General features: G+C 62.3%; 96 protein-coding genes and 2 pseudogenes (1 of these 98 only partly in view). 63 read left to right on the top strand and 35 right to left on the bottom strand.

Features of this window, described 5'->3' with window-relative positions:
• A protein-coding gene (gene kduD / locus ASD01_RS06395) for a 2-dehydro-3-deoxy-D-gluconate 5-dehydrogenase KduD (protein ID WP_034794766.1) crosses the window boundary here: on the top strand, positions 1-379 show its end. Its footprint begins 386 nt before the window's first position; the window shows 379 of its 765 coding nt (coding positions 387-765); its start codon lies beyond the left edge, outside the window; it ends in the stop codon at positions 377-379.
• Positions 380-406: 27 nt separating this feature from the next.
• Here kduD and ASD01_RS06390 read toward each other — a convergent pair whose 3' ends face one another.
• Positions 407-1282: a LysR substrate-binding domain-containing protein gene (locus tag ASD01_RS06390; RefSeq protein ID WP_034794762.1), complete on the bottom strand. Its 876-nt coding sequence runs from the start codon at positions 1280-1282 to the stop codon at positions 407-409.
• Between the two features lie 117 nt (positions 1283-1399).
• On the opposite strand from ASD01_RS06390, the gene ASD01_RS06385 reads away from it, so the two are divergent.
• The 4 genes from ASD01_RS06385 to phnY all read left to right on the top strand — a co-directional run bounded on the left by ASD01_RS06385 (position 1400) and on the right by phnY (position 7100).
• Positions 1400-3052, top strand: coding sequence for a Na/Pi cotransporter family protein (locus ASD01_RS06385; protein WP_034794759.1), 1653 nt, complete (start codon positions 1400-1402; stop codon positions 3050-3052).
• 102 nt (positions 3053-3154) lie between these two features.
• Entirely contained in the window at positions 3155-4357 is a 1203-nt protein-coding gene (locus ASD01_RS06380; protein WP_060516642.1) for a 2-aminoethylphosphonate--pyruvate transaminase, read from the top strand.
• A gap of 15 nt (positions 4358-4372) precedes the next feature.
• Entirely contained in the window at positions 4373-5635 is a 1263-nt protein-coding gene (phnA, locus tag ASD01_RS06375; protein WP_034794753.1) for a phosphonoacetate hydrolase, read from the top strand.
• A 10-nt stretch (positions 5636-5645) separates the two neighbouring features.
• Positions 5646-7100, top strand: coding sequence for a phosphonoacetaldehyde dehydrogenase (phnY, locus tag ASD01_RS06370; RefSeq protein WP_034794751.1), 1455 nt, complete (start codon positions 5646-5648; stop codon positions 7098-7100).
• A 23-nt stretch (positions 7101-7123) separates the two neighbouring features.
• Here the strand turns inward: phnY and ASD01_RS35385 are convergent, their stop codons facing one another.
• Positions 7124-7309 carry a hypothetical protein gene (locus ASD01_RS35385; protein WP_060516634.1) on the bottom strand — a complete coding sequence of 62 codons (186 nt, stop codon included), beginning with the start codon at positions 7307-7309 and terminating at the stop codon, positions 7124-7126.
• 153 nt (positions 7310-7462) lie between these two features.
• On the opposite strand from ASD01_RS35385, the gene ASD01_RS06365 reads away from it, so the two are divergent.
• The 3 genes from ASD01_RS06365 to ASD01_RS06355 all read left to right on the top strand — a co-directional run bounded on the left by ASD01_RS06365 (position 7463) and on the right by ASD01_RS06355 (position 11765).
• Positions 7463-8485: a putative 2-aminoethylphosphonate ABC transporter substrate-binding protein gene (locus ASD01_RS06365; RefSeq protein ID WP_060643677.1), complete on the top strand. Its 1023-nt coding sequence runs from the start codon at positions 7463-7465 to the stop codon at positions 8483-8485.
• Positions 8486-8571: 86 nt separating this feature from the next.
• Positions 8572-9753, top strand: a complete 1182-nt coding sequence (locus ASD01_RS06360) for a putative 2-aminoethylphosphonate ABC transporter ATP-binding protein (RefSeq protein ID WP_060643691.1) — start codon at positions 8572-8574, stop codon at positions 9751-9753.
• Between the two features lie 2 nt (positions 9754-9755).
• Positions 9756-11765 (top strand): putative 2-aminoethylphosphonate ABC transporter permease subunit, encoded by a 2010-nt coding sequence (locus tag ASD01_RS06355; protein ID WP_060643690.1) that lies wholly within the window; start codon positions 9756-9758, stop codon positions 11763-11765.
• Between the two features lie 73 nt (positions 11766-11838).
• Here ASD01_RS06355 and ASD01_RS06350 read toward each other — a convergent pair whose 3' ends face one another.
• A complete protein-coding gene (locus ASD01_RS06350) occupies positions 11839-12876 on the bottom strand; it encodes a GlxA family transcriptional regulator (RefSeq protein ID WP_060643676.1) in 1038 nt (345 codons plus the stop codon).
• Positions 12877-13080: 204 nt separating this feature from the next.
• On the opposite strand from ASD01_RS06350, the gene ASD01_RS06345 reads away from it, so the two are divergent.
• Both ASD01_RS06345 and ASD01_RS06340 read left to right on the top strand, forming a co-directional pair.
• A complete protein-coding gene (locus ASD01_RS06345; protein ID WP_060643675.1) occupies positions 13081-13872 on the top strand; it encodes a DeoR/GlpR family DNA-binding transcription regulator in 792 nt (263 codons plus the stop codon).
• Between the two features lie 78 nt (positions 13873-13950).
• Positions 13951-16401, top strand: a complete 2451-nt coding sequence (locus tag ASD01_RS06340; RefSeq protein WP_034794731.1) for a GcvT family protein — start codon at positions 13951-13953, stop codon at positions 16399-16401.
• Positions 16402-16455: 54 nt separating this feature from the next.
• Here ASD01_RS06340 and ASD01_RS06335 read toward each other — a convergent pair whose 3' ends face one another.
• A complete protein-coding gene (locus ASD01_RS06335) occupies positions 16456-17397 on the bottom strand; it encodes a LysR family transcriptional regulator (protein WP_034794728.1) in 942 nt (313 codons plus the stop codon).
• A 204-nt stretch (positions 17398-17601) separates the two neighbouring features.
• Between ASD01_RS06335 and ASD01_RS06330 the strand changes: the two genes are divergently transcribed.
• The 8 genes from ASD01_RS06330 to ASD01_RS06295 all read left to right on the top strand — a co-directional run bounded on the left by ASD01_RS06330 (position 17602) and on the right by ASD01_RS06295 (position 25758).
• Positions 17602-19227: an amidohydrolase gene (locus ASD01_RS06330; RefSeq protein WP_034794726.1), complete on the top strand. Its 1626-nt coding sequence runs from the start codon at positions 17602-17604 to the stop codon at positions 19225-19227.
• 55 nt (positions 19228-19282) lie between these two features.
• Positions 19283-20875, top strand: coding sequence for an ABC transporter substrate-binding protein (locus ASD01_RS06325; RefSeq protein WP_034794723.1), 1593 nt, complete (start codon positions 19283-19285; stop codon positions 20873-20875).
• Positions 20876-20956: 81 nt separating this feature from the next.
• Positions 20957-21892 (top strand): ABC transporter permease, encoded by a 936-nt coding sequence (locus ASD01_RS06320; RefSeq protein WP_034794719.1) that lies wholly within the window; start codon positions 20957-20959, stop codon positions 21890-21892.
• A 5-nt stretch (positions 21893-21897) separates the two neighbouring features.
• Complete coding sequence (locus tag ASD01_RS06315; RefSeq protein ID WP_034794912.1) at positions 21898-22719, top strand: ABC transporter permease; 822 nt, start codon at positions 21898-21900, stop codon at positions 22717-22719.
• Positions 22716-23627, top strand: a complete 912-nt coding sequence (locus ASD01_RS06310) for an ABC transporter ATP-binding protein (RefSeq protein ID WP_034794704.1) — start codon at positions 22716-22718, stop codon at positions 23625-23627. Before ASD01_RS06315 ends, ASD01_RS06310 begins: the two co-directional genes overlap by 4 nt.
• The gene (locus tag ASD01_RS06305) at positions 23624-24586 is read left to right on the top strand and encodes an ATP-binding cassette domain-containing protein (RefSeq protein WP_034794701.1); all 963 of its coding nucleotides are present in this window, start codon (positions 23624-23626) and stop codon (positions 24584-24586) included. The genes ASD01_RS06310 and ASD01_RS06305 overlap by 4 nt, the downstream gene beginning before the upstream one ends.
• A gap of 103 nt (positions 24587-24689) precedes the next feature.
• Positions 24690-25394 (top strand): gamma-glutamyl-gamma-aminobutyrate hydrolase family protein, encoded by a 705-nt coding sequence (locus tag ASD01_RS06300; RefSeq protein ID WP_082584576.1) that lies wholly within the window; start codon positions 24690-24692, stop codon positions 25392-25394.
• Between the two features lie 130 nt (positions 25395-25524).
• Positions 25525-25758, top strand: coding sequence for a hypothetical protein (locus ASD01_RS06295; RefSeq protein ID WP_034794697.1), 234 nt, complete (start codon positions 25525-25527; stop codon positions 25756-25758).
• 228 nt (positions 25759-25986) lie between these two features.
• Here ASD01_RS06295 and ASD01_RS06290 read toward each other — a convergent pair whose 3' ends face one another.
• The 5 genes from ASD01_RS06290 to ASD01_RS06270 form a co-directional block, all read right to left on the bottom strand.
• Positions 25987-26595 carry a DsbA family protein gene (locus tag ASD01_RS06290; protein WP_034794695.1) on the bottom strand — a complete coding sequence of 203 codons (609 nt, stop codon included), beginning with the start codon at positions 26593-26595 and terminating at the stop codon, positions 25987-25989.
• A gap of 109 nt (positions 26596-26704) precedes the next feature.
• Positions 26705-27529 carry a TlpA disulfide reductase family protein gene (locus ASD01_RS06285; RefSeq protein ID WP_060643674.1) on the bottom strand — a complete coding sequence of 275 codons (825 nt, stop codon included), beginning with the start codon at positions 27527-27529 and terminating at the stop codon, positions 26705-26707.
• The gene (gene dsbD / locus ASD01_RS06280; RefSeq protein WP_060643673.1) at positions 27526-29334 is read right to left on the bottom strand and encodes a protein-disulfide reductase DsbD; all 1809 of its coding nucleotides are present in this window, start codon (positions 29332-29334) and stop codon (positions 27526-27528) included. The genes ASD01_RS06285 and dsbD overlap by 4 nt, the downstream gene beginning before the upstream one ends.
• A 252-nt stretch (positions 29335-29586) precedes the next feature.
• The gene (locus tag ASD01_RS06275) at positions 29587-30819 is read right to left on the bottom strand and encodes a metallochaperone AztD (protein ID WP_034794689.1); all 1233 of its coding nucleotides are present in this window, start codon (positions 30817-30819) and stop codon (positions 29587-29589) included.
• A 378-nt stretch (positions 30820-31197) separates the two neighbouring features.
• Positions 31198-32430, bottom strand: a complete 1233-nt coding sequence (locus ASD01_RS06270) for a benzoate/H(+) symporter BenE family transporter (protein ID WP_034794687.1) — start codon at positions 32428-32430, stop codon at positions 31198-31200.
• Positions 32431-32539: 109 nt separating this feature from the next.
• Here ASD01_RS06270 and pdxR point away from each other — a divergent pair, with 109 nt between their 5' ends.
• Positions 32540-34030, top strand: a complete 1491-nt coding sequence (pdxR, locus tag ASD01_RS06265) for a MocR-like pyridoxine biosynthesis transcription factor PdxR (RefSeq protein WP_060530527.1) — start codon at positions 32540-32542, stop codon at positions 34028-34030.
• A gap of 31 nt (positions 34031-34061) precedes the next feature.
• Here the strand turns inward: pdxR and ASD01_RS06260 are convergent, their stop codons facing one another.
• Positions 34062-34337, bottom strand: coding sequence for a hypothetical protein (locus tag ASD01_RS06260; protein WP_127890385.1), 276 nt, complete (start codon positions 34335-34337; stop codon positions 34062-34064).
• Positions 34338-34401: 64 nt separating this feature from the next.
• Here ASD01_RS06260 and ASD01_RS06255 point away from each other — a divergent pair, with 64 nt between their 5' ends.
• From ASD01_RS06255 to ASD01_RS06210, 10 genes are all read left to right on the top strand, one after another.
• Positions 34402-35451, top strand: coding sequence for a LacI family DNA-binding transcriptional regulator (locus tag ASD01_RS06255; protein WP_034798087.1), 1050 nt, complete (start codon positions 34402-34404; stop codon positions 35449-35451).
• 38 nt (positions 35452-35489) lie between these two features.
• Positions 35490-36419, top strand: coding sequence for an ABC transporter permease (locus ASD01_RS06250; protein WP_051659403.1), 930 nt, complete (start codon positions 35490-35492; stop codon positions 36417-36419).
• A complete protein-coding gene (locus tag ASD01_RS06245; RefSeq protein ID WP_060643689.1) occupies positions 36419-37321 on the top strand; it encodes a carbohydrate ABC transporter permease in 903 nt (300 codons plus the stop codon). Before ASD01_RS06250 ends, ASD01_RS06245 begins: the two co-directional genes overlap by 1 nt.
• Positions 37322-37370: 49 nt before the next feature.
• Complete coding sequence (locus tag ASD01_RS06240) at positions 37371-38792, top strand: extracellular solute-binding protein (RefSeq protein ID WP_113189164.1); 1422 nt, start codon at positions 37371-37373, stop codon at positions 38790-38792.
• Entirely contained in the window at positions 38782-39987 is a 1206-nt protein-coding gene (locus ASD01_RS06235; RefSeq protein WP_060520311.1) for an ADP-ribosylglycohydrolase family protein, read from the top strand. The genes ASD01_RS06240 and ASD01_RS06235 overlap by 11 nt, the downstream gene beginning before the upstream one ends.
• A gap of 16 nt (positions 39988-40003) precedes the next feature.
• Positions 40004-42103, top strand: a complete 2100-nt coding sequence (locus ASD01_RS06230; protein WP_060643672.1) for an ADP-ribosylglycohydrolase family protein — start codon at positions 40004-40006, stop codon at positions 42101-42103.
• 30 nt (positions 42104-42133) lie between these two features.
• On the top strand, positions 42134-43183 hold the full coding sequence (locus ASD01_RS06225) for an ABC transporter ATP-binding protein (protein ID WP_034798094.1): 1050 nt from the start codon (positions 42134-42136) through the stop codon (positions 43181-43183).
• Positions 43180-44397, top strand: coding sequence for a CaiB/BaiF CoA transferase family protein (locus ASD01_RS06220; protein WP_034798096.1), 1218 nt, complete (start codon positions 43180-43182; stop codon positions 44395-44397). Before ASD01_RS06225 ends, ASD01_RS06220 begins: the two co-directional genes overlap by 4 nt.
• Entirely contained in the window at positions 44394-45245 is an 852-nt protein-coding gene (locus ASD01_RS06215) for an HpcH/HpaI aldolase/citrate lyase family protein (protein WP_034798098.1), read from the top strand. The genes ASD01_RS06220 and ASD01_RS06215 overlap by 4 nt, the downstream gene beginning before the upstream one ends.
• Positions 45246-45478: 233 nt before the next feature.
• Positions 45479-48049: an SH3 domain-containing protein gene (locus ASD01_RS06210; RefSeq protein ID WP_034798195.1), complete on the top strand. Its 2571-nt coding sequence runs from the start codon at positions 45479-45481 to the stop codon at positions 48047-48049.
• Between the two features lie 198 nt (positions 48050-48247).
• On the opposite strand, the gene ASD01_RS06205 is transcribed toward ASD01_RS06210, so the two are convergent.
• On the bottom strand, positions 48248-49438 hold the full coding sequence (locus tag ASD01_RS06205; protein WP_060520306.1) for a DUF882 domain-containing protein: 1191 nt from the start codon (positions 49436-49438) through the stop codon (positions 48248-48250).
• Between the two features lie 397 nt (positions 49439-49835).
• Between ASD01_RS06205 and ASD01_RS06200 the strand changes: the two genes are divergently transcribed.
• Complete coding sequence (locus tag ASD01_RS06200) at positions 49836-50168, top strand: hypothetical protein (protein ID WP_034798100.1); 333 nt, start codon at positions 49836-49838, stop codon at positions 50166-50168.
• Positions 50169-50278: 110 nt separating this feature from the next.
• Here the strand turns inward: ASD01_RS06200 and ASD01_RS37205 are convergent, their stop codons facing one another.
• Complete coding sequence (locus ASD01_RS37205; RefSeq protein ID WP_255382254.1) at positions 50279-50401, bottom strand: hypothetical protein; 123 nt, start codon at positions 50399-50401, stop codon at positions 50279-50281.
• Between the two features lie 262 nt (positions 50402-50663).
• Between ASD01_RS37205 and ASD01_RS06195 the strand changes: the two genes are divergently transcribed.
• From ASD01_RS06195 to ASD01_RS06185, 3 genes are all read left to right on the top strand, one after another.
• Positions 50664-51335 (top strand): response regulator transcription factor, encoded by a 672-nt coding sequence (locus ASD01_RS06195; RefSeq protein WP_034798107.1) that lies wholly within the window; start codon positions 50664-50666, stop codon positions 51333-51335.
• Positions 51335-52672 carry a sensor histidine kinase gene (locus ASD01_RS06190; RefSeq protein ID WP_060643671.1) on the top strand — a complete coding sequence of 446 codons (1338 nt, stop codon included), beginning with the start codon at positions 51335-51337 and terminating at the stop codon, positions 52670-52672. Before ASD01_RS06195 ends, ASD01_RS06190 begins: the two co-directional genes overlap by 1 nt.
• Positions 52673-52850: 178 nt before the next feature.
• Positions 52851-53738: a DUF3313 domain-containing protein gene (locus ASD01_RS06185; protein WP_060643688.1), complete on the top strand. Its 888-nt coding sequence runs from the start codon at positions 52851-52853 to the stop codon at positions 53736-53738.
• 17 nt (positions 53739-53755) lie between these two features.
• On the opposite strand, the gene ASD01_RS06180 is transcribed toward ASD01_RS06185, so the two are convergent.
• The 5 genes from ASD01_RS06180 to ASD01_RS06160 all read right to left on the bottom strand — a co-directional run bounded on the left by ASD01_RS06180 (position 53756) and on the right by ASD01_RS06160 (position 59318).
• Positions 53756-54571, bottom strand: coding sequence for a carbohydrate ABC transporter permease (locus ASD01_RS06180; protein WP_060643670.1), 816 nt, complete (start codon positions 54569-54571; stop codon positions 53756-53758).
• Positions 54568-55512, bottom strand: coding sequence for a carbohydrate ABC transporter permease (locus ASD01_RS06175; RefSeq protein WP_060643669.1), 945 nt, complete (start codon positions 55510-55512; stop codon positions 54568-54570). The genes ASD01_RS06180 and ASD01_RS06175 overlap by 4 nt, the downstream gene beginning before the upstream one ends.
• Positions 55509-56540: an aldo/keto reductase gene (locus ASD01_RS06170; protein WP_060643668.1), complete on the bottom strand. Its 1032-nt coding sequence runs from the start codon at positions 56538-56540 to the stop codon at positions 55509-55511. Before ASD01_RS06170 ends, ASD01_RS06175 begins: the two co-directional genes overlap by 4 nt.
• A 67-nt stretch (positions 56541-56607) precedes the next feature.
• On the bottom strand, positions 56608-57948 hold the full coding sequence (locus ASD01_RS06165) for an ABC transporter substrate-binding protein (protein ID WP_034798115.1): 1341 nt from the start codon (positions 57946-57948) through the stop codon (positions 56608-56610).
• A 293-nt stretch (positions 57949-58241) separates the two neighbouring features.
• A complete protein-coding gene (locus ASD01_RS06160) occupies positions 58242-59318 on the bottom strand; it encodes an MFS transporter (RefSeq protein ID WP_244495198.1) in 1077 nt (358 codons plus the stop codon).
• A 297-nt stretch (positions 59319-59615) separates the two neighbouring features.
• Between ASD01_RS06160 and ASD01_RS06155 the strand changes: the two genes are divergently transcribed.
• Both ASD01_RS06155 and ASD01_RS06150 read left to right on the top strand, forming a co-directional pair.
• The gene (locus tag ASD01_RS06155; RefSeq protein WP_060643667.1) at positions 59616-60518 is read left to right on the top strand and encodes a LysR family transcriptional regulator; all 903 of its coding nucleotides are present in this window, start codon (positions 59616-59618) and stop codon (positions 60516-60518) included.
• Positions 60519-60682: 164 nt separating this feature from the next.
• A complete protein-coding gene (locus tag ASD01_RS06150; protein ID WP_244495197.1) occupies positions 60683-61069 on the top strand; it encodes a winged helix-turn-helix transcriptional regulator in 387 nt (128 codons plus the stop codon).
• A 30-nt stretch (positions 61070-61099) separates the two neighbouring features.
• Here ASD01_RS06150 and ASD01_RS06145 read toward each other — a convergent pair whose 3' ends face one another.
• Positions 61100-61729, bottom strand: coding sequence for a flavodoxin family protein (locus tag ASD01_RS06145; protein ID WP_060643666.1), 630 nt, complete (start codon positions 61727-61729; stop codon positions 61100-61102).
• A 665-nt stretch (positions 61730-62394) separates the two neighbouring features.
• Here ASD01_RS06145 and ASD01_RS06140 point away from each other — a divergent pair.
• Complete coding sequence (locus ASD01_RS06140) at positions 62395-62895, top strand: DUF1801 domain-containing protein (protein ID WP_060643687.1); 501 nt, start codon at positions 62395-62397, stop codon at positions 62893-62895.
• A gap of 103 nt (positions 62896-62998) precedes the next feature.
• Here the strand turns inward: ASD01_RS06140 and ASD01_RS06135 are convergent, their stop codons facing one another.
• Both ASD01_RS06135 and ASD01_RS06130 read right to left on the bottom strand, forming a co-directional pair.
• On the bottom strand, positions 62999-64477 hold the full coding sequence (locus ASD01_RS06135) for a S41 family peptidase (protein WP_060643665.1): 1479 nt from the start codon (positions 64475-64477) through the stop codon (positions 62999-63001).
• 200 nt (positions 64478-64677) lie between these two features.
• Positions 64678-65379, bottom strand: a complete 702-nt coding sequence (locus ASD01_RS06130; RefSeq protein WP_034798126.1) for a DUF899 domain-containing protein — start codon at positions 65377-65379, stop codon at positions 64678-64680.
• 233 nt (positions 65380-65612) lie between these two features.
• Between ASD01_RS06130 and ASD01_RS06125 the strand changes: the two genes are divergently transcribed.
• The 5 genes from ASD01_RS06125 (at position 65613) to ASD01_RS06100 (ending at position 72181) form a co-directional block, all read left to right on the top strand.
• Positions 65613-66119, top strand: a complete 507-nt coding sequence (locus ASD01_RS06125) for a helix-turn-helix transcriptional regulator (protein WP_060643664.1) — start codon at positions 65613-65615, stop codon at positions 66117-66119.
• A gap of 129 nt (positions 66120-66248) precedes the next feature.
• On the top strand, positions 66249-68366 hold the full coding sequence (locus tag ASD01_RS06120; protein ID WP_034798128.1) for a carboxy terminal-processing peptidase: 2118 nt from the start codon (positions 66249-66251) through the stop codon (positions 68364-68366).
• A 476-nt stretch (positions 68367-68842) separates the two neighbouring features.
• Entirely contained in the window at positions 68843-69688 is an 846-nt protein-coding gene (locus ASD01_RS06115) for a DUF3313 domain-containing protein (RefSeq protein ID WP_234852831.1), read from the top strand.
• Positions 69689-70124: 436 nt separating this feature from the next.
• Positions 70125-70796, top strand: coding sequence for a response regulator transcription factor (locus ASD01_RS06105; protein WP_060530510.1), 672 nt, complete (start codon positions 70125-70127; stop codon positions 70794-70796).
• Positions 70796-72181, top strand: a complete 1386-nt coding sequence (locus tag ASD01_RS06100; RefSeq protein ID WP_060643661.1) for a sensor histidine kinase — start codon at positions 70796-70798, stop codon at positions 72179-72181. Before ASD01_RS06105 ends, ASD01_RS06100 begins: the two co-directional genes overlap by 1 nt.
• A gap of 52 nt (positions 72182-72233) precedes the next feature.
• On the opposite strand, the gene ASD01_RS06095 is transcribed toward ASD01_RS06100, so the two are convergent.
• Together ASD01_RS06095 and ASD01_RS06090 are read right to left on the bottom strand one after the other, a co-directional pair.
• Positions 72234-72752 carry an RNA polymerase sigma factor gene (locus ASD01_RS06095; protein WP_060643660.1) on the bottom strand — a complete coding sequence of 173 codons (519 nt, stop codon included), beginning with the start codon at positions 72750-72752 and terminating at the stop codon, positions 72234-72236.
• Positions 72749-72958: a YgaP family membrane protein gene (locus ASD01_RS06090; RefSeq protein ID WP_060581405.1), complete on the bottom strand. Its 210-nt coding sequence runs from the start codon at positions 72956-72958 to the stop codon at positions 72749-72751. Before ASD01_RS06090 ends, ASD01_RS06095 begins: the two co-directional genes overlap by 4 nt.
• 265 nt (positions 72959-73223) lie before the next feature.
• Between ASD01_RS06090 and ASD01_RS06085 the strand changes: the two genes are divergently transcribed.
• Positions 73224-74522, top strand: coding sequence for a TolC family outer membrane protein (locus tag ASD01_RS06085; RefSeq protein WP_082584569.1), 1299 nt, complete (start codon positions 73224-73226; stop codon positions 74520-74522).
• Positions 74523-74603: 81 nt separating this feature from the next.
• Here ASD01_RS06085 and ASD01_RS06080 read toward each other — a convergent pair whose 3' ends face one another.
• On the bottom strand, positions 74604-75038 hold the full coding sequence (locus ASD01_RS06080; protein WP_060520317.1) for a GFA family protein: 435 nt from the start codon (positions 75036-75038) through the stop codon (positions 74604-74606).
• Between the two features lie 253 nt (positions 75039-75291).
• On the opposite strand from ASD01_RS06080, the gene ASD01_RS06075 reads away from it, so the two are divergent.
• The gene (locus tag ASD01_RS06075; RefSeq protein WP_060643658.1) at positions 75292-75654 is read left to right on the top strand and encodes a winged helix-turn-helix transcriptional regulator; all 363 of its coding nucleotides are present in this window, start codon (positions 75292-75294) and stop codon (positions 75652-75654) included.
• A gap of 167 nt (positions 75655-75821) precedes the next feature.
• On the opposite strand, the gene ASD01_RS06070 is transcribed toward ASD01_RS06075, so the two are convergent.
• Both ASD01_RS06070 and ASD01_RS06065 read right to left on the bottom strand, forming a co-directional pair.
• Positions 75822-76121, bottom strand: a complete 300-nt coding sequence (locus ASD01_RS06070; protein ID WP_034798138.1) for a PRC-barrel domain-containing protein — start codon at positions 76119-76121, stop codon at positions 75822-75824.
• A gap of 116 nt (positions 76122-76237) precedes the next feature.
• On the bottom strand, positions 76238-77260 hold the full coding sequence (locus ASD01_RS06065) for a LacI family DNA-binding transcriptional regulator (RefSeq protein WP_060530505.1): 1023 nt from the start codon (positions 77258-77260) through the stop codon (positions 76238-76240).
• A gap of 162 nt (positions 77261-77422) precedes the next feature.
• Between ASD01_RS06065 and ASD01_RS06060 the strand changes: the two genes are divergently transcribed.
• From ASD01_RS06060 to ASD01_RS06045, 4 genes are all read left to right on the top strand, one after another.
• Entirely contained in the window at positions 77423-78949 is a 1527-nt protein-coding gene (locus ASD01_RS06060) for a sugar ABC transporter ATP-binding protein (RefSeq protein WP_034798142.1), read from the top strand.
• A gap of 70 nt (positions 78950-79019) precedes the next feature.
• Positions 79020-80030 carry an ABC transporter permease gene (locus ASD01_RS06055; protein WP_034798144.1) on the top strand — a complete coding sequence of 337 codons (1011 nt, stop codon included), beginning with the start codon at positions 79020-79022 and terminating at the stop codon, positions 80028-80030.
• Between the two features lie 63 nt (positions 80031-80093).
• A complete protein-coding gene (locus tag ASD01_RS06050; protein ID WP_034798145.1) occupies positions 80094-81047 on the top strand; it encodes a substrate-binding domain-containing protein in 954 nt (317 codons plus the stop codon).
• 205 nt (positions 81048-81252) lie between these two features.
• Entirely contained in the window at positions 81253-81753 is a 501-nt protein-coding gene (locus tag ASD01_RS06045) for an NUDIX hydrolase (RefSeq protein ID WP_051659409.1), read from the top strand.
• An 8-nt stretch (positions 81754-81761) separates the two neighbouring features.
• Here ASD01_RS06045 and ASD01_RS06040 read toward each other — a convergent pair whose 3' ends face one another.
• Positions 81762-85775 carry an AAA family ATPase gene (locus ASD01_RS06040; RefSeq protein ID WP_034798147.1) on the bottom strand — a complete coding sequence of 1338 codons (4014 nt, stop codon included), beginning with the start codon at positions 85773-85775 and terminating at the stop codon, positions 81762-81764.
• Positions 85776-86121: 346 nt separating this feature from the next.
• Between ASD01_RS06040 and ASD01_RS06035 the strand changes: the two genes are divergently transcribed.
• From ASD01_RS06035 to ASD01_RS06020, 4 genes are all read left to right on the top strand, one after another.
• A complete protein-coding gene (locus ASD01_RS06035) occupies positions 86122-91824 on the top strand; it encodes an alpha/beta fold hydrolase (RefSeq protein WP_034798148.1) in 5703 nt (1900 codons plus the stop codon).
• 289 nt (positions 91825-92113) lie between these two features.
• Positions 92114-93169, top strand: coding sequence for a TRAP transporter substrate-binding protein (locus tag ASD01_RS06030; RefSeq protein ID WP_060643656.1), 1056 nt, complete (start codon positions 92114-92116; stop codon positions 93167-93169).
• A gap of 51 nt (positions 93170-93220) precedes the next feature.
• Positions 93221-93760 (top strand): TRAP transporter small permease, encoded by a 540-nt coding sequence (locus ASD01_RS06025; protein WP_082584567.1) that lies wholly within the window; start codon positions 93221-93223, stop codon positions 93758-93760.
• Positions 93757-95199 (top strand): TRAP transporter large permease, encoded by a 1443-nt coding sequence (locus tag ASD01_RS06020; RefSeq protein WP_060581410.1) that lies wholly within the window; start codon positions 93757-93759, stop codon positions 95197-95199. Before ASD01_RS06025 ends, ASD01_RS06020 begins: the two co-directional genes overlap by 4 nt.
• A gap of 43 nt (positions 95200-95242) precedes the next feature.
• Here the strand turns inward: ASD01_RS06020 and ASD01_RS06015 are convergent, their stop codons facing one another.
• On the bottom strand, positions 95243-95689 hold the full coding sequence (locus tag ASD01_RS06015) for an MEKHLA domain-containing protein (RefSeq protein ID WP_060643654.1): 447 nt from the start codon (positions 95687-95689) through the stop codon (positions 95243-95245).
• A gap of 33 nt (positions 95690-95722) precedes the next feature.
• Positions 95723-96175 carry a hypothetical protein gene (locus tag ASD01_RS06010; protein WP_043612036.1) on the bottom strand — a complete coding sequence of 151 codons (453 nt, stop codon included), beginning with the start codon at positions 96173-96175 and terminating at the stop codon, positions 95723-95725.
• Between the two features lie 135 nt (positions 96176-96310).
• Here ASD01_RS06010 and ASD01_RS06005 point away from each other — a divergent pair, with 135 nt between their 5' ends.
• From ASD01_RS06005 to ASD01_RS05985, 6 genes and pseudogenes are all read left to right on the top strand, one after another.
• On the top strand, positions 96311-96586 hold the full coding sequence (locus ASD01_RS06005) for a ribbon-helix-helix domain-containing protein (protein WP_060530497.1): 276 nt from the start codon (positions 96311-96313) through the stop codon (positions 96584-96586).
• Positions 96583-96873, top strand: a pseudogene (locus ASD01_RS34430) (type II toxin-antitoxin system RelE/ParE family toxin). The gene ASD01_RS06005 and the pseudogene ASD01_RS34430 overlap by 4 nt, the downstream one beginning before the upstream one ends.
• 165 nt (positions 96874-97038) lie before the next feature.
• Positions 97039-98025, top strand: a complete 987-nt coding sequence (cysP, locus tag ASD01_RS06000; protein WP_060530496.1) for a thiosulfate ABC transporter substrate-binding protein CysP — start codon at positions 97039-97041, stop codon at positions 98023-98025.
• A gap of 83 nt (positions 98026-98108) precedes the next feature.
• Positions 98109-98930: a sulfate ABC transporter permease subunit CysT gene (gene cysT, locus ASD01_RS05995; RefSeq protein WP_060581413.1), complete on the top strand. Its 822-nt coding sequence runs from the start codon at positions 98109-98111 to the stop codon at positions 98928-98930.
• A gap of 2 nt (positions 98931-98932) precedes the next feature.
• Positions 98933-99811, top strand: a complete 879-nt coding sequence (gene cysW / locus ASD01_RS05990; protein WP_060581414.1) for a sulfate ABC transporter permease subunit CysW — start codon at positions 98933-98935, stop codon at positions 99809-99811.
• Positions 99808-100827: a sulfate/molybdate ABC transporter ATP-binding protein gene (locus ASD01_RS05985; protein ID WP_034798163.1), complete on the top strand. Its 1020-nt coding sequence runs from the start codon at positions 99808-99810 to the stop codon at positions 100825-100827. Before cysW ends, ASD01_RS05985 begins: the two co-directional genes overlap by 4 nt.
• Before the next feature lie 30 nt (positions 100828-100857).
• On the opposite strand, the gene ASD01_RS05980 is transcribed toward ASD01_RS05985, so the two are convergent.
• The 4 genes from ASD01_RS05980 to ASD01_RS05965 all read right to left on the bottom strand — a co-directional run bounded on the left by ASD01_RS05980 (position 100858) and on the right by ASD01_RS05965 (position 105284).
• Complete coding sequence (locus ASD01_RS05980) at positions 100858-101124, bottom strand: DUF2277 domain-containing protein (RefSeq protein WP_034798165.1); 267 nt, start codon at positions 101122-101124, stop codon at positions 100858-100860.
• A 121-nt stretch (positions 101125-101245) separates the two neighbouring features.
• Complete coding sequence (locus tag ASD01_RS05975; RefSeq protein WP_244495196.1) at positions 101246-102598, bottom strand: DUF2778 domain-containing protein; 1353 nt, start codon at positions 102596-102598, stop codon at positions 101246-101248.
• A 260-nt stretch (positions 102599-102858) separates the two neighbouring features.
• On the bottom strand, positions 102859-104136 hold the full coding sequence (locus ASD01_RS05970; RefSeq protein ID WP_244495195.1) for a sensor histidine kinase: 1278 nt from the start codon (positions 104134-104136) through the stop codon (positions 102859-102861).
• Between the two features lie 245 nt (positions 104137-104381).
• The gene (locus ASD01_RS05965; RefSeq protein WP_060643652.1) at positions 104382-105284 is read right to left on the bottom strand and encodes a LysR family transcriptional regulator; all 903 of its coding nucleotides are present in this window, start codon (positions 105282-105284) and stop codon (positions 104382-104384) included.
• A 116-nt stretch (positions 105285-105400) separates the two neighbouring features.
• Between ASD01_RS05965 and ASD01_RS05960 the strand changes: the two genes are divergently transcribed.
• The 4 genes from ASD01_RS05960 to ASD01_RS05945 all read left to right on the top strand — a co-directional run bounded on the left by ASD01_RS05960 (position 105401) and on the right by ASD01_RS05945 (position 110830).
• Positions 105401-106237 carry an oxidoreductase gene (locus ASD01_RS05960; RefSeq protein ID WP_060530560.1) on the top strand — a complete coding sequence of 279 codons (837 nt, stop codon included), beginning with the start codon at positions 105401-105403 and terminating at the stop codon, positions 106235-106237.
• A gap of 265 nt (positions 106238-106502) precedes the next feature.
• Complete coding sequence (locus ASD01_RS05955; RefSeq protein WP_060643651.1) at positions 106503-107015, top strand: sigma-70 family RNA polymerase sigma factor; 513 nt, start codon at positions 106503-106505, stop codon at positions 107013-107015.
• Between the two features lie 12 nt (positions 107016-107027).
• The gene (locus ASD01_RS05950; protein ID WP_060643650.1) at positions 107028-108011 is read left to right on the top strand and encodes a FecR family protein; all 984 of its coding nucleotides are present in this window, start codon (positions 107028-107030) and stop codon (positions 108009-108011) included.
• A 125-nt stretch (positions 108012-108136) separates the two neighbouring features.
• Positions 108137-110830: a TonB-dependent receptor gene (locus tag ASD01_RS05945; protein WP_060643649.1), complete on the top strand. Its 2694-nt coding sequence runs from the start codon at positions 108137-108139 to the stop codon at positions 110828-110830.
• A 50-nt stretch (positions 110831-110880) separates the two neighbouring features.
• On the opposite strand, the gene ASD01_RS05940 is transcribed toward ASD01_RS05945, so the two are convergent.
• Positions 110881-112338 (bottom strand): MDR family MFS transporter, encoded by a 1458-nt coding sequence (locus tag ASD01_RS05940; protein ID WP_244495194.1) that lies wholly within the window; start codon positions 112336-112338, stop codon positions 110881-110883.
• Between the two features lie 270 nt (positions 112339-112608).
• Here ASD01_RS05940 and ASD01_RS05935 point away from each other — a divergent pair, with 270 nt between their 5' ends.
• Positions 112609-112857, top strand: a complete 249-nt coding sequence (locus ASD01_RS05935) for a type II toxin-antitoxin system ParD family antitoxin (RefSeq protein ID WP_034798187.1) — start codon at positions 112609-112611, stop codon at positions 112855-112857.
• Positions 112857-113150 carry a type II toxin-antitoxin system RelE/ParE family toxin gene (locus ASD01_RS05930; protein WP_060643648.1) on the top strand — a complete coding sequence of 98 codons (294 nt, stop codon included), beginning with the start codon at positions 112857-112859 and terminating at the stop codon, positions 113148-113150. Before ASD01_RS05935 ends, ASD01_RS05930 begins: the two co-directional genes overlap by 1 nt.
• 85 nt (positions 113151-113235) lie before the next feature.
• Here the strand turns inward: ASD01_RS05930 and ASD01_RS36480 are convergent.
• A pseudogene (locus ASD01_RS36480) lies at positions 113236-113671 on the bottom strand (aldehyde dehydrogenase family protein); the annotation flags it as partial.
• A 1-nt stretch (position 113672) separates the two neighbouring features.
• Positions 113673-114940 (bottom strand): NAD-dependent succinate-semialdehyde dehydrogenase (locus ASD01_RS05920; protein ID WP_156623619.1); only part of this gene is annotated, 1268 nt, incomplete at its 3' end.
• Between the last annotated feature and the right edge of the window lie 59 nt (positions 114941-114999).

Genomic DNA, 114999 nt, shown 5'->3' with positions numbered 1-114999 from the left:
CCGAAAACTCCTGGACGAAAAGCGAGCCGGGCGCATCGTCAATATCGCCTCGTTGTTATCCTTCCAGGGCGGCATTCGTGTCGCATCCTATACGGCCTCAAAACATGGAGTGCTGGGCATTACCCGCATCCTTGCCAACGAATGGGCAAGCAAGGGCATCAACGTCAATGCGATCGCGCCTGGCTACATCGTCTCCAACAACACCGAGGCGCTGCGCGCGGATGCGAACCGCTCAGCGGCAATCCTTGACCGCATCCCGGCCGGTCGCTGGGGCACGCCCGATGATATCGGCGAGGCTGCCGTTTTTCTCTTGGCGCCGGCATCCCGCTACATGCATGGCGCGGTCGTCCCGGTTGATGGCGGCTGGTTGGCGCGATAAATTGCGTTGCTGCCGTCCGGGTAGCGATCAGGCCGGCGCAGAGGTTAGCCTGCGGGCAATGTCGAAAAAGGCGCTGACCAGTTTCCCGTTGCTGCGCTCGCGCAAACAGATGAGTGCTTCGTCCATCAGCATCTCGGGCGCTTCGATCTCGATGGGAATGAGGCGGCTGTCTTGCCCGAACTCCGCCGACGAAACGAAGCCGACCCCGCCGCCGGCGGCGACGATCTCGCGCACCGCCTCACGACCTTCGGCTTCGATGAGCGGCGTCAGTTGCACGCCACATTGCTGCGACATCGTTTCGAGCTTTTGGCGGGTCTTGGAGCCTTGCTCGCGCATGACCAAGGGGTGCTTCACGAGTTCAGCGAAAGTCACCTTTTTCTTGCCTTGCAGCGGATAGTCACGGCTCGCAAAGGCTATGATCGGCGTGGAGTTGAGTTTCAGGATGTCGAAGTCGCTCGATTGCGGGATCTCGCCGAGAACGCCGATGTCTGCCTCATAGGCGTGCAGGCTGGTGATGACGGTTTCGGTGTTGCCGGAATCGATCGACACCTGGACGGTCGGATAGGTGCGCCGGAAAGCGGCAAGGATATGCAGCAGGTGATGGGCGGCATCGGCAACGATCCGTAGTTTTCCCGCTCTCAGCGCCCGTGATTCCGACAAAAGATCCAGGGCCTGCTGCTCGACGTCGAACATGCGGCGGGTGACTTCCAGGAGCTGTTGGCCCGCCTGGGTCAGCGTCACCTGCTTCTTGTTCCGGTTGAAGAGGAGGACATCATATTCCTCCTCGAGCTTGCGCACCTGATCCGAGACTGCCGGCTGAGTAAGGAAGAGCGCTTCGGCGGCACGCGAGAAACCGCCGTGGATGGCCACGTTATGAAAGGCGCGGAGCTGGACATAGCGCATGCGTACGACGCCTTCTTGAATAGATTTGAACGATAGTTTGATTAAAACGAACGATTTGATTTATGTAAAGCGGGCGCGGATAGTTTTCGGATTCCACCTCTATCCGGAGCGCGCCTCATGAACCTCCCGGCCGTCGTCCTCGAGCTTGCCGCCGCCACCGTCCTCTTGCTCTACGCCGTCAGCCTCGTGAAGAAAGGTGTTGAGGCGGCGGCAGGCGACATCGTCGCGCGTACCGTCGGTGGCGCCGGTGGACGACCGCGTGCGGCCATCTGCGGCTGCGCGGTTGCCATTGCGCTGCAAAGCTCGACGGCGGTCGCCATGCTTGCCGCCGGTTTTGCCGTCAGCGGCGCGCTGGCGCTTGATACCGGCCTGGCGGTGCTGCTTGGTGCCGATCTCGGCTCGGCGCTTGTCGTCAAGATCCTGTCCTTCGACTTGCATTGGCTGGCGCCGCTTCTGATCGCCGCTGGCGGTCTTGCGCATCTGAAGGCATCGACCCGCAAGTCCGTCGAGACCGGGCGTGCAGTGCTCGGCATCGGTCTGCTGCTGCTCTCGCTGCAGATGATCGGCCATGCGACGCAGCCGCTCTCTCAGAGCCCGATGCTGCCTTCCGTCGTCGCTTTCGTCGGCAAGGATGCCTTGAGCGTGATGATCCTTGCCGCCTTCTTCACTTGGGCGCTGCACTCCAGCGTGGCAGCGATCCTGCTGATCCTGACCTTTGCCGTGAAGGGCATCGTGCCCCTGGACGTCGGCATTCCCCTGGTGCTCGGCGTCAACATCGGCGGCGGGCTCATCGCGCTGTGGCTGACCCGCGGTCTGCCGGTCGAAGGCCGACGCCTGCCGCTTGGTAATCTCCTCTTCCGCGCCCTGTTCGCCGCAGCGATCTTCGGACTCTTTTCGCTGCATTCCCCGTTCGACTGGCTTCCTGGGGAGACTGTGGCCGGCAAGCTGGTCAATCTGCATGTGCTCTTCAACGCTGCCCTGGTTCTCGTCGGGGTGATTTTCTGCGGCCCGATGGCGCGCCTCGTTCGGTTGCTCATGCCGGAGGCCGCCGGTGCCAATGATCGTGCGGCTCATGTCAGCGCGCTTGACCCGGCGCTGATCGACAAACCGGCGCAGGCGCTGGCGGCCGCGGCACGCGAGGTGTTGCACATGGGCAATCTTATCGCCCGGATGCTGGAGCCCGTCATGACCGTCATTCACGCGCCGACACCGCAGGCGGTCAAGGCGCTCAGAAGCATCGATGGCGACATCCACGTGGCCCATAGCGCAATCAAGCTCTACATCGCCGCCGTCAACCGCGGCATCCTGACCGAAGAGCAATCGCGGCGCGGCATCGAACTCACCGAGGCAGCGATCCATCTCGAATATGCCGGAGACGTCGTCGCAAAGAGCCTCCTGCAAATGGCCGAGGAGCGGCTTGCGGGCGCAGGGACCTTCTCGCAGGAGGGATGGCGTGAACTCACCTTGCTGCATGCGGCCGTGTCTTCCAACGTCAGGCTGGCGGCCAATCTTCTCGTCTCCCCGGACCCGGTGATCGCGCGCGAAATGGTTCGGCAGAAGGAACATGTGCGTCGCCTGGTCGAAGAAAGCAGCAAGTGCCATCTGGAGCGGCTTCGGCAGGGCATCGCGACCAGCATCCTGTCGAGCGACATGCATCTCGAGATCGTTCGGGCGCTGAAGGAGGTCAATTCGCTGGTGACGACGATGGCCTATCCGCGCCTGCGCGAGAGCGGGGACCTCCTGGAAAGCCGGCTCGTGCCTGCTGCTTAGATATATAAATTGAAACGATAGATTGATACAAAAGAACGATTTTACAGATAGATGTTTCCGCCCCATTGTCGTTCTCGAACACGCCAACCGCGAGGACGGACAATGCCAAACACCGCTTCTGAAAGAACCATCGCGCCCCTGGAAACACCGAGGCTGGGCGAGCCCTATCTCTTGACGCCCGGCCCGCTAACCACGGCCTATCGGGTTAAGGAAGCCATGCTGCGGGACTGGGGTTCCTGGGATGGCGATTTCCGGGCAATGACCGCCAAGCTTCGCCAGGAACTGCTCGAGATTGCCGGCGATGCCAAGGGCGAGTTCGATTGCGTGCCGATGCAGGGCAGCGGTTCGTTTTCGGTCGAGGCGATGCTCGGCAGCTTCGTCCCGAAGGACGGCCGTGTGCTGGTGCTGATGAACGGCGCCTATGGCAAGCGCATCGCCCAGACGCTTTCCTATCTCGGTCGTGACCATGTGACGATCGACAAGGGCGACTACATGCCGCCACGCGGTCCGGAGGTTGCAGCAGCGCTCGATGCCGACCCTGGAATCACCCATGTCGTGATCGTCCATTGCGAAACGAGCTCCGGCATCCTCAACCCGTTGAAGGAGATTTCCGACACAGTCTATTCCCGCGGTCGCAAGTTGCTCGTCGACTCCATGAGCGCCTTCGGCGCAGTGCCGGCCGGTATCGGCGATTTCCGCTACGAGGCGATCGTTTCTTCCGCCAACAAGTGCATCGAGGGTGTGCCGGGCTTCGGCTTCGTTATCGCCCGCAAGAGCGAACTGGAGGCAGCCAAGGGGCGCAGCCATTCACTCAGCCTCGATGTGCATGCCCAGTGGGACTACATGAACAAGACCGGCCAGTGGCGCTTCACGCCGCCGACCCACGTTGTCGCGGCGTTCCTGGAGGCCTTGCGTCTGCATCGGGAAGAGGGCGGTGTCGCCGGTCGCGGAGCCCGTTATGCCCGCAACCGCGACGTCATGGTCGCGGGCATGCGCGAGGCCGGTTTCGAGACGTTGCTTGCCGACCAGTGGCTGTCGCCGATCATCGTCACCTTCTTCAGCCCGGCCCACCCGGCCTTCGCCTTCGACCGCTTCTACGACCTGATGAAGGACAAAGGCTTCATCATCTACCCGGGTAAGCTGACGGTGGTCGACAGTTTCCGCGTCGGCTGCATCGGTCGCATGGACGAGCATGTCATGCGCCGCGTGGTCGAGGCCGCCCGCAACTCACTCTCCGAAATGGGCGTCGACAGCGCCGCTCCCCCGGCCGTCGCCCTTGAAGAACGTCGCCGTCTCGCTGCCTGAACTGAGGAAATTACGATGAACAAGATGTCCAAGATCACCGTTACCGCCAACCGTCGCACCTATCCCTGGCCGAATGTCCCGGCCATCGCCATCTGCCTCGACGGCTGCGAGCCGGCCTATCTCGACGAAGCCATCAAGGCCGGGCTGATGCCGACGCTCGAGCGCATCCGCAAGACCGGGACGGAGCGCACCGCGCTCAGCGTTATCCCGAGCTTCACCAATCCGAACAACCTTTCCATCGCTACCGGCCGGCCGCCGGCGATCCACGGCATCTGCGGCAACTATCTCTACGAACCGCAGACGGGTAACGAAGTGATGATGAACGATCCACGCTTCCTGCGCGCCCCGACCATCTTCAAGGCATTCTACGATGCGGGTGCGAAGGTCGCCGTGGTGACGGCGAAGGACAAGCTCAGGGCGCTGCTCGGCCACGGGCTGAAGTATGACGAGGGCAGGGCCATCTGCTTCTCGTCTGAAAAGGCGGACAAGACGACCGAGGCGGAAAACGGCCTCGACAATGCCTCGGCCTGGCTCGGTCGCGCTGTACCGGAAGTCTATTCGGCCGATCTCTCCGAATTCGTCTTTGCCGCCGGCGTCAAGCTGCTCAAGGAATTTCGGCCGGATGTCATGTACCTGACGACCACCGACTATGTGCAGCACAAATATGCGCCGGGCGTACCCCAGGCGAACGCCTTCTATGAGATGTTCGACAAGTATCTGACCGAACTCGACGCGCTCGGCGCGGCCATCATCGTCACGGCCGACCACGGTATGAAGCCGAAGCACAAGGCGGACGGTTCGCCGGATGTCATCTACGTGCAGGACCTGCTCGACCAATGGCTCGGCAAGGACGCCGCGCGCGTCATCCTGCCGATCACCGACCCCTATGTCGTGCATCACGGCGCGCTCGGCTCGTTTGCCACGGCCTATCTGCCCGAAAGTGCGGACAAGGAGGAGATCATCGAGCGGCTGCAGGCGATCGAAGGCATCGACGTCGTGCTCTCCCGCCCGGAAGCCTGCGTACGCTTCGAGCTGCCCGACGATCGGATCGGCGATCTCGTGCTGATCTCCTCGGAAAACAAGACGCTCGGCACCAGCGAACATCGCCATGATCTGGCGGCGCTGAACGAACCGCTGCGCTCGCATGGCGGCCTGACCGAACAGGCGGTGCCTTTCATCGCCAACCGCAAACTGCCCGAATTGCTGACATCCGCGTCGTTGCGCAATTTCGATGCGTTCTACTACGCGCTCGTCGCAGCCGCCCAGACAACGCACTAGGGAGGGAGCGATGACCAAGGTGGAAACAGCATTTGCAATTCGCCACGAGCCCATGCGGATCGCCGGCAAGACAGTCGATACCGAAGGGCGCATCGAGGTGCGCTACCCTTTCAACGATGCGGTGATCGGCACGGTGCCTGCGGGCAGCGCCGAGCATGCGCGCAAGGCCTTCGAGATCGCGGCCGCCTACCAGCCGAAGCTGACGCGTTACGAGCGTCAGCGCATCCTGCTCAAGGCTGCGGACCTGCTCGTTGCCCGCAAGGAGGAGATCTCTGATCTGATCACGCTGGAGCTCGGGATCTCCAAGCAGGACTCGCTCTACGAGGTCGGCCGCGCCTTCGACGTGCTGACGCTCTCGGGCCAGATGTGCATTCATGACGACGGCGAGATCTTCTCCTGCGACCTCACACCACACGGCAAGGCGCGCAAGATCTTCACCACGCGCGAACCGCTCAACGCCATTTCGGCGATCACGCCGTTCAACCATCCGCTCAACATGGTGGCACACAAGGTCGCGCCGGCGGTTGCGACGAACAATTGCGTTGTGCTCAAGCCGACAGAACTGACGCCGATGACGGCGCTTATCTTCGCCGACATTCTCTATGAGGCCGGCCTGCCGCCGGAAATGCTCTCGGTCGTGACCGGCTGGCCCGCCGATATTGGCATGGAGATGATCACCAATCCGAACTTCGACCTCATCACCTTTACCGGCAGCGTTCCAGTCGGCAAGCTGATCGCGGCCCACGCCCACTACAAGCGGCAGATCCTGGAGCTCGGCGGCAACGACCCGCTGATCATCCTCAACGATCTGTCGGACGACGATCTCGCAAGAGCCGCGGATCTGGCCGTTGCCGGCGCGACGAAGAACTCCGGCCAGCGTTGCACCGCTGTGAAACGCATCCTCTGCCAGGAGAGCGTTGCCGACCGCTTCGTGCCGCTGGTGCTCGAGCGAGCGAAAAAGCTGAGGTTCGGCGATCCGATGGACCGGGCGACGGACCTTGGCACGGTCGTCCATGCCAAGGCGGCGGAAGTCTTCGAGCGGCGGGTGCACCGGGCAGCGGAAGAAGGGGCGGAGATCCTCTACGATCCCGGCCGTAAAGGCGCCCTCTTGCCGCCAATCGTTGTCGACCGCGTTAAGCATTCGAGCGAACTGGTGATGGAAGAAACCTTCGCGCCGATCATACCGATCGTGCGCGCGCCCGATGATGACGACGCGCTGATCGCGCTCTCGAACTCAACCGCCTTCGGCCTTTCTTCCGGCGTCTGCACCAATGACTTCCGGCGAATGCAGAAATACATCGCCGGGCTGAAGGTCGGCACGGTCAACATCTGGGAAGTGCCGGGTTACCGGATCGAGATGAGCCCCTTCGGCGGCATCAAGGATTCCGGCAACGGCTACAAGGAAGGCGTCATCGAGGCGATGAAGAGCTTTACCAACGTCAAGACATTCTCCTTGCCATGGTGATCTCAAGCGTTTCCCCCGCTGATTCACCCCTCTGGGAGCCGCCATGGCGGCTCCCTTTTTATTTGCTCCCGCAGCGTCGCGGGGCTCTGCGCGACGCGCAATCTTAGATCTGCTCCTTCATCCGGCAGATTGTGCGAAATCGTATCGAAACCTGCCGCCGCCTTGGTCAAGCGCGGTTTCCATGCCCAGTTCTGCGGCAGAACATCCATAGTTTTTTTCTTCTAATCGATAAGAATAATAAATTTTACTTACAGGAAACCGCTGCGCAGAATGTTTCCCGAAGCCGATCACAACAGGGCAACGACAAGATTGTCCGCCGCGCTTCCCCGGTTTTACCAGGACCTCAGAGGAGAACTTCAATCATGAACAGACGCATGCTCTTTGTGCTTGCCGGCGCCGTTTCCGCTGTGCTTCCTGCCATCGCTGCCGCTGAAACACAGCTCACCGTCTACACCGCCGTCGAAGCCGTCGACCTCGACTGCTACAAGGCGACCTTCGAAAAGGCCCACCCGGACATCAAGATCAACTGGGTGCGCGATTCCACAGGCGTCATGACCGCCAAGCTGCTTGCAGAAAAAGACAATCCGCAGGCCGATGTCGTCTGGGGGCTCGCTGCAACCTCGCTGCTTCTCTTGAAGACCGAAGGCATGCTGGAACCTTACCAGCCCAAGGGCGTCGAGACGCTCGACCCGAAATTCGTCGATAAGGACACGCCGCCGAGCTGGGTCGGCATGGACGCCTATGTCGCGGCTCTTTGCTACAACACGGTCGAGGGCGAAAAGCTCGGCCTCAAGCCGCCGACGAGCTGGAAAGACCTGACGAACCCCGAATACAAGGGCCACGTGGTGATGCCGAACCCGGCATCCTCGGGCACCGGTTTCCTCGACGTCTCCGGCTGGATGCAGATGTGGGGCGAGGAGAAGGCCTGGGACTACATGGACAAGCTCCACGAGAACATCTCCGCCTACACCCATTCCGGCTCCAAGCCGTGCAAGATGGCAGGCGCCGGTGAAGCCGTCATCGGCGTGTCCTTCGAGTTTCCGGGCGCCAAGGCCAAGAGTGCCGGTGCACCGATCGACATCATCTTCCCCGCCGAGGGTTCGGGCTGGGAGGCCGAGGCAACCGCAATCATCGCTGGCACGGCAAACCTCGAAGCCGCAAAGACGCTCGTCGACTGGTCGGTCACCAAGGAAGCGAACGAAATGTACAATGCCGGCTATGCCGTCGTTGCCTATCCGGGCGTCGCCAAGCAGGTCGAGCACCTGCCCGACGACATCGCTTCCCGGATGATCGTCAACGACTTCGAGTGGGCTGCAAACAACCGCTCTGACATCCTCAAGGAATGGCAGAAGCGTTACGACGCCAAGTCTGAACCGAAGAGCTGAGCCTGATCGGCCGGGCGCAGCGCCTTTGCGCTGCGCCCGATCGCATTTCTCGGAAAGAAAATCCCTCAAGCCAGCGGAGCTTGCAGATGAGGCATGCCCTGTCGATCGAACCGACGCCCACCAGCCGTCAGCACTTCGCCGATGACGCGGCCGCGGAGCCGGCCCCCTACTTGCAGATCTCGGATCTCTGGAAGACCTATGGCGATTTCGTCGCGCTTCGCGACATTTCGCTGTCGATTGCCAGGGGCGAGTTCGTCTGTTTTCTCGGCCCGTCCGGCTGCGGCAAGACGACGTTGCTGCGAGCCATCGCCGGTCTCGACCTGCAGACGCAAGGCACCATCCTGCAAGACGGCCGCAATATCTCGACGCTGCCGGCTTCTAGCCGCGACTATGGCATCGTCTTCCAGTCTTATGCGCTCTTTCCCAATCTGACGATCGAGCAGAACATCGCCTTTGGCCTGGAAAACACCGGCCGATCGAAGGCGGGGGTCGCATCCCGGGTCGCCGAACTCTTGGAAACGGTCGGCCTTTCGGCGCACGGCAAGAAGTATCCGGCCCAGCTTTCCGGTGGCCAGCAACAGCGCATCGCGCTTGCCCGCGCCATCGCCATCTCGCCGGGGCTATTGTTGCTCGACGAGCCGCTGTCGGCACTCGACGCCAAGGTTCGCGTGCACCTTCGCCATGAGATCAAGGCGCTGCAGAGAAAGCTCGGTGTGACGACCATCATGGTGACGCACGACCAGGAGGAGGCCCTCGCCATGGCCGACCGGATCGTCGTCATGAACCACGGCGTCATCGAGCAGGTCGGCTCGCCGACCGAAATCTACCGTCATCCCGAAACGCTGTTCGTCGCCGACTTCATCGGCGAGACCAATCAGTTCGAAGCCCGGGTTCTTGGAGATGACGAAGTCGAGATCGGCCACTCCGCCTTTTGCTGTTCGACGGAGGATTTTTCCGCCGGCCATGCGGCAACGGCGGTCGTCCGCCCGGTCGACATCATTCCCCACGGAGCCGATGCCCATGCCGTCAACGCCAGCGACCGGCCGGCCACACCGCAGAACCTGATCGATGCCGAGGTGCGCGAGATGGAGTTCCTCGGCATGTTCTGGCGCACGCGCCTGACGGCCCCGCGTCTCGGCGAGCGCACGCTGGTTGCCGACTTCTCCGTCAACGCGGTGAGACGCCTCCGGATCGAAACCGGCGGCGCCATCCAGGTGGAGATCCCGCGCGAACGCCTGCTGCTCTATCCGAGGGGGGCTGGACGATGAACATGGTTCTGGAAGCACCCCACCTTCCCCTGATCGGCAAGCGGCTGCGCCAGGAATCCTCCAAAGACGACCGCATCAAGCTCGGCTTCATGGCAGTCATCGGGCTATATCTGGTCGTCGCGCTTGGCGCGCCGCTCTTCGTCATGCTGTCGAAGTCGCTGTCGACCTACCGGTTCGAGCTTTCGGCTTTCGAGTTCCAGGTGAGCGACGAGACGGGGGCGAACTGGGGGCCGGTCGTCACCGCCGAAGACCTGAACCGGGAACTCGGGGCGGTGACGGAAGCCGAGCTTTCCAGCAGTTCCGACGGACGGCTCGCGGCCACAAAATTATTCCCGGATTTCAAGTTCCGCAGCCCCGTTCACTACCGTATTCGCGGGACGAACGACGATGCCGCCTTCCTGGTCGGCTCCACCCTCGAAAAGGGGACTGAGTGGCGGGACTATGATTCCGGTACCTTCCGGCGCGTCGTGCTGCGACCCGCGCGCGCTCTGGGTTTTACGAACTTCACGACCTATTTCTCGACGCCGGCGCTTGCGCAGTCGATCTACAATTCCGTGCTGATGGCGGTGATCAGCACGGTGTTCACGATCTCGGTCGCCTTTGCGCTTGCCTACGGCCTGACGCGCAGCTGCATGCCGCTCAAAGGGCTTTTCCGCGGCATCCTGACGATCCCGATCCTGGTGCCGTCACTCTTGCCGGGCATTGCACTCGTCTATCTCTTCGGCAATCAGGGCATCTTCAGGGATTGGCTTTTTGGCTATTCGATCTACGGGCCGATCGGCATCGTCATCGGCTCTGTTTTCTTCACCCTGCCGCATGCCTTCCTGATCATCCAGACGGCGCTCTCGATTGCCGATGCTCGCCACTATGAGGCGGCCGCATCGCTCAAAGCCAGCAAATGGCGGACCTTCACGACCGTCACGGTGCCCGGCGCGCGCTTCGGCATCGTCTCTGCGGCCTTCGTCGTCTTCACGCTTGTCATCACCGATTTTGGCCTGCCCAAGGTGATCGGCGGACAATACGGCATGCTCGCCGTCGACATTTACAAGCAGGTGATCGGCCAGCAGAACTTCGAGATGGGCGCGGTCGTTTCCGTCATCCTGCTGGTGCCGGCGGTGCTTGCCTTTTACGTCGACCGGCACATGCAGAAGCGGCAGGTAGCGCTTCTGTCGGCGCGCGCCGTGCCCTATCAGCCGAAGCCCAATGCCCGCATGGACGGTCTGTGCTTCACCTTTGCCTGCTTCGTCAGCCTCTTCATCCTCGGCATGATCGCCATGTGCCAGATCGCAGCGGTGGTGAAGTTCTGGCCCTATGACCTGACGCTGACAGCCAAGAATTTTGCCTTCGACCTGATGGACGGTGGCGGCTGGGCCGCCTATGGCAACTCGATCCGGCTCGCGCTTTTGACGGCACTCTTCGGTTCGATCGTCGTCTTTGCCGGCGCCTACATGGTGGAGAAGGCCGATGGCTTCCGCTTCGGCCGTGGCCTCTTTCACTTCCTGGCGATGATGCCGATGGCGGTGCCCGGCATGGTGCTCGGCCTTGCCTATATCTTCTTCTTCAACAACCCGGCCAATCCGCTGCACCCGATCTACGGCACGATGACGATCCTCGTCGTCTCGACCGTGACGCACTTTTATACCGTCGCGCACCTGACCGCGCTGACGGCGCTGAAGCAGATGGACCCGGAGTTCGAATCCGTCGCCGCGTCGCTGAAACAGCCCTTCCACCGGCTGTTCTTTCGGGTCACGGTGCCGGTCTGCCTGCCGGCGATCCTCAACATCGCTATCTATCTCTTCGTCAATGCGATGACGACCGTCTCGGCGGTGGTGTTTCTCTACTCGACCGACACCAAGCTCGCGTCAGTCGCCGTGCTAAACATGGACGACGCCGGCGATATAGCGCCGGCCGCGGCCATGGGCATGATGATCTTTTACACTAATGTTGCGGCCAAACTTGTCCACGCGCTGATCGCGCGCGGTCTGCTCGCGCGCACCCAGGCTTGGCGCTAACCCGCAACCAGCCCTTCGCAAAGCGCCGCCGTCCTTCGTTCTGAAGGACGGCGGCGCTTTTGTCCGCGTCACTCTACGCCACCTGGAGCTCCGCCATCACCACTTTGCGGTCGTTTCCTGCGCGCAGGCGCTCCATCTCGTTGAGACGCGAACGCTGCGGCGTAAGGCCGTAGCGTTCGCGGTAGGTGCGGGAAAAGTGCGAGGCGGTGGAAAAGCCGCAGGCGACCGCGATTTCGATGACCTGAAGCGACGAGGTTATGAGCAGCAGGTGAGCGCGCTCGAGCCTGAGGTCGAGATAGTAGCGCGCCGGCGTGCGCCCCATTTCTCTTCGAAACAGGCGCTCGATCTGGCGCCGGGAAAGTCCGGTCGAGGGCCACATGTCGGCGAGCTTCAATGGCTCGGCAAGATTTGCCTCCATCTTTTCGATGACACGAATCAATAGAGGGTTGTCGATGCCGAGACGTGCCTGCAACGGCAATCGCTGGCGCTCGCCGGTCTCACGCAGCCGCTCGCAGAGTGCCGCCTCGCAGATACGGGTGGCCACGTCCCGACCAAGGTCCTCTTCGATGATGTGCAGGAACATGTCGAAGGGCGCGTTGCCGCCGGCGCAGGTATAGATCCCGCCGTCGATCTCAAAGGCGGTCTGGCGCGGGTCCGCGATGAAGAACCGCTCGGAGAAGTCTGGAAAGTGTTCCCAGTGAACGGCGCAGCGACGCTCATCGAGCAGCCCCGCGCGCGCTAGGCAGTAGACGCCGCCGCCAAGCCCGGCGAGGCGCGCGTTGCTGCGAGCGCCTGATCGCAGCCAGGCCTCCAGGGCCCTGTCGGCCGATGGCTTCTTGCGGCCGCCACAGATGACGATGAAGCCCGGATCTGCATCGCGGCCAAACCGGTTGCGTTCGGCCGAGAGCGGCGCCGCTACCGGAATGCCCGTGCCGCAGGATGAAACGGCGGGTGCTCCATCCGCCGCTACAAGGTGCCACCCGTATACCGGGCGGCCGGCCACGTCATTGGCGAGGCGTAGCGCTTCGATCGCCGCGGAGAAGCCATGGAGGGTAAATCCATCGAGCAGGTAGAAGGTGAAGTGGCGAGCCTGCGTACATGGCTGTTGCATTGTCTCTTCCTGAGGGCGTCGAAGTGGTGCGCGGAAAGAATAGTTACATTATGCAACATATTGGACCGTTGCCAATCCCGTTAAAACGAGGATCCGAAGAAATCCGCTCGAAATCCGTGCGGATGAGGGGCCACTACGCGTGCGCTGCGGCGTGGACAGCCGTTGCAGCTTGTCAAATGGACAAAAATGGACACAGATAGTCACATGTCAGAACAACAAAACGCCCGCGCTCTTGCTCCACGCCGTCACGGCGAGATCCTCAGGCGGCTTGCAGCCGACGGTACCGTTGGTATCACCGAGCTTGCGGATTTCTTCGATGTTTCGCGTCAGACCATCAGGCGCGATCTGAAGCTTCTTGCCGATCGCGGCCAGCTCGATCTTGTCCATGGCGGCGCCACCCTGTTCGAGTCGACGGAAGCGGCCTTCGTCGAGCGGCGGGAGGAGAATGCCGGGCCAAAAGCGCTGATCGGTCGTGCAGCAGCAGGTCTCGTGCGCGACGGCATGGTGCTCTTCCTTGATTCCGGCACGACGACGCTTGCTGTGGCCCATGCCCTGACTGGGCGAAAAAACTTAACGATTTGCACGACTTCGCTATCGATCGCCTTGCTGATGTGCCGACAGCCCCAGGTGCGCGTTCATATGCTCGGCGGCGAAATCGATCCGGATGAAGAAGCGGCCATCGGTATCGATGCGCTCGAGGCGATCAGCCATTTCCGCGTCGACGTCGCGTTCTTAGGCGGCGGGGGCCTGTCGCCCGATGGAGAGGTGACCGACTTTACCCGCAGCGGCGCCGAGCAGCGCTCGCGCATGGTGGCAACGGCGGCCAAAGCCTATTTCGTACTCGACAGTTCCAAGTTCGGACGGCTGACGCCGCTTCGCATTCCCCGCTTCGAAGCCGCCGCCGGAGTGATTGTTGACCGACATCCGCCGGAGGCGATCCGCGAGGCGCTCGAGCGCAAAGGTCCAGCCCTGGTCGTTGCAGAACAACAAATGTAATCTTTTGTAACTTTTTGTCTTGTTCTTTGTCCGCGTTTTGTTACCGTGCGGCCTTCCATGGGTTCGGGAGGTCGTTTCATGGCGCAGGAATTTCCAACACAGGCACAGGTCGTCATCGTCGGCGGCGGTATTATAGGCTGCTCGGTCGCGTATCACTTAACCAAGCTCGGCTGGAACGACGTCGTTTTGCTGGAGCAGGGGCAGTTAAGCGGCGGCACCACCTGGCATGCGGCCGGTCTCGTCGGTCAGTTGCGCAGCCACGCCAACATGACGGGCCTCATCAAATATTCGACCAAGCTCTATAGCGAGCTTGAGTCCGAGACCGGCCTTGCCACGGGCTGGAAGAATTGCGGCTCGCTCTCGGTTGCCCGCACGCAAGACCGCATGACCGTGTTGAAGCGCACGGCGGCCTCTGCTCGCGCCCAAGGCGTCGCGATCGAGGTGATCTCGCCGAAGCAAGCGCAGGAGCTCTGGCCGGTCATGGCGATCGACGATCTCGTCGGCGCCGTCTGGCTGCCGGGCGACGGCAAGGCCAATCCAACAGACCTCACGCAGTCGCTCGCCAAAGGCGCCCGCAATCGCGGCGCCCGCGTGATCGAGCGCGTCCGGGTCACAGGCATTTCGACCAAAAACGGCGTCGTCACCGGCGTCGAAACCGATCGGGGGGCCATTGCCGCGGAGATCGTCGTCAACTGTGCCGGTCAATGGGCACGCAAGGTCGGCCAGATGTGCGGCGTCACCGTGCCGCTGCACTCGGCCGAGCACATGTATATCGTCACCGGCCGCATCGAGGGCGTACATCCTGACCTGCCGGTCATGCGCGATCCGGACGGCTACATCTATTTCAAGGAGGAAGTCGGCGGGCTCGTCATGGGTGGCTTCGAGCCGGAAGCCAAGCCCTGGGGCATGGCAGGCATTCCCGACGATTTCGAGTTCGCCCTCTTACCTGACGATTGGGATCAGTTCGAAATCCTGATGCACAATGCGCTGCAGCGCGTGCCGCAGCTTGAAACATCCGAGGTGAAGAAGTTTTACAACGGCCCGGAGAGTTTTACCCCGGACAACAATTTCATTCTCGGCGAGGCGCCCGAACTGAAGAACTTCTTTGTCGGCGCAGGCTTCAACTCCATGGGGATTGCCAGCGCCGGCGGGGCAGGTCGAGCCCTTGCCGAGTGGATCGTAAACCGCGCGCCGACCATGGATCTTTGGCCGGTCGATATCCGTCGCTTCGCGGGCTTCAACAACAATCCGCGCTGGCTTCACGATCGCGTCAAGGAAACGCTCGGTCTGCACTATGCGATGCCTTGGCCGAACCGGGAGCTGGATACGGCACGCCCCTTCCGCCGTTCGCCTCTCTACGATCGGCTTGCCGCCAAAGGCGCGTGCTTCGGTTCGAAAATGGGATGGGAACGGGCCAATTGGTTTGCTGCGGAAGGCGAGCGCCCCGTCACCGAGTATTCCTTCGGTCGGCAGAACTGGCATGAAGCGGTCAAGCGCGAGATGAAGGCAACGCGCGAGGCCGCCGGCATTTTCGACCAGACCTCCTTCGCCAAGCTGCTTGTGCAGGGGCGGGATGCGGCAGCAGCGCTTAACCGCATCTGCGCTGCCGACATCGACGGCGAGATCGGCCGTTCCGTCTATACCGGACTCTTGAACGCGCGGGGCGGCTACGAGAGCGACCTGACCGTCATGCGACTTGCGGCCGATCGCTTCATGCTGATCACAGGTTCGGCCCAAGCGGTGCATGATGCGGACTGGATCCGCAAGAACCTTGCCGCGGACGCCCACGTGACTTTGACCGACGTGACGTCGTCCTATGCAGTCCTGGCGCTGATGGGACCGAAATCGCGCGACATCCTCTCGAAGCTTACCTCGGCGGACATCTCGAACGAGGGCTTTCCCTTCGCGACTATCCGCGAGATCGATATCGGGTACGCCACGGCCTTTGCCAACCGCATGACCTATGTCGGCGAACTCGGCTGGGAACTGATCGTGCCGACAGAATTCGCTGTCGGTGTTTACGAGGCGCTGCACGAGGTCGGTCGCGCCTTCGGCCTGACGGATTGCGGCTACTATGCGCTTGAGGCTTTGCGGCTGGAGAAGGGCTACCGCGCCTGGAGCCGGGAACTGACGCCCGACATCAACCCCTACGAGGCTGGTCTTGGCTTTGCGGTTGCTCTGGGAAAACCCGGCGGCTTTGTCGGCCACGATGCGCTCGTGGCCGCAAAGACCAAGGGCCTGCCCTCGCGCCGCATCGTTCAGTTTACCCTGGACGATCCCTTGCCCATGCTTTGGGGCGGCGAACTGATCCTGCGTGCGGGAAAACCGGTCGGCGAGGTCCGCTCCGCCGCCTACGGTCACACGCTTGGGCGTTCGGTCGCACTCGGCCTGCTTGAAAACCCTGAAGGCGTGGACAAAACGTTCCTCGAGGGGGAGCGCTTCGAGATCGATCTTGCAGGCATTCGCTATGCCGCGACGGTGCATCTGGCACCGGCATATGATCCGCGTGCGCTGAGGGTCAAGATTTAGACCATCTTTTCGCGATGCGACGAATTGCGCGTGTTGATCTTCCCGCGAGCCCGTCTAGGCGGGCTCGCGTTCCAGCAAGAGCTTTGCCGTTTGCCAGAGGTCCTCGACCCTGCGGCTGCGCGTCGCGGCGTGACGGTAAAGCCGAATTTCGAGGTCGAGATTCCAGCCCTTATCCGTAGAGGCGGGTACGAGGCCACCGGCATCGATCGCGTCACGGGCAAGGCTTTCGGGCAACCAGCAGACGCCGGCACCCGACATCGCCATGTTCATCAGCCCGGCACTGATCGTGTTTTCATGCGTCGTGCGGCGCCGGAAGGGCGGGCGCCGCAGCATGAGACGCGAAAGGGCGACCCCGAAGAACGAATTGAACCCGTAGCTCAGATAGGGAATAGCGAGCCGCGGCTGCGCCACAGCCCGGTCGAGAATATTCAGCCCCGGTAGCGTACCATCGGGGATAGAGACGTTTGCGGCGGCGAGCGGGATCAGCCGATCATGGGCGATCGTCAGCGACGAGAATTGTGCGCGGTCGAGATGGAATGGCACCTCCGAATGCGCATAAGTCAGGAAGAAATCCGCCTCGTCACCGATGAGGGCGTCAAGATTGGCCTCGATGCCGCCGCGGTCGGGCATCAGCGAGGTGCTGAAAGCGCCACCTGCGTTTTCGAGCAGTTTGAGCCAGCCAGGGAAGATCGTTACCGTCAGCGTATGGAGCGCGGCAAAGCGGATGAGGCCTTCTTCGTGAGACGGGCGTAGCGATTCGCGCGCTGCATAGAAGGTTCGGATTGCCTCCTGCGCTATGGGCAGGAAATTGCGACCTGCCGGCGTCAGTTCCGCCGGCATGGTGGCGCGGTTGATCAGCGTTGCCCCGAGCCAACGCTCCAACTGTTTGATGCGGCGGCTGAACGCCGGCTGAGTCACGTTGCGCAACTCGGCAGCGCGCGAAAAACTCCACGTGTCGGCGAGGGTCACGAAGTCCTCCAGCCACTTGATCTCCATGCCCAGATCTCCCCTGCGTTGCAGCTGAGGGGATCATAAGTCGTTGGAAAGAAATCGCTATGCCGATATTGCATCAGCCTTTGCTAAAAGCGAATTAGCCAAACCCCGACAAACCTTCCACGTTGCGCCCAAGGCAAACAGTTCTGATTTCGAGGCAGCGAGGAGGCTCACGAAATCAGGCTGATAACAAAAGGGGGATTGTTAATGGCCTTCCAGCTTCACGCTGATCTTATTCTGCACAACGGCCGAATCTGGCGAGGCAGGGAGGAGGGGATCAGCGAGGCCGTTGCCATTTGGCAGGGCAAGGTTCTGGCCACCGGCAGCGATGCCGAGATGGCGAGCCTCAAGGGGCCCCAAACCAAGGTGATCGATCTCGAAGGCCGTTTTGCCAGCCCCGGTCTTATCGACAATCACCTTCACCTGATCTCCACCGGCATCACCATGGGCTGGGTCGACGCGACCCCTGCCGCTGCGCCGACGCTTGCCGCCCTTATGGAGAAACTTGCCGAACGCGCGGCCGTCACGCCGAAGGGCGCATGGGTGCGGGCACGGGGCTATGACCAGGTCAAGCTCGATGTCGGCCGGCATCCGACCCGCGAGGAACTCGACCGCGCCGTACCGGATCATCCCGTGCTGCTGACGCGCGCCTGCGGCCATGTGGCCATCGCGAATTCGCTGGCGCTGAGCCTGGCGGATGTCACCGAGGCGACGCCGGTGCCGGACGGCGGCGTAATCGGCACCACGGACGGGCGCCTCAACGGGTTCCTGGCGGAAAACGCGCAGAACCTCATCAAGACGGCTATTCCCGAGGTGACGACGGAGGAGTTGATCGACGGCATCGAGCGGGCAGGGCGCTATCTTCTGTCGCTCGGCATTACGAGCTGCATGGATGCGGCGGTCGGCCAACTTGCCGGCTTTGCGGAAATCCAGGCTTATGAGATGGCCAAGCTTTCCGGCCGCCTGCCGGTGCGCGTCTGGCTGACACTGCTCGGCGATCCCGGCGTCTCGATCGTAGAGGATTCCTGGCGTGCCGGGCTCATTTCCGGTGCGGGCGACGACATGTTGCGCGTCGGGGCCGTGAAGATCTTCCTCGACGGCTCGGCCGGCGGGCGCACCGCATGGATGTCGAAGCCCTATCTTGGTGAGCCCGACAATATCGGCGTACAGATGCTGCCGGATGCCGACGTCGAGGCGATCGTCAAATCCTGCCACGACCGGGGCTATCAGATGGCTTGCCACGCCATCGGCGACGGTGCGATCGAGCAGCTGATCACGGCCTACGAAAAGGCGCTGGCCGGTAATCCCGATCCGGATCGGCGCCATCGCATCGAGCATTGCGGCTTCTCGAGCCCGGAGCAAGATCGGCGCATGAAGGCGGCAGGCATCCTGCCGGCGCCGCAGATGGCCTTCATCCACGATTTCGGCGACAGCTACGTTTCCGTGCTTGGTGAGGAACGGGGCAAGGCCTCCTACCAGATCGGCACCTGGATGCGCATGGGTCTCAAGCCCTCGACCGGCTCGGATTCGCCCGTCTGCTCGCCCGATCCCTTCCCGAACCTTCACGCCATGATCACGCGCAAGACCGGCAAGGGTACCGTGATGGTGGAGGCGGAAAAGCTGAGCCGCGAGGAAGCGTTGCAGGCCTACACGGAATACGGCGCCTATTCTCAGAAGGCCGAAGACGTGAAGGGCAGGCTTGTGCCGGGACAATGGGCCGACATCGCCGTCTTCGACAACGACCTCTTGGAGGCACCGGCCGATACCATTCTCTCAGGCACACGCTGCCTGATGACCCTGCTTGCAGGCCGCGTCGTGCACGACGCACGCTGACGACCTGAAAGACCAATCAACACAAAGCCGAAAACGGCACGAGAGGGAAAACAGCATGCTGAAAAGATTGACATTGGCCGCAATGCTCGGCCTCGGGGTGGCAACCGGAGCGCTGGCTGCCGGCGAACGCCACGGCGGAACGCTCGTCTTTACCGCACCCTATGGCTCGAGCTTCGCCACGCTCGACGTTCAGGCAAGCCCGAACACCCAGGAGGAATTCATCACCCAGGCGATCCACCGCGCGCTCTACAGCTGGGATTCGACCCAGAACAAGCCGGTCCTGGAACTCGCTAGCTCGGAAGAGGTGTCCGAGGATGGTACGGTGCACACCTATCGCCTGCGCGAAAATGCCGTCTTCCACAACGGCAAGCCACTGACGGCCGACGACATCATCTACAGCTACAAGCGCATCGCCAACCCGAAGAACGCCTTCCCGGGCGCAAGCTACATTGCCGTCATCAAGGGTGCGGATGCGTTCATCGCCGGCAAGGCTGAGGAGATTTCCGGTCTCAAGAAAATCGACGACCACACGCTGGAGATCACCTATACCGGACCGATCAACCCCGGCTTCCCGCTGATGCAGAACACGACGGTGATTTATCCGTCTGATGTCAAGGATGAATCGAGCTTCGCCAAGACCCCCGTTGGCCTCGGCGCCTTCGTCTTCAAGGAGCACGTGCCGGGATCGCAGGTCGTTGTCGAAAAGTTCGACAAGTACTACGAAGAGGGCAAGCCCTATCTCGACCGCATCAACATCGTGCTGATGGCCGAGGACGCCGCGCGCGACGTCGCGTTCCGAAACAAGGAAATCGATGTCTCGATCCTTGGCCCGACCCAATACCAGGCCTATCAGGGTGAAGACGCCTTGAAGGATCACCTGCTCGAAGTTGCCGAGGTCTATACGCGCAACATCGGCTTCAACCCGGCCTTCGAACCCTTCAAGGACAAGCGGGTCCGCCAGGCGATCAACCATGCGATCAATGCGCCGCTGATCATTGAACGGCTCGTCAAGAACAAGGCCTACCCCGCCTCCGGCTGGCTGCCGCTGTCTTCGCCGGCCTTCGACAAGGACAAGGTGCCCTACGCCTTCGATCCAGAGAAAGCGAAAGCACTCCTGGCGGAAGCAGGCTATGCCGATGGCTTCGAGTTCGAAGTCACGGCGAGCCCGAACGAAAGCTGGGGCGTGCCGATCGTTGAAGCCATCCTGCCGATGCTGAAGAAGGTCGGCGTCACCGTGAAGCCGAAGCCGGTCGAAAGCTCGGCGCTTGGCGATGCCGTGACGTCGAACAACTTCCAGGCCTTCATCTGGTCGAACCTGTCCGGTCCCGACCCGCTCAATGCACTGCGTTGCTTCTATTCCAAGACGGCGCAGTCCGCCTGCAACTACGCGAGCTATGCGAGCCCGGATTTCGACAAACTCTATGAGGCGGCCCAGCAGGAACGCGACCCTGCCAAGCAGAGCGATCTGCTGCGCCAGGCCAACAACATCGTGCAGGACGATGCGCCGGTCTGGTTCTTCAACTACAACAAGGCGGTCATGGCCTACCAGCCCTGGATCCACGGCCTTGTCCCGAACGCCACGGAACTGGCGGTCCAGCCCTATGACGAGATCTGGATCGACGACACGGCGCCGGACGCACGCAAGTAAGCCCTGAGAGGTTCGGGGCGGTTTCGGCCGCCCCACACATCAGTTGTCCCACCCATCCGGGTGGCCAAAATGGAACCGCTCATGCTTCGTTTTACCCTGCGCCGCATTCTGCAGGTCGTCCCGACGATCGTCGTGGTGGCGCTGCTGATCTTCGTTATCTTCTCCGTCGTCCCCGGTACCTTCGCGGCCAGCCTCTTTGCCGACGGAAAGCGTGCCGCCGATCCGCAAATGATCGCTCGCCTCAATGAGGAGTTCGGTCTGAACAAGCCGCTGATGGAGCGCTTCGTGACCTATGTTACGGATCTCGCCCAGTTCGATCTCGGCACCAGTTTCCGCACCCGCCAGCCGGTCATTGACCTCATCAACGACCGGCTGGGCGCCTCGCTTCAGCTGGCCGTCGCCGCCATGGTCTTCGCCATCGTTGTCGGCGTGCCGCTCGGCTTTCTTGCAGCACTCAGGCCCGGTTCGATCCTCGATACGGTGACGATGATCGGGGCGGTTTCGGGCCTCTCCATGCCGCAATTCTGGCTCGGCCTTCTGATGATGTATCTCTTCGCCCTGCAACTGAACTGGCTGCCCAGTTTCGGTTACGGCGACGGCTCGTTTCGAAACCTCATCCTGCCGGCCGTGACCCTCGGCGTCACGCCGCTCGCGCTGCTGGCGCGCACCACCCGGGCCGGCGTGCTCGACGTTTTGAACGCCGACTTCATTCGCACCGCCCATTCCAAAGGCATGAGCGAGGCGAAGGTGGTGCGCTGGCACGTGGCGCGCAATGCGCTGGTGCTGATCGTCACCACGGTCGGCCTGCAGTTCGGCTCGCTGATCGGCCAGGCCGTCGTCATCGAAAAGCTGTTCGCCTGGCCGGGCATCGGCTCGCTGCTGGTCGATAGTGTGGCGATCCGCGACATTCCCGTGGTGCAGGGCACGATCCTCGTCATCGTGCTGTGGTTCCTGATCATCAACACCGCCGTCGATCTGGTCTATGCCGCGATCGACCCGCGCATCAAGCAGGAGTGACGACCGTGCGCCTCGGCTTCAACTTCTGGCTCGGTGCGACGCTGACTGCGCTCGTCATCTTCGCCGGTGTCCTTGCCCATTGGATCGCGCCCTTTGACCCCGTGCTCGATGCCGACTTGATGAACTCCGAACTGCCGCCGGACGCCACCTTCTGGTTCGGCACGGACGGGCAGGGACGGGACGTCTATACCCGCATTCTTTACGGCGCGCAGATCTCGCTGACTGTTGGCATCGTGTCGCAGGTGATCAACTCGATCATCGGCGTCACGCTCGGCATGACGGCCGGCTATTGGGGCGGCTGGTGGGACGATCTGGTCAACGGCCTGACCAACGTCATGCTCGCCATCCCCTCGTTGATCTTCGCGCTTGCCGTCATGGCGGTGCTTGGCCCCGGCCTGCCGTCGCTCTTGATCGCGCTTGGCCTCACCAACTGGAGCTGGACCTGCCGCATCGCTCGCTCCTCGACTCTCTCCTTGAAATCGCAAGGCTACGTGCAGGCGGCCCAGACGCTGGGCTATGGCGACCTGCGCATCATGTTCACGCAGATTCTGCCGAACATGATGGGGCCGATCCTCGTCATGGCAACGCTCGGCATGGGGTCGGCGGTGCTGTCTGAAGCGGCGCTCTCCTTCCTCGGCCTCGGCATCCAGCCGCCATTCCCGAGCTGGGGTTCGATGTTGACCGATGCACGCCAGCTGATCCAGCTCGCCCCCTGGGCGGCGCTTTTCCCTGGCCTTGCCATCTTCCTTTCGGTGCTTGGCTTCAACCTTCTCGGCGATGGTCTGCGTGACAGCCTCGATCCGCATATGAGGACGCGAAAGCCATGACCGCGCCGCTTCTCGACATCAAGAACCTGCAGCTTGGCGTTTCGCTCGGCCGTTCCAGCTACCATCCACTGCTCAAGGGCGTCTCGTTCCAGATCATGCCCGGCGAGGCCTATGGCCTCGTGGGCGAATCCGGCTCCGGAAAATCGGTCACATCGCTTGCCGTCATGGGCCTTTTGAAACGGCCGCTTGCCGTTACCAGTGGCGAGATATTGTTCAAGGGGCAGAACCTGCTGGCGTTGCCGAAACGCGAGATGCGGCGCCTGCGCGGCAATCGCATCGCCATGATCTTCCAGGAGCCGATGACGGCGCTGAACCCGCTTTCAACGGTCGGGCGACAGATCGCCGAGATGTTCGTGCTACATCAGGGAAAAAGCTGGGCGGAAGCCGAAAAGCTCGCCGTCGAAGCGCTCGGGAATGTGCGCGTGCCCAACCCTGATCGCCGTGCTAGGAACTATCCGCACCAGATGTCCGGCGGGCTGCGCCAGCGGGTGATGATCGCGATGGCGCTTGCCTGCAGCCCGGACCTGTTGATCGCCGATGAGCCGACGACGGCACTCGACGTAACCGTGCAGGCCGAGGTGCTGCGCCTCATCAAGGAACTCTGCGCGGCGCGCGGGACGGCCGTCCTCTTCATCAGCCACGACCTTGGCGTCATCGCCAGCATCTGCCAGCGCGTCGGCGTGATGTATTCGGGCTGCCTCGTCGAGGAGAACGAGACGCGGGCGCTCTTTGAAAGCCCGCGGCACGAATACACCCGCGGCCTGCTCGGCGCCCTGCCGCGCCTTGGCAGCCGCAGCGAACATGGGCGGCAGCGGCTCGTCGACATCGACAGCATCATCGCCGACCGCTCGAAGCTGACGGAAAGCCGCTTCATCGCGCCACGCGAACGGGAAGGGAGCCAGCCATGACCGCGCCGCTGCTTCAGGTGGACGATCTCCATGTCCGTTTCCCCATTTCCGGCGGCGGCCTGCTCGGCAAAGGACGGCGTACGCTTCACGCCGTCAACGGCATCAGCTTCGAGCTTGCCAAGGGCGAATGCCTGTCGATCGTCGGTGAATCCGGTTGCGGGAAATCGACGACGGCGCTTTCCATTCTCGGCCTGCAGGAACCGACTGAGGGCATGATCCGCTATCGCGGTCAGCCGCTCGCGGGGCCCGGCGCGCCGCAACGGATGGACCGGGCGAAAGCGGTGCAGATGGTGTTCCAGGATCCTTATGCCTCGCTCAACCCCCGCCAGTCCGTGCGCACCTCGCTCGCAGCACCGCTGCGGCTGCACGGCATTACCGCCGCCTCGGAAATCGAAGGCCGCATCGAGGCGATGCTCAAGAATGTCGGCCTGACGCCCGAACAGGCCAAACGCTATCCGCATGAGTTCTCCGGCGGCCAGCGCCAGCGCATCGGCATCGCCCGCGCGCTGATCCTCGAGCCTGAGATCGTCGTGCTCGACGAGCCGGTCTCGGCCCTCGACGTGTCGATCCGCGCGCAGATCATCAATCTGCTGCTCGACCTTCAGGAAAAACTCGGCCTCTCCTATCTGATGATCAGCCACGATCTGAGCGTGGTGGAACACATGAGCGACCGGGTGCTGGTGATGTATTTCGGCGAAGTCGTGGAAGAGGGCGGCTGGCGCGAGATTTTCGAAGTCCCCACCCATCCCTACACGCGCCGCCTGATCGCCGCCATTCCCGATCCGGATGCTGCGCTGAATCCGGCGGAAAGGCAGGCGAGCGACGCCACCGTGCCGCAACTTGCCGGCCGCAGCTTCGTTTCCGATGGCAGCACCGCGCCGGATGTTTTTACCGCGCCTGTTCGATCCGAACTGATCGAGATCGGCGGGAACCATAGGGTTCGGATGGCTTTGGCCTAACCGATGGAATGCGCTGAGCGAAGCCCCGTTCCGCCCCGCGGCAAAGATAGGCTAGGTTGCTCAACGTCCGAACTTGGAATCATTGAAATCTAGGATGAACCCGATGAAACGCATGCCGAAGATCGCCGTGATCATGGATGAAAACACCAGTGCGGGCGGTGGACGCTATGACGTCTCGAGAAATTACTTTTCCGCCCTGCGCCGCGCCGGCGCCTTTGCCTTCGGCATCCCCTATGTTCCCGATCTCGTCGACCAGGTCGTCGAAGATTTTGATGGGTTCTTAAGCGTCGGCGGCCGCATCAACTTCCCGAAAAGCTGGTATGTCGAAGGAGACCAATCCCACTATCCGCCCTCGGATCGGCTAGCCGTCGACATGGCATTGATGGAAAGTTTCCTTGCGCGCGACAAGCCTGTGCTCGGCATCTGCAACGGCATGCAGATGCTCGGCTGCCTCAACGGTTGCCGGATGGTTTCCGATGTCCATTCGTCGTGGCCCGACGCGCTCAATCACGACCAGGCCAATTTCTCGCATGACGTCAGCGTTGTCCCCGGCACCAGAATGGCCGACATCCTCGGCATCGAAACATTCACCGTGAACACGTTTCACCGCGAGGCGATCGTGGAGGTATCGGGCGCGGTGACCGTTACGGCCCGAGCCCCGGATGGTGTCGTTGAAGCGATCGAGATCGGCTCGCAGACCTTTGCCATGGGCCTTCAATGGCACCCCGAAATGCTGGATGCCGACAGCCATCCGGGCGCTCGCGTCTTCGACGCCTTCGTCGAGGCGTCAAGCCGACACCTTCGATAACCTGTTCCAAGGCCCTGCTGCGTTCTGTCGGAAGCACATTCTGCCCTCTCCCGATTGACGTTGGCGGCTCCAGCAAATAGGGCCAAGCCGACAAGCGTGCCAAACGCCAGCAAGACAGCAACAGGAGTGTATAGTGAGCGAACCGACCGTAGCAGAGGCAACAGATCGCATTTACGCATCGCTGCAGGCAGACAATGCCGACATCGATCTTCATATCGCGACCCTCAAGGCAGCATTGATGCGGGCAGGTTTGAAAGAGGCCGTATTCGACCCGACCAGGCTCGTGCAAAACAACCGTTCCGGACGGAAGCTGATGCAGGCGTACTTTCGGCAGCGCGGCGTAACGGTGAAATTCTCGGCCTAGCAAGGTCGTTCAATGATGCCAGAAAGGCCGCAGTCGGGTGGCCGAATGGGTGCCTGCCTGGTCGGACTGCGGTGGCTCACCAGGCTGAGCGATCCCGGTTTCCGCTCGTCGGCTGGCTGCCAAGGTGAACCTCTCGGCGCGCGACCCTTTCAACCGGTCAGGTCGCGCGCAAATGGGCTCTGGCCGCCTTTCGAAGCGGCAGTCCGGTAAGCTCACCAAGTTCGTGCTTCAACTCCGCGCTTTGGCGATGGCGTCCTTCAGTCCTTTTTCATCCAGAACGCCGGGAATGATCGCCGAACCGATGACGAAGGATGGCGTGCCGGCGAAATTGAAGGCGAGTGCCTGACTGTAGTTGCGGTCGAGCAGCCCGGAAATCTTGGCATTGTGCGTGTTCACGGCTGCGGTCAGCTCCTTCATCGAAAGACCCGCCCCGGTCAGCGCCTTCTCGATGTCGTCCTGCGACAGCCTCGCCTTGGTTTTCATCAGCGCCTCCATCGCCGGCTGGTATTTGCCGATCTGGGCGGCTCCAAGCACTGCCTGTGCGGCGAAGACGGAGGCTTCGCCCAAGATCGGCCAGTCCTTCAGCACGAGCCGCACGTTGCCGTCGGCCTTGACCACCTTCTCGACCGTCGGATGCACTTTCTTGCAGTAAGGGCACTGATAGTCGAAGAACTCGACGATGGTGACATCGCCCTTCGGATTGCCAAGGACGGGCGCGTCCTTGTCGAAAAACACCTCCTCCTTGGTCAATTGCTGGGCGAAGGATGATCGGCCTCCGACAAGCACGGCGGCGGCGGTCGCGACCGTGGCCGTCAGAACGGTTCTGCGGGTGAACATCAGATTTCTCCTTGTGCGAATGGATTGGGGCCGAGAGCGACGGCGCGTGCGGCGATTTCGAGGATCATGCCGCGCAGGCAAACGAGGAAAGTCGGAAAGGCCGGGGCTGTCATTCTGCCTGCTTCCTGTCCTCAGATGCAAAGGCGGCGAGCCGTTCGGCGATTGCCTCGCGGGAGATTTCGCCGAGATGGGTGGCGGCGAGCGTACCGTCCGGGTTGATGAAAAGTGTGGCAGGAAGGCCGATCGCGCCGTAGTGCCGGGATAGGCCCGAGAAAGGGTCGAGAAGGATGGTTTCCAGGTCGACGCCTGTTTGGCGCAGATAGGATTCTATCGCCGCGCGGCTTTCGCCCTGGTTGGCGAAGAAAAAGTCGACCTCAGGATTCCTTTCGGTCATCTCCGCCATCATCGGCATTTCCCGCCGGCAGGGCGGACACCAGCTTGCCCAGAGATTGAGAACCGCCGGGCGGCCCTTGCGCTCGGCGATGGCGAGGCTCTCGTTACGTGCGAGAACGGCATAGGACGTTTCCGGGGCAAGGGGTGCAGCGCCGCTATCGGTGAGGGTTGTGGCGACGACCCAGACGAAGAGGCCGGCCGCAAGCGGCAGGATCGCCCAAGGAGCGGCTTTCGGTGCGTTTCGCCAGAGCATCACTGCGGCGAGGAAAACACCGAGGAATCCGCCCGTCGGGGAAAAGCCGCCCTGCCAGATGGCGAGAACTCGCAACGGCTCCTGCAGGAAGCTCTCGGCATGGATGAGCACATGCCCGGCGCGCGCGCCGACAACGCCGAAAAGTGTGGCAGCCGTCGTAAAGGTGCCAAGCCGGTTGTGGATGCGGGCGGCAAGGAGCGAGCCGACAAGCATGAAGACGATCAACCCGGCGATGACCGAAAAGCGATCGGCGGAAAAAGCGAAGGGACCTATTGCGACGGCGTTCATTGCGCGCTGCCCTTGGCCATCCGTGCCGCCTCCGCAAGCGAGCCGGCCGTGATTTCTCCGACGAGGCGCGTACCGGGGGCCTCCTCTTTGCTGCGGTTGAAGAAGATCATAGTCGGCGGGCCAACGACGGCAAGTGATCGCATCAGTGCGCCATTCTCCGCATCGAGGGTGCTGACGTCGAGGCTGACCAAGCGGATCCCGTCAAGGCTCGCCGCGACATCAGGCTTTGTCAGAACGGACCGCTCGATCGTGCGGCAGGTGACGCACCAGCCAGCGGTGACATAGACGAGGGTGGGTTGCCTCCCGGAGGCTGCGGTGTCGAGAAGGCGGGAGAGTGCGCCGGCCGAGCCGACCTTGGTAAAATCCGACTTCTGGATGGCGGCTGTTTGGTCAACACTCGCCGCCCTCTTGAGCGGGCCGAGCGGAGTGAGCGGATCGCTGGCTCCAAGGCCGAAGCCCACCAGCAGCAGACTACCCCAAATGAGCGAGACGACGGCGGTCAAGCGCGTCAGTACGCCGTAGCCGCCTGTGGACCGCAGCCCGTCGGGAGCGACCGCGTAGATGCCGAAGGCAAGGGAAAACACGGCCCAGGGCAGGAGGACGAAGCGCTCCGGCACAAGCGGCGTCGCAAGCCAAATCGCCGTTCCCAGGAATGCGAAGCCGAAGACGTGCCGGACACGTTCCATCCACGCGCCGGCGCGTGGAAGCGCCTTGCCGCCGATTGTCGCCATGATGATGAGCGGGATGCCCTTGCCAAGGCCAAGGGCGAAAAGGGCGAGTGCGCCGACCGCAATGTCACCGGTCCGGGCGATGTAGAGGAGGGCGCCGGCAAGCGGCGCGGTTACGCAGGGGCCGATGAGGAAGGCGGAGGAAAGACCGAGCAGGGCGGCGGCGGCGACCGAGCCGCCCTTCTGCCGGCCGCCGCTCAGGCGGTTGCCGATCACTGCCGGCAGCTTGATGTGGAAGAGCCCGAAGCTGGAGAGCGCCAGCAGGACGAACAGTGCCGCGACCACGCCGACAGCGACGGGCGATTGCATCACGATCTGCAGGTTTTGCCCCGACCAAGCGGCCACGATGCCAAGGAGACCGAAGGCGGACGCAAGGGCCAGCACATAAGCGGAGGCGAGCATGAAACCGCGTCGTGCCGTCAGCCCCTCTCCCTCGCGCGTGAGCATGGCCGCGACGATCGGATACATCGGGAAAACGCAGGGCGTGAAGGCGAGCAGCAGTCCGAAGCCGAGGAAGCCTGCAAGAAGCAGCGCAAACCCGCCACCGGTCATGAGCCGGTCGACCGCCGTTTCTCCGCCGTCAGCTGCGATGGAAAAACCTGTGTCCGGCGCTTCCACGGGCCGTGCGTCCTTGGCAGGCGCAAAGGCAAAACCACCGACCGGTTTGCTGATGGTCCTCGCGGCGGTATCGATCGTCCGCGTTGTCGGCGGATAACAAAGCCCGCCATCCTGGCAGCCCTGATAGGTGAGGCGAATGAGCGGAGGCGCATTCGCGATCCGGGCCGAAGCCTTTTGGTAATAGACCTCGGTTGTGCCGAAGCCCGGATCGTCCTTGACTGTCCCCGGTTCGGTTTGCAGGGTGATCGGCCGGTTACCCTCATCTTCTGCTGCCAGGAAGTCCCTGTAGAGATAGTAGCCGTCAGCAATCGTCCATGTGATCGCCAGCCGGCCGTCGTCTTGCCTGGCGATCCCAGGTACGAAGGCCTCGTCCATCGGCAGGGGCGCCTCGAGCGCCCGGGCTGGCAGGATGGCCGCAATCAAAACCCAAACCAGCGCCAGCAGACTTGCTTTCCGCATCGTTCTTGCGTCCTCGTCTTCAATCGAGGGCGGAGCGATCAGGCCGCTACCTTAAGGCAGCCTTAAAATGATTGTCCAAGGCGAAGGATAGAAACGGGCCGCGCAAGTTAATCCGCTAGGACCTTGGCGCTGGCTCTCGGTGTAATTCCGGAAGTAAAGGCCGAACGATGGTGGGGCAACCGGCGCTGCCGGTTCACCTGCTTATGGACACCGGCCCTTTGGCCGGCGTCCAGACTTCATTGCCTATGTTCCCTAGTGGGTTGCGCCCGACCCACCGGCTGCGACGATTGCGAAGGGTTGTCCCTCGACCGCGATCGTGCGGGTCTCCTTCAGTGTTTCCGTGTCGATCACGCGTACCAGGCTTTGGCGCGGATCAGTGATGGCGAGGTGATTGCCGGCGACGGCGAGGCGGGGCCTTGCGTCGCGCCAGTGGCCATCTTTGCTGTAGGGCTCCGTGACGATTTCCGATTTGGTGATCACGCCATCCACGACGTCAAGGAGGTGAAGCTTGCCGTCCTCCGTCAGGATATAGGCGTTGCGTGACTTTGCTGGATCGAGGATGAAGTCCACCCGCCGCAGCGGCAGTTCGACGAGGCGGTAGGGTTCCTTCGCGTCGGCGTCGATCAGTACGACCTTGTCTTCTCCGTAGTTCCCAAGGAAGAACTGCATAGAAGTGCCGCCGAGCAGTGTGGATACCTTGCCTTCCGGCAGCTTGTCGCCATAGGCGAGCATCTCGAGCTTGGGGCCATCGAGCCCACCTGGGCGTGCGACCAGGACGCCCTCGGCGCAACCGAAGGCGGCCAGGCGGGCGGACGTCGCTTCACCGTGGAGCCCCGTGCAGGTTGCGACATCGCCGACCTGCTTGCCCTCCTTGTCGAGAACACGCAGGCCCAGGCGGGGAGGAAGCTCACCTTCCTTTACCGTCGCTTCGAGGTTCGGGACCGAAACGAGAAGATGGTTGCCGGTCGAAACCGCGACGCCATGGTGTGCGGCGGTAGTATCGTAAGCCTTGAGCTCCGCCTTGCCGTCCAGAAGCGCGCTTTCGCCAAGCAGATCGAACTTGCCACCGCGATCGTAGAAGATGGCGAGATCGTCACCATGGGCAACCACGTGGCCGGGCTTTTGTCCGCGAATGGTTTTCTCAAGCAGCCTCGGCTCCTTGACCTCGATGTCCCGGTGCTCGCCGTGATCGGAAAGCGCTATGCCGGTGTCGATGGCATGGATCAGGTTCTGTTCGCCCTGGACGGCAAAGACGGTTCGTCCGGTGTCGCTCAGGGAAAGGGCGGCGTAGCCTTCAAGGTCAAAACGGCCGATTTCCTTGTCCGTTTCCAAATCGATGGCGCGGACCACGGGCTGGGTGTGGTCGGCAATGAACAAACGCCAGGTCTCGCGCTGCTGTTCTTCCTCGGCATGAGAGGTCAACGGAAAGGCGAGGGTCGCGAGAATGGTGGTGGCGAAAAGCGCGGGCAAACCGGAGCGGGACATGAAATCTCCTATAATGTAATAACGTAACATGTGTTGTGTTATAGCGTTACATTCGCCTTGTCCAGCGGCAACAAGCTGACGTTTGCACATGCGTCAACGAAGCCGTCACAGGCGGCCCGCGACGGCGGCCTACGTGGCTCGCTGGCGTTAAGGAGTGTGAAGCTCGGTCCTGACGGACCGATTGGCATTCCGCGACTTCGCCTGGAGCGGCGGATGGCGGCATGTGTTGCCGCCACCCTTTGAAATGCTCGGTTTCTCCGTTGGTGGGCTTCGCCGATTTTCAGGGCTGGGGGGCTTTGGGCGAGATGGACCAAAACCCGCCATAGGGCCTTCATCAGCGACGAAGGCCGCCAAACGCGGCGGGACCCGGTCATCCTGCTACTTCGCTGTGCCTTCGTTCAGGGGCAGCTTGCTCCCGCGACGCTGCGGTAGGCGGCCGTTCAGAACGATGTAGGCGAGAAGGCCGATCACCAGGCCCCAGAAGGCCCCGCCGATCCCGAGCAGCTTGATGTTGGCGGCGGAGGCCAGGAACGTGATGAGCGCCGCTTCGCGGCAGGCCGGGTCGGCTGTTGCTGCAGCAAGGCTGCCACCAATGGTACCGAGAAGGGCGAGGCCCGCTAGCGTGGCGATGAAGGTCGCAGGAAACGCCATGAACACGGCCGCAAGCGTAACGCCGAACACGCCGACGAGCACGTAGAAAAAGCCCGCGGCGATACCCGCGATCCAGCGCCTGGAGGGGTCTTCGTGGGCCTCCTTGCCGGTTGCGATCGCCGCCGTGATTGCCGCGATATTGAAGGCGTGCGAGCCGAAAGGCGCCATGATCAGCGAACCGAAGCCAGTCGTCGTCACGATCGGGTTGGCGCTGGTCTTGAAGCCGTCATTCCGCAGCACCAGCATTCCCGGCATGTATTGGCCGGTCAGCGTGATGAGAAACAGCGGCAGTGCGACCGAAAGCAGCGCGTTCAGCGAGAACAACGGCATGGTGAAAATGGGCGCCGCGAACTCCAACTTCAGACCCGACAGGTCGACCCGGCCCTCCGCGAGCAGGAACAGGAGCCCGAGAACGAGGATGCCGACCACGGCATAGCGGGCGGAGAAGCGCTTCAGGACGACGTAGGCGACAATCAGCAGGCCGACGAGCAACGGATCGACGCTTGCGCCGCCGAACGCGCCGATGCCGAACTGCAGCAGGATACCGGCGAGCAGGCCCGCGGCGATGCCTGGCGGGATCAGCCGGATGACCTTCTCGAAATAGCCCGAAAGCCCGAGTGCGACGAAGGCTAGAGCCGAGATCATGTAGGCGCCGATGGCCTCGGCATAGGGCGTGGTCGCAAGCGCAGTGACGAGAAAGGCTGCGGCCGGCGTCGACCAGGCGGTGATGATAGGCTCGCGATAGCGCCAGCTCAGCCAAAGCCCCGTCATTCCCACGCCGATCGAGACCGACCAGACCCAGGAAGCCGTCAACTCGGGGCTGAGCCCAGCCACTTTCGCGGCTTGAAAGACCAGGATGAAGGTGCCGCCATAGTTGACGATGACGGAGATCAGACCCGCGACAATGGGATGGGCAAGGTCGTTGAAGCGAAGGGATGACGGGAAAACATGTGATGACATGATCTATCGGGGCTCCTGAAATTTCGGGGAGGACTGGCAAGCCGCGTTGACAAATAGCCAGTCATTGGCCCGATATGCCCATCCATTTCGCTGAAGAGGATCAGACCATTTGTTCAAGCATTCCCAACTCGAGTCCGTGAAGGCATGGATTGCCCAGCCCGCCCAGGCTGGGATGCCGCTTCATGCGCGCATCCAGCGGGCGATCCGGCAGTTGATCCTCGACGGTGCGCTTGGGCCGGGAAAGCCGCTTCCAGCTTCGCGCGTGCTCGCCAAATCCCTCGGCGTATCGCGCGATACGATCGAAGCGGCCTATGGCCAGCTTCATGCCGAAGGCTTCATCGACCGTCGCGTCGGGAGCGGCAGTTTCGTGGCCGAGGTGAAGGAGTTTGCACCCGGCAGGCGCCTGTCTCCAAGGCGCGCGCAGTCGCCCAACCAGGCAGCGGCTTTGAGCAGGCGGGGCAATGCCATGTTCGGCAGCGGCGGCGTCAGTGAACAGCTGTTGCCCCGCCCCTTCGCCCATGGCGTGCCGGAGACGCGCACTTTTCCGCTCGCGCTGTGGGAGCGCCTCGGACGGCAGGTCTTGCGCGAAACCGGCAGAAGGGCGCTGCTTCACGGCGACCCGCAAGGGATCGAGGAGCTGCGCCGTGCCATTGCCGACTATGTGAACCTAGAACGCGGCGCCCGTACCACGGCCGAACGGGTGCTGATCCTCACCAGCTCGCAGCAGGCGCTGACATTGTGCGCAAACATGCTGCTCGATCCCGGTGACCGCATCTTCATCGAGGATCCGGCCTATTACGGCGCGCGCAAGGCGTTCGATGCGGCGGGGCTCGAATGCGTCCCCATCCGCGTCGACCGCCATGGCATCGCCGTCAACCAGATCAAGGCGGAGACGCGCAAGGTCAAGGCCGTATTCCTGACGCCCTCGCATCAGTTCCCGGCCGGCGCCACGCTGACGCTCGATCGCCGCCTTGCGCTGATCGAATGGGCGAGCCGCCATCAGGCCTGGATCCTCGAGGACGACTACGACAGCGAATTCCACTATGCCGGCAAACCAACGGCCTGCCTTCAGGGCCTCGATCCGCACGACCGGACGATCTACATCGGCACCTTCACCAAATCGCTCTTTCCAGGGCTTCGGATCGGCTATGCAGTTCTGCCGCCTGAGCTGGTCAAGCCGATGACCGTCGCGCGTACTCTGCTTGACGGGCACTCCGCTCCGATGGCGCAAATGACACTCGCGCGCTTCATGGAAGGCGGGCATTTCGGCGCCCATGTGCGCACAATGCGCAGCATCTACGCCGACCGGCTCGACCTTTTGGCGATGCTTGTCATAAAACATCTGCCGCATTTCCTTGAAGCGCGGGTGCCCGATGGCGGCCTGCAGATGCCGTGCGCGCTGACAGGTGCGATCTCGGAGGCCGCGGCCGTCGATGCGGCACGACGTGTCGGGATCGAGATCATGGGATTGTCCGCGCTTCACGCCGGCGGCAAGCCCGAGCCCGGGTTCCTCATGGGGTTTGCCGCTTATACGCCAAGCGAGATCGAGGGGGCGGTGCGGAAGCTGGCTGGTGCCTTCCGGGCCGCGGCGAAGTCATAGGTCGTCCAAGCGCCGCCCCAACGTTTCGGTATTAGTCCTGGATCACGAGCTGGAACCACGTGTCGAGAAATCTGCTGCGCTTGACGGCGTCGAGATAGACGAGCAGCTCCGGTCCCAGTTCGATGAACTGGACGTTTTTCATCGTGTCGAGATCCCGCGACCGGGTCAGGCCGACCTCTTCAAGCGCGCGGTCGGCGCGACCGGAAAGCAGGAAGTCGACCACGTCGCCGGCGGTCGAGTAATCGGCGACAAAGGAGCCTTGCGTTAAGGCGGGATTTTCATGTCTTGCCAATGCGTGAACTCTCATGGTAACGTTCCCACGAGCTTGAGGCCTGTCACCTTTGATGATGGCTTCCGGCCCGGGAGGAAACATGAAGAACGGACCCCGGCAACGGGCCACCATTATCGACGTCGCGGAGCGGGCAGGGGTCTCGAAGAGCACGGTTGCACGTGTTCTGGCGGGTTCTGCCAGCATTTCCGACGAAGCCCGCGACCGCGTGCTGAAGGCCGTTGCAGCCACCGGCTACGAGCGCAATCATCTGGCCGTCGGCATGCGTTCGGGGCGCAGCGGCATGCTCGGCCTGGTCATTCCCGATATCACCAACCCCTTCTGGGCCGAAGTCGCCCGCGGCGCCCAGGATCGCGCCGCCAAGGACGACATTTCGCTTCTCGTCTTCTCGTCGGACTGGGATGCCGGCACGGAGGCGACGCATCTTCGCGCCCTGCGGCGCGCCCGTGTCGATGGCGCGATCATCAATCCGGTCGCCGACAATTTCGATGATCTCGATCGCTTCGGCTTACCCTTCGTTTTCATCGGATCGAGCGCCGAGCGTTTTCCGGATACCTTGAGCGTCGGATCGGATATCGCCCAGGCTGTCCGTCTCGGCATGGATATCCTCGTTGAGCGCGGACACCCGGCGCCGGCCCTGATGCTCGGCCCGCGGTCGCGTCTTGCGCGCGCCCGGTTCCTGCGCGCCGTGCACGAGCATTGCATCGCGCGCGACATCGACCCCGACATCTTGCTGGTGGAGGAATCCGACTACACGGTCGAGGGTGGCCGAAAGGCCATGGGGCGTTTGCTCGCCGGGCCGTGGAGAGGCAGTCGCGCCGTCTTCGTCGCCAACGACCTGATGGCACTCGGTGCCATGATCGCCGTGCGCGAGGCGGGGCTCCGGTGCCCGGAGGATATTTCCATTCTTGGCTTCGACGGCATTCCGGCGGGTGCTTTCTCCTGGCCCGGTCTGACGACGATCGAAAAACCTGGCCGGCAGATCGGCATTCGCGCGGTCGAATGCCTGCTCGATCAGATTGCCGGCCGCCCGGAGCACGGCCGGATATTTCTGCCGTGCCGACTGGTCGAGCGCGGTTCGCTTGCCGATGTCTCGGCCTCGGTAGCTGTGCGCACGGCGGCAGGGAGGTAACAATGAGCGTAAGCAACGATCTTGTAGCGGATGCAGCCATGCCTAGAAGTGGGAACGTTCCCAACGTCCATCGGCGAAGCGTCACGAAAAACGTGCGGCAATGGTGGCCCTACTACCTGATGATGGCGCCTGGGCTGATCTTCTTCGTGATCTTTCACTATTTTCCGATCTGGGAAGCCAAGATCGCCTTCGAGCAGTTGCGCATCATCCCGCCGAACATCTGGGTCGGGATCAAGCATTTCCAGACGCTCTTCTCCTCGCCGATCTTCTGGCAGGTGCTGATAAACACGCTGATCATCTCGACAATGAAGATCGTCTTCGTCTTCCCGGTCCCGATTATCGTTGCGCTGCTGCTCAACGAGATCCGGGGCGGCGCTTTCCGCAAGTTCATCCAGTCGGCGATCTACCTGCCGCATTTCCTTTCCTGGGTGGTCATCGCCGGCGTGTTCATCGCGGTGCTTTCGCCGAGCGACGGCGCGGTCAACGACATCATCGGTTTCTTCGGATTGCAGCCGGTCTCCTTCATGACCGACACGGGCTCGATCCGCTGGGTGCTGGTCTTCTCCGAGATCTGGCGATCGGCCGGCTGGGACAGCCTGCTTTACCTTGCCGCCATCATCGCCATCGACCAGGAACTCTATGATGCGGCCGAGATCGACGGAGCCAATCGCTGGCAGAAGATCCGCTACGTCACCATTCCCGGCATCGTGCCGACGATCGCGACGCTGTTCATCCTCAACGCCGGCATGTTCCTGAACGCCGACCTCAACCAGGTGATCAACTTCTCCAACGACGTGGTGCGCAGCAAGATCGATATCATCGACACCTATGTCTACCGCATCGGCCTGCAGACCGGCGAGTATTCGCTGGCAACGGCCGCCGGCCTCTTCAAGGCGGTTCTCGGCATGCTGATGATCGTCGCCGCCCACCTTCTTTCCAAACGTCTTACCGGCAAGGGGGTATGGTGATGGCCGCCCACAACGTTCGCAGAACGCCGCTCGAGCGGCTCGAATATGCGATCATCGTCTCGACGCTGATGTTCCTCGTCGTACTGACGGTCCAGCCGCTGCTCAACCTGCTCGCCATCTCCTTTTCGGATCCGGGCAAGGTTGCCGGCATGAGCGGCCTGACGGTGGTCCCCAACGGGTTTTCGACCGACGTCTGGAGCCTCCTGGTCAACAACCCGGCCGTCCAGCGCGGCCTCCTGAACTCGATCTTCATCACGCTGGTCAGCACCGTCCTTGGTGTCGTGCTGACGGCGCTGATGGCCTGGGCACTTTCCCGCCCGGGTTTGCCGGGGCGGCGCGCGATTTTCGTCTTCGTGCTGGTGACGATCGTCTTTGAGCCCGGCATCATTCCCGATTATTTCATCAACAAGCGCCTCGGCCTTCTCGACAGCTACTGGTCTCTGATCCTCTTCAAGGTTGTGAACGCCTGGTATCTGATCATTCTCGTCCGCTTCTTCGAGGAAGTGCCGAAGGAACTGATCGAGGCCTCGGAGCTCGACGGCGCCAACCCTTTCCAGATCTTCTGGTACGTGGCGCTACCACTCGCCAAGTCGGCGCTTGCGACCATCGCTCTCTTCTACTTCGTCTTCCACTGGAACGAGTTCTTCCGGGCGATGATCTATCTCAACGACCAGTCAAAATGGCCGCTGCAGGTCGTGCTGCGCCAGTTCGTGGTCGAGGGCGACAAGCTCGCCATGGTCGGGGTCGTCGACAGCAACAACTACACCGGTGCGAGCCAGATCAACATTCGCGCGCTGAAGGCAGGCATGATCCTGCTTACGATCGCGCCGATCCTCGCAATCTACCCACTCATTCTGAAGTTCTTCACCAAGGGCACCGTGAGCGGTGCGCTGAAGGGCTGACGATGCAGAACCGAACCATAAAAGCCATAGCATATTGGGAGGAACAAACATGCTTGGAAAACTGATCCTTGGCGCAACCACCGCCATGGCATTGATGGCGAGCGTCGCCATGCCCGCCTTCGCCGATCCGGTGACGATCCGCGTCGTCTCGAAGGATCTCACGACGAGCAATCCTGACGACGTGAAGCTGATGAAGGCCTATGAGGAGGCGCTGAAGGCCAAGGGCACCGACATCCATATCCAGGTCGTCGACCTGCCGTCCTCTGGCTATGCCGACAAGCTCAGCGCCATGCTTCTGTCCGGTGATATCCCCGATCTCATCTATTTCCAGGGCGGCGACGCCAAGATGGCCGAACAGGGCGTGCTGGAGGACTGGAACACCTGGCTGCCGAAGACGACCTATCTCAAGGACGCGCTCTTCCCGCACAATGTCGAGCGGCTGAAGAACTATCCCTACCTGCTCTATGTCTACCCGCCGCGCATACCGCAGCCGGTGATCCGCGCGGATTGGCTCGAGAAAGCGGGCGTCGAAGCACCGAAGACTACGGACGACTACGTCACCCTCTTCAAGGCGATCAAGGACGGCGATTTCGACGGCAACGGCAAGGCCGACAGCTACGGCGTTACCACCGCCGACAACACTCAAGAGCTCGACGCCGTCTTCAATCAGGCATTTGGCGTCACCGGAACCTGGCTGAAGAACGATGCTGGCGAGTGGATCCATGCCCGCGTTTCGGCCGCGGAAAAGGCAAAGATCGCTTTCTACGCATCGCTCCGCGAGCAGGGTCTCTATGATCCGGAATTCATCACCACCAAGTGGGACGTGAAGGAAGACAAGTTCTATTCCGGCCGTGCCGGGGTGATCTTCGGTTCCTCCGCAGAGGTCATCGACATCTATGGCGGCAAGATGCGCCAGGCCCATCCCGGCGTGACCCTCAGCCTGCTTTCGCCGCCGAAGGGTCCGGGCGGCCAGGGCCTGATGGCGCTGGACGTCTCCAAGGAAGCGCGCGGTCTCGCGATCGCAACGACCTCGGAGCACAAGGAGGAGGTGGTCAAGTTGCTCGACTTCATCGCCAGCCCCGAGGGCCAGGCGATTGAACGGCTCGGCTTTGAGGGCGAGCAGTACACCAAGGACGGCGAAACCATCAAGCCGACCGACAAGCTCGCTACCTGGTATGCCCGCTTCCTCGTTGCCGCCAACTGGCAGCCGCCGGTTCAGTGGCTGAGCGATGCCGCGCAGCAATCGCTGAAGACGATCTCCGCCGACTTCAAGCCGGACAACGCCTTCGTCTGGCCTGCGGAATACGCCACCGACATCGACGCCACGGAGAACGTCTACCGGGCCTGGGTTTACAAGTTCGTCTCCGGCGAAGCCAAGCTGGACCAGTGGGACCAGTTCGTTTCCGAGTGGAACGCTGCCGGCGGCGAGAAAATGACCGAATATGCAAGGACGGTTCTCAATGACAAATGATGCTCAAGGGCTCTCCCTTAAGGGACGGGTTCGGGCGCTTCTCTTTGGCGTCGCCTACGGCGACGCCATCGGGGCGCCGGTCGAAAAGCTCTCCGCTGCGGAAATCCGCCAGCGCTATGGCCGGGTGACATCGCTCGACACAGAGTGGCACCGCATGAAGCAGAGTGAGGCGGCCCGCAACGGCCGTGTCCGCGGCAGCGGCATCGTCACCGACGACACGCTGATGACGCTCTGCGTGATGTCGATCTACGACGACGTGAAGCGCCATCTCGATGCCTGGGATATGGCCTCGGGCATGGTGCGGGAAATTGCCTGGACGCCGCGCTGGGTGCCGGAGCTGCAGCGCGAGACGATGCTGATCGAGCGGCTGTTCTATCCTGAGAAGTGGATCTTCCAGCGCCATCAACTTTCCGGCTGCGACCCGCGCCAGGGCGGCGTCGGCAACATGGTGAACTGTGGCGCGGCGATGTACATCGCGCCGATCGGCGTCGCCAACGCCTGTGATCCGAAGGCAGCCTATGATGAGGCGATCGCCTTTGCCTCCGGCCACCAGCAGAGCTTCGGCCTGGAAGCTGCCGGCGTACTCGCCGCCGCGGTCGCCGCCGCTTTCGTGCCGGGCACCACCCTCGACACCGTCATCAAAGAAACGCTGGCCGTTGCCAAGGACGGAACGCGTGATGCGATCGCCGATATCGTCGAGGCTGCGGGCTCATTGAAGGGCGCGGATCATGCGACAGTCGTCGCCGAATTCCACCGCATCATCGCGCGCTATTCTCCAATGGGCGACGACGTGCAGCACACGCCGCAGAAGGCCGGCATTGCGACCGACGCCTACCAGCCGTCGCGTCTGCACGCGATCGAGGAACTGCCGCTGGCGCTCGGCTTTGCGGTCGTCAATGACGGTGATTTCTACAAGTCGATCATCGACGGCATCAACTCCGGCCGCGATACGGACTCGATCGGCGTCATGGCCGGCGCAATCCTCGGCGCCATGCAGGGCGAGAGCATCATCGACCGGGCGATGGTCTCCCAGCTCGACCGTGTCAACAAGCTCGATCTCTACCGATCGGCCGATGCTTTTACCGCAACCGTGACCGCAATCCGGGCGGCCGACCACAAACGCGAAATGGCGCGGGCCACGGCGCGCGCAGGCCTCTTTGCCGCTCCCGAGCTCACCCAGGTTTCCAGTCTCTAGAATTCGAAAGTATCCGATGCTCAGCACCACAGAAATCTTCGAGCGTATCTATTCCGGTTTTATCGGCAAGGCGATCGGCGTGCGCTTGGGCGCACCTGTCGAACCGACGATCTGGAGCTATGAACGCGTCCGGGACACCTATGGCGAGGTGACGGAATATCTGCGCGATTTCAAGAATTTCGCTGCCGATGACGACACCAACGGTCCGGTCTATTTCATCCGGGCGCTGCGCGACTACGGTCTCGGCGCCACCGCCGAAGAGGTCGGCAAGACCTGGCTGAACTATGCGGCCGAGGAACACGGCATGTATTGGTGGGGCGGCTTCGGCAATTCGACCGAGCATACCGCCTACCAGAACCTGCGCGCTGGCATTCCGGCGCCGCAATCCGGCTCGATCGCCCAGAACGGCACGACGGTTGCCGAGCAGATCGGCGGGCAGATTTTCATCGACAGCTGGGGCTGGGTGCATCCGGCCGACCCGAAGAAGGCAGCCGAAGCCTCAGCCCGTGCGGCAAGTGTCGCCCATGACGGCGAGGGCCTGCATGGCGCCCGCTTCTGCGCCGCGGCCATCGCCCAGGCTTTTGTTGCCAAGAACATCGAGGACGTGATCGAGACGGGTCTCGCGACAATCCCGGCCGACTCCCTCTATGCCAAGGTTTCGCGCGCGGTACTCCGCTTCCACGACAGCAACCGGAACGACTGGCGTGCCTGCCGCGACATGTTGACGGCGGATTGGGGCTATGACCGCTATCCCGGCGTCTGCCACATCATTCCGAATGCCGGCGTCTTGATCATGAGCCTGATCTACGGTCAGGGTGATCTGCCGCGCACCGTCGAGATCGCCACCATGGCCGGCTGGGACACGGACTGCAACGCCGGCAATGCCGGTGCGATCGTCGGCACGCTGCAAAAGGTGCAGCCGGGCTGGGACAAGTACCGCAAGCCGATCAACGATTTCGTCGTCGCTTCCGGCGTAGCCGGTACGGTCAACGTCGTCGACATCCCCTCCTTTGCCCGTGAACTGACGGTGCTGGCGCTCCGCCTGCAGGGACGGGAGGCTCCGGCGCTCTGGGTCGAGGATTTCGAGCGCCGCGGCGTTCGCTTCGATTTCGACGCACCCGGCGCCACCCATGGCTTCCGCACCGAGCCCTTCAACCAGATCGCCGTCAAGGCATCGGCGGAGCGTCATACGGATAACGCCAAGGGATCGCTGGAAATCCTGCTCGACCGTCTCGAGCGCGGGCATGGTGGACGCATTTTCTGGAAGCCCTTCTATCGCCGCTCCGACTTCGACGACGAGCGCTACCGCCCGATGTTCACGCCACTTGCCGATGACGGCCAAAGGGTGTCGTTCAAGCTCTGGCTCGACCCTTGGAACGGTGACGGCAACCTGCGCGTGGCGCCCTATGTCCGCCGCGCCATGACAGGCGCCATCCAGGAAACAGGCGCCTGGCACGTGCCGTCTGCGAGTGGCTGGCAGGACTACGCGTTCACCATCCCCGACGGCAACGGCGAGGCGGTCGACGAGATCGGCATCCTGGTCGAATATTTCGGACGCCTGAAATTCCTCGGCCGGCTGTTCCTTGCGGACTTCTCCGTATCCGGCAAGGGTCGCGCCGTCATCGACCCGTCGAAGGAAGCGCATGAATGGGGCGGCATCACCCGCTTCACCTGGAACCGCGGCCATTGGAGCCTGCAGCAAGGCCGCATCCATGCCCATACCGCAACCGACGCGGACGCCTGGACGGGCAACGCCTATCTCCGCGACGTCAGTGTCAAGGCCGAGCTTCAGCCGCACTCGGGTGCCTCGCACCTGGTGGTGGCCCGGGCTCAGGGTACGAGCCGCTTTTATGCCGCCGGTTTCGAGAACGGCGAAGCCGTGATCCTTCTTGAAGACCACGGCACGAAGATCCTCGCGCGCAGCCCGTTCCGTATCGAATACGGCCGGAGCTACGCGGTCGATCTCACTGTCGAAGGTGGCAAGCTGACGCTTTCCGTCGATGGCGAGCGGCTGCTTCAGGCGGACGATGGGACGCTGCGCTACGGCATGGCTGGCCTTCGCATGGCGTCTGCCGGGCGCATGTCGATCGGCCGGCTTGAGGTCGCCGAGCGCTAACTGCGCGAGGCGGAAAGAAAGGGAGGAAACATGTCCGAGATAGAGCTTAGAAGCGTCGGCAAGAGCTATGGCAGTGTCGCCGTGCTCAACGACATCTCGCTGGAAATGGGCGACGGCGAATTCGTCGTGCTCGTCGGCCCTTCGGGCTGCGGCAAGTCTACGCTGTTGCGCATGATCGCCGGGCTGGAGGATATTTCAGCTGGCGAGATCACCATCGGTGGCAAGGTCGTCAACGATATGCCGGCCAAGGAGCGCGACATCGCCATGGTCTTCCAGTCCTATGCGCTCTATCCGCACATGAAGGTCGCGGAAAACATGAGCTTCGCCTTGAAGCTCGCCGGTGCGCCGAAGGCGGAGATCGAAAAGCGCGTTACCCAGGCGGCCGAAATCCTCGGCCTCGAAAAGCTGCTCGACCGCCTGCCGCGGGAACTTTCCGGGGGCCAGCGCCAGCGTGTCGCCATGGGTCGCGCCATCGTGCGCGACCCGCGTGCCTTCCTCTTCGACGAACCTCTGTCGAACCTCGATGCCAAGCTGCGCGTGAAGATGCGCAGCGAAATCAAGAAGCTGCATCAACGGCTTCGCCGCACGATGGTCTATGTCACCCACGACCAGACCGAGGCCATGACCATGGCCGACAAGATTGTGGTGATGAACGGCGGAAAGATCGAGCAGGCGGGCGCACCGCTCGATCTTTACAACGATCCTGCCAATCTCTTCGTCGCCGGCTTCATTGGCTCGCCGGAGATCAACCTGATCGAGGCGGTCACAGAGGGAGCGACGGCCTTGACCCGGGGCGGCGTATCCCTGCCGCTCGGGCGACAGGTGCAGGCTGGCAAGCGGGTCGTCTGCGGCATCCGCCCGCAGCACATCACGCTCGGAACAACGGGCGTGCCGGGGCGCATCAGCCTCGTCGAGCCGACCGGCGAGGACCAGGAAATCGTCGTCGACATGGGCGGCCAGGATATCTCGGTCGTCGTCCACGGCGGCAAGCTACTTTCGGCCGGGCAGGATGTGACGCTGACGATCGATGCCGACAAGGTTCTGCTCTTCGACAAGGATACCGGGGAGCGCCTTCGATGAGTGGATTTGCGAAGCGACAGTTCGATCCCGACGCCAAGGGACCGCTGGTCGGCACGAGGGTTCTGGATCTTTCCCGGCTCGTTGCCGGCAACATGTTGTCGCTGCAGCTGGCCGATGCCGGCGCCGATGTCATCAAGATCGAGCCGCCGGCGGGCGATCCGCTCAGAGACTGGAAGGATGATGGCCACTCGCTCTATTGGAAGACCTATAGCCGCAACAAGCGCTCCGTCGTTCTGAACCTCAGGCAAGAGGCGGCGATGACGGCGCTCTGGGCACTGATCGCTACGGCCGATGTCTTCATCGAGAATTTCCGGCCGGGAACGCTGGAGCGCATGGGGCTTTCGCCGGAAACGCTGCACGCCCGCAATCCCAACCTGATCATCGTGCGCATTTCCGGTTTCGGCCAGACGGGGCCTTACGCGCAGTTCCCGGGCTTTGGCACCATCATCGAAGGCATGAGCGGTTTTGCCTACAGAACCGGCTTTCCCGATCGCGAGCCCGTGCTGCCGCCGCTGGCGCTTGCCGACATGATCGCCGGTGTCTATGGCAGCTCGGCCACCGTGACAGCGTTGCTTGCGCGCGATCGCGGCTACGCAAAAGGACAGGTCATCGACCTGTCGCTGCTGGAACCGATGTTCTCGGTGCTCGGGCCAGAAGCGGCGATCTATCAGACGACCGGCAAGATCAAGGAGCGCGTGGGCAGCGCCTCCAATACGGCCGCCCCGCGCAATGTCTACCGCTGCCGCGACGGAAAGTACGTGGCGCTGTCGGGATCGACGCCGCAGGTCGCACGGAGGATCTTCGAGATCATCGGCCGTGCCGACATGAACCAGGACCCGCGCTTTGCCACCAATTCTGAACGCGTCAAAAATCGCGATCTGGTCGACGAGGCCGTTGGCGGCTGGTTTGCCCGGCACGACCATGACGAGGCGCTGAAGATCATGCGTGACGCCGGCGCGACGGTCGGGCCGATCTACAACATCGCAGATGCCGCGTCGGACCCGCATTTCGTCGAGCGCGAAATCATCGTCGATGTGGAGGATGACGAGTTCGGCAGCCTGCCGATGCACAACATCGTGCCGCGGCTTTCCCAGACGCCGGGCGTCTGGCGGCGGCCGGCACCAGCGCTTGGGGAACACACGGCGGAAGTTCTGGCCGAAGCGGGACTGGATCGCGGCGCGATCGAGACGATACTCCAGGGTAAAGCCGCATGAGGCTTCGCTCCCTACTCTACGTCCCGGCCTCGTCCGCAAAATTCATCGCCAAGGCGCACGAACGCGGAGCGGATGCGATCATCCTCGACCTGGAAGATTCAGTCGCCCCGGATCAGAAACAGGCCGCAAGGGATGGGTTGAAGGACGCCGTGGCGCAGGTGGCACGCGGTGGTGCGACCGTCTTTGTCCGCGTCAATTCGGCGCCGGATCTGCGGATGGCGGATGCAGAGGCCGCCTGCCGTGCCGGCGCGTTCGGTCTCTATGTCGCGAAAACCCGGTCGCCGCAGGAGCTAGAGGATATTGCAGCGCATCTCGCACCAGTTGAGCGGCAGATCGGCAGGCCGCCGGTCGCCTTCGTGCCACTCCTCGAAGATGCCGGGGCAGTTCTCGATGCGCGCGCGATTGCCCGCGTCAGCCGCGTGGTCGGCCTTGCCGCTGGCGGCGAAGACATCGCGACCAGCATGGGCGCAGAACCGCTGCCAGACGTATTGCGACTTCCGAAACTGATGGTCCACCTTGCCGCCAAGGCGGAAGGCAAGCTGTCCTTCGGCATGCTTTTGACGGTTGCGGACTATACGCGACTGGATGCCTTGAAGGCAGCCGCTCGTGAGGCGAAGGCCCACGGGTTCGATGGCGCGAGCTGTGTCCACCCGTCCGTGGTCCCGGTGCTGAATGCGTCTTACTCCCCGAGCCCAGAACGGATCGCCTGGGCAAAGTCCGTGATCGACGCAGCGAAGACGGCGCAGGCAGACGGCCGTGGCGCCTTCGTGCTGAACGGGACCATGGTGGATGCGCCGATCATCGAGCGCGCGCATGATGTTCTCGAACAGGCAGGCGACCTCGGCTGACGCTCAGCGCAGCTTGGCGGAAGAGTCCTCACGATCGCGAGGCGCGCCGGTGCGCCAGGATTTCGTGCTGCGCAGTTGCACCTATCACCGAATGTGCAATGATCCTGAAATTGAACGACTTTAACCGGCTGCGAACGCGGGCGACTTTGTCGTGGCGGTCCGTTTTTTTTCAGTAGCACTCCAGCATGCAGGGACTTCGAACAGCTTAGACACCCCAGGAAGGGAATGTGATCATGCGTAGACTTCTTGCGTACCTGACGATCGCTTCGTTCTTCTCAACTTCAGCCTTTGCAGATCCCGCCATCCTGACTGCAAATGTGAACTTCAGGGTGGGCCCGGGAACCGGATTTGACGCCATGCGCGTGATCCCCCAGGGCGAGGAAGTCGACATCAAGGAATGCGACGCAGAAGCCTCCTGGTGTGCCGTGAGTTATGCCGGGGCAAATGGCTTTGTTGCCGGCAAGTATCTCAACCAGTCCGATGCCACCGCGCCGGCCTGGCCAAGGATGTTCAACACCGAAAAAGGCGCGACGATCACGCTCTTCCAGCCGCAGATCACGTCCTGGAAGGATTTCAAGGAGCTCGAAGCCCTTGTCGCGACCGAGCTCAAACCGTCCGCCGACGCCAAGCCGATCTATGGGATCATCGGGCTTTCGGCCAAGACTGTGGCCGACGAGGCGACGGAGAATGTTACGCTGACGGATGTTCGCACCACGCAGCTCGATTTCTCCGCACTGGACCGACAGCAGCTCGCTGACCTCGCGCTCGACATCGGCAAGCTTGTCCCGACCGATCCGATCGTCGTGTCGCAGCAACGCCTGGCGGCAAGCCTTGCGGACTTCCAACGCCTCGCCGATATCCCCGATATCAAGGCCGATCCGCCGCCGATCTTTGTCAGTGAGACGCCGGCCATCCTGGTGCAGACGGACGGCAAGCCGGTGACGGCTCCGGTCAAGGGCGTTGAGGGCCTCTCCTTCGTGGTCAATACGAATTGGGACCTCTTCAAAGTGGATCAGGCGGCAGACTACTATCTGCGGAGCGAAAAGAACTGGCTGACAACAAAGACCTTGGAGAGCGGTTGGGTTGAAGCGGCATCGGTGCCGGACGTCTTTTCCAAGCTACCGGAAATCGACAACTGGAAAGGGGTAAAGGCCTCTCTTCCGCCCACGCCCTTCAGCGATAACCAGGTTCCGAAAGTTTTCTATTCGGAGAAGCCGGCGGAGCTTCTGATCTTTGAAGGAAAACCGGCCCTCGAACCGATCGCGGGCACCGGGCTGGATTGGATTTCCAATACGAGCAGTTCGGTGTTTTTCCATCGGGCCAGCAAGACGTGGTACACACTTGTTTCCGGACGGTGGTTTTCTTCAACGTCACTCGAAGGTCCCTGGACCTTTGCCACGCCTGACCTGCCCGATGATTTCGTAAACCTGCCCGACGACGCCTCCTACTCGGCTGTGCGCGCGTCGATCCCCGGCACGTCCGAAAGCGCAATGGCGCGTCTGCGGGCGAGCATTCCGAAGCTCGCGCGGGTTTCGACGGATGGATCGCTGAAGGTGGACGTCCACTACAATGGCGAGCCGAAGTTCGAGCCGATCGAAGGCACGTCCATGTTCTATGCCGTCAATGCCAACGAGCAGGTCATCAAGGTCGCGGACAAGTATTTCGTCTTGAAGGACGGCATCTGGTTCGTCGGCGATACGCCGACCGGGCCCTTCGCCGTTGCGCGCGCCGTTGCCGATGAGATCTACACGATCCCATCGTCGTCTCCGGTCTATAACGCGACCTATGTCCGCATCTACGATACGGAACCGGATGCCATCTGGTACGGCTATACGCTCGGCTATCTCTATACCTACCTTGCCTGGGATACAGTCGTCTGGGGCTCGGGATGGTATTATCCGCCCTATTGGGACTATTACGACGACGATTGGCCCTATTATCCGCCGCCGATCAGCTACGGGTTCGGCGCCTCGTACAACCCGGCCTATGGCACTTTCGGGCGCTATGGCTACGCCTATGGCCCGGAAAGGGGCCTGGTCTTCGGCGCAGCCTATAACCCCGTCACGGGGACACGGTTCCGCGGCGGCGCGGTGGCGGGTCCCGGTGGCGAGCGCGGTTTCATTTCTGCCTACAATCCACGCACGGGCAACGCGATGGTCGCGCGGGGCGGGCAGAATGTTTACGGCTCCTGGGGCAGTGTAGCCGTCAAGCACGGCGGAGAGTTCGCGCGCATCAGCGGCGGATCAACCGGGAGTGCCGGCGGCCTGCGCTGGCGCAACTCGGAAGGCGACAAGGGCTTTATCGCCGGCAGCAAGGGCGGTGACGTTTATGCCGGCCGCGATGGCAGCGTCTATCGCCGTCAGGACGGCCAATGGCAGAAGCATACGCCGGATGGCTGGCAACCGGTTCAGAGGCCGGACGGGGAGAACCTGCGCAATGCCGCCCAAGGCGCGGCATCCAACCGGCCCCAAGCCACGCAGCGTATCCAGAACCGTGCTGAAACGAGACCCGCACCACGCCGCAACCAGCAGGTTCGCCAACGGGCGCCGGATCATCTGTCCTTCGATCGCGCCGGACGGCAATTCGGCAACCAGAACGAACTGAGCCGCAATTATGGGCGACTTTACCAAGAGTCCGGCCGGAACTTCCAGAGCTTTGACCGTGGTCGCGGCGGCTACAGCGGCGGCGGCTTCCAGGGTGGCAACCGCGGCGGCTTCCACGGAGGTGGTGGTCGCGGCGGTGGAGCTGCTTTCCGCGGCGGCGGTGGCGGACGTGGTGGTGGTGGCGGCGGCCGCGGTCGCTGAGAAAACCGGGCCGCTCGGGCGAACTTTCCCGAGCGGCCGCGTTACAAGGCGTGGCAAAAGGTGTGCGGGGTCGCCGCTCCTTCGGCCGAAAAGCTTGGCGTGATCATCGGGCCGTCTGCCGCTGTGACGCCGGCCTTGGTGGCACGCCGGACCGGCCGGTCGAACCTTAAGCCGAGATGCTGACAGGTGCTTGCCGCATCAACCGTCCGACCAGAAGCGCTCTTTGTTGAAGCTTTTGTTTTCCTTACCGGCCTGGGACGCCCGCTTTAGAACGCGCGGTGTATCGTCGGCGCTTGCCACCGAGAGCTCCAGGTTCGCCGGAAGTGCCAGACGCTCAAGCTCCTTGGCCGGCGCAAGCGCCCACTTGAAGAGTGCGGCGTCGCGAATTGTCCACTCGGCATTTGTAGGCGACGGGCCGGTGAGGCTGCTTTCGCCTGCAGCTGGATGGCGCATCATGCCCACGCCAAGCGCAACCTTGAACGACGAGGAGGGAATGAAAGCCGAGACGTTTGTGGGTAGCGCCCGCTCGGGCGTGGGGACGGGCGTCACGGTCGCGGCGGTAGCCGTGGCGCGCAGCGTCGGCAGCGGCACGGTGATCGCCGCAAGGTCGAAGAACGGCGACTTTTCGGCTGCTTCCTTCCGCATGGTCTGAAGCTCGAGGGCTTCTTCACCGCGGCTCTTGCGCGTGGGAAGCATCGCGGTCAACAGCGTGTTGCCGGCCGGTTCTCCGCCCTTCAGTTTGGCTGGGCCGGCGCTGTTTGCAGCCACGATCGAGGTGGCCTTGACCCGTCGCTTGTAGTCGGCCATCGCCTGGTCATACCCCGGCAAAGCCCCGCCGCTTGCCGGAAGGTGGAGTGTCTGCCCCTTGGGGAATATACGCGCGAGTTCCTGGCGCGACATGCGCGGCCACGCCCGTACGTTTCCGACGTCGAGATGTACGAAGGGAGATCCTGACGTCGGGTAGTATCCCACGCCGCCGACCTGCATCTGCATGGCGACTTCCCGCAGCCGGGTGAGCTTCACGCCCGGAATATAGAAGTCCATCGCCTTTCCCAGCATGTGCTGGCTGTTCTTGGCGACCCCGGTGCTGCGGGAGCGGCCGCGCAGCATGCTGTTGGTGGCGGGTGAGCGGTAAGCCGAGACGACGTTGATATAGTCCTTCCCACCGGCGCGCTGATAGACCTCCCAGACAAGATCGAGAAGACGCGGGTCCATACGGGCGGGCTCGTTCCTGCGCCAGTCGCGCAGGAAACGGTTGATCTGCGCGAGCCCCTTCTGGTCGTATTTGCCGTCCCGCTTGAAGGTGATCGTCGCGCGTTCACCGGTGTGCGTGAAGAACAGTTTCAGCGACCGGACTTCCGCCGACGACGCCGTGCTGGTGAAAGTCATGGCGGATGCTGCAAGGGCGGTGATGGCGGCCGCTCGAGCGGCCCACCGGGCAATACGCTTCACGCCTCTGACGATGGCAGGCGAGGCAGGCTCTGGATACGCAGTTACAGGATACTCAGACACAGCGGCTTCCGATTCAATCGAGGTACAATCCACCGGCGGCAACGGCCGGCGGCTCGGCTCTTCGACGGAGATTATGGTCAACAAAGGATTAAGAAGCGGTTGATGCCATCCGACGTGCGTCCTCGGTGGTGAATTTCCGCGAGGTGCATGGATTTCAGGGCCTCGGCTTGCCCTTACGTGAAGGTGTTGGCTCTTGTTTTCCTCAATCTATACATTAGTTACCATGAATGGATTGGTCGGTTGCACCGCGGTACTTGCATAGCCAAGGTGTCCCATGAAGAGCACGAAAGACGTCATCGCCGAACTGACCCGCGCCGCGCGCGACGTTCACATGCTGACGGAGGGCGAAAAGCTCCGTCTTGTCTCCCGGGCCTATGTCGCGATCAAGGAAGGTTGGGAGCTGCTCGGGCAGCCCAATCGCCTCAGCGAGTCTGCCGAAACGATGGACATCATTCGCGCCGGCGGCATGCCGGTATATCTCTATGACGATGAGATGCGGGCAATCCTCCAGGAGGCCGTCAAGGTCATCAGGCAGATCGAAGCGGCGATGGAAGCGAAGAACACCCCGGCACCCACATCCGGCGAAGATGGCAACCAAGGGTCGTGAATGGGCCCGAAGCAGTTCGAACAATGTTGTCCGCCGTCAATCCGCGCGGCGACGTTTTGACTGGCTGGATCGACCAGATCGCCACGTCGGGGATCTGATCCGTTGGCGCGCTACATCGCAATTCGATCGGACGTCAGGATCAGAATGATCGCCGGGCCAGCCAGGAAGGCTGCGAGGAAAAGTGCCGACAGGATCGAGCGTATGAGGAAGCGCAGCAGGGGGCCGCGGGTCATCGAGCGGCCCTATGCTCATGGCGCGAACTAACAGTTTTCAATCCCGGCCCGGAAGGGCACTCCACTTGTGACGTCGTCATGCTTCCTGCCTTTCCGGTTCGTTGAAGGCCGCGCCTATCACTGCTGATACGAGCGAGGGCGGCTCGATGCGTGCGCTAGCTCTGAACGATTGCAGCAGTGTTACGTTCGGCTGCCCCGTGGTTTCCGTAATGCTGCTGTAATTCTTGCGGCAGATTCGAAAGGTCGAAGCCATGGGGTGCCGATGCGGATACTGCTGATCGAAGATGAGAGGGAGCTGGCGGCGGCACTGGCTGTGGCGCTCAGCAAATATGGCATCGTCATCGACCATACGACCCATCTCGCCGATGCAGCCGAACTTGCGCGTCAGAATGACTACGGCGCTATTCTTCTCGACCGCCGCCTGCCCGACGGTGAAGGGCTGAGCTTCATCCCGCAATTGCGCCGCATTGGCCAAGACGCGCCGATCATCGTCCTGACGGCACGCAACGAGCCGATGGAACGGGTTGAAGGTCTCGACACCGGGGCGGACGACTATCTCGGCAAACCCTTTCTCGTCGAAGAACTAATGGCGCGCCTGCGCGCCGTGTTGCGCCGTCCGGCTGCGCTTGCTGAGCTTCAGATCAAGGTGGGACGAATGGCGCTCGATCCGCTGAACCTCACCGTGACCGTCGATGACGTGAAGCTTGACGTCCCAAGGCGCGAACTCTTCGTGCTCCAGGCCCTTGCGAGGCGCCGGGACAAAACCGTTCTCCGCTCGACGCTCGAAGCAGCGGTCTACAACTACGAAGAAGAGATCCAGTCGAACGCGATCGACGCCCACATTTCAAGACTGCGCAAGCGGCTGGCGGATGCTGGGGCCGGAGTTTCGATTCACAACATCCGTGGGGTCGGTTACCTCCTGAAGGAAGAGTGATGGGTCAGACGACAGGACGCAATCCGTCGCTCTGGTGGCGGCTCAGCTGGCAATTGAGCCTCGTCATCATCGCCGTCGTTGCCTCGGTGATCATCGGGCTCTGCATCTGGGCAACCACGATCATGTCACCGAACACGGCAATGGAGGGGACGGTCGTCTCGGTCGTGTCCCGTGCCGTAGGCCGGGGAAGCGATGGTCAACTGCAGCTTTCCGAGACCCATGACCTGACGACACTCAAGGCGCAAAACAGCGCATTGTGGTTCGTGGTCGCCACCACCAGCGGTGCCTTTGCGTCATACGGATCTATTCCAGCCGCCTATGCCGCGCTGCCCTCGGTAATCCACCTGTTCGACGAAGCGGATATCAGGGGGGCCGCAACCACTGGCGAGATTGCGACGATCGAAAACGCGAAGACGCCGGCTGGCGAAGTCCGGATTCTGTTTGGCGGCGTGGCGGACAAGGGTTGGGGTGCCCTGGCTCTCTTGGCGAAGGCCTATCCAATCTACCTGTCTTTGATCGCCAGTGCTCTCCCGGCGATTTTTCTTGCCGTTCCTCACATCGTCGGGCGTGCTCTCGCGACGGTGAGCGAGGTTGCCGACGAAGCATCGCGGATCGATCCGCGCCGCCACGGGACGCGCCTTCCGCTCGCGGGAATCCCGAACGAAGTCGCCCCGGTTCTGATCGCATTCAACGGCGCACTTGAGCGTCTCGAGGACGAGTCCAGAAAGCGGCGGCGCTTCCTGATCGATGCGGCCCACGAACTGCGAACCCCCATTGCGATCATGCAGACGCGCATCGATGGCATGCCTGATGGCCGGGAGAGAACGCGCCTGATGGATGATGTCGCCCGGCTCGCAGAAGCGGCAGAGCAGCTTCTGGACTTCGAGCGCAACGACCAGGCGCTCGTTCTGGACGAGCCAATGGATCTGGTTGACATCGCGCGATCGGCGGTTGCCGATCTCGCTCCGTTGGCGATAGGGGGTGGCTATCAGGTGTCTTTCCACAGTGACGTGGAGACGCTTGCGCGAAAGGGCAATCCACCTGCCGTGTTGCGCGCGGTCACGAACCTCGTCCGAAATGCGATCGATCACGGCGGCAATTCGGGCATGATTGCCGTCTTGGTCTCAAGCGATGGGCGCGTGGAAGTTTCCGACGAAGGACCGGGCATACCTGCCGAGCATCAGGAACTCGTCTTTGAACCCTTTTACAGGGTTTCTCCCAAGGACACGGGCGCGGGTCTTGGTTTGAGCCTTGTAAAACAGGTGGCTTCAAACCACGGGGGGCGTGTCAGTCTCACGAGTTCAGCGAGCGGAACCAAGGTGGTCGTCCACCTCTGACCGCGAGAGGCGTGGGATTTAGGTCGCGGACACCGCCGCGCCCATGCTTGAAGGGTTTTCGAGACACCATCCCTTCGGTGTCAGCTCTAACCTGCTTGTAATTCTGTAGCAATTGTCCATCCCCAAGGTCGCCGTTGCATGTCAACGGAGATCATGAAACGTGCTAAAAGAATATTTTATTCAATCGCTTGCTTGGGTTTCTTCATCGCTCGTCCCGGCCGGCGCGGTGGCGCTGGCAGGGCTACTCTCGGCAACCCTGGTCGGATGCCAATCGGTTCCATTGAAGGAGGCGGGGACTTTGACCTCCTATGGCAAGCTCGGTCCGTCGAAAGGCATGGTGGCCAAGAAACGCCTCTACGTTGATGGACAACGTCTGGTCGACGTGAAAACCGTCCGCATCGCGCCAACGACGTTTTCCTTTGCAGCCGCCTCCAAGATCAAGTCCGATGCCGATCGCGATTTGGTTTCGAACGCTCTCGATCGGGCGCTCTGCGTCGCGCTCAGCGACAGGTACCAGATGGTTCCTGCCAATCAGCCTGCTGATCTGACGGTTCGCTCCGTGATCGCCGATATTGTCCCGACAGACAAGGCGCTCGCAGGGGTTTCCACGGCCATCACCATTGGTACGGGGTTCGTCCTGCCCGTCAGCGTGCCGCGATTGCCTGTCGGCCTGGGAGGCTTGGCTGTAGAGGCCGAAGCGGTCGATGCCAGCGGTCTGCAAAGTGCCGCCATGCTTTGGGCGCGTGGTGCAAATTCGATCCTCGACAAGCCCCGTGTTTCGGAAGTCGGCGACGCCTATAGCTTTTCGACGAAATTCGCCGACGCGTTTTCGCAGGTGCTGATTTCCGGCAAGGAGCCGAAGGCATTGGATATCTCGCTGCCGACCCGGCAACGCATGCAGTCCTGGTTGGGTGGCAAACCCAAATATGCCGCATGCGATGCCTTCGGTCGGGCACCGGGCCTCGTCGGCGCGATAGCAGCCAAATACGGCGCGCCGCCTCAATGGACCGACAAGAAACCAAAAGCTGCGGCGCAACAAGCGTTCAACTCTCCTATTGCGCGATAGCTTGCGGTTGGCGATCCTTATTTCACCCCGCCATGGGCAAGCCCGCTCACGAGGTAGCGTTGCATGAACAGCGCGACCAGATAAACCGGCGCGATGCCTGCCAGGGAGGCGGCTGCCATCTGGCCGAAATTCACGAGACGGTCGCCCTGGAAGAGCGAGATGCCCACCGGCAAGGTCCGCGTGGCGTCGGAGAAGGTGAAGGCGGAAGCAAACAGGAACTCGTTGTAGGACAAGACCGTGACGATGATGAAGGTCGCGACGATGCCGGGCGCGATGATCGGCACGACGATCTGCAGCAGCGTGCGAAATGGACCGGCGCCGTCCATCGCCGCTGCCTGTTCGATCTCGATCGGCATCCGGCGCAGGAACGGCATCAGCAGCCAGAAGGCGACCGGCACGTTGGCGAAACCATAAATGAGAATCAGGCCGGCGCGCGTATCGAGCAGTCCGGTTGTCTTCAGCAGAAAAAACAGCGGGATCAGCGCTACGATCGGCGGCGCCATGTAGCTCGACAGCGTCACGTCCGACAGCCATTTGCCACCGATCTTCAGCCGCAGGACGGCATAGGCCGACGGCAGCGCCAGCGCGATGGTGACGAGGCCCGAAACCAGCGACACGATCACGGAATTCAGGATGAAACCGAGGATGTTGGCCGCGTCGAAGGCCGCCGGCCAGTTGGCGAGCGTCGGTATCGTCGGCCAGAAGCGTCCGTTGAGCACGTCGTCCTTCGTTTTGAAGGAAACCGCGATGAGATAGAGGAAAGGCAAGGCAAAGAAGCTGACGACCGGCGCTGTCGCAAGGCCGAGCCACAGATGTCGCGCGGCAGGTCTCACAGCTCTCGCCTTTCGAAGTGCTGGTGCAGCCGTACGACGGGCAAGGTCACAAGCCCGATGACAAGCGCATAGATCATCGTTTCGGCCGCGGCGCGGCCGACGTCGAACTGTTCGATCGCCCGCCGATAGATGGCAAAGCCGGCCGATGTCGTCGCAAAGCCCGGTCCGCCGAAGGTCAGTATGTAGATGAGGTCGAAGAGCTTGAACGACAAAATGAGCTTCAGCAGATAGATCGACGAAAGCGGTGCGGCGACCAGCGGAAGTGTGATGTGCCAGAAGCGCTGCCAGCCATTGGCCCCGTCCACCAGCGCTGCCTCGTGAACGCTGTCGGGTACCGTGGAAAGAGCCGCAAAGCAGAGAATGACGATGAATGGCGTCCATTGCCAGAGGTCGGCGGCGCCGATCGCCAGCCAGGCGAGCGTCGGGTGACCAAGAAAGGAAATCGGCTCGGAGATAAAGCCATAGGTGATCAGGCTACCGTTCAGGAGCCCGCCTGCCGGCGCGAAGATCAGCTTCCAAGCGATGCCGACCATGACCGGCGGGGTCATCAGTGGCAGCAGAACGAGGCTCATCAAAAAGCGGCCGGCCTTCAACAGGGAAGTGAAAAGCAGCGCGATCAGGAAGCCGAGCGCAAGCTGCACCAGCGAGGTGGCAAGTGCATAGGCGACGCTTCTGCCGATGGCCGCGAGGAAGATCGGATCCTGAAGCGCCGTTGCGAAGTGCTTGATGCCGACGAAGCCGCGGAACGGCTTTCCAAGCGTGCTCTTGCTGAAGGCAAGCGCCAGCAGAAAGACAGTCGGGTAGAGCGTCGTGACGATCAGCGCGACGAGGACCGGTGCTATCCAGGCCAACCGTGCGAGACGCGCCCAAAAGGCGTGGGCGCGCGCGGCAACACCCGCCGCGCCGGCGGGTTCCAGCACCTCAACGGCAAAGGTGGTCATGCGGCCTCGGCCAGATCCGGGCGTGTCGGCCCGCTGCCGGCCCGGGTGGCCAGCAACATGTCCTCGATATCGTCGAGGTCGCTGGGCGTGAGCGCAAGGGTTGCGGCATCGATCCAACCGTCGATCTGCAGCGGTTCGCGCGCGCCGATGATGGCACCGGTGACGCCGGGCCAGGAAATCGCCCAGGCCGCAGCGATCGCAGCGACGGTCGTTTCGTGTCGCGCGGCAATCGGCCTCAAGCCTTCGGCAAAGGCCAGGTTGCGGTGAAGCGCTTCGCCCGAAAATTCCTCGTCGCGCGATCGCCAATCGTCGTGCGGAAGGGCCCGGGCGCGCGCCGGCGTAAAGGCGCCGGTGAGCAGGCCTGATTGCAGTGGGCTGTAGGCGATGACGCCGCTGCCATGCGCCTGCACCCACGGCAGGTCTGCTCTGGCGAACTGGCGCTTGATTGCCGAAAAGGGCGGTTGCACCACATCGACGGGCGCCACCGTTGCCGCGCGCTCCAGAAGCGCCCGATCGTGGTTCGAAAGCCCGATGGCCCGTACCTTACCCTCTTTCTTCAACTCCGCAAAAGTCGCCCAGTATTCCTCGACCGGCGTGCCGTCATTGGCAGGCCAGTGCACCTGGTAGACGTCGATGACATCAACGCCGAGCCGCTTCAGGGAAGCCTCCAGCTCGCGGCGAATGGATTGGGCATTGCCGATGCGGGCGGGAAGGGCGTTGCGGTTGTCCGGGTCCCAGATCAGCCCGGCCTTGGTGAAGATCAACGGACGTTGGGAGCGTGGGATGGTCGAAAGCGCCTCGCGCACGATCTGTTCGGAATGGCCGAGGCCATAGACGGGCGCCGTGTCGATCCAGTTGATGCCGCGCTCGACCGCATGACGGATGGCGGCGATCGACCGGGTATCGTCCTGACTTCCCCATCCCCAGCCCCAATCGGGGCCACCGATGGCCCAGGCGCCGAAGCCAACGGGCGTGATGTCGAAATCGGTTCGGCCGAGCCTGCGTTTCGGCAAGGATCTTGCGCTCATGGTCTTTTGCCTCGTTTCAAAAAAAGTGGCGGGGCGGCGCCGGGAGGAAGCGCCACCCCGCAAGCAATCAGCCGTTGGTCTCGATGATTTCGGTCCAGGCCTGGTGGGCATCGGCGATCGCCTGTTCCGCGCTTTTGGTGCCGGCGAGCGCCAGGGCCAGTTCGTCGGTCAGCGCATTTTCGAGTTTTGGCGCATAGACGGCGGTCGGCCAGGCAAGGCTGTTTTCCAATGCGCCATCATCGAGCAGCGGTTGCACCAGCGGCTGGAAGTCCCTGAAATTCTTAGATTTCAAGCCAGACTGGCGGTCCGGGTCGATACCCGAGCCGGTGAGCGCCAGAAGCTCCTGGTGGTAGTCCTTGCCGGTCGCAAGCTTGATCAGATCCCAGGCGACGTCCTTGTTTTTCGATCCGCTGGTGATCGCAAAACCGAAGCCGGCATTGAAGGCGAGGCGGGGTGTTTTGTTGCTGCCGCCGACGGGAATGCGCGTCACCCCCCACTTGTCGACGATCTTCGAGCCCTTGGGGTCCTGTGCATAGCCGCCGAGATCGGTCCAGAAGTCGATCTGTGCAGCCTTGCCGTTGAGAAACGCGGGCAGCCCTTCTTCGAAGCGGGTTTCAAGTGGGGTCGGCAGCGCATGGGGAGCCGACGCAAGCAGCGACTTCAGGGCTTCGACGGCCTCGGTGCTGTCGAGCGCCGAGGTGCCGTCCGCCTTCAAGAAGTTGCCGCCGAAGCCGGTGAGCCGGTTGGCATAGGTGGAAAGAATGATGACCGGGATCTTCGCGCCCAGAACCGCAGCACCATAGATGCCGTTCTTCTTTTCCGCCTCGGTGATCACCCTGGCGTTCTCGTTGTATTCGTCCCAGGTTGCCGGCGCCTTCAGGCCGTAGCGATCAAACAGCTCGCGGTTATAGAACAACAGATGGCTGTCGCCGTCATAGGGCAAGCCATAGCGACGGCCGTCATGCAGCGTGTACTGGTCGTAGATGGTCTGGATGAAGTCTTCCGGCTGGATCTCGGCCTTGTCGCGCTCGATGAGATCGGTCACGTCCTCGATCACGCCATCTTCGGCGAGCTGGCCCTTGTAGGTATAGAAATAGTCGATGACGTCGAACTGGTTGGCGCCCGACTGCACGTCCAGCGTCGCCTTGACGCTGACCTGGTCGTAGGGCACCGCCGTGACGTTGACCTTGGCTCCGGTCAGCCTTTCGAAATCCTCGGCAATTTTCTTGCCCGTGACGACATGCGGCTGGATGATCAGGAGATTGACCGTGCGGCCGGCATATTTGTTGCCGGACGCAAGGGCGGTCGAGGAGGCAAGTGGCGCGATGAAGGGCAGGGCGCCGGCAGCCGCGAGCGATTTCAGCACGCTGCGGCGGCGATAGGCCTGGCCGAAAATGGAACTGGACATGAGATCCTCCGTCGAAATCTGGGCTGGCCAGCGTTGTCATTCGTTGCAGGCGGAACGGGTCCGGCGCACGTGTTGTTGCCAGCATCAAGCGTGAGAATCCTGGGCTCATACACATATAGTCTATGTATTTTATGTAGTATTACGGAATGATTTTGCTTCTCTCTCCCCCCGGCCGGAGTAGGAATTTCCTCAAGCGATTGTTTCTGATCCGCCGGAGCCGGGACGAAAGCCGTCCCGGTCCATCCGGTTGTGCACAGATGGTGAGTGCGATCCGCTCGATATATGTCCGATGATCAGTCAGCCTTGCCAGTGGCCGCACGTTGGGCTTTCAATCCGAGCAGAATTCCGAGGGACGGCAGGATGCCCGCTACGAGCAGGTTGGTGCCGAGATCGAACTGATCGACAATGCGACCGCCGGCAAAGGATCCGGCGGCAATGGCGATATTAAAGATTGCGACGAACAGCGCCGTTGCGACTTCGATGTCGGAGGGTGCCGACTTCATCATCCAGGTTTGCAATGAGACCGAGACGCCGCCATAGGCGATGCCCCACAAGATGAGGACGACCGCACCGCCAAGAGCGGAGTTTCCGAAGAGAGCAAAGCCGAAGAGGACAGCAGCAAGGGCACCGGCAATGCACAGCAAGGTCGCGCCGGTACGCCTAGCGGCGACAGGGCCAGCAACAAAGTTTCCGCCAATACCAGCGGCTCCATAGGCAAACAGCATGAGCCCGACCCATTGTGTGCCGATGCCCGAAACAAATTCCAGAAGCGGACGTATGAAGGTGTAGGCCATGAAATGCCCCGCAACGAACAGGAACGTGATCGCCAAACCAAGCTGGATCCGGCGGTTCAAGAGCTGATGGCCAAACTGGCTGAGCCGGACGGACTGGTGGACGGGCAGCGCAGGCAACGCACAGAGATTGACCACAAGCACGATCGCACAAAAGACCGCCATCGCGGCAAACGCGAAGCTCCAGCCCGCCGCGTCACCGATCATGGCTCCGACCGGAACGCCAAGAACCGACGCTGCTGCAACGCCGCCGAAAATGATCGCCGTTGCGACACCGATCGATCGGCCCGGAACCAGCCGTAGCGCAAGGCCTCCGGCAACGGCCCAGATGCCGCCCATGCAAAGGCCGACAATGATACGCGCCGCCAGGAGCAAACCGATCGTACTGGCCAGCGCCGAAATGATGTTTGCAACAACCAGCAGCAAGAGAAGGGTGGTCAGGATGCGCCGCCTTCTGTCGATCCTGCCGGCCAAGAGTACCACGGTGGGCGCAAAGAGCGCGGCAAGCAACGCCGGCAGCGAGAGCGTCAAACCGGCGGTCCCCATCGACGTTTGAAGGTCGTCTGCGATCGGCGTCATTAACCCAACGGGCAGCATCTCCGTCGTCACGACGCAAAAGGTCGACAGGCCGGCGGCATAGACCGGTAGCCAATTCTCCCGGTCAGGGCCTCCCTTCCTTTGGAGTCCGTCGGTTTCTCCTGGAGTTTCATCTAATTGCCTCTTTCATTCTGGGGCGAGGCACGTTGTGGCGCCCAGCTAATCCTTCATGTCCCGTTGCCGGGACGTTGCGAGGCATTCTTTACTGTTTCCGATATTCAGATAAACTTCGGCCTTATGGAAACAAAAGGGACGAATCGTCCCCAATAGGATCTTGCGATGCTGGACCATCTCGGCGATGTGCGCGCCTTTGTTCGTGTCGCCGATGACCAGAGCTTCACCCTGGCGGCGGAACGGCTCGGCCTCTCCCGTTCCGCGGTCGGGAAATGTGTCGCACGTCTTGAAGACAATATGGCAACGCGGCTGATCCATAGAACAACGCGTAGCGTCAGCCTCACCGAGGAGGGCCAGCTCTTCTACGAGCATGCGATCAGGATCCTGTCAGAAGTGGACGACGCGGAGTTCGCCTTGGCACAACGGCACCAGGCCCCAAGAGGGCGCCTTCGCATCGATGTGCCGATCGCCCTCGGTAGGCTGCACATTCTGCCCGTTCTCCAGCGCTTCCTGAACCGTTGGCCCGAGGTGGAAGCGGAGGTTTCGTTTTCGGATGAGTATCGCGACATCGTCGGCGACGGCATCGACGTTGCCGTTCGTATCGGCGGGCCCACCGACAGTCGCCTCGTGCGGCGGGTCCTGGCCTCTCATCGGCTCATAACCTGCGCTGCGCCGGAGTATTTAAAGCGGCGCGGAACGCCGCGCACCATCGACGAACTGACGCGCCACGACAGGATCGGGTTCAAGCACGCAGGCGGACCGGTACCGTGGCATTACAGGGTCGGCGGCGGAGACCGGGACGTCGGTGTTCAGGGAAACTTGCGTCTCGGAAACACCGAGGCCATTCGCGACGCTTGCCTCGCCGGAACGGGCCTTGCGCAACTCGGCGCCTTCCTGGTGGGCCGCGACATCAAGGAAGGCAGGCTTGTCCCCCTGCTCGAAGAATTCGAACGCGACGAGCCGCCTGTTTGCGTCGTCTATCCGACACGAAAGCACGTTTCTCCAAAGGTCCGCCTTTTTATTGAGGCCATCCGAGCGGAATGGGCGGCCGGTGCGCCCTGGGCGTAGCCCGGCGCGCCCTCATGCCTTCGGCTGTGCTACTCGCAACTTGTGGGGCGCGATCACGCGCACTACCTGTGAGGCGTGAAGAGCGGCGGCCGCAACGGCATGTCCTTGAGGTGATGATGAAACTGCCCCCGCAAGCTGGAGCCCCGCCTGCGAGCAATCCCGACGTGTTCGACGCATCCTGCTCGGCTCGGCATGCGCTCGAACTGATATCGACGAAATGGGCGATCCTCATCATGTCGGCGCTCGCGGCGGGCCCGATGCGCAATGGCGCGTTGCTGCGCAAGATCGAGGGCATTTCGCAAAAGATGCTGACCCAGACGTTGAAGGACCTCGAGCGCAACGGGTTGGTGCAGCGTCACGATCACCAGACGAACCCGCCCCATGTCGAGTACAGTCTGAGCTCAGTCGGCCTGTCTCTCAGCGAAACGCTCATCAGCCTCGACCGATGGGCGGAGCGGAACTTTCCGGAGCTTGATTACTTCAGGGAGCAATACGATGCGGCCGCGAGCGAGGCAAAGGCGGCCAGGCGGCGGAAGGTCCGCCTGGCCTAGCCGAAAGATATTGCGCGCACGCAAGACGGCTCACGCCCAGACGCGACCTGATCGCGGCGTGTCGATCTGGTAGTCGGAGGTGTGAGCGCTGAAGAAGTTCCGACCGAACACGCGTGCCCGTCCGATCGGGTCACTCGGATCGCGGCAAATATCTGTGCGTGCGTTGCCATGGCCATGAACGACGCCGACGAAGGTCGAACGCGTATAGCGGCTGAATTCCTGGAACTGATGCTGCGGGCTGGACGAAACGGTGGGGTAGGTCTCTTCTGAGCTGAGGACGAGGCCGATCCGTTTTCCAGTCATCTGCGCGACAACGGACGCCGATTGTGGATGCGACGCGGCCACGTAGCAGAACATTCGATCGAAGAACGCCTTCAACTGCGCAGAGACGCCATACCAATAGATCGGGCTTGCGGCGACAAAACCGTCAGCGGGAAGGTAGGAGCCAAAGAACGCCCGCCGGAAACCGTCGTCGATCGCGCATTCGCCATCCGGCATACGACATTGGCGACAGTCTCTAAGCAGCGCCGACAGGACGTCGTCGACATGAACGGTCTCGACCTCGTGGCCCGCCTCAAGCAAACCATCGGCCACCGCTTTCGCCATCGTCGTGGAGTTTCCATCGCGCCGCGGGCTGGAGCAGAGAACCATTGCCTTCATCGATATCTTCCTCAAGCAGCGGACAACCTGGAAAGGGAAACTTCAGGGCTTGGCTGCAGGCCTATCGGGCGCAGAGGCCACCTACAAGTACGCACCTTGGGGTGCCTATGTTGCGGGTGCTTTCGCTCTTTCGCTATTCGGTTCGGGCCGCGACGGCCAGTTCGGCACATGCCGGGTAGAGGCGCTTGCTGGTGACAAGGGATCGCGGCCGTGGCCTTGGGCCCACGTGGCAAATCGACCGGAGCAGGCTGCAACAGCGCGCGCAGTCGTGTCGGCAGAGCGTCTTTTCAGTTCAGCAGGTCTACAGCCGTTTGGGCATGGGTGTTGTCCGGCGGTCAAGGTGTTGGTGGAGAGCACGCTCGAGATCCCGAATGATGGCTCGTCACGAGAGCCGCTGCTGCACAGGTCGGGATCGCAAGGGGATCCGGACCGTTTGCATGCCATGACCCTACGGCTGTGGAGGGATGCCGTGCCGATGGCCAATACTTGGCGAAGCGGCTTTCTGATCGAGTTGCGGCCCGCAATGCAGCTGACACCGGAGGTTTATTCTTGACCGATGCATAGCTGGATGGCTATGTATCGTGCTTAGCCATTTGGTATGGGGCTCCGCGCCCATCACGGTGGATCCGACCCTGAACGAACTGACGGAACAGTCGAGGTCCGGGATGTCTGAGAAGAAAGTCGGAAAGAACGCACCGAAAGCCGCTTCCCTTGCGCCACGCTCAAAGATCGGACGCAAGACGCCGCCGACAAAATCGGCCGATGGCGTCGTCCTTCTAACCGGCGGCAATCCGCAGATCGCAAAGGGCTACGGAAATGCGCCGGTGCAGCAGTACATAGCTGCGATGCCGGGGTGGAAAAGCGATCTAGGCAAGCGGCTGGACCGGCTGGTAGTCAAGACCGTTCCCGGCGTCGAAAAAGCGGTCAAGTGGAACTCTCCCTTTTATGGCGTGGAAAAGGATGTCTGGTTCCTCAGTTTTCATTGCATGACGAAATACGTGAAGGTCGCTTTCTTCCGCGGGGCGCAATTCAGCCCCTTACCTCCCGGCACGTCAAAACAGCCGGATGTTCGTTATCTCGACATCTATGAGACGGACGAACTCGACGAGGCGCAGTTCATGGATTGGGTCAAGCAGGCCAGCGAACTGCCGGGCGAGAAGATGTAAAAGCGTCGCCGCAGATCCTTCGCCGCCGGGAATGGCCGGGCCAACGGATGTCAGCGGCCACGGCGGTGTACGGCCGCGGCCTTGCCTCCCCACAACCTGCTTCTCAATCGGCATTGCCCACCATGAGTATCTTCATGACGGCGGCCATTGCCGGGTCGGTGCCAGCGGCATAGTCGGCAAAGCTCGTGGAGCGCGCGCAGTCTGGCTGAAGGGGACCTGCCGGGACGTCGTAGACGTAATTCAGCAGGAAACAGGTCCTGATCTCCGACAGGCTGCAACCGTGTTCCCAGTCGTGATAGGCCGTCGAGTAACGGATGGTGATCTTCGAGTTCGGCAGAACCGTGCGGCCGCCTTCGCCCCAAAACTGCAGCCGGTCTCCTATCGGCTCGCCGACAAGTACCGTGCGCGGGCCGCCGAAGTACTTCAGTCGCGCCGCCGTGCTGATCGCGGCCGAAAACGTGTTCGCGCTGGTCAGCACAAACAGCCGTCCCTCCGGCGGCAGGATGGCGGGGAGCCTTCGCGAGAAATCGGCGGTCAGTTCGTAATTGCCGCCATTGTTGAACCGCAGGTCGACGACTGCATTGCGTATCGGTTTTTTCTCAGCCTCGTCCAGCACCTTGACGAGCCCCTGCGACAGGTCCTCCGGCGTCGCATCCCTGATGCGGTTGATCTGGATGTAGAGAAGATCGGGCAAGGGATAGTGGTGCCAGACATTGGCGTCGGGGCGCGTGAGATAGGCCGGTAGCGTGACATCGTCGAGCACGTGCCGCCACCCGGCGCCGCGACCGGTCTGTGACAAGGGACTGAAATCGCGTCGTGGCCAGACATGGGCGTTCAAGGGTTCCGGCGCACCGGGCGTGGCGACAAGAGCGATTTGCGCTGCGCTTCCATCCGCGCGACGGATGAAATAGGCGCTTTCCTGCGGGCTTTCGGCAACGCCGGCGGCATGGAGCAATTCCGGCGAAATCGCGACATTCGGGACGAATTCCTTGGCGAGATTGGCGGGGCCGCCGAAATAGGGCCGAAGCGCATCGACAAAGGCCTCCGTCGCTCTTCCATTTACCTCAAGGATCTCTCCGCCCAAAAGGTGCGATTGCTCGCCTGTCGTGGCGATCACAAACAGGCCGTCGGCAAACCAGCCAAGCCGGATGGGAACCGCATTGAAGCTGTGGCCGCCGACGAGGCCGACCACGCTGGTGTGCCCATTGTCGGCGAGCGCGACCGCTTTTGCAGCCGCGATCGCCAGACCGGCGCGGTCGAGATCACCGGCCCGTTGTTCGATCACTTCGAGGGCGGCGGCAAACGCGGCCTGGGCGGTCGGCGAGAAGCTGCGGTCGACCTCGATCAGGCGCCGCAGATGGGCAAGGTCCTGCCTGTTGCGCTCCAGTTGCGAGGTCGCGGCCGGAAAGTCGCTTCGGGGATAGCTCTTCAGCGTCGGATAGAGAATAGCCGCAAGCGGCGCGACCAGCAGGAAAAGCAAGGCGGCAAGCGCGATCGATGCAATCCGAACGCCGCGCCGCCGCCAAAACCTCTTGCCTCTCGGCGCCGGACCTTCCTTGCCGATTTGAGTCTCGTTTCCCATCGATTGACGGCCCCCAACAGCGCCCCTCTTCAAGGCGCGATCCATCCACAAATTCGGCGCTCCAGCCAGGGCCGGCGATATTCCTTCAGCATCGCGCCCGAGCCCTGTTCCGGCCCGCAGCAATGACGGAGGTCGGACGATCGGCAAGACAAGACGTAGGAACGGCAGCACGACTATTCCATGCTCGCCGCCGGGGAAAATCAGAAGGCCGGTTCGGTCCCGTATTCGTCGTGGCGCCGGTTCCAAACGTAGGGTTCGGTCTGTGGCCATCCCGCGGGAGACACTTCCCATGTTTCCTGGCGACCGTAGGGCGTCAGGTCCAGATACGTCCACATGCTGCCGAGATACTCCACGCCACGCGCACCGTTGAAATAGGTGCGGTAGATATCGTCGCCGTCCCTGAGGAAAACGCTGACGCCATGACGCTCGCTGGTCCTGGTCGGGTCATCCGGGTCGGCGACCGTGGCCCCCATGTCGTGGTTGAAGTCGCTCGCCATGGACGAGTACCAGACCGGGTGCTGCCACTGCATCCGGGCCTGATATTTCTGCAGCTTCTCGAGCGGCGCGCGCGAGATCAGCACGATGGACGTATCGCGTGCGTTGAGATGCGCCGGGTGGGTCATCGCGTCCACGACCCAGGAACAGCCGTCGCAGCCCGCCTTCCATCCGGGCGCGAACATGAAGTGATAGACGATCAGTTGCCGCCGACCATCGAAGAGGTCGGCAAGGCTTAAAGTGCCCGTGGGGCCTTCGAACGAATAGTCCTTGTCGATCCTGACCATCGGCAAGCGCCGTCGCTCGGCGCTCAAGTCATCGCGTGCGCGGGTGAGGGCTTTCTCCCTGGCAATCTGTTGTTCGATTGCGGCTTGCCACTCATCCATTGAAACGATCTTAGGCAACATTCTCAATGATCTCCCTTTTTGGGCAACTTGCGTGGGGGCATCGTTGCAACGCTGAACTCCGGTCGGCGACGTCCAGCCAACCGGCTCGGTTCGATTGCTCCCGAAAAGCTCTCAATCCGATCTTACCGGCGCGGTCTCCGTCGCATCTGGCTGCAATATGTTGTAAAACCATAACATGTCAAGCAAGCGGGAAGAAGTCTCGGTTTTCTGGGCATTGGCCCCAGCATCTGAAGGTGCTGGAAGAGGCCGACCTGATCATCGTCAGCCGGGCAGGACGCGAGCGCTGGAACTATCTCAATGCGCTGCCGATCAAGCGCATTCACGGCCGCTGGATCAGTGAACATGCCGCCCACCCGGTGACCATTCTCGACAGACTGAAACCCGGCATGCCCGAAGTGCGTGCGGCCCTTCGTTCGGGCCTGCGCTATGCCGCCGAAGAGATCATGGCGCGCGACAAATACCAGCAGAAACTGACGCCGGCAAAGGTCGCGCTCGAGCTCGGTATTTCCGTGCGCCAGCTGCATGTCCTGTTCGAACACGCGGAATTGACCTTCGCTCGCACGCTGGCATCGATGCGGACTTCGCAGGCGCGGCGGCTTCTCGTCGAGCGGCCCGCCTTGCCCGTCACCGAGGTCGCCTATGCCTGCGGATTCGATAGTCTTGCAAGGTTTTACCGACTTTTCACGGGCGCTTACGGGATGGCGCCGGGCGAATTCCGGGCGGCAGGCTCGCTCCATTAGTCCCGGGCGGATGCCTGCCTTGACGTAAGGCCGGCCTCGGCGTCGGATCAATCCGGTTGCCAAAAAGCCATAATTGCTTCACCTAGATCCCTCTTCGACACTCGGCATTAAGAATTGGGTCAACGCTGAATGCGCATTTCATACGTCTTCCTTGGTGCATTTCTTGCAATCGCGCCGTCCGCCTATGCCGACGTTGCCTCGCCTCCTGTTCTGGAGCCGCTGAAGCAGCAGGCACAGGCCGCACAGTTGAGCGCAAAATTTCTGACGCGCTACAGCTACAAGCCCGTTCCGCTAGATGACGCCTTGTCGGCCAAGATCATGGACAGCTTCATCGAGTCCCTCGATCCGGATCGTGGGCTCTTCCTGCAGGCCGACATCGACAGTTTCAAACCTGACCGCAACGAGATCGACGACGCCATCAAGAAGAAGGACCTGAAGATCCCGTTTGCGATCTTCAACGTCTATGGAAAGCGTGTCGTCGACCGCATGAACTACGCGCGCGAACTGCTGAAGCAGGACTTCGATTTCACGAAGCAGGAGGATTATTCCCTGTCGCGCGAGAAGGCGCCCTGGCCGCAGTCGGAAGCCGAGAGCAACGAGCTGTGGCGCAAGCGTGTGAAAAGCGACTGGCTACGCTTGAAGCTCAGTGGCAAGACTGATGCGGCCATTCGCGAAACGCTCGACAAGCGCTATGCAAACGCGCTCGAGCGTGCCTCCAAGTACAAGAGTGACGACGTCTTCCAGTCGTTCATGAACGCCTACACGACGTCGGTCGATCCGCACACGGATTACTTTGGCGCCCGGGCTTCGGCCGACTTCGATATCGCCATGAAGCTCTCGCTGGTTGGAATCGGCGCGGTGCTGCAGGAGCGCGACGACTACACGACGATCCGCGAGCTCGTGCCTGGTGGGCCGGCGCAGCTGTCCGGCAAGCTTGCGGTCGGAGACCGCATCACCGGCGTTGGGCAGGGTCACGACGGCCCGATAAAGGAAGTGGTCGGCACGCGCATCGATGAAGTCGTGCAGTTGATCCGCGGGAAGAAGGGGTCGGTCGTGCGCCTCGACGTTCTGCCGGCCGATGCGGGAGCAGACGCCGCCCATCGCATCGTCACCCTCGTGCGCGACAAGATCAGCCTCGAAAAGCAGGCGGCGCAGAAGAGCGTTCTGTCTGTGAAGGCGGGCGATACCACCCGCAAGATCGGGGTGATCACTCTTCCGGCCTTCTATGAGGATTTCGAAGCCCGGCGCAAAAGAGAGCAGGATTATCGCAGCGCGAGCCGCGACGTCGCAAAGCTTCTCGAAGAGCTGAAGCAGGAACAGGTCGACAGCGTTCTGATCGACGTTCGCAACAATGGCGGCGGTTCGCTGGACCAGGCGATTGCCCTGACCGGCCTGTTCATCGGCTCTGGACCGGTCGTTCAGCAACGCAGTGGCGACGGCAAGGTCGTGGTGACAAGCTCGGAGTTTCCTGAGCCTCTCTGGTCAGGACCCGTCGGTGTTTTGATCAATCGCGGCTCGGCTTCGGCCTCTGAGATTTTTGCTGCGGCCATCCAGGACTACGGCCGCGGTGTCGTCATCGGCGAGCCCAGCTTCGGCAAGGGCACGGTTCAAACCGTCGTCGACCTCGACCAGATGGTCCGCAACAGCAAGCCTGCGTTTGGCGAACTCAAGGTGACGATCGCCCAGTTCTTCCGGGTCAATGGCGGCACTACGCAGCTGCACGGCGTAACGCCCGATATCAGTCTGCCGGGGCTTTCCGACCCGACGCGCTTTGGCGAAACGAGCTATGATAACGCCCTGCCGTGGTCAGAGATCAAGCCTGCGGATTATATGCCGGCCGATACCGTCACGGCGCTGCTGCCGGCACTGCAGGACCGCCATAATGCGCGCATTGCAAGCGACCCCGATTTCCAGCGCCTCCTCGAAGACATCGCCGACATCAAGGCGCAACGCGAAAAAGGCGTTGTCTCCCTCAACGAAGCCGAACGTCGCAAGGAAATGAAGGATCGCGAAAATCGTCTTAAGGCTCGAGCTCAGGGAAGCGATGGCGAGGATACCGGTGAGGACGATGGATTGAATGCGGACGAACGCAGCCTGAGTGCCGATATCGCAATGGAAAACGCCCGCAAGAACGCAAAGGACGTTCTCCTTGCTGAGGCGACCGCCATTCTGGCCGATGAGGCGGATTTGCAGGAAGGTGGGTTGAAGGCGGCCACGCAGCCACCGGCAAGTGCCACCAGAAAGTAGTCTGCTCGGCCGATGCGCGGGTACTTGAGGAAAGGTCGACAAAGCACTCTTTTGTCGACCTTTTTTGTTTCCCGCGCTCAGCGCAGACGTACAAGCCTATAAAATATCGTTGGCGTCGCTGAGCTGCGAGTAAATGGAGTATGCGCTCAGGAACAGAATGCTGAATACGATTATCGCGCTAAAAAACATAAAAAGGTACATCAATGTGCTCCGAGTAAAATCACCGTACATCCTTGTCCTATTGTTCTTTTGCAGGAACATTACGCTGCAAGAGACCTGATTTTTCCCGGATATTGAATTCAAATGGTAGTCAGCGCGTTTGAGCTGAATTCGTAATGTTTTCACAAGGTGCAGGACCCCAATCGGCGCTCGTCTTTGACAACGAGGGTTCTGGGCGAATGACATGCAATGAGAAGACGAACAGCCATAGAAGGGGCGTGGCAGGGGGTCGGGGAATCGCAAGAATAGTGCCGATCATGCTCACTCTTGGGGGATGTACGACCGTTCCCTTGAAGGAAGCAGGAACGCTTACCTCCTACAGCAACCTCAGTGCTCCGAAGGGGAAGTTCGAGAAGAAGAGAGTCTATTTCAGCAAGGATGGCCTGAAGGACGTCAAAACGGTGAGCATCGCGCCGACGTCTCTGGCCCCGCCTGCTCTGCAGCGTGTCGAGAAGCAGAAGGACCGCCTGCTGGTAACGAACGCGATTGACCGCGCGATCTGCATCACCATGAGCGAAAAATATCGGATCGTCCCGTTCGGTACGCCCGCAGATCTGACGGTCCGAACGGTTGTTACGGACATTGTCCCGACCGAGCCGTCCGTCGCTGGTGCCGCCAAGGCGATTTCCATCGGCAGTTCGCTTGCCTTGCCGGTCGGCATACCACGACTGCCCTTCGGGCTCGGCGGGCTGGCCGTCGAAGCGGAGGCCGTCGATCGAACCGGCAAACAAACGGCGGCGATCGTTTGGTCGAAGGGCGCGAACTCGTTTACGAGTGAAGCGCGCGTTTCGCAGGTTGGTGACGCCTATGACCTGGCCGCGGCTTTCGGCAAGGATTTCTCAAGAATGGTCGTCGCCGGCAAAGAACCTGGAGATTTCGATCTGTACTTGCCGTCCGTTTATGACATTCGCACGTCGCTTGGTGGGAAACCCGGTTCTGCGATCTGTGAGGACTTCGGGCGTGCGCCGGGTGTGGTCGGCATGATCGGCGCCTCCATCGGAGCGCCGCCGTCCTGGACGGACAGGGGAGGCAAGCTCGCCGTCGCGGCAACCGGAACAGCCGTTTCTGCCAAAAAAACAATCCCTTCCATTGGCAGCCGCTGAGGCGGACTACGCTTGTGTCTCGTAACATTGTCGCAAGGTGGCAATGGGATCCAGGTATCGACAAAACGAGAAATAAACCGAGGTCATTTTATGCGTCTTTTCATTGCAGCGGGCCTGCTGATCGTGCTGGCGGGATGCGAAACCGTAGAATACAGAAACCGTTGTGCCGAGTACGGATTCGTGCCGGGAACCGATGCTTATGCTAATTGCGTACAACGTCTTGATATGTCCGATGAACGCCGTAGAGGACGCGATTACGATCCTCCCGTGTATTCTTACGAGTAATTCCGCAGGGATGACGGATGTTTTAGCGAGGGCTGTTTCGATTAGGATGATTGCGACCGGACTTACGTCGTGTTGTTTAGAATCCTCTTTTGTTTCCTTCATGAATATTCGCATCTTCAAAACTCAATTCTAGTCGACACTGGCAGGCAACATGCGAATTCTGATCGTAGAAGATGATCGTGAGCTGGCGTCTTCGCTCAAGACCATGCTGGAAGCCGCGATCGGCGTTGCGGATGTATTCGAAACGCTTGCGGATGCCGAGGCGGCACTGCTTGCCTTCAAGTTCGATCTCGTGGTCATCGACCGCAACCTACCTGATGGTGACGGCCTGTCGCTGCTGCCGACGCTGCGGCAACTCCGCCCGAGGCCGGCAACGCTCGTTCTGACGGCACTGGACGATCCGACCGATATCGTGTCTGCGCTCGACAAGGGCGCAGACGAATATGTCGGCAAACCATTCGAGCCCATGGAGCTTATTGCACGGGCGCGCGCGGTTCTTCGTCGCTACAGCCTGGACGAGACCGGCTGCACGCAATTCGGCAATCTATCGTTTGATCTCATCAATCGATCCGCCATGATCGGTGAGAACGCGCTGAGCGTTCCGAGACGCGAACTCGCCGTTCTGGAAGCGTTGATCCGGCGGGCAGGGCGCGTCGTGCAGCGCGACAATCTTGAAGCTGCCGTCTATAATATCGACGAGGAGATCGAGTCCAACGTGCTCGATTCCCATGTCTCGCGGCTACGCAAGCGTCTTCGCGAGGGCAATTGCAGCGCAACGATCCGGACCATTCGCGGCATCGGCTACATGCTGGTGCAAGAGTAATGAGGCGTCCGAATTCAATCGCGTTTCCGGTGGCCATTGTGCTCATCTTGGGCATGGCGCTGATGATGGTGATCAGCACCGTCCTCACCGTCGCGGTGTTCCTGTTGACGGATGGGCAGAGCAGGAAAAAAATCGCAGTCGAAAGTGTCGTCGAACTTCTCCAGGATGGTGTGAGCTACGATCACACCGGCAAGTTTGTGCTCGAGGTCGAAGGCGTAATTGCGGAAAAGATTATCAGGCTTTCCGAAGAGCAGTCCGAATTCTGGTACTTTGTCAGTGACGGAACCCAAACCATCATACACGGCGCCGTGCCGGCATCGGTTCAAGACATCATCGATACGACCTCTCCCCAGGTATTTTCCTCTGAGTTTTCTTACATGGCGGGCCAGCAGCAATTTCTCGGGCTCCGAAAACTGAACGCGGAGGATCCACCCAAACTCGTTGTGGTCGGCGGAGTGACATTTTCGAATGCTGAAACGCTGCTCGTGGTCCTGCGCGAAATTTGGCCGCAGGGGCTTTACCATCTTCTGGGTATTGTTCTTGTTGCCACGGCCACGATCGCTGTCGTTGCGGTCAAGCGCACGATCGCAACCCCTGTAAAAAGGGTTGTCGATTCAGCCGAGCAGATCGACGGGCTTCCCAATGGTCGCCGGATATCGGATCGCGACACTCCGATAGAACTGAAGCCGATGGTTGCCGCGTTCAACACGGCGCTCGGTTGTATCGACAACGCGTTCGAAGCGCAGCGAAACTTTCTTGCCAACGCATCCCACGAATTGCGGACGCCGCTGACCAAATTGCGGTTGAAGCTCGACCTTGTTCAGGACCCGGACGTGCGGGAGGTCCTTGTTCGCGACACGGCGCGGCTTGCATCAATCGTCACGACATCGTTGCAGTTGGCGCGTTTGTCAGGCCAGGCGCTGACCTTCACCATGGTAGATCTCGCAGCCATCGCGCGAGCGGCCATTGCCGAGCATGTGCCATCCGTGATGAAGCAGGGCATGGACATCGAGTTCAAAGCAGAGGGGCGGGTCATTGTCCCCGGTTCCGAACCGGCCATTCGCCTGGCCCTGGACAACTTGATCATCAATGCGATGCGACACGCACGCGGAACGGAAGTGCTTGTAGTCGAGGTTCTGCAAGCCCGGATCGTGCGGGTCAGCGATGAGGGCCCAGGAATCCCCGCCGCGGAGCGCGAGAAAATGCTGAGGCCGTTTGTGCGGGGCAATACCAGCGCCAGTGAGGGAACAGGCATGGGACTGGCCATCGTTGCCCAGATTATGACGGCACACAACGGCTCCGTGGCGCTCGGAGAAGCAGCGAACGGCGGTTTGGTCGTCGATCTGGCGTTTCCGAAAACTGCGAAGGAATCCGCGTTTTCGTGATAGCCGCGCCATTGTTCCTTGAAGCCGCTCGCGCACAATCTCTTCGGCTCGCTCACTCCGCCAAATATTCGCGCAACAGCAGGCGTGCACGGTGCAGCCGCGCTTTCACTGCCTGTCGCGAAAGATCGAGAGCCGCGGCGATCTCGTCGATCGTCATCTCCTGGAGGTCGCGCATCAGAGCCACGTCGCGATAGTGCGGCGGCAGAGCCTCGAAGGCCGCTGCCAGATCAAGCCGCAACACATGTTCGGGCCGCTGCACCAGACTTGTTTCAAGTGCGTCCTCGTCTACGGCGGCGATCATGCCGCTGCGTCGGGCGAGCCTCAGGCACTCCCGCCGCACCACGCTGAACAACCAGTTCGACAGGGTCGCGAGTGCCCGGATCGCGCCGACATGGCGCGACAGAAGCCAAAGCGTTTCTTGTGTCGCATCGTCGACATCGGCGGTCCGGCAGGTTGCTCGGGCATATCGGCGAATATCCGGCTGCGTCCGCTCGAGCAGCCGGACGATCGCATTGCGATCGCCGTGGCGGGCGGCTTCGAAAGTTTCAGTCGTCACCGCCTTTGTGTTCATGGCTTAGTCCGATCATGGATCCCGGCAACGGCGCAGGCCGGGCAATAGCCGATGAGGCCGGTGAGGACGAAGGTGAGGGCCGATACGCCCACCAAGAGGGCGATCCACCCGCTCAGGAAACTGTATGCCAGCACAGCCGCGCCAACCCCAAGGCCAATCCGCACGATCTGCTGCCCCTTACCTATATTCTTGCGAAAAAATGCCATGCAACACCTCCGGTGCAAACCGAGACCCATCGTCTCCGTCATAAGAGGCGCGGAACCCGGAAAAGGATTCGCGACGGCACGACTTTTTTCGTGACGGCGGATCCATCGATACCAAATTCGGGCGCTGTACTTCTGCCATGGCGCCGGCCAAGTGCTGTTCGGCCGTTGGCCGTCCCTTGACGCCGTCCGCCGAGCGTCTCCGTGCCCTCGATCCGGATTATCTCGCTTGCGGGCCATCCGGGTTCCCAACGGAGATTCCTGTTCGATGAAACGAATACTGGTGACCCTGGTTGCAATGATTGCGCCGATTGCCATGGCTGAGGCTCATGCCGAGCCGCTTTCAAGTGCCTTGGCGAAGGCCTACCGCAACAACCCGACGCTCAATGCAGCGCGGGCCGGAGCGCGCGCGAGCGCGTACGACATCGACATCGCACGGTCGGCGATGCATCCGAAAATCACCTGGCGCAGCGGGATCGGGTACAATTCCAGTGCGGCGACCAACCGCGGCACGTTTGGTATCGTTCTCGATCAGACCCTCTTCGACGGCCTGCAGACGACCAACAATGTCGAGGTCAATAAGGCGCGACAGCGCGCCGCCGAGGAAAACACCCGCAACACCGAGCAGAACATCCTGTTCGAGGCGACCGAGGCATATATGGACGTGGTGCTGACGCGCCGCATCGTCGCGCTACGCAAACAGGATCTGGATTTCCTCAAGGAACTCACGCGATCCGAGATCGCCCGCCACCAAGCAGGCGAACGGACCCGAACAAACATCGCTCAGGCCGAGGCGCGCCGCGCTGCGGCGCAGGCGGAACTGAGCCTCGCCCATGCCGAAGCCAAGCGTGCCCAGGCGACCTACAGGCAGGTCATCGGCGACGAACCGGGCAATCTAACCGGTGGAAAAGTTCCCGTGAAAATGCTGCCCGCCAACATCGATAAGGCGCTGGCGATTGCCGCCAAGCAGCATCCCGCTCTTCTGGCGAAACGGCACCTCGCCGAAGGCGCCATGTTCAATGTTGCCGTCAGCGAGGGAAAGTTCCTGCCGACCGTGAAGGGGGCGATCGGGATTGGCAGAGGTGAGCGCGTGAGCGCGATCGACGCAATGGCGTTCGACGGATCGGCGACGGAGCAAAAGGCGGGCATCGAGCTCAAGGTACCCATCTATCAGGGAGGAAAGGCGGCGGCCGAGGTACGGCGCTCGAAGGAGGACCTCGGGAAATCGAACTTCACCGTCGACGTTCAGCACGCCGAAGTTCAGGCGAAGGCAGCCTCTGCCTGGGCGCAATACCAGGGAGCGCTCGCAACCGCGTCCGCCAACCGGGCCGCCGTCAAGGCGGCAAAAATGGCCAAGGACGGCATGATGGCAGAACAAGCGATCGGCCAGCGCACGCTACTCAACGTTCTGGAAGCCCAGGCCGACGTGGTGAAGGCGCAGGTGAAGCTCGCCACCGCTGAGCGGGAGACCGTCGTCGGAGGCTACCGCATCCTGTCGGCCATCGGCAGGCTCGGGGCCAAGGACCTGGGCCTCGTGGCCCGACGGGCGGATACCGAGACACGATGAGCGGACAAGCTCCCTAATGTTGCGCCGTGGCCCTCGCCGCGGTGGATTGCGACATGTTGCGTCTGAGGGGAAATCGGCCACCTATCCAAATGTCTCGATGCCTTCCGTCAGGTCGTACCAGGTATGTCGGCGCGAGGCCCAGAAGACGGCGGCGGGCGGCGGGAAGTCCGGGTCGGCAAAGCAGCCCGCGGAGATCATCACCGCGTCCGTCAGCGCCTCCGCCTCCATGTAGACCAGCGTTCCGCATGTCGGGCAGAAGGTCTGGTCCACCCAGCGGCCGGCGTCGCTGCCGCGTCGCCACACCCGGCGTTCCCCTTCGATGCCGATGACGGACGCTCTGGAAAATCGGGCGCGATAGCCGAAGCCCGATCCCGTTGCGCGTTGGCATTCCAGACAGGCGCAGGCGTAGACACGGGCAGGGGGTCCGTTCACGGTAATCTTCAGGCCACCGCAGGCACAGCTTGCCGTTCTCTTGCAGGCACGTTCTAGCGCCTGCGGCCGTCCATTGTCTTGCAGGCGATCGCTCGTGGTCATGGCACCGACCTGGCCAGGGCCGCGCGTTCACTCGGCAGATAACTTGAAGCAAACGCGCCAGGCTTCAGAAATATCCGGGCGCGCGCGGGGCCAACGCGCCCGCCGCCGGCAACACCTATATTGGTCATGAACGACAACTCCGATTGAAAGCTGCCGTCTAATAGGAGCGGCTTTCGGAGCCTGTAAATTACGCACTTTAAAGTAAGCGGTAACTCGAAAGTAGGGAGCGGGGCGCGTGAAACGGTTGCAGCAGGACGATTGTGGCTTCGCATCGGCGCTGAACGCGATCGGCGGCAAATGGAAGACCCTGATATTGTGGGAGGTCAACATCGAACCGCGTCGCTTCGGCGAGTTGCGACGTCTTCTGCCGGGGATCAGCGAAAAGGTCCTGGCACAACAACTTCGCGAAATGGAAGCCGATCGTCTGGTTCGCCGCGAGGTTTTTCCGGGCGCCGTTCAAAGGGTCGAGTATTCGGTGACGGAGTTCGGCAAGACCCTGAACGAGGCGGTCACGGTCCTGTCGACGTGGGGCAAGGAACATCAGGCAAGGCTTGCCGCGAAGGGCGAAGGATATGGCGCCGATCCCGGCCGAAACTGAAACTGCAGCCCTTGGGTGATGAGGAATGGCTGGCATTCGCTCCAGGAGTGATGGCGCAGCGAGACGGGGTGTTCAGCCGTATGCGGCGGCCGGATATGTTTTGGCCGCCGCCGCAATCCTAATGTGAGCCTGGGTACTGGAAGCCTCAGGCCTTTATGTCGGACAAGCTACGAGTCGTAATGCTCGGGCATTTCCTTGAGTTGATCCTTGGTCCACGTCGTCACGGCGTGGACGTCGCCGTCTTCGTCACGCATGAAATCGAGATCGGCAAGCGGCACGGCAACGGGTTTTGCTCCGATGCCCAGAAACCCGCCGACGTCGATGACGACGGTGCTCGCTGTGCCGACGCCGTGGACGTGGTCGACCGTGCCGACCTTATCGTCGTCCGCTCCGTAAACCGTTGCCCCTTCCAAAATCGCCGGTGTCAGTTCCGTGGCTGCAAGGCGTACGTGACCAGTGTGATCCATCTTCGTTGCTCCTTTGACTTGATAGTGGGAGAACCGACTCGAGCGCAAACGGTTCCATCACCGTGTCACAGGCTGAAGCACGGGCGGTCGTTTTCAGAAGGGCTGCGAATGTCGCGTCATCGCCGTGCCGGCGGGGGGCCAACGGAGTTGCGGATGACGAGGTCAGGCCGCAGCAGGATTTCGGTTTCGGAGGGCGCGCGGTCTGAAAGCAACTCCAAAAGCAGCGCCATCGCGTGTTTGCCGATGGCGGTTCGAGGCTGGCGGATGGTCGTCAGCGAAGGCGTCATGAAACTCGCCTGCGGGACATCATCGAAGCCGGTGACGGAAAAATCGTCAGGGATGTCGTAGCCGCGGGCGCGCAGGCCAAGCGTCACGCCGAGCGCGGTCTGGTCGTTGACGCACATGAAGGCGGTCGGCAGGTCGTCACGCATGAAGAGTTGTTCGAGCGCCAGCCTGCCGCTTTCCACCGTGCCGTCGCCTTCCATGATCAGACGGCGATTGATGGCAATATCGGCCGCTGCAAGCCCCGCTTCATATCCCTGTCGCCGGCGACCATAGGCAAGGCGGGTGTTGGAATCGCCGATGAAGGCGATGCGCCGGTGCCCTTCGGAAATCAGGAGATCGACGACTTTGCGAGCGCCCTCGACGTCATCGACCCCGACATAGGGGATGCCGCCGTTAAAGACCGGCTCGAAAACGCCGACGGTCGGCGGCAGCCGCGCCGTTAGCGTCTGATGGCCGAAGGGAAGGATGCCCGTAAACAGGATCATGCCCGCCGCCTGGTTGGAATTGAAGAACTTCAAATATTCCAGGCCACGCTGGGCGTCGTTCTGCGTATGGCCGATCAGGACGCCGTAACCATGCGCGCGCGCTTCGTTTTCGAGACCCACCAGAATGCTGGAAAAGTTCGGATCACCGATATCCGGTGCGACAACGAGGATCATGTTCGACCGCCCGAGCCGCAGGCTGCGCGCCATCGCATTGGGCGTGTAGCCGGTAATCGCGATCGCCTGGTTTACCTTGAGGCGCGTCGATTTGGCTACCTTTTCCGGCATGTGAATGGCCCGCGATACGGTCGCGATCGACACTTCGGCGATCCGTGCGACGTCTTCAATGGTTGCGGGCTGGGAATTGGACACACTTGGCCTCGGGATTTGCTGCGAGGACGTTACACAGGTTCGCCCGACGGTCAAACGAAGAAGCCAAAAAAATTGTCGAGCAATCACGATGTAAACCTTTACATCGGCGAGTGTAAAGGTTTACATCATTGAAATAGCGGTGGAGGCCGCAGGGAGGGGATAATGACCACGGAGCATGTCGACGGGGCTCCCGTCGTGCTGTCGGCGCGCCGCATCAGCAAATCGTTCAGCGGCGTGCAGGTCCTGTTCAGCGTCGATTTCGAGCTTCGCCAGGGCGAAATCCATGCGCTCATGGGCGAGAACGGGGCTGGAAAATCCACGCTGGTGAAGATCCTGTCGGGCTTCGAGCAGCCGACATCGGGCGAGATCCTGCTTGACGGGAAGTCGACGAAGCTGCCGGCCAATGGCGCTGCGGAAGCGCTCGGCATCGTCATCATCCACCAGGAATTCAATCTTGCCGAACATCTGACCGTTACCGAGAGCCTGTTTCTCGGCCGCGAGGTAACCCGTTTCGGCGTGCTCGACCGCAAGTTCATGCGCGCCGAGACCCGTCGTGTGCTCGATCTCCTCGGTTCGCATGTCGATGAGAGCGCGATGATCGGATCGCTCTCGATTGCCGAAAAGCAGATGGTCGAGATCGCCAAGGCCATCAGCCGCGATGCGCGCGTCGTGTTCATGGACGAGCCGACGGCTGTGCTGTCGCGCGAGGAGACGAACTTCCTGTTCCGGCTGGTGCGCAAGCTGCGCGACAAGGGAACGAGCTTCGTCTTCGTGTCGCACAAGCTCGACGAGGTGATGGAACTGACCGACCGCGTGACGGTGCTGCGCGACGGCCAGTGGATCAAGACGTCGCCGACCTCCATTCTCGACGGCGAGGCGATCGCCCAGCTGATGGTCGGGCGCGAGCTGTCGAGCCTTTATCCCGCAAAGAACGAGCCGGATGTCGACGAAGACGTGGTTCTGCGCGTCGATGCGGTATCGACCGGCTATGTCCGCGACGCGAGCTTCGAGGTGCGCCGCGGCGAAGTCCTCGGCTTTTCCGGCATGATCGGCTCAGGCCGGACGGAGCTGATGGAGGCGATCGTCGGCTTGCGCGCGCGCACGGCCGGCGAGGTGCTGGTGCGTGGCGAGCCGGTGCCATCCGGCGACGTGCATGCGGCCAACAAGGCTGGCCTTGCCTATATGACCAAGGACCGCAAGGCCAAGGGGCTCCTGCTCAATGCCGGCATGATGGCGAACCTGACGCTGCAATCGCTCGGCCGCCACAGCCGCCTCGGCTATCTCGATCCCGGCAGCGAAGAGGCGGCCCTGGTCAAGGCGCGGCGTCGCTTCGACATTCGCGTGCGGGACGACAGGATCGTAGCCGGGCGCATGTCCGGCGGCAATCAGCAGAAGCTGCTTCTCGCCAAGGTCATGGAAACCGACCCCAGCATCATCATCATCGATGAGCCGACGCGGGGCATCGACGTCGGCACCAAGCAGCAGATCTATCACTTCATTTCGGCGCTCGCCCGGGATGGCCGCTCGATCATCGTCGTCTCCTCCGAGATGCCGGAGATCATTGGCCTTTGCAGTCGCGTCGCGGTCATGCGGGAAGGCCATATCGCCGGCATTCTCGAAGGCGACGAGATCTCCGAACAGGAGATCATGCGTTACGCCGCAGGCCTGAAGAAAAAGACGGCGGCTTGAGCCGCATCAGCGGCGCGGCCGACGGCAACAACAACAAGATTCCCGACAGATGGGGGAGGTTCGATTGGACATGAGCGTGAACCAGGAAGGCAGCCAGGAAGCCATCCGCCGCCGCAGCTGGCGTGACATTGATCTGAGGGCAGTGGCGCCATTCGTTGCGCTGGCGTTGCTTCTCTTGGTCGGCGCGCTGGTCAATCCCAATTTCATCAGCATCACCAACCTCGCCAATGTCGCCACCCGAAGCGCCTTCATTGCGATCATCGCGGTTGGCGCGACCTTCGTGATTTCGTCCGGAGATCTCGACCTCTCCGTGGGCGCCATGGTCGCGTTCATCGCCAGCCTGATGATCCTGTTCATGAACTCCGGCGTCATTGCCGATCCGGTTCTCATGCTCCTGGCGGCAATCCTCTTTGCCATCGTCGCCGGTGCGCTTTGCGGCCTCACCAACGGCCTGATCACCACCGTCGGCAAGATCGAGCCCTTCATCGCGACACTCGGCACCATGGGCATCTATCGCGGGCTGACGACTTGGCTCTCGCAGGGCGGAGCGATCACGCTCAAGGAGCCTGAGCTGCAGGAAATGTACCGGCCAGCCTATTTCGGCACGATCGCCGGCGTGCCGGTTCCGATCGTCGTCATCCTTGCGGTGACTGCTGTTGCTGCCTTTGTCCTCTACCGCACGCGCTACGGTCGCCACGTCGTTGCTGTCGGTTCCAACCGCGACGTTGCCCGCTATTCGGGCATCTCCGTCAATCGCGTGCGCACCATCGCCTTCGTCATTCAAGGGCTCTGCGTTGCGGTCGCTGTTCTCCTCTATGTGCCGCGCCTCGGCTCGACCTCGGCCACGACGGGCATTTTGTGGGAGCTGCAGGCGATCACCGCCGTCGTCGTCGGCGGCACGGCGCTGAAGGGCGGCGCAGGGCGCGTCTGGGGCACGATCTGCGGCGCGTTCATCCTCGAGTTGGTCGGCAACATCATGCTGCTCTCCAACTTCATCAGCGAATATCTGATCGGTGCCATCCAGGGCGCGATCATCATCATTGCGATGCTCGTCCAGCGTTCGCTGGTGCGGAAGTCGTGAGACGGCCGGGCCTACAGGTCTCCCGGCCTTGAACAGGCTGACCTGAAATTTGGGAGGAACTTAATGCACAAGAAGCTATTCGGCCTGACCCTTGCCGCGATGACCGCCTTTGCCGGCGTGTCTCACGCGCAAGAGGAAAAGAAAGTAACCATCGGCGTCTCGATCCCGGCGGCCGACCATGGCTGGACGGCCGGCGTGGTGTTCCATGCCGAACGGGTCGCCAAGATCCTGATGGAGCGTAATCCCGGCCTGAACGTCATCGTCAAGACCTCACCCGATCCGGCAAGCCAGGCCAACGCCGTGCAGGATCTTGAGACGCAAGGCATCGACGCGCTCGTCATCCTGCCGACCGATCCGGATCCGCTGGTCAACGCCATCAAGGAAGTGAAGGGCAAGGGCACCTTCGTCGCTCTCGTCGACCGTGCCCCGAGTGTCAACGACAACTCGGTGCGTGACCTCTACGTTGCCGGCAACAATCCGGCGCTTGGCCAGGTCGCTGGCGAGTACATCAAGGCAACGACGCCGGAAGCTGAAGTCGTCGTCATCCGCGGCCTGCCGATCCCGATCGACCAGCAGCGCCAGGACGGCTTCGACAAGGGCATCGAAGGCTCGAAGGTCAAGGTTCTCGACCGCCAGTACGGCAACTGGAACCGCGACGATGCCTTCAAGGTCATGCAGGACTACCTGACCAAGTACCCGAAGATCGATGTTGTCTGGTGCCAGGACGACGACATGGCCGTCGGCGTGCTGCAGGCGATCGAGCAGGCCAAGCGCACCGACATCCAGTATGTCGTCGCCGGCGCAGGCTCGAAGGAAATGATCAAGAAGGTCATGGACGGCGACAAGATGATCCCGGTCGACGTGCTCTATCCGCCGGCAATGGTCGGCACGGCGCTCGAAATGACCGTCGCCAACTTCTACGGCCAGGTTCCGGTGCGCGGCGTCTACACGATCGATGCAACGCTCGTGACCAAGGACAATGCGAAGGACTTCTACTTCCCGGATTCGCCGTTCTGATTAAGCTTTGATGTGATGACGGCCCGCGATTTGTGGGCCGTCATCAGGCTCGACGAGGCTGAAAATACTGCCCCGCGGCCGGCCATCTTGCCGGCCTTTCAATTGCATTAGCATGCTGTTGAATTTCACTATGAATCGTCATAAAACCGTCACATAGCCGCCTGACCTTCCCTTGGCTTCCAGTCAGTTCAACATGAGAGCGATGATGCAAACACCCGCTGTGTCACGTCTGTCATCTGACGCGATAGCCGCTTCCGACGCAGAGCCGGTCGTCGTCGACCAGGCTGGTGCGATCTGCATTCGCAAGGAAAGCGGCGGAGACCGGTTCGAGGTGCTGCTCATTTGCGGCCGCACCACCGGGCTCTGGGGCATTCCCAAGGGGCACCTGGAGTATGGTGAAGACACCCCTGGCGCTGCCGTCCGGGAAGCGTTCGAAGAGGCCGGTGTCATCGGAACGGCGTTAAACGACGAAATCGGCGGTTACACCTACAGCAAGCTCGGCAAGGCCGCCGTCTATCACGTCCAGGTTCACTTGATCGCCGTTGTGTCCATGGCGCCCGACTTTCCGGAAAAGGGCGCGCGCGCGATGCGCTGGGTGCCGGCGTCCCTCGCGGCGTCGCTTGTCGGGCAGCCTGGCCTTAAAACGCTTCTCACCGAACGGCTGGGCGGGCTTGGAAACGATAGTCTCGCGAGTTGCGCCGATTAGTCACGTCCCTAAAGCCGGTCCCGCCTGCGACGCAGCTCGGCGGCGATCATGGCCTCGTCGCGCCGGAGACTGAGGTGTTGCGCGGCCGCCATGCCATCCTTCCACACCGACATTGCGCCGGCCTCCTTGCCCTCCAGCCAGAGCGATACGCCCGACCACAGCGCGAGTTGAGGTACGCCGATCGGAAAGGCTCGGGCATAACGTTTGAGTTCGCGTAGCGCTTGGGCCTCCCAGCGCGGCCATTCGTCGTAAGCGTGTGCGAGGCCGGCCTCGCGGCCCCGCAGGAAAACCTCGGCGGCGCCGGAGATGCCGACCAAAGTGCTGTGGGACGAAGGCCGGCGCATCAATTTGACCAGTTGCAAGGTTTCGGCGGCCGCCTGGACACTCTCCGCATGCCGCCCCGTGCGCGCGAGCGCCAGCGCCAGCGCACCCTTCGCCGAGATCTGCGCGGCCAGATCGACCGACCCGAGCATCGCCGAGCCGATCAGCCGGAGAATGTCGACGGCCTCGCGCGGCTGATCCGTGTGAAGCACGCACAACGCCTTGCACCGCAACGCCCAGATTTCCTGCTGGATATTGCCGGCATTCTGCGCGCGCGAGAGCAGGGCGGTCGCCGTTGGTTCGAGCGCGGCCTGCTCGCCACGGTAGTAGAGCGACCAGAAGCGCATGCCCTGGGCATTGCACCACCGCAATTGGTCGCCGGCTCGAAGGCAGAACTGCTGGCCCTGTTCCAGCCTTGCGTCCACCCCCGCCCATTCTCCGCGTCCGAGCTGCCAGAGCGCGTCGAGATTGCAGACATGCGCATGGATCGCGGTGTCTGAAAGCTCGGTCGCGATCCGCTCCGCCCTTTCCATGAAATAGCGGCACCCGGAGCGCCAGCCCATCATCCCGAAGCCGCAGCCGAGCTGCGAGGCGGCGACGGCCATTTCGATCGTCCGTCCGGTCCGTTCGGCGCGCGCCACCGCGCCAACGAGATTGCACATTCCACGGGTGAAGCGCAGCTCGAAGTAGTCAACCAGCGCTGCCTGGTTCAGGCACCGCGCCATTTCCCTCTCCCAGGACAGCCGGTCCTCGCGGCGGGCAAGCTTCGCTGTTTCCGGCAGCATCTGCTGCGCCGCAAGCCGCAAGCTGCGAGCGGCAAGCCGTACCAGCGTCGCAGACGAAGAGACGGGAACCGGTTGGCCGGCCGCTTTCAGCGCATTCCTGACGGCAATGCCCTGCGCGTGAATGTCGCCGCGACTGTAGTGCGCTTCGGCAAGTTTGCGCCGCCAGCGAACCGCCTGCAGTCGCTGTTCGGGCGTCCAGTCCTGCGGCTTCGGCTCGTGCGCCATGCAAATGCCGAGAAAGAACTCGACCTCGCGGAAGGCGCCGACCTGCAAAGCCCTCGCGGCCGCCAGGTCCGCGTATTTCACGACCTTCTCCTTGTTGTCCGCCGCCTCGAAATGCTGAACGAGAACCGCCAGATCTCCACCCATTGCTTCAATGCGGCTGCGCTCCAGCCAGTGGGCGAGCGATGCGTGGAGGCGGCTGCGCAGGTCGCCCGGCATCGATCCGTAGACCACATCGCGCGTCTGGTCGTGACGGAATTCGTAGCTTCCGGCTTGGCCGAGCCGGCGCACCAGATGGGCATCGACCAGCCTTTCGACGGCGGAGCCGAGCCCTTCCGCATTCAGCTCTTCTTTCAGCAATGCCTCCAGCTCGGCAAAGGTGAACGAGCGTCCGATGACGGCCGCCGCTTTGATCACGTCCTGCGATGTCGAATCGAGGCGATCCACTCGCTCTCGGATGACGCGCTCGACTCCCTCGAAATACTGGAGGTCCTCAAGGGGGCGGATCGAGCGCCAGAGGCCATCGCGCACGGCGATCAAGCCTTCGCTCTTCAGCGTCAGCGCGATCTCCTCGGCAAAGAAGGGATTGCCTCCGGCAAGGGCGGCGACCCTGCGCGCGAGTTCCTGTTGTGGCGGAACCTCGCCAAGGGTGCGCGAAACGAGTTCGCAAACAGTGCCGTCGTCGAGCTCTTCGAGTTCGAGGATGCGGTAGCGCCGGGCCGGCTCCTCTGTCTCGGTCCCGGCTTCGCCTGCCGCCTCGACCCGTCGTCGCAATTGCTTCAGATCCTCGGGCACCTCTTCGGAGCGCACGCAGAGCACGAGCAGCAGCGAAGGCACAGAACCGAGCACCCATTCGACCAGCCGCCAGGAGGCGGAATCCAGCCACTGGCTGTCTTCGAGTACGAGGGCGAACGGCCGTGGCGCCAAGACGCCGAGGATATCGCCGAGGAGGCGCATGGTCGCATCGGCGCGGTGGGCACCTTCCAGGTGGCGCGTTCCCTCGTTCTGCTCGATCTCGATCGCCAGCAGGTCGTTAAGAAGGGGCAGGCGGTCTGCGATCCACGGCGCCGTGCGGATGCGCGCGGTAATGCTTTCGAGCAGGACGAGGCCATCGCTTTCGGCGGGCAATCCCAAAAGCGTTTCAAGAACGCGTCGCCAGGCCAGAAGCGAGCTTCGCCGGTCGTCCCGTTCGGCGAGCGTCACGGCAATCGCCACTCCCGCGGCGTGAAGATTCTCGGTAAAGGTGGCAGCCAGCCTGCTCTTGCCGATGCCGGGTTCGCCCAGGATGACGACAAGACGGCTCGAACCGCCGCGCGTCTCCTCGAAAGCATGCTGCAGGAAAGCGAGTTCCCGCTCTCGGCCAATCAGCGTTGCCGCAGACAGGGCCCGCGACTTCGGCTCAAGAGGCCGAAAGACCGGCGCCACGTCGCCAAGTCCCGCCAGCTGGACGGTTCCGCGTTGCTCGAAATCGAAGGACGCCCGGCTTGCCCTTTCGGTCGGCGCATCGCACAGCACATCATTGGAGACGGTCGTGACGAGGCGCGCGGCGCGATTGACCGGCGTGCCGAGAACCATCAGCTGTCGCCGGCGCGTGCTGCCGACGACTCGAAACAGGGCCTCGCCCGTCGCCACGCCGACCGAGACGGCAAGCCCCATCTCCGTGATATGGCGACCGATGGCGCGGGCGGCATCCACGGCGCGGGCCGGGTCGTCGCGGTGAAACGTCCCGCGTGTCCCGAAAGCGCAGAGATAAACGAGCCCCTTGTCGTCGAAGAGGAGTTCGCCCGGAGGGCCGCCGTAGCGGTGCGAAATCGCCTGAAGCGTTGCGCAGAGGTTCTGGTGTCGGACGAGCGCTTGGGCATCTTGGTGTTGCAGACCGATTATCCGGACGAAAATGACGGACACTGGTCTGATCTCCGCAAGCGTGTCCAGCCGTGCATCGCGATGGACATTGCCTTCGGCTAAGGCGTTGGGGGATGCGGGTTCGATGCCCATCATCGTCGGCGAGGGGCCAAGCAACTCCTGAAGCTGCATCGGCAGGAATGCGACGAGCCATTCGTGCGCGATGTGCGGATGCGCTGGAGCAGCGGCGGGCGCGCGCGCATTTGCCTCGCCATCGGTCAGGGCATTTGCCGCCTCTGGTGACAGAACGACTTCCCAGCGATGGGCAAGTGTCTGCGCACTTGCGGCCTGAACGACGGCATCGCCCCCAGCCACAAGGTTCCAGACCGGCTGGCCGCCGATGGCGGCCGCCCAGAGCTGCCCGGCGCCGATGCCGATATGTAGGGTAGGTCCGATTTCGCCTGCACCCGGATTTCGCTGCTCGCGGCTCTCCTTGCAGATCGCTTCGGCGCACTCGGCCGCACTCTTGACCGCGCGCGCCAGACCCGTTTCGTCGGCGGGCCAATAGGCCAGAAGCGAGTCACCCGCAAAGAGGAGGACTTCGCCGCCCCGGTCGCAGACATGGTCGGCGCAACGCGCGTACGAAATACTGAGCAGCTTCGGGATCTGCACCAGCCCTTCCTTGCCGCGCCGCGCCAGTTGCTCGACGAGGGCCGTATAGCGCGAGACGTCGACAAAGATCACGGCGGCCGGAAACTCTACCGCCGACGGCCGCTCTCCGTGAGAGCCGTGAAGCCGGCCAAGCAAGTTCAGCGGCAAAAACCCTTCGAGCGATTTTGCGATCGTCTCCATGTTTCCTTCGCGCGGTGATTGATCACGAAATGCGCGAAACAGGGGCCATCTTCGCGCAGAAGTGCATTTATCCCTCGCCGATTTGCTGACTCTCGCATATTATTTAGCAATCGCTAAGAGGGCTAGCCGACTTCGATCGATCGGCTTTGGCAGAAACCGCGCAGGTTTCGGATTTTTGCATTCTTCCCGGATGTCGATGCCCCCTGTTGGGGATCACCGAAAGACATGAGCCATCGCGGCTCGCACACCGAGTTCAGGCGTCAGACGCATCTTATGGAGAGCGTTATGTCCGATTGGAGCTACGGATACCCGCACCGTGCCCGAGACCGACGTCCCGGAGGCGACCATGGCCAGCATTGACTTCGACAACACCTCGCACACCGCGTGGATTTCCCAGGGTTTCGAAAGGCTGGTCGACCGGGTTCGGAAGACGCCGGCGGCGCTCCACTTTGATGTTCTGGTCGTCGGCAGTGGCTATGGCGGCGCAATCGCTGCCGCCACCATGGCCGGCCGCACGAAGGGAGGCGCTCCGATCAAGGTCGGGGTGCTCGAGCGGGGCAAGGAGTATCTGCCGGGCGCGTTTCCAACAGGTCTTGCCGAACTGCCTCGCCATATCCGCCGCGATCGCAACAAGGAAGGGCTGGTCGACGTGCGGATCGGCCCGGAGGTCGTCACGGTGGTCGCAAACGGCGTCGGCGGCGGTTCGCTGATCAATGCCGGCGTCATGGAAGTTCCCGACGAGAGCGTGTTTCACACGCGCTGGCCCGACGACCTCAAGGACCTGACGACCTGGCGGCAGTATTATGATCGTGCGGGCGAGCTTCTGGGCGGCACCGCAAACGGCGTCCCCAACAGCATCTCGAAACATCCCGACGGCATTCCCCAGAAACACAAGTCCTTCCGCAGCATCGCGTCGACGGGTTTTCGCGAGGCAGCGATTACGGTCGCGATGACCGACACGGTGAGCTCGGGAAATGTCAGGCTCAATAAATGCGTGCGCTGCGGCGACTGCGCGACGGGCTGCAATTTCGGCGCAAAGAACTCGCTCGACGTCAACCTGCTCGTGACGGCGCTGCGCAACGAGGCAGAGATCTTCAGCGGCGCGACCGTGCTCAGCGTCAAGCCGGACGGCGGCAACTGGATCGTCGATTGCGTCTACACCGACGCGGCCCTGCGCGCACGCGACGGCGACGTGCTGCAGGTGCGCGCAGGCAAGGTCGTGCTGGCGGCGGGCACGCTCGGCTCGTTCGAAATCCTGAAGCGCTCACAGGCCAAAGGCCTCAGCCTCTCCGTGCATTTCGGCAACCATTGCTCGACCAATGGCGACATGCTGGTGACCGATTATGCCACGTCAAATCCGGTCAATACCGTCTCGGACGAGGCCGTGCAGCCCTCCAAGCGTGCGATCGGACCCACCATCACCGGCGTGCTCGATCTTCGAAAAACGGCAGGTGTTCTGATCGAGGAACTCTCCGTTCCAGCTGGCTTGCGCCTCGCCTTCACCGAGATCTTTGCAACGCTCAACACGCTTCACGGGCTCGACCGGTTCGACTGGTCGACGCATACGCGGGGCTTTCCGGACGACGACGCCTATGTGGCGCCGACCGGCAGGATCGAACATTCCGCCGTCTATGCCGTCATGGCCGATGACGGCGCCGCCGGGCGTATGGAACTGGATGAAACGGCTTCCGACAGCGATGACGGCACGGCGCGGATGCGCTGGGACGATCTGCCGTCCCTGCCGATCTTCGACACCGAGGTTGAGGCGCTGGCACGGCTGGCGAAGAATACGGGCGGGCGCGTCATCGCCAATCCCGTCTGGAAGCTCCTGCCGGCCAGCCTGAACTGGCTGCTGCAAAACAAGCGCGGTCCGCTCACCACCGTGCATCCGCTCGGTGGCTGCGTGATGGGCAACACCGGCGCGACGGGCGTCGTCGATCATTTGGGGCGTGTTTTCAAATCGGAGCTCCCGAACGACTTCCATAGTGGCCTCGTGGTCCTCGACGGCTCGATTATCCCGACGGCGCTTGGCACCAATCCGGCGCTCACCATAGCGGCAGTGGCCCTGCGCGCCTCGGAGACACTCGCGGCCGCCTGGAATTATGTCGCCCCGGCCCCTGCGGCGCCCGGCCTAGCTTTGGTCCGCCCGGTGTTTCGTGAAACCGATGCCGCTGCACCTGCCCCTGATACCGATGCCGAGATCATCGAGCGCCTTGCCGGCCGGGTCAGGTTTTCAGCGCCCGGGACGGCCTCTGAAACGAGAGTTGTCGAGCTCACACTGCGTTTCGAGCCGAAGGCGCTGGCCGATTTGGCGCCAAGCAATGGTGGCGATGGAACCCTTGAGGTCGCGACCGACGCCTCCGTGCCGTTGGCCCGCAGCATGATCCGAATTTTTCCGGCGGATCAGTGGGACAATCTCCATCAGACATGGGCGCCCGCCGGTCTGGTGGAGCAGAAGCTCCAGGCGATCGCCGTCTTTACGGCGCCCCTGACCGGCAGCCTGCGGGTCCTCGAGCGCCAGTCGACGTGGGTCGGCGGCAGGATCTGGCGTGCCGGCAAGGCATGGGTGCTCAACCGAGGCCTGCGCGACAGCTATCAGGCGATCGTCGACGGCGACGGTGGGCCCGGCTTCTTTGAGCGCGTCCGCTCAGGTCTTGCCATCGCCAGCCGGTCCGGCGAGATCCGCGCCTTCGTCTATGATCTGAAGGTCGGCGCGCCGGACCCGATCACCGGTGGCATCTCGCTTGCGGGCGATCGTATCGTCGGCACCAAGCGCTTCACCTATGATCGGCGTTCCAATCCCTGGCGTCAGCTCATGGAAGTCGCGCTGGAGCAATTTCCGGGGTTGGAGGCAGCGTCCGGCGGGCGCGTGCTGACGCTCGACCTTGACTATCTCGCCCGCATCGGCGTGCCGCTCGTGCGCATCACGGAACAGCGTGACGGCGTCGCCGCGATCGGAGCGCTCCTGACTTTCCTCGGGTATTTTCTCCGGCTGCTTTTGGGAATGCATATCTGGAGTTTCCGTGCACCCGATAAAGACAAGGACCCGGCAAACGACGCGGTGGATTTCCGCCCGCCGGCGCAGTTGAAGATCAAGGGCGGCGGCACGGTCGCGGCGCAACGACAGACGCTCGTCGTCGGAACGAGCAAGCCTCAACTCGGCGGCCCGCCGGTTGTCGGGAAAGTACTGCTAACCCGCTATCCCTATCCGGGCACGACGAAGCGGCCGCTGGTGATGATCCACGGATACAGCGCCGGCGGGACGACCTTTGCCCACCACGCCGTCAATCCCAACTTCGCCAGCCATTTCTGGAAGACGGGGCGTGATGTCTGGATCGCCGACCTCAGAACCAGCCCGGCGCACCCGACCGCAAGTGCGGCCTGGAGCTTCGACGAAATCGGCAAGGAAGACGTGCCCTTGGTGTTGCGGACGATCGCCACACAGACCGGTGTGCCGAAACTCGACGTCATCGCCCATTGCATGGGCACGATGGTTTTCAGCATCGCCACACTGGAGGGTAAGATCCAGGACCTCGTTGACCGGGTGGCCTTCACGCAGGTCGGTCCGCTGGTGGTCTTTACGCCTGCCAACATCTTCCGCGCCTATGCGGTGCGTTACCTTCTCGGCTTCCTGCCCGACAGCTACAGCTTCAATCCGGATAAGCCGACGCTCGCCGATGACCTTTGGGACCGCGTGCTTTCGACGCTTCCTTACCCGGTCGAGGAGTTCGACGTGGAAAATCCGATCTGGCCATGGAAGCGGACGCCGTGGACAAGAACCCGGCACCGGATGGACGCGCTCTACGGACGCGACTTCAACGTCGCCAACATGGAGCCCGAAATGCTGCGCTTCATCAACGAGCATTTCGGCGCGCTCAGCCTCAATACGGTCTCCACGACGGTGCATTTCGTGCGTAATGCCATGCTCACCGACTTCCGGGGGCAAAACCGACTGGTGTCACGAGAAGTCCTGCAGGATAAGTGGAAGTTCCCCACCTTCAGCGTCCATGGATCGGGCAACGGTCTCACGGATCCTGCCACCGTCGACCGCATGCGCCGCGTCTTCGACGATGCAGGTCGTGTCTACCTGGAACCCTATCTCAACCCCGGCGCCGGTCACCAGGACGCCCTTATCGGGACGACCCGGCATGCGACCTTGCAGAAGATCGAAGCTTTCCTCGACCAGAACATCCAACGCCAGCCTGTGGCCGCAGACACCGAGATGACGGCCTACCCGCCCTGGATCGGGCCGATCATTACCGAGGAGAACGGCGAGCTGACCATTCGCCTTGGCACGCTGCCGTCGATCCGCCAGACCGAGGGCGTGATCATGCTGCGCGTGCTGGTAAACGGCGACGACATCCAGCGCCCGGATGGCCAGCCCTGGGATCTGCCTTACATCGTCAGCCACATGATGGTCTACTGGTCCCCGGCGTTGCGCGACAACCACTGGGATGCGTTCAAGGCGCCGCTCCCGACATCAATGCCGGGGTATGATCCGAACTTCCCGGGAAACGCGTTGCTCGTCTTGCTTGCCTACGCGGAAGACAAGCTTCTGCCGCCGTTCATTGAGGAGACATACTACGCGCTCGCCAAGAATGGCGTCGTCTATCGGGCGCTGCTTCGCGAGTCGAACGAGAACCCGGAGAGGGTGCTGGAGGTACTTCCCTATCAGCGTTTCGAGCGGATCTCGCAGGCCGCCTCGCGGATGATGGATGCGCCGCAGCCCGACATCAATCCGGGCAAGGCTGTGAAATTTTCGCCGAACCGCCTCGTCTACAAGGACACGACCCCGACGACCAACCTGACGGTCGGCGCCGCTCCGCAGACGGCGACGCCTGCAAGTTCCTCGATGAACCTCAACTTCCTTATGGGAGCGTCGGTTCTGGAAAATCTGGTCGAGCAGGACCGGGCAATGATGGACGGCGTTATCCCCTACGATTCCCCGCTCGCTCCTCCTGTTCAGCCTTCGCCCGCCGGCACCAGCTTCATCCTGGCTTCGTGCCAGTACCCGGCCGGGTTCATCGACAGGAAGGTTGCCTATCGCTCCTTCGCCGAGGTCGCTGACAGAATAGGGGCGGGGGTGGGTATCCAGCCGAAGTTCGCGCTCCTCGTCGGCGATCAGGTCTATGTGGATCCGACCGCAGGGCTCTACGATCCGGCCGCGAGCGATGACAGGTATCGCCTCCCTTACGAAGCTTGGTTGCAGGAACGCAGCGTGCGCGAGGTCCTGCGCCGCATACCATCGTTCATGCTGCTCGACGACCATGAGATCGACGACAACTGGGAGCCGCTCGCCTCTCCGAACGATATCGATACGAATGCCAAGCTGAAGAAGGAGGGTTTCGCGGCCTTCGAGAAATACCAGCGTGGAGTGGATCCCAAGCTGAAGACGTTCGACTACGAGGGCTTCCATTTCTTCCTGCTCGACACGCGCAGCGAAAGGACGCACCGCAAGATCGGCGCCGGGCTTGCCAATGCGACCCTGTTCAAGACGGGCGTCGGCGAGACGATGAGCGACCTGGAGACGTGGCTTTTAAAAAATGGCCCGAAGTTCATAGCGTCGCCATCGATGTTTCTCCCGCGTCATCGCCGGGCGATCCAGCGCGATGCCAGCCTCAGCCCGGACAACCTGAGTGCGCTGCGTTCCGATGGCTGGGATGGCTATCCGAACAGTCTGCGTGATGTTCTCGGCGCCATCGCCGCCGGAAAGATCAAGCATGTCGTGCTCCTCTCCGGTGATGAACACCGGGGCTGCATTGCAACGGCGCTTCTGACGGAAATGGACGGCACGCCGATCACGACCGTGCATTCGATCCACACCGCGGCAATGTATGCGCCTTATCCTTTTGCAAACGGGATCGACGAGGATATCGTCGAGCAGGAGACGTTCGAGTTCGACTACAAGGCCAAGCGCTATCACTGCATCGTCGACGCGACCCGGCCGGCTCCCGGCGACGGTGCGACTTTTCTCCACGTCCGGCAGGATGGCGCCGATTGGAAGCTCGACTGCGAATATGCGGGGACTGTGCAGACGCTCACGCTCTGATCCCATCTCCTGGCGCGTTACTGGTTCAAATCCTTACGGGAAGGCTCGAGCGGGCCCGTTCACGAGGACGTGTCCGGGTGATCCGCCATGCCGTTTTGTCGCCCGATGCCGTCGCTTGACAGTCGGTTCAAAATAAACTTAACATGTTAATGGATTGAAGCTTTCCGATGAGGAGCAAAGGGAAGTTTCAAGCGACCAGGGAGATCTGCCCGCCGGATGGCCGTGAAGGATCAGGTGCGTGCATGCGATGTTCGCCGCGCGTGAATGTGGGGTCGACAGGGAGGAACCTATGAAACTGAGCAGACGGAATTTGATGAAGACCGGCGGCGCTCTGCTTGCAGCGCCCTTCGTTCTGAAAATCGGTGCGGCGCGCGCCCAGGAAACAGTCACGCTGAAGCTGCACCATTTCCTGCCGCCGGCATCCAACGTTCATCAGCGGCTGTTGACGCCATGGGCGAAATTGCTGGCAGAACAAAGCGGCGGTGCGCTGAAGGTCGACATCTTCCCGGCCATGCAACTCGGCGGAAAGCCGCCGCAGCTCTACGATCAGGCGTCGAACGGCGTCGTCGATATCGTCTGGACCTTACCCGGCAACACGCCCGGACGTTTCCCGTCCACGGAAGTGTTCGAACTGCCATTCGTCGCCGCCAAGGAGGCGACCGTCAACGCGCAAGCCTGCCAGGAATATGGCCAGACGCACGTACTGAAGGAAACTGGCGATACCCAGCTCTTGTGCTTCTGGGCGCATGATCAGGGCCTGATCCACACCAATAAGGAAGTGAAGACCGGAGCGGACCTCGCCGGGCTGAAGCTTCGCAATCCGACGCGCCTTGCCGGTGAGGCGCTGGCGGCACTGGGGGCGACGCCGGTCGGCATGCCCATTCCGCAGGTGCCCGAAGCACTGGCCCAGCGGTCGATCGACGGCTGCGTGCTCCCGTGGGAAGTGGTTCCCTCGATCAAGGTGAACGAGCTCACCAAGTTCCATACCGAAATCCCGGGCTCGCCGACGCTCTATACCGCAACTTTCTTCCTGGCGATGAACAGGGGCAAGTACGACGGGTTGCCGGCCGACCTCAAGGCCGTGCTGGACGCCAACAGCGGCATGGCCTTCGCCAAGAAGGCCGGCGAGATGTGGGACAGCGTCGGTGCCGAAGTGCGCGCGGCAATCGAGACATCCGGAGAAGGAACAATCAGCACGATCAGCGAGGACGAAAAGGCGAAGTGGGTGGAGGCAACCAGACCCGTCCACGACAAGTGGATCGAGGACATGAAGGCCAAGGACCTCGACGGCAAGGCGCTGATCGCCACGGCGCAGGCGCTTGTGCAGAAATATTCGGGCGCCTGAGCGCACTGCCGGCCGTACTCGCGTGAACGTGGCGCCTGAACGCGCCGCTGCATGAACCAACAGCACGAGGCCTCAACAATGGAAGACGTAGGATACGAGGACGCGGTGAGCGTGCCGCGCCGCAGGGAAGTCGAACGCCTCGCGGCCGGTTTGGCACTGATCGGCGGCACGCTTCTTTGCCTTGCGGCGGGATTGGTCACCGTCAGCGTGCTGGGCCGATGGCTGTTCAATCGGCCGGTGCCGGCCGACTACGAGCTGGTGGAGGTGGCGGTCGGCGTCGCCGCCTTCTCCTTTCTCGCATACACACAGGCCCGCAACGGCCATATTGCCGTCGATACCTTCACGTTGGCTCTCCCCGCACGCGTCACGCGGGTCATCGACGGCCTTTGGGACCTGCTTTTGGCCGGCTGCCTGGCGTTTTTTGCTTGGGGTCTGTTTACCGGTGGCCTGGAGGCGAGGGGATACGGGACGACGCTGATCCAGCTGCCCTGGCCGATCTGGCCAGTCTATCTGACCTGTGCGGCGCTGGCGGCGCTCGCAGCCATCATCGGAGTTTCCGTTTCCCTCTTGAAAATCGGAGGCGGCCGATGAGTGGTTTTGCCATTGCCTTCGTCGGATTCGCAGCCATGCTGCTCTTGATCGCCATCCGGATGCCGATCGCCCTTGCCATGCTTGCGGTGGGCGCTGCCGGTTATGCCTATCTCTCTGGCCCGCATGCGCTGGTCTACTATCTGCAGACCAACACCTACAGCCAGTTTGCCAGCTACACGCTTTCGGTCATACCGCTCTTCATCCTGATGGGCGCGCTTGCCGAGCAATCGGGCATCGCCGCAACGCTCTTTCGCGTCGCCGAGCGAGGCTTCGGACGGTTCAAGGGCGGAATGCCAATGGCGGTCATCGCCGCCTGCACCGGATTCGGCGCGATCTGCGGCTCGTCGGTCGCAACCACGGCGACCTTCGGGCGTGCGGCCCTGCCGGAACTGCGCCGGGCGCGCGTCGATGTCGGTCTTGGCACCGGGACGATTGCCGCTGGTGGCACGCTCGGCATCCTCATTCCCCCATCCGTCATCCTGGTGATCTATGCGATCACCGCCGAGCAGAACATCGCCAAGCTGTTTCAGGCCGCCCTGGTGCCGGGGCTGCTGGCGGCCGCCTTCTATCTGATCGCGATCGCCGTCGTCGTCCGGCGCAAACCCGATCTCGCGCCGCCGGTCACAGCGACCGAGGCGGTTCGAACCCCCCGTCCTTTCTGGGCGAGGCCCGTAGGGCTGATCATCTTTGCCGGTGGCGCGATCGGCTGGCTGCTCGGCTCGCTCGGGACGGTAGGGGGCGTATTGCTGGCGATATTCGGCCTGCTGCTGCTGGCTGCGGACTTTGCGATCGTGCCCGCGGCGGCGGTTGCCGTCACGGTGGTCGGCGGCATCTATGGCGAAGTGTTCACACCGACGGAAGGTGCCGCGGTGGGTGCCGCCGTAACGCTGCTGGTGGGGCTGCTGCAACGGACCCTGAGCCTTGGCGCCCTGAAAAACGCGCTGCTGCAGACGGCTGAAACGAGCGGGATGATCTTCCTGATCCTGCTCGGTGCCGAGGTCTTTGGCGCGTTTCTGGCGCTAACGCAGATGCCGGCGACGCTGGCCTCAATGGTCGGACAGTCGGGCCTGCCGCCCTATGTCGTCATCTGCGGCATGCTCGTCACCTATTTGGTGCTCGGCGCCGTCATGGATGAACTGGCGATGATCCTGCTGACGTTGCCGGTCTTCATTCCGATCATCCTGACGCTGGACTTGGGCATGCCGACCGAGGACGTTGCCATCTGGTTCGGCATTCTCGTGCTCATCGTCGTCGGCATCGGTCTTTCCGCCCCGCCGATCGGCCTCAACGTCTTCATCATCAACAAGCTGGCGACCGACGTTCCGATCGTTGAGACCTATCGTGGCGTCATGCCCTTCGTCATTGCCGACCTCATCCGATTGGCGATCATCACGCTGTCGCCCGGCGTCGCTTTGGCACTGGTCCGGCTGTTGAATTGAGAGGAAGCAGACAGGAGCACACCCTCCGCCTTGGGCAGCGCGCTTACAAATCCTTCCAGCTGTGGAACATGGCGGCCTGGCCGGCATGTTCGCCGTTGGCGCGCACCAATTGCCAGACGATGGCGTTCTCGATCCAGAAGCGGCGTCCGGATTTGGCGATCCGAAGGCCGCGATAGCTATCGATGAAGCCCTTGGTGGAGACGCTGTCTAAAAGACGCTGCCGTTCCTCGCGGTTCGGCGCCTCGGCCGAGAGGCGCGACGGCATGCCGATGAACTCCTGCCAACTGTAGCCGAAGCAGGCCTGGGCGGTTTTGTTCGCGTAGAAGAAACGCGGGTCCTCCGACCGGTCGTGCGCCAAAAGCGCAAAGGGTGCGCTCTCGTAGAGCCAGCGGCCGTCGAACGGATGGTCGACCAGCTCTTTGCCGGTCACCTGGCGGTAACTTGCAACGATCAGGGCGAAGGCGTCATCGGCATCATATTCGGTTGTCATCGCCCTTCGACTCCATGGCCCAGGGTAGGGGCGTCAGGCGTTCAAGGACGGAATGAACTTCCCGTCATAACGCACGCGGAAATTCCGGCGTTGCGCATCTTCCTGGAAGCAGACGAACACCAGCTCGAGGTCATTTGCGCTGCTGCGCCTTCCAAGCAGGCTGAGCGTGATCACGACCACGCCGCCATAGGTGCGGGTCAGGGCGATCGCTGCCCTTCGAATTTCGTTGGTGCCAGCGTCGTCCCGCTCTTCGCGGCGCTCATAGACCTGCCAGAAGGGCGAAGCTTCCCAGGCCGCGCGCAGCGCCTCGGTGATCTGGTCCTTGAACTCCTCGACGGATCTGCCCTTGCTCCACGAGACGGTCTTTTCGGTGTAGTCGGCAAAAATGTCGAGATAGCCGTCATAGTCGTTCGCATCGGAGAAACACCGCTCGATCATCCCGAGCGCCGTTTCATCGGAAATTCCTGCCTTGAAGTATATCGTCATCGAATCGCCAACCCTGCCTTGAACGCCTATCTAGTCAAAGCGCTAAGGATGTATCTAGTCCCCGATTGTCATATTGCTGCGGCCGAGAGGTTCCCCGCGTAAGGCGATCGGCTCTGGTGTTAAAGATCACCATTCATGCCAGTTTTCGCCGAATGCGCTATTCTGCCACCCATGAACACCATGAACATTTCCCTCCCGGACTCTCTCAAAAGCTTCGTCGACGAGCAGGTCGCCCGGCGAGGCTATGGTACGAGCAGCGAGTCTATCCGGGAGTTGATCCGCCGGGATCAGGACTGGCTCAATCTGCGTCGGCTATTGCTCGATGGTGCCTCTTCCGCACAAGCCGACCCGACCGACGCTGGCTACTTCGCCGATTTGCGTGACCGAGTTCGTGGTCGATCGGCCAAGTGAGCAACAAGCCGGTCATTTCGCGTCAACCGGCCAGCAGCGACGTCGAGGCGGCGATCGAGTGTTATGCAACGTAGGCTGGGGCTGACGTCGCTCACGCTTTTGGCGACGCGTTTCAGGCTGCCTACGCGTTGATTGTTGCGCGTCCGGAATCCGGTTCGTTGCGCTTTGCCTACGAACTGGCGCTCCCTCATTGGCGAAGTGTCGGTCTGAAGAGGTACCCATACCTCGTGTTCTATCGTCAACGGGCCGACCATATCGACGTGTGGCGCGTGCTGAATAAGCCCTGACTGTAAGCTATTGGTTGCCTTGGGAAAGCTGAGGCAAAAACTCCGCGAAACTGAGCGGAAACGAGACGAAATTTCTAAGGCTTGGCACAACCAGGGTCCGCGTTCCCTCGCGCTCCCACACGCCTGCCGATAGGTTCTGGGTCAGCATCAACACCGGAGAACCGCATGAAACGCCTCCTCATCCTCGGCGCCACCCTTGTCGCGCACTTTGTGACCCCTGCGCTGGCACAGGAGCCGACGAAGCTTCTCAACGCCTCCTACGACGTTTCCCGCGAGCTCTTCGTTGCCGAGAACGAGGCCTTCATCAAGCAGCATCCGGGCGTGACCATCGACCAGTCGCATGCCGGCACGTCGAAGCAGGCCCGCTCGATCCTCGAAGGCCTGGAAGCCGACGTCGTCACCTTCAACCAGACCACCGATATCGAGTTCCTGGCCAAGAACGGCTTTGTCTCCAAGGATTGGGCGAAGGCGTTCCCGAACAATGCCTCGCCTTTCTATTCCTTCCCGTCCTTCCTGGTGCGCAAGGGCAACCCGAAGAACATCAAGGACTGGTCCGATCTCGCCCGTGACGATGTTCACGCTGTCTTCCCCAATCCGAAAACGTCGGGCAATGCGCGCTACACCTATCTGGCGGCCTATGCCTGGGCCAAGGAGGCCTATGAAGGCGACGAGGCGAAGATCGAAGCCTACATTACCAAGATCTTTGACAACGTTCCGGTGTTCGACACCGGCGGCCGCGCCTCGACGACCACCTTCGTCGAGCGCGAAACCGGCGACGTCCTGATCACCTTCGAGGCAGAGACCCGCAGCATCGCCAAACAGTATGGCGCCGACAAGGTCGAGGCCGTCATCCCGTCGGTCAGCCTGCTCGCCGAGTTCCCGGTCGCGGTCGTCGACAAGGTCGCCGAGAAGCACGGCACTCAGGCGCTCGCCAAGACCTATCTCGATTTCCTCTATACCGAGGAAGGCCAGCGCATCGCCGCCGAGTTCGGCCACCGCGTCCGCAACGAAAAGGTCGCCGGGGAATTCAAGGCGCAGTTCCCCGACATTCGCCTCGTCAATGTCGACGACGTCTTTGGCGGCTGGAGCAAGATCCAGGCAGAGCACTTCGCTTCCGACGGCATTCTGGACAAGCTCTACGGCAGCCGCTGATCGCTCTTTAAACTCGCATTCAGTCAACCCGGCAGACGAACCGTCTGCCGGGTTTCACCATGACATGACAAGGAAATGAACGCTTGAGACGCAATGTCCTGCCCGGGTTACGCCTGTCGCTGGGGGTGACGCTGCTCTATGTGAGCCTGATCGTCGTTCTGCCGCTGGCAGCCCTCGTGTTCAAGGCCGCAAGCCTCGGCCCTCTCGACTACTGGCAGATCGTCTCGTCGCCGCGGGCACTCGCAAGCTATCGCGTCACCGTGACGGCCGCCCTTGGCGCGACGCTCTTCAATCTCTTCTTCGGCCTGGCGCTCGCCTGGGTGCTGGTGCGCTACCGCTTTCCGGGGCGCCGCATCGTCGATGCCATGGTCGACCTGCCGTTTGCCTTGCCGACGGCCGTTGCCGGCATTTCGCTGACCGCACTTTTCACGACCAACGGCGTGTTTGGCTCAATCCTCGAAAACTACGGCATCAAGGTTGCCTATACGCCTATCGGCATCATGATCGCCATGTGCTTCACCTCGCTGCCCTTCATCGTGCGCACGGTGCAACCGGTACTGGAGGATCTCGATCCGGCGCTGGAGGAGGCAGCCCAGTCGCTTGGCGGCTCGGACCTCGCGATCTTCCGCAAGGTCATTCTGCCGCTACTGACACCGGCGCTTCTCGCCGGCGTCTCTTTGTCCTTCGCCCGCTCGCTCGGCGAATTCGGCGCGATCATCTTCATCGCCGGCAACCAGCCGATGTCGACCGAGATCACCGCGCTGCTGATCTTCATCCGGCTTGAGGAATACGACTATCAGGCAGCCGCGGCGATCGCGTCCGTCCTGCTGCTCACGGCCTTCCTCATGCTCGCGGTAACCAACTGGCTGCAGGCGCGGGCGCTGCGCTACACGCGGAGGTCTTGACCATGAGTTTCAAAAAGACCGTACGCACGCTGCCGCGGGTCGGTGACGGCCCCGTGTTCCGCCGCGCCCTTATCGGCGTCGTGCTGATCATCGGCGCGTTCCTCATTCTCGCGCCGCTGCTGATCATCGGTGTCGAAGCCTTTGCCAAAGGCTGGCAGGTCTATCGCGACACGATCCTGCATCCCGACACGCGCCATGCGATCATGCTGACCGTGCTTGCGGCGCTGATCGCCGTACCCGTCAACACCGCCTTCGGCGTGGCCGCCGCCTGGGCGATCACCAAATTCGATTTCCGCGGCAAGGGCTTCCTGCTGGTGGTGATCGAGATCCCGTTCTCGGTTTCACCGATCGTCGCGGGTGTTGCCTATCTCTTCGTCTACGGGCTGCAGGGCCTGTTTGGTCCGACACTTGATGCCTATGGCATCAAGATCCTGTTTGCCATTCCAGGCATCGTGCTCGCCTCGATGTTCGTCACCGCGCCGTTTGTCGCCCGGGAGCTCATTCCGCTGATGCAGGCCCAGGGGCGCGATCTCGAAGAGGCGGCCGTTTCCCTCGGCGCTTCCGGCTTCCGCACCTTCTTTTCGGTGACGTTGCCCAACATCAAGTGGGCGCTGCTCTACGGCGTCGTCCTTTGTAATGCGCGCGTGATGGGCGAGTTCGGCGCGGTTTCGGTCGTCTCTGGTAACATCCGTGGCCAGACCAACACCCTGCCGCTCCATATCGAGCTGCTCTATCACGATTATCAGGCGGCGGGCGCTTTTGCGTCGGCGTCCATTCTGGCGCTCATCGCCGTCTTCACCATCATCGCCAAGGTCGCTCTGGAGCGCCAAGGGGCGGGCCGCGTCCGCCCAGTTGCCAATTCCGCGGAGAATGCATCATGAAGATCCGCCTTGACCACGTCGTCAAGACTTTCCAAACCTTCCGTGCCGTCAAGGACGTCTCCCTGGAGATCGAAAGCGGCGAGCTCGTCGCGCTGCTTGGGCCCTCCGGTTCTGGCAAGACGACGATATTGCGCATGGTTGCCGGCCTCGAATTCGCCGATGGCGGTCACATCTATTTCGGCGACCAGGATGCGACCGACATCCCGGTGCGCGATCGCGGCGTCGGCTTCGTGTTCCAGCACTACGCGCTTTTCCCGCATATGACCGTGGCGCAGAACATCGCCTTCGGCATGGAGGTCTCGAAGGTCAAGCGCGACAAGGCGGCCATCCATGCGCGGGTCGCTGAACTGTTGCGCCTGGTTCGCCTCGAAGGGCTCGGCGAACGGTTTCCGGCGCAGATCTCCGGCGGTCAGCGCCAGCGCGTCGCACTTGCCCGCGCGCTTGCCGTCGATCCAAAGGTGCTGCTGCTGGACGAGCCTTTCGGCGCGCTTGATGCCAATGTCCGGCGTGAGCTGCGGCGCTGGCTGCGCGAAATCCATAGTGAGCTCGGCATCACCACGCTCTTCGTCACGCACGACCAGGAAGAGGCGCTCGATCTCGCCGACCGCGTGGTGATCCTGAAGGATGGCCATATCGTTCAACAGGGGACGCCGGAGGAGGTCTGCCGCGAGCCGAAATCGGCCTTCGTCATGAAGTTCCTCGGCGATGCCAACATGCTTCCCGCCGAGGTGCGCGATGGTCGGGCCTATGCCGATGGCGCGGTCATCGATGCCGCAGGGATTGCCGACGGCAAGGCCGAGCTTTACGCCCGGCCGGTCGATCTCGACTGGGCGGCGGGAGGCCCGGGTATCGCGGCCAATATCAGCCGGGTGATGGATCGCCCTGGCGGCCGCCGGGTGGTCGCGACGACCGAGCGTGGCGTGCCGCTGGAGTTGGACCTGGAGCCGGAGCGGATCGTGAAGGCCGGCGACACCGGTTACGTGACGCTGCGGCGGGCAACGGTATTTGCGATTTAGGCTGAGCGCGCGGCCAGCCTCTTGCCGCCGTCAGGCGAAGCGGAGGGCGGATCGAGCGCGCGCCTTGGCTGCTTCTTCTTCCCGGTTGCGTGGGGGCTGTGACGTCTCGAGCGCATCGAGCAGTTCTTGCGCGCATGCCGCAATCGAATTGACCGCGTGCTCGAACGCCGCTTCGTTCCGCTTGGACGGCTTGCTCGTTCCGCTTAACTTGCGCACGAACTGCAGCGCAGCGTCATGGATCTCGGCGTTCGTCGCCGGCGGCTCGAAATTGAACAGGGGTTTGATGTTTCGGCACATGACGGGCTCCCGGTCCTCTTCGTTCTCGCTCCTGTCGAGGGCCGGATCTTAGTGCCCGTTCCTCGTCAGCGAAAGACCTTTACCGTCCGCTGCCTGCGATCCAACCGTTGGCCGGCTCCGCTCAGGAGTTCCGGCCGTTCTGTGCCAGGCGCATGCCGGCCGCGCGTCCGCCGCTCGGCACCACGACGATCTGCTTGACCTTGCCCTGCTTGAAGGCGGTCAGGAAACGCGGATAGTCGGCGAAGGCGACGCAGCCATGGGATTCCGCGCGCTTGCCGCGCAGCAGGTAGCTATGCGTCAGGAAACCGTCGCGGCCGTGCTTGTTCCTTCCGTCGACCGGCAGCATGCGGATTGCCTCGACCCCGTGGAAACGCGTTTCGCGCATCCTGAGATTGTAGGTGTGCGGCGGGGTCGGTCCGGTCATTTTGACGTCGACGTAGCGCGGGTTGTCGGCCATCTTGCCGATACCGGAATGCGCCTCGAGCACACTGCCGTCAGGCATATAGACCTTGGCAGCGGTGATGTCGTAGACGGCGACGCCGTTGCCGGCCTTCGCTCCGCCGCCAAACATGTTACGCAACGCCTGGCCGAAACCGGTGCCGGCACTGTTCTCGGTCGGATCTTCCGGCCGTGCATAGGCAAGTTTCTGCTTCTTCGGCGCTTCGTCCGCGTCTGCCTTGGCTGTCTCTTCTTCCTTTTTCACCGCTGCGTCTTCCGCCTGCTTGGTCGCAGGCTTTTCGTCTTCGGCGGGCGGCTTTTCCGCTTGCGCGGTGCGGGGGCGGAATTGCGGCATGGGACCGACCGAGGGCGTGTCCTCATGGCTCGGCAGGGCGGCCGTGTCTTCAGCCTGGTCCTGGTCCGGTTGTTCGGCGAGATCGTCCTCGGACGGCGCCGTCAACAGAGCCGAAAAGGCGCTGCCTTCCACGTGGCTCTGGGAGGGGGTGGCGTAGGCGAGCTGGACCGGGTTCTTGGCAATGGCAACAGACGCCACCGGCGCGAAGCGTTCTGGCGCCGGGAGCTTTACCGTGGCGATCTGATGGTGAACCTGGGTAGCGGGAACGGGGTCGCTCGCGACTTTCTCGGACGAGAGAACAGCCTTTTTCACCGCGGCTGCAATCCGGGCGCTCTTGCCGATCGTTTCCGCATCTATCGGGAACAGGGCATCGTGCCCGAACCTCGCCTCGCTGGGAGCGAGGCTTGCGACCATGACGGGCTGCGCCGCGGCGGCGGCCACGAGCCGCGTCGCCTGGTTGGTTCTGGCGTGCTTGTCCCAGGCGCGCTCTTTGGTCGTCTCGGCCAAATGCAGCTGCGGCTTCGGCAGCAGGCGGCCGGAACCATGCGCGTAGGAACTGCCGATCGCGGCCATGCCGACAAGCGACCACGCAGCCGCGCCGACGAGGGCGGTGCCGCAGCAAGTGATCAGCAATGGGCGCAACAGACGGTGCAAAGACTGTGGGCGAATGATCTTACTCAACAACGCAAATCAAGCCAGAAAATCTCACAAAGGCTCTCAGCCCGGCGAGCGAACGCCGCTGCGCGATTTCTGGATTGTCCCCTTCTTGACGACTGATGGACAAAAGATGGAGAAGTATGGTTAAATTTTGCTTTCCAACCGCCGAAATAGATCCCGGATCGATTTTTTTCCGCCGAAAAGGCCCATTTCGGCCGCTTTCCGGACGACTAGTACTCGGACTACGCTCACACTTGCCTGTTGGGGGTACTACGGATTGCAGCTCAGATGCGTCCGTTCTCAAAGGCCAGCCGAAAGCAGGCACCGCCGCTCTGTGAGGTCAGGATGCTCACGCGGCCTTTGTGTCGCTGCGCGATCTGCAGAACGAGATTGAGGCCGAGACCAGCGCCTCGTTCGCGCGGCTTGAGGCGGTAAAAAGCCTCGAAGACGCGCTCGCGTTCCCCCTCCGGGATGCCCGGGCCGTCGTCGCTGACTTCGATCACGCCGTCCGGCTCGACCCGTACGAGGATCACGCCCTGGTTTCCGGCATGCTCGATCGCGTTCTGGACGAGATTGGTAACCGCCCGTTCAAGCGAGACTGCGTCGCCCTGTATCAGCGACTGCTCGGTGTTTTGTTCAAACGACAGGTCGTAGCCTTCGTCGATGGCGAGCGGAGCAAGGTCGGCAACGACGTTGCGGCAGAGCGCGACGAGGTCCACGGCGGTGAAGGGCCTGGCGTCGGCTTCCAGCCGTTGCAGATCGAGCAACTGCTCGGCAAGCGCTGAAATCCTCTCGCAGTCGGAGATCAACCGGTCGCGCTCCGGCCCTGAGGCGAGCAAGTCGAGCCGCGCCTGAAGAATGGCCACAGGCGTCCGCAGCTCATGGGCGGCGTCGAGAATGAAGCGCTGATGTTGGCCATAGGATTGATCGAGCCGGTGAAGGGCGCTGTTGATGCCGCGCACGAGCGGGCGGACCTCGCTCGGAACCGCCGTTTCGGCCAGCCGGTGGCTCCGGTGCGTAATGTTGATCTCATCCGTTTCGCGGGCGAGATCGGAGATGCCCCGGATCGCCCGGTTGACGATGCGGGGCACCGCGAAGATCGTGACGAGCGCGAGCAGCACCAGCATCGGCGCGACGAACAGGCGTGAGAACGAGAGGATGAGCGACGGTTGGCTCAGAAGCGTTCCCTGTCCGAATACGGTGAAGCTGCCTTCCTCGTTTGTCATGCGCCGGATGACGGCGAGATAGTTCGATGGCGGGCCGTCGTCGCGGATGTCCGAATAGGTCATTCGGTCGAGGGCCACGGTCATGCCGCGGTAGATGTCCGGTACGTCGCCGGACTGAACGATCTCGCCCCCGTCGCTGCGCGCGATGAACCAGAAATGCGGTTGCTCGCGACGAACGCGTGCCAGTTCCGCGGTGTCAGCGAGTTCGAGCTTGCCGCCGGCACTCCGCTTGATCGCGCGGAACGTCGTCTCGACCGGGGCGGGACTGACGAGCGCGCCGCCTTCGTCAGCGACGACGAGCAGCGTGACGAAGGATAGGCCGAACGCAAGAAGCACCGCCAGCTGCAGAACCAGCAAGTGTGCAATGAGACGTTGCTTGAGAGACCGTGGCCAGAGCTTCCACACTATCCGCACCTGTTGTTGGACCGGCAACGCCGTTCGGCTGACGCTTTTATTGAGGCGGCATAGACCGATGTCAGTAAAACCTTGCCGAGACGATTGTAAACGCGAGGTTGCACGGACATTACGCGGAAAGGCGGGGGGCAGCGAGCGGGCTCGACGATCGCTTGCGCCGTTACGGCTCAAGGCGTTGACTTGTCCCAGACCCTGGCGAAATCGACGAATGCCCTGAGCGCCACCGGCATCTGGCGTCGGCTCGGATAATAGAGATAGAAGCCACCATAATAGGGGCACCAGTCTTCAAGGACGCGGACCAGCTTGCCCTCGTCGATGAGCGCGCGCACCTGGTCCTCGAAGGCAAAGGCGATCCCCGCGCCGAGAAGGGCCGCGTCGACCATCATGTCCTGGTCATCGACGATCAGGGCACCGGTCACCTCGACCTGAACTTCGACACCGCCGCGCTCGAACTCCCAGGCATAGAGCCTTCCGCTGCCGAAGCGCAGTCCGATGCAGGACAGCGCCTTCAGATGCTCGGGAGCGGTAGGCCTTGCGTGGCGCTCGAAGAAGGAAGGTGTTGCCACGATCGCGGTACGCTGGCGCGGACCGATCGGGACGGCGATCATGTCCTGCGCGACGATCTCGCCAAAGCGAACACCCGCATCGAAACCCTCCGACACCATGTCGACAAGGTCGTTATCGACGACGATCTCGATGTTGACCTTCGGATGACTTTCGAGAAACCGAGCGACGATTGGCAGGAGAACCATTTTTGCCGAAGCGCGCGCCGTGTTGAACCTCAACCGTCCGATCGGCGCTCCCCGGAAATTGTTGAGATCGTCAAGGGCGTCCTCGATGTCGCGGAAGGCGGGCGCCACGCGGGCGAGCAGAAGTTCTCCCGCCTCGGTCAGCGCAACGCTGCGGGTGGTCCGGTTGAAGAGCCTAAGGTCCAGGCGCTCCTCAAGCGCCTTCAAGGCGTGGCTGAGTGCGGACGGCGTGCAGCCGATCTCGTCGGCGGCACGGCGGAAGCTCTGGTGGCGGGCGAGCGCAAGGAAAGGCGACAGGTCGGACGGCGATATGGTTCGCATTGATGAATACCACTCAACAACTCAACAAGACTCCAGTCGATTATCTCAGCAGACGTCTCGCAGTACAACCTTCCCAGCCGCCGACGATGGAGCGGCGAAACAAACCGGAGGTTCACATGCATACGTGGTTCATCACTGGCGCATCCCGTGGATTTGGTGCTCTTATCGTTGAAAAGGCCCTGGCGAAGGGTGATCAGGTGGTCGCGACGGCGCGCAATCCCAGGGCGATCGCGGACCGCTTCGGGGATCATCCCAATCTCCTGGCCGTCGCGCTCGACGTCACTGACGAGGCCCAGGCGCATCAGGCTGTGGGCCAGGCGATCGCGCGCTTCGGGCGCATCGACATCCTGGTCAACAACGCCGGCTACGGTCTCCTGGGCGCGGTCGAGGAAGCGACAGGTCCCGAGATTGAAGCGCTCTATCGGACCAACGTCTTCGGACTTCTGGCCGTGACCCGCGCGGTGCTGCCGCACATGCGTCGCCAACGCCATGGGCGGATCCTCAACTTCTCATCCGTCGGCGGCTACCGCAGCGGACCCGGTTTCGGCGTTTACTGCTCGACGAAGTTTGCCGTCGAGGGACTGACCGAGGCTTTGGCGGCGGAACTCGCGCCCCTCGGAATCTACGCGACGGCGATCGAGCCCGGTTATTTCCGCACGGATTTTCTCGACTCGACATCACTGAGCGTCAGCCCGATCGAGATCAGCGACTATGCGGAGACCGCAGGTGCCGTCCGCAGCAAGGCGAAGGAGATCAGCCACAACCAGCCGGGCAACCCCGACAGGCTTGCGGACGTACTGATCGCGTTCGTCGATGCGGAGCAGCCGCCGGTCCGGCTTCCGCTTGGCAGCGACACGGTGGCTGCGATCGAGGCCAAGCACGCTTCGGATCGCGATCTTCTTGCCCAGTGGCACACGGTTTCCGTTTCGACAGACTTCGAACAGGCCGTTTGAAACAGAGCCTGGATCGATTTTCTTCTGATCAGCAATAAATGCCGCCGGTACCGACTGCCCGGAGCCATCCGGGGTTCGGTGCCGGCGATCCAATCCCCGCGTTTTCGCGCAAAGGCGCTTGTCGGGCTCTAAAACATGAGTATAATCGACAAGTATTAGCGTGCCGCATCGGACGAGCCGCAGCTTTTCCCGCGAAGTTTGCATCATGCCTGAAGAAATCCACCCCCAAGACCGCCGTGGCGCGCTTCGCTAGGAAGGGTGGCTGATGGCAAGCTCTCTCAATCACTGGCTCGGTCTGCTCTTCAGACGTCACCACAAGGAGGTGGTGCGCTATGCATCGCGCCTGATCGGCAATCGGGATGACGGTGAGGAAGTTGTGCAGAACGCCTATCTGCGCATGGTGAGGGTAGACCGCCGCAGCGTCGAGCACCCGCGTTCCTACCTGTTCAGGGCAGCGCGAAATGCGGCGATTGACTTTCGCATCAAGCTCGAGCGGGAGTGGTCGCGCCGGGTCGAATTGGACCAAGCAGACCGTCTGTCATCGTCGGACGATTTTGCGTTGCGGCTGGAATTTCGCGACAAGGTCGCAGCCCCTTCCGTTCTCTTGAACGAGTTGCCGGTGGCCTGCCGAACGGCCTTCATCATGAACAAGGTCGAGGGCCTTTCGCACCGCGAAATAGCCGAAACGCTGGGCATCTCGGTCAGCATGGTCGAAAAGCACATGCTGCGTGCCCTGAGCCATTGCCGCGACGTGCGGCGCGAGCTGGACCATGTCTGACAAGGGGCGGCGATGAAACCGGCATCAGCGACAACGCAATGTCCCGCAAGGGACATCTCCGACGCGGCGCTCGCCTGGGTCGTCCGGCTGCATTCCGGCGAGGCGACCAGCGAGGATCAACGCGCCTATGATGCGTGGCGCGGACAAAGTGCCGAGCACGAGGCGGCGGCGATCGAAGCGGAAGCCTTGTGGGACGATGCGGCACACCTGCGCCGCGATCGCCAAACCGGTCTCGTCTATCCCGGCCGCGACACCGCGCTCCTTTCGCGCCGCCGTCTTCTGACCGGCGCGTTCGGCATCGCTGTTCTGGGAGGCGGGCTTGCCGCTTCGCGCCCCTGGCTGCGCATCCTCGGCTCCGACTATGCGACCACCACGGCAGAGACGCGTTCGATCGACCTGCCCGACGGGTCACGGGTGGTCCTCAACGCGCGCACTGCGATGGACGTGGATTTCGACGAACGGGCGCGCCGGGTGGTTCTGAAGGAAGGCCAGGCATTCTTCGACGTGGCGGCGGACGCACGACCCTTTCAGGTTGCCTCAGGTGAAACCATCGTCAAGGCCCTTGGAACCGCCTTCGACGTGGACGCCAATGCCGCCGATGGTTCGCTCGGCATTGCTGTCACCCGCCATTCCGTTCGCGTATCGCCAATGGCAGGCGGGGACCTCATGGGCGTTACGATTGCCGAGGGAGAGCGCGTGTCGGTCGGGGGTGACGGCGCCATCGGTAACCCTGTCGTGCAGGATCCGGCAATCGCACTCGCATGGCAGTCCGGCATGTATGTCGCCGAAAACCGCAGGCTCGGCGACGTCGTCGCTGCCCTTAGCCGCTATCACGGCGGCTGGATCGTCTTCAGCCATGACCGCTTGAAGTCGACATTGGTCAGCGCGGTGCTGGATCTCAGAACCCCTGACGCCTCGCTTTCAGCACTTGCGTCCGGCCTGCCGATCCGGGTCACGCGCATGACGCGCTTCGTGACATTGATCTCGGCGGTCTAGCCGGTTTCATTTTTTTTCGAACATCGTTGCGGGTTTTTGGGTGACGCCTCGTCTCGGCTTTTGAGGGGTGTGTCCTGCCAGCAGGAAGAACGATCCCTCGCTCAAAGCATGGGAATAGGGATCAGATGTCCAGACAAACGGGGCGAAACAAACTTCTTGGCGCGGTCGTGGTCGCAACCACGGCGGTCGGTTCACTTCAAACGGCAATGCCGGCTCTGGCACAACAGGAACGGTCTGCCCGTTCCGGCGCCACCACCTTCGACATACCGGCGCAGTCCCTGACCGCGGCGCTTACGGCATTTGCGCGGCAGTCGGGGCTGAGACTTGCCTATTCGGCATCGCTGACCCAGGGGAAATCCGCGCCTGCCGTCAGCGGACCTATCCCCCCGGCAGAGGCGCTCTCGCAGCTTTTGTCCGGCAGCGGCCTCTCCTATAGCCTGAACGGCGGGACCGTCACGATCACCGAGCGCGTTTCCGGTGCGCACGCGGTCGGTGCGGCCAACGGCGAGACGATGCTTGCGCCGATCGTCGCCGGCGGCGGCATCATCAATCCGGTGGATGCGCCCTATGAAACGGCTGCGCCGACCGCCTACATCTCGCAAGAAAACATCGACCGCTTCCGCGGATCGAGCCCGGCCGACATTTTCCGCGGCACGCCGGGCGTGCTTTCCGGCGAAGCGCGCAACGGCGCCGGCGCCGTCGACGTCAACATCCGCGGCATGCAGGGTATGGGCCGCGTTGCCGTCACCGTCGACGGAGCCGCCAATTCGGCCACGGTCTATCAGGGCTATCAGGGCATCTCCAACCGGACCTTCGTCGATCCGGATTTCCTGGGGGGCGTCGATATCACCAGGGGATCGGACGTCGCATCGAGCGGTATCTCCGGCACGGTGGCGATGCGCACGCTGGACGCCGGCGACATCGTGAAGGAGGGGCACACATTCGGCCTTCGGGTCAAAGGCGGCTTTGGCACCAACACATCCACGCCGCCGCCGGCCGGCACCACGGCGGGCTATGCCTGGCCGGGGGGCACCTGGGCGCCTCCGGTCGCAACGGCAAAAAGCGACGGAATGGACCGCCCCTCGTTCTTCGATCCGACCAGCGGCTCGGGCAGCATCGTCGGTGCGATGCAGGAAGAAAACGTCGACCTCCTTGCCGGTTACGCCTATCGCCGGCAGGGCAACTATCACGCGGGCACCAACGGACCCTCGGCAGTACCGGTCAGCATGGGACCGCGACCCTTCTGCTATGAGAGCGGCGTATGCCTGCCGCCCGCCCGGGGCTGGAAAGACTATATCGACAATATTGGCATCGCCAACTACCGCGCCGGCGAGGAGGTGCTGAACATCCAGCTCCAGACAAAGTCCTATCTCGCCAAGGGCACAGTTCGCTTCGAGAACGGTCACAGCCTGCAGTTCGGCTACAATGGTTTTCGCAGCGAGGCCGGCGACCTCCTGGCGTCGCGCCTGACCTCGGATCGGGGTCAGGCGATGCAGCAGGGCCTGACGGCGGGAACGAAGGTCGATGCCGGCACGCTTCGATACGGCTGGAAGCCTGACGACAACGACCTCATCGATCTCAAGGCCAATCTCTGGGCCACGCGGCTGGAGCTGCGCAATCCCCGGCGGAGCGGCGTGCTCTATCCGCAGCCCGGAGATTTCGGCCTGCCGGCCGATTTCCGCACCGGCTCCGACACCTTCATGTGGGGCGCCGATGTCGCAAACACGTCGGTTTTGACGATCGACTACGGCGGGCTCGACCTGACCTACGGCCTGTCGTTCCTGAGCGAGGATACGCGACCGAGCAAGTTCACACCGGAACTGGAGACCTGGCTCGACCTTCGCGATGGCACGCGGCAGGAGGCGGCGGCCTTCACTAAGGCTGCCTGGAAAGCCACCGATTGGCTGACGATCAATGGTGGCCTGCGCTACCAGCACTACTGGACCGAGGATCGAAATGCCCCCGAACAGGCCCGACCGGGCTACACCTACGACACAGCCCTCAGCGACGGCGGCTTCAGCCCCTCGGTGGGCGTGACGTTGGAGCCTTTCGACGGCACTCAATTTTATGTGAACTACTCGAGCGCACTGCGCTCGCCGAGCATCTTCGAGGGCGTTTCGGCCTTCACCATGAACGTCAATTCCAACCTGCGGCCGGAACGGTCGAGCAATTGGGAAGTGGGCACCAACCTGAGGCGCGAAGGCGTATTTTCGGCCGACGACCAGGCGATGATGAAGCTCGGCTTCTTCGACTGGAATGTCGACAACTACATCTCGCGCGAATGGTATACCGATCCGCGCGGGATCTCCGGCATGCGCATTCACAACATTGCCGGCGCGCACTTCCAGGGCATAGAACTGTCCGGTCGTTATGAACGCGGCGGCTTTACCGCCGAGCTCGCCGCCAACTACTACACTGACGTCGAGTTTTGCCGAACAGCGACCACTTGCGGACACAAGTCGCTCTATGCCGACTACGCCACCAACCAGGTGCCGCCGGAATACACGGTCGCGCTGACGCTGTCGCAGACATTCCTCGACGACGCCTTGACGGTTGGCGGGCGGATTTCTCGTACAGGATCGCGCGCGATCGGTCATGGCGACGTGACCGCGCAGGGCGCTTCCCAGTTCATCTCGCTGATCGACTGGAAGCCCTATACGCTGGTGGACGCGTTCGCCGAGTACCGGATCAACGAGACCCTGACGGCGAGCTTCCGCATCGAGAACCTGACCGACGCCTATTATGTCGATCCCTTGAGCCTGGTGCAGCAGCCCGGCCCGGGACGTACCTTCTACGCGTCGTTGAAGGCGGAGTTCTGAGCCCGCGAACCGCATGCCGTTCATGACCGCGCCGGCGCCGGCGCGGCCAGCTATTCGACGACTGCGGCGACAGGATTTTCGTCACGGCCTCGCAGTGGTTTTTCCGGCATGAGATGAAAGAAGACGAGCGCCGCCGCCATCGCTGCGGCGCTCGCGATGAAGATATAGGTGAAGGGCACGGCCGACGTAACCGTCGTGCCGAGCGGTCCCACCCCTTCGCCAGCAAGCGGCAGTCCGTTGCCAAGAGCGATCGCGCCGAATGCCGCGACGCCGAGGGCGCCACCGAGCGATCGCAGGAACGTCAGAACACCGGTTGCGACGCCAAGATGCGCCTGGTCGACGGCGTTCTGAACCGAAATCGTCGCCACCGGAAAGGTCATGCCCGAGCCGAAACCGGCGGCGAATGTCAGCATTTCGAGGACGACGAGCGAGGTCCGACCGGCGAGAGCAGCAAGGGCCGCCAGGCAAAGAAAGGCCAGCGCGCCGCCGACCAGCGCCATCCTCTTATAGTGAACGATGCGCGGTATCGTCCGCCCGCTGGTCGTCGCTCCACAGACGGTCCCAAGCAGCAGGCCGAGCATCACCACGCCCGAACTGCTGGCCGACAGGCCATGGAACGTTTGCGCATAGACGGGGATATAGACCGAGAGCCCGACATTGGCGCCCTGCGCCAGAAACATCGCGAGCGTTCCGTAGCGTACGATGGGATTGGCAAGCACTTCCAGCGAGATCAGCGGTTCGCTCGCCCTGCGCAGCCGCAAGGCAAAGGCGAACCAGAGCACGACGGAAGCGCCAAGCAAGCCGAGTATGACGGCGGAAAGCCATGGATAGCGGCTGCCGCCCCAGTTGAGCGCAAGCAGCAATAGCGAAGTCGCAGCGACGAGCAATAGAGCTCCGGCCCCGTCGATACGATGCGCGCGGGCGACGGTCGGCAGCTTCCTCAGCGGCTTGTTGATGATCGCCATCGCCACCAGCCCCAGCGGGATATTGATCCAGAAGATCAGCGACCAGTGCAGATGCTCGGCGAAGGTGCCGCCGAGCAGCGGCCCGGCGATGCTCGCGACCGCCCAGGTTCCCGATATCCAGGCGGCGTAACGCGCCCGTTCCTTGGGCGGTACGAGATCGCCGATGACGGTCTGCGCCAGCGCAAACAGGCCGCCGCCACCAAGACCCTGCACCGCACGGCCTACGATCAGTGTCAGCATGTTGGGCGCCAGCGCGCTTATCAGCGATCCCGCGAGGAAAATGATGATGGCCGCAAAGATCGTCGGCCGCCGTCCGTAGATATCCGAGATCTTGCCGTAAAGCGGCGCCATTGCCGTCGCGGTCAGCAGGTAGCCGGTCACGACCCAGGGCAGATAGTCGCTATGTCCCAGCGCCTTGCCGATGGTCGGCATCGCCGGTGCCACAATCGTCTGGTCGAGTGCTGCCAGAAGCATGGAGAGAAGAACGCCGCCGATGATGACGTTCTTTTCCGGCTCGGAAAGGGCGGACCCCGTTGCTGCCATTGCATTTCGATGAAGCGTCTCAGTCATTCTTGCGGCCTGATTGCAATCCGACGTTTAGTAGTGCCGACGGCATTCAGAAAGGCTGGCATGCCGATAGTCAACCGCCTTGGCGATCAGACCGGACCGGCGCCTCCGATGCACCGCACGATGGTCTGCACGAGCGTAGCAGGATGCGGGGCTGTGCGGGGCGAAAACCGGCAGCCTGGGCTTGCTGATTTGACAAACTTTGCCAAAGTATGCCATGCTTGCCCGCAGGAAATGGAGACCGACATGGCGACGATGAACGTATCCTTGCCCGACCCGATGAAGGATTGGGTGGAAGCGCAAACGCGCACGGGCCGTTATGCCAACGCCAGCGATTATGTGCGCGACCTCATCCGCAGGGATCAGGAGCGAAATGACAAGGTTGCGGTGATGCAACGCTTTGTCGACGACGGTCTGAAGAGCGGCGTCGGGTCCCGCTCCAAGGACGAGCTCTTTTCCGCGGCGCTTACGCGCGCTGAAGTGCCGCGCGGATAATGGCGTTTCGGCTTTCCGTCGCGGCAGAAGAAGACATCATCGCGATCGCCGCAGATGGGGTGCGCCTTTTCGGCTCCGCCCAGGCGCGGCGATATCACGATGAACTCTTCGCCGTATTCGCCTTGATTGCCGCCAACCCGCGCATGGCGCGCGAACGCACGGAGCTGTCGCCGCCGATGCGCATCCATCCGTTCAAGGCACATCTGGTCGTCTACCGGATCGAGGCGGACGCCAACATCCTCGTCGCTCGCGTCCGTCACGCGCACGAGGACTGGATGAACAACGCGTTTTAGCCGGGCACGATATGACAAGGGACGGTGTCATCGACACCGTCCCTTGTTGCTTTCTCGGGCGAGCGGACGTTCACCTGCCGCGGCGTCAGACGCTCTTTCGCGTGACGAAGCGTGTTTCCAGATAGGCCTCGATCGCTTCGGAWCCGCCCTCGGTGCCGTAGCCGGAATCCTTGATGCCGCCGAAGGGGACTTCGGGGAGCGCCAGRCCCAGATGGTTGATCGAAATCATTCCGCTTTCGACCTCGCTTGCCAGGCGGTGGGCGCTGCGCTCCGATCCGGTAAAGGCATAGGCCGCAAGACCGAAGGGCAGGCGATTGGCCTCGTTGATCGCCTCGTCGAGATCATGGAAGCGATTGATGATCGAGACCGGGCCGAACGGCTCGTCGTTCATGATCCGGGCGGAAAGCGGCACGTCCGCCAGAACCGTCGGCTCGAAGAAGTAGCCGCGGTTGCCGATGCGATGGCCGCCGGTCGCCAATCGGGCACCATGCTCGAGCGCGTCGGCAACCAGGCTTTCGATCNTGGGCGCTGCGCTCCGATCCGGTAAAGGCATAGGCCGCAAGACCGAAGGGCAGGCGATTGGCCTCGTTGATCGCCTCGTCGAGATCATGGAAGCGATTGATGATCGAGACCGGACCGAACGGCTCGTCGTTCATGATCCGGGCGGAAAGCGGCACGTCCGCCAGAATCGTCGGCTCGAAGAAGTAGCCGCGGTTGCCGATGCGATGGCCGCCGGTCGCCAATCGGGCACCATGCTCGAGCGCGTCGGCAACCAGGCTTTCGATCGCCGGGATGCGCCGCTCGTTGGCAAGCGGCCCCATGTCGACGCCGGCTTCGAGACCGTTGCCGACCTTGATCGTCTTCGAGGCGGCGACGAAGCCGTCGAGGAACTGATCGGCGACGCGCTCCTGCACGAGGAAGCGGGTCGGTGACACGCAGACCTGGCCGGCATTGCGGTACTTGCTGGCGGACATGATGGCGACGGCGCGTTCGACATCGGCATCATCGGTGACGATGACAGGCGCATGCCCGCCCAGTTCCATCGTCGCGCGCTTCATGTGCTGGCCGGCAAGGGCCGCCAGCATCTTGCCGACCGGGGTCGAGCCGGTAAACGACATCTTGCGGATCACCGGATGGGCGATCAGGTATTCCGAGATGACCGAGGGCACGCCGTAGACAAGGTTGACGACGCCGGCCGGAAGCCCGGCATCGACGAAGCAGCGGATGAGCTCGGCCGGCGACGCCGGTGTTTCCTCGGGCGCCTTGACGATGATCGAGCATCCGGTGGTCAGCGCCGCCGACAGCTTGCGCACCACCTGGTTGATCGGGAAGTTCCAGGGCGTGAAGGCGGCAACCGGACCGACCGGCAGCTTGACGGTCATCTGGGTGACATCGGGTGCGCGCGGCGGAATGATCTGGCCGTAGGCCCGCTTTCCCTCCTCGGCGAACCACTCGATGATGTCGGCGGCGCCAAGGATCTCGCCCTTCGACTGGGCAAGCGGTTTGCCTTGCTCGCGCGTCATCAGAAAGGCGATGTCGCCGGCCCGTTCGCGCAGCAGGGCGGCTGCCGACCGCATCACCTGGGCGCGGTCGAAGGCGGAGGTTGCCCGCCACGTCTTGAAGCCCTTCTCGGCGGCCGCAAGCGCCTCATTGAGGTCTTCCACTTCGGCCCAGGCCACCTGGCCGATCGTTTCCTCGTTGGCCGGGTCGATGACGGGAATGGTCTTGCCGGAACGCGCCGGCCGCCAGGCGCCGTCGATATGAAGCAGGATGTCTGGGTAGTGAGCCATGGGAAACCCTTTACTGAATGAAGTTCGCCGCTTTGAGCGCGATGCCGTAGGATCAGGTC

Origin of the sequence: Ensifer sp. Root423 (assembly GCF_001426275.1) — a bacterium.
Classification (GTDB): Bacteria; Pseudomonadota; Alphaproteobacteria; order Rhizobiales; family Rhizobiaceae; genus Ensifer; species Ensifer adhaerens.
This window is presented reverse-complemented; position numbering and strand designations above follow the sequence as displayed.

What these genes read in the sequence shown, in the direction of transcription:
- ASD01_RS05945 (WP_060643649.1), top strand. Translation starts at nt 108,137, where the DNA reads ATGTCCAGACAAACGGGGCGAAACAAACTTCTTGGCGCGGTCGTGGTC.
- ASD01_RS06390 (WP_034794762.1), bottom strand. Translation starts at nt 1,282, where the DNA reads ATGCGCTATGTCCAGCTCCGCGCCTTTCATAACGTGGCCATCCACGGC.
- ASD01_RS06380 (WP_060516642.1), top strand. Translation starts at nt 3,155, where the DNA reads ATGCCAAACACCGCTTCTGAAAGAACCATCGCGCCCCTGGAAACACCG.
- ASD01_RS06015 (WP_060643654.1), bottom strand. Translation starts at nt 95,689, where the DNA reads ATGACAACCGAATATGATGCCGATGACGCCTTCGCCCTGATCGTTGCA.
- ASD01_RS06355 (WP_060643690.1), top strand. Translation starts at nt 9,756, where the DNA reads ATGGTTCTGGAAGCACCCCACCTTCCCCTGATCGGCAAGCGGCTGCGC.
- ASD01_RS06270 (WP_034794687.1), bottom strand. Translation starts at nt 32,430, where the DNA reads ATGTCATCACATGTTTTCCCGTCATCCCTTCGCTTCAACGACCTTGCC.
- ASD01_RS06115 (WP_234852831.1), top strand. Translation starts at nt 68,843, where the DNA reads ATGCTCACTCTTGGGGGATGTACGACCGTTCCCTTGAAGGAAGCAGGA.
- ASD01_RS06385 (WP_034794759.1), top strand. Translation starts at nt 1,400, where the DNA reads ATGAACCTCCCGGCCGTCGTCCTCGAGCTTGCCGCCGCCACCGTCCTC.
- ASD01_RS05965 (WP_060643652.1), bottom strand. Translation starts at nt 105,284, where the DNA reads ATGCGAACCATATCGCCGTCCGACCTGTCGCCTTTCCTTGCGCTCGCC.
- ASD01_RS06215 (WP_034798098.1), top strand. Translation starts at nt 44,394, where the DNA reads ATGAGGCTTCGCTCCCTACTCTACGTCCCGGCCTCGTCCGCAAAATTC.
- ASD01_RS06225 (WP_034798094.1), top strand. Translation starts at nt 42,134, where the DNA reads ATGTCCGAGATAGAGCTTAGAAGCGTCGGCAAGAGCTATGGCAGTGTC.
- ASD01_RS06330 (WP_034794726.1), top strand. Translation starts at nt 17,602, where the DNA reads ATGGCCTTCCAGCTTCACGCTGATCTTATTCTGCACAACGGCCGAATC.
- ASD01_RS06335 (WP_034794728.1), bottom strand. Translation starts at nt 17,397, where the DNA reads ATGGAGATCAAGTGGCTGGAGGACTTCGTGACCCTCGCCGACACGTGG.
- ASD01_RS06070 (WP_034798138.1), bottom strand. Translation starts at nt 76,121, where the DNA reads ATGGATCACACTGGTCACGTACGCCTTGCAGCCACGGAACTGACACCG.
- ASD01_RS37205 (WP_255382254.1), bottom strand. Translation starts at nt 50,401, where the DNA reads ATGACCCGCGGCCCCCTGCTGCGCTTCCTCATACGCTCGATCCTGTCG.
- ASD01_RS05980 (WP_034798165.1), bottom strand. Translation starts at nt 101,124, where the DNA reads ATGTGCCGAAACATCAAACCCCTGTTCAATTTCGAGCCGCCGGCGACG.
- ASD01_RS06285 (WP_060643674.1), bottom strand. Translation starts at nt 27,529, where the DNA reads ATGAACGCCGTCGCAATAGGTCCCTTCGCTTTTTCCGCCGATCGCTTT.
- phnA (WP_034794753.1), top strand. Translation starts at nt 4,373, where the DNA reads ATGAACAAGATGTCCAAGATCACCGTTACCGCCAACCGTCGCACCTAT.
- ASD01_RS06060 (WP_034798142.1), top strand. Translation starts at nt 77,423, where the DNA reads ATGACCACGGAGCATGTCGACGGGGCTCCCGTCGTGCTGTCGGCGCGC.
- ASD01_RS06210 (WP_034798195.1), top strand. Translation starts at nt 45,479, where the DNA reads ATGCGTAGACTTCTTGCGTACCTGACGATCGCTTCGTTCTTCTCAACT.
- ASD01_RS06240 (WP_113189164.1), top strand. Translation starts at nt 37,371, where the DNA reads ATGCTTGGAAAACTGATCCTTGGCGCAACCACCGCCATGGCATTGATG.
- ASD01_RS06245 (WP_060643689.1), top strand. Translation starts at nt 36,419, where the DNA reads ATGGCCGCCCACAACGTTCGCAGAACGCCGCTCGAGCGGCTCGAATAT.
- ASD01_RS06275 (WP_034794689.1), bottom strand. Translation starts at nt 30,819, where the DNA reads ATGTCCCGCTCCGGTTTGCCCGCGCTTTTCGCCACCACCATTCTCGCG.
- ASD01_RS06140 (WP_060643687.1), top strand. Translation starts at nt 62,395, where the DNA reads ATGTCTGAGAAGAAAGTCGGAAAGAACGCACCGAAAGCCGCTTCCCTT.
- ASD01_RS06235 (WP_060520311.1), top strand. Translation starts at nt 38,782, where the DNA reads ATGACAAATGATGCTCAAGGGCTCTCCCTTAAGGGACGGGTTCGGGCG.
- ASD01_RS06205 (WP_060520306.1), bottom strand. Translation starts at nt 49,438, where the DNA reads ATGACTTTCACCAGCACGGCGTCGTCGGCGGAAGTCCGGTCGCTGAAA.
- ASD01_RS06160 (WP_244495198.1), bottom strand. Translation starts at nt 59,318, where the DNA reads ATGACGCCGATCGCAGACGACCTTCAAACGTCGATGGGGACCGCCGGT.
- ASD01_RS06340 (WP_034794731.1), top strand. Translation starts at nt 13,951, where the DNA reads ATGGCGCAGGAATTTCCAACACAGGCACAGGTCGTCATCGTCGGCGGC.
- ASD01_RS06030 (WP_060643656.1), top strand. Translation starts at nt 92,114, where the DNA reads ATGAAACTGAGCAGACGGAATTTGATGAAGACCGGCGGCGCTCTGCTT.
- ASD01_RS06345 (WP_060643675.1), top strand. Translation starts at nt 13,081, where the DNA reads ATGTCAGAACAACAAAACGCCCGCGCTCTTGCTCCACGCCGTCACGGC.
- ASD01_RS06250 (WP_051659403.1), top strand. Translation starts at nt 35,490, where the DNA reads ATGCCTAGAAGTGGGAACGTTCCCAACGTCCATCGGCGAAGCGTCACG.
- ASD01_RS06050 (WP_034798145.1), top strand. Translation starts at nt 80,094, where the DNA reads ATGCACAAGAAGCTATTCGGCCTGACCCTTGCCGCGATGACCGCCTTT.
- ASD01_RS35385 (WP_060516634.1), bottom strand. Translation starts at nt 7,309, where the DNA reads ATGGATGTTCTGCCGCAGAACTGGGCATGGAAACCGCGCTTGACCAAG.
- ASD01_RS06025 (WP_082584567.1), top strand. Translation starts at nt 93,221, where the DNA reads ATGAACCAACAGCACGAGGCCTCAACAATGGAAGACGTAGGATACGAG.
- ASD01_RS06325 (WP_034794723.1), top strand. Translation starts at nt 19,283, where the DNA reads ATGCTGAAAAGATTGACATTGGCCGCAATGCTCGGCCTCGGGGTGGCA.
- ASD01_RS06170 (WP_060643668.1), bottom strand. Translation starts at nt 56,540, where the DNA reads ATGAGCGCAAGATCCTTGCCGAAACGCAGGCTCGGCCGAACCGATTTC.
- cysP (WP_060530496.1), top strand. Translation starts at nt 97,039, where the DNA reads ATGAAACGCCTCCTCATCCTCGGCGCCACCCTTGTCGCGCACTTTGTG.
- ASD01_RS06040 (WP_034798147.1), bottom strand. Translation starts at nt 85,775, where the DNA reads ATGGAGACGATCGCAAAATCGCTCGAAGGGTTTTTGCCGCTGAACTTG.
- ASD01_RS06045 (WP_051659409.1), top strand. Translation starts at nt 81,253, where the DNA reads ATGCAAACACCCGCTGTGTCACGTCTGTCATCTGACGCGATAGCCGCT.
- ASD01_RS05940 (WP_244495194.1), bottom strand. Translation starts at nt 112,338, where the DNA reads ATGGCAGCAACGGGGTCCGCCCTTTCCGAGCCGGAAAAGAACGTCATC.
- ASD01_RS06090 (WP_060581405.1), bottom strand. Translation starts at nt 72,958, where the DNA reads ATGGCATTTTTTCGCAAGAATATAGGTAAGGGGCAGCAGATCGTGCGG.
- ASD01_RS06155 (WP_060643667.1), top strand. Translation starts at nt 59,616, where the DNA reads ATGCTGGACCATCTCGGCGATGTGCGCGCCTTTGTTCGTGTCGCCGAT.
- ASD01_RS06365 (WP_060643677.1), top strand. Translation starts at nt 7,463, where the DNA reads ATGAACAGACGCATGCTCTTTGTGCTTGCCGGCGCCGTTTCCGCTGTG.
- ASD01_RS06165 (WP_034798115.1), bottom strand. Translation starts at nt 57,948, where the DNA reads ATGTCCAGTTCCATTTTCGGCCAGGCCTATCGCCGCCGCAGCGTGCTG.
- ASD01_RS06195 (WP_034798107.1), top strand. Translation starts at nt 50,664, where the DNA reads ATGCGGATACTGCTGATCGAAGATGAGAGGGAGCTGGCGGCGGCACTG.
- ASD01_RS06005 (WP_060530497.1), top strand. Translation starts at nt 96,311, where the DNA reads ATGCCAGTTTTCGCCGAATGCGCTATTCTGCCACCCATGAACACCATG.
- ASD01_RS06105 (WP_060530510.1), top strand. Translation starts at nt 70,125, where the DNA reads ATGCGAATTCTGATCGTAGAAGATGATCGTGAGCTGGCGTCTTCGCTC.
- ASD01_RS06200 (WP_034798100.1), top strand. Translation starts at nt 49,836, where the DNA reads ATGAAGAGCACGAAAGACGTCATCGCCGAACTGACCCGCGCCGCGCGC.
- ASD01_RS06145 (WP_060643666.1), bottom strand. Translation starts at nt 61,729, where the DNA reads ATGAAGGCAATGGTTCTCTGCTCCAGCCCGCGGCGCGATGGAAACTCC.
- ASD01_RS06320 (WP_034794719.1), top strand. Translation starts at nt 20,957, where the DNA reads ATGCTTCGTTTTACCCTGCGCCGCATTCTGCAGGTCGTCCCGACGATC.
- ASD01_RS06130 (WP_034798126.1), bottom strand. Translation starts at nt 65,379, where the DNA reads ATGTTGCCTAAGATCGTTTCAATGGATGAGTGGCAAGCCGCAATCGAA.
- ASD01_RS06010 (WP_043612036.1), bottom strand. Translation starts at nt 96,175, where the DNA reads ATGACGATATACTTCAAGGCAGGAATTTCCGATGAAACGGCGCTCGGG.
- ASD01_RS06300 (WP_082584576.1), top strand. Translation starts at nt 24,690, where the DNA reads ATGAAACGCATGCCGAAGATCGCCGTGATCATGGATGAAAACACCAGT.
- ASD01_RS06290 (WP_034794695.1), bottom strand. Translation starts at nt 26,595, where the DNA reads ATGTTCACCCGCAGAACCGTTCTGACGGCCACGGTCGCGACCGCCGCC.
- ASD01_RS06085 (WP_082584569.1), top strand. Translation starts at nt 73,224, where the DNA reads ATGAAACGAATACTGGTGACCCTGGTTGCAATGATTGCGCCGATTGCC.
- ASD01_RS05955 (WP_060643651.1), top strand. Translation starts at nt 106,503, where the DNA reads ATGGCAAGCTCTCTCAATCACTGGCTCGGTCTGCTCTTCAGACGTCAC.
- ASD01_RS06360 (WP_060643691.1), top strand. Translation starts at nt 8,572, where the DNA reads ATGAGGCATGCCCTGTCGATCGAACCGACGCCCACCAGCCGTCAGCAC.
- ASD01_RS06175 (WP_060643669.1), bottom strand. Translation starts at nt 55,512, where the DNA reads ATGACCACCTTTGCCGTTGAGGTGCTGGAACCCGCCGGCGCGGCGGGT.
- ASD01_RS06350 (WP_060643676.1), bottom strand. Translation starts at nt 12,876, where the DNA reads ATGCAACAGCCATGTACGCAGGCTCGCCACTTCACCTTCTACCTGCTC.
- ASD01_RS06305 (WP_034794701.1), top strand. Translation starts at nt 23,624, where the DNA reads ATGACCGCGCCGCTGCTTCAGGTGGACGATCTCCATGTCCGTTTCCCC.
- cysW (WP_060581414.1), top strand. Translation starts at nt 98,933, where the DNA reads ATGAGTTTCAAAAAGACCGTACGCACGCTGCCGCGGGTCGGTGACGGC.
- ASD01_RS06100 (WP_060643661.1), top strand. Translation starts at nt 70,796, where the DNA reads ATGAGGCGTCCGAATTCAATCGCGTTTCCGGTGGCCATTGTGCTCATC.
- ASD01_RS06055 (WP_034798144.1), top strand. Translation starts at nt 79,020, where the DNA reads ATGAGCGTGAACCAGGAAGGCAGCCAGGAAGCCATCCGCCGCCGCAGC.
- ASD01_RS06260 (WP_127890385.1), bottom strand. Translation starts at nt 34,337, where the DNA reads ATGAGAGTTCACGCATTGGCAAGACATGAAAATCCCGCCTTAACGCAA.
- ASD01_RS06255 (WP_034798087.1), top strand. Translation starts at nt 34,402, where the DNA reads ATGAAGAACGGACCCCGGCAACGGGCCACCATTATCGACGTCGCGGAG.
- ASD01_RS05985 (WP_034798163.1), top strand. Translation starts at nt 99,808, where the DNA reads ATGAAGATCCGCCTTGACCACGTCGTCAAGACTTTCCAAACCTTCCGT.
- ASD01_RS06190 (WP_060643671.1), top strand. Translation starts at nt 51,335, where the DNA reads ATGGGTCAGACGACAGGACGCAATCCGTCGCTCTGGTGGCGGCTCAGC.
- ASD01_RS06135 (WP_060643665.1), bottom strand. Translation starts at nt 64,477, where the DNA reads ATGGGAAACGAGACTCAAATCGGCAAGGAAGGTCCGGCGCCGAGAGGC.
- ASD01_RS06095 (WP_060643660.1), bottom strand. Translation starts at nt 72,752, where the DNA reads ATGAACACAAAGGCGGTGACGACTGAAACTTTCGAAGCCGCCCGCCAC.
- ASD01_RS06310 (WP_034794704.1), top strand. Translation starts at nt 22,716, where the DNA reads ATGACCGCGCCGCTTCTCGACATCAAGAACCTGCAGCTTGGCGTTTCG.
- dsbD (WP_060643673.1), bottom strand. Translation starts at nt 29,334, where the DNA reads ATGCGGAAAGCAAGTCTGCTGGCGCTGGTTTGGGTTTTGATTGCGGCC.
- ASD01_RS06220 (WP_034798096.1), top strand. Translation starts at nt 43,180, where the DNA reads ATGAGTGGATTTGCGAAGCGACAGTTCGATCCCGACGCCAAGGGACCG.
- ASD01_RS05960 (WP_060530560.1), top strand. Translation starts at nt 105,401, where the DNA reads ATGCATACGTGGTTCATCACTGGCGCATCCCGTGGATTTGGTGCTCTT.
- ASD01_RS06230 (WP_060643672.1), top strand. Translation starts at nt 40,004, where the DNA reads ATGCTCAGCACCACAGAAATCTTCGAGCGTATCTATTCCGGTTTTATC.
- ASD01_RS06020 (WP_060581410.1), top strand. Translation starts at nt 93,757, where the DNA reads ATGAGTGGTTTTGCCATTGCCTTCGTCGGATTCGCAGCCATGCTGCTC.
- ASD01_RS06120 (WP_034798128.1), top strand. Translation starts at nt 66,249, where the DNA reads ATGCGCATTTCATACGTCTTCCTTGGTGCATTTCTTGCAATCGCGCCG.
- ASD01_RS05930 (WP_060643648.1), top strand. Translation starts at nt 112,857, where the DNA reads ATGGCGTTTCGGCTTTCCGTCGCGGCAGAAGAAGACATCATCGCGATC.
- ASD01_RS05950 (WP_060643650.1), top strand. Translation starts at nt 107,028, where the DNA reads ATGAAACCGGCATCAGCGACAACGCAATGTCCCGCAAGGGACATCTCC.
- phnY (WP_034794751.1), top strand. Translation starts at nt 5,646, where the DNA reads ATGACCAAGGTGGAAACAGCATTTGCAATTCGCCACGAGCCCATGCGG.
- ASD01_RS06035 (WP_034798148.1), top strand. Translation starts at nt 86,122, where the DNA reads ATGGCCAGCATTGACTTCGACAACACCTCGCACACCGCGTGGATTTCC.
- ASD01_RS05935 (WP_034798187.1), top strand. Translation starts at nt 112,609, where the DNA reads ATGGCGACGATGAACGTATCCTTGCCCGACCCGATGAAGGATTGGGTG.